Source organism: Pelomonas nitida (genome assembly GCF_043555975.1).
Taxonomy (GTDB): domain Bacteria; phylum Pseudomonadota; class Gammaproteobacteria; order Burkholderiales; family Burkholderiaceae_C; genus Pelomonas; species Pelomonas nitida.
Genome location: NZ_JBIGIA010000004.1, coordinates 226689 through 342031 on the forward strand (window position 1 = coordinate 226689; position 115343 = coordinate 342031).

A 115343-nucleotide genomic window follows, 5' to 3' on the forward strand; every position below is an offset into this window, starting at 1 on the left:
GGTGCGCGCCGTCCCTAGACTGGGAAGCTGTGATCGCCTCCCGCATGCCCGCCCTCCCTGCCGCCTCGTTCCTCGGGGTTTTCCCATGTCCGTGCGCGGCGTCCTGACCCGCAGCCTGTGGCTCGCACCCCTGGGGTTATCCCTGGTCTTCGTGCTGGGCGTGCTCGGCTGGGTGCGTGCTAACGAGGCGGACGAGCAGGAGCAGGAGCGCCAGACGCTGATCTCCGACGCGCTCAGCACCGAGGCCCAGCTGCGCGACCGCATCGACGAGGAGCAGGCGCATTTGCGCCAGCTGGCGGCCGCCCTGGTGGGCGAGCGGCCCAGCGAGGCGGCGCTGGCGGCGCACCCCGAGGTGAATGCGGGGCTGCGCCGGCTGTGGTTGTCGGTGACGTGGCTGGATGCGCGCAACCGCGTGCTGGCCGAGGTGCCGGACAGCAGCGAAGCCGGCGGCGCCGAGGACGGCCTGTCGCTGCACCTGACGGCGCGCGTCGGCCGTGATGGCGTGCTGGTGGTGCGTTATGCCCCGGCGCTGCTGCTGCGGCGCGGCGTGCCCTGGTGGCTCTCGCGCAAGTACGACGTGCAGCTGGTGGACAGCGGCGACCAGGTCATCGCCTCCGCCACCGATTCGCCGATGCGCGCGGCCCAGGGCTCGCGGCCCAGCTACCGCGTCGCGCTGACCGGGCCGTTGCGCGCCAGCCCGCTGACGCAGGCCGCGCTGACCGACGCGGCGCTGGAGCTGACGTTGCGCGAGCCGACCTTCAATGGCGCACGCTCGCTGGGTTGGGTGCTGGTGGCGGGCTTCCTGCCGCTGATCGCCGCCGCCAGCCTGCTGATGCGCCGGCAGATGCGCCAGGTGCAGCGCGCCGAGGTGGCCGGTCGCACGGAGGCCGCTTGGCGCCGCGCGATGGAGGACTCGGCCCTGGTGGCGCTGCGCGCGCGCGACTTCGACGGCCGGCTGCTCTACGTGAACCGCACCTTCTGCGACATGGTGGGCCTGCCGGCCGAACAACTCGTCGGCCTGCTGCCGCCCATGCCCTATTGGCCGCCCGACGCGCTGGCCGAGGTGGCCGAGCGCAACCGCCGCAACCTCGCCGGCCATGCGCCGCGCGAGGGCTACGAGGCGCAGTGGCGGCACAGCTCGGGCCGCGTCGTGGATGTGATGGTGTTCGAGTCGCCGCTGGTGGACGCGGGTGGCCGGCAGATCGGCTGGATGGGCAGCATCCTGGACGTCACCGAGCGCAAGCGGCTGGAGGAGCGGGAACGCCGCCAGGTCGAGACGCTGGCCCACAACGCGCGGCTCACCATGCTGGGCGAGGTGGCGTCCACGCTGGCCCACGAGCTCAACCAGCCGCTGACGGCCATCGCCAGCTACAACGCCGGCATCGCCAACTCGCTGGTGAAACTCGGTGTGCAGGACGACCTGGTGGCCGGTGCCCTCAAGCGACTGGGCCAGCAGGCCGAGCATGCGGGCCGCATCGTCGCGCGCATCCGCGAGTTCCTGACGCGGCGGGAACCCCGCCACGAGCCCTGCGATCTGCACGAGGTCATCACGGCCGCCGTCGAGCTGCTGCGCCGCGACTGCCAGCGCCGGCGCGTCGCGCTGGACGTGGCGCTGGCGCAGGGCGTGCCGGCCGTGCTGGCCGATGCCGTGCTCATCGAGCAGGTGGTCATCAATCTCGTGCGCAACGCGGCGGATGCGTTGCAGGCCCGCGAGACCGGGCGCCGCATCACCGTCAGCAGCCGCGTGGCGGGCGACTTCGTGCGCGTGGCGGTGCAGGACAACGGGCCCGGCCTGCAAGGCGTGCGCGTCGAGCAGCTGTGCGCGCCGTTCTATTCGACCAAGTCCGAGGGCATGGGCATGGGCCTGGCCATCTGTCGTTCCATCATCGAGGCGCACCAGGGCGTGCTCGATGCCGAAGAGGCGCCCGGTGGCGGGGCCTTGTTCTCATTCAGCCTGCCACTGAGCAGGGAAACCAGCGGGGAGCCCCTCCATGGCTGACGGTGTGGTCCACCTCGTCGACGATGATCCCGGCGTGCGCGATGCGCTCGCCTTTTTGCTGCGCTCGCGTGGCCTGGCGGTGCGCGCCTTCGACAGCGGCCCGGCGCTGCTGGTGGCGCTCGACGCGGAGCCCACGCCCAAGGGCATCTTCCTGCTGGACGTGCGCATGGAGCCCATGACCGGCACCCGGCTGCACGACGAGCTGCTGGCCCGGCAGCTGCGCAACCCGGTGTTGTTCCTGACCGGGCATGGCGACATCCCGATGGTGGTGGAGGCGCTGAAGAAGGGCGCGTTCGACTTTCTCGAGAAGCCCTACAGCGACAACGCGCTGGCCGACCGCATCGAGCAGGCGCTGGCGGTGGATGCTGCGATGCAGGCCGAAGGTGCGCAGGTCGCCGAGCGCTCGGCGCGCCTGGCCAGCCTCACCGAGCGTGAGCACGAGGTCATGACGCGCGTGGCCGCCGGCAAGCTCAACAAGGTCATCGCCGACGAGCTGCATGTGTCCGTGCGCACCGTCGAGGTCCACCGGGCCCGCGTGTTCGCCAAGCTGGGTGTGCGTTCGGCGGCGGAGGTGGCCACCTTGCTGGCGGCGCGATAGCGCCCCGCAACCCCACGAATCGCAGGCCCGTGAATACGGGGTGTTGGGATGGCAGCGCCGGCGCGCTGCTGTCAGCATGCGCGCACTCAACCAAGAACAGGCCGGAGACAAGCATGCGCCTCCTCGCACCCCTGGCATTGGCGATGGCCCTCGGGCCGGCCGCAGCATCGGTGATCACCTTCGACAGCTACCAGCCGCGGCACGAGTACACGTCGACGCTCAGCAGCGACGGCTTCGTGTTCTCCAGCGCCTGCGACTGCCTGGGCGTGGACGACCAGGTGCCCCAGGATCTCAATGGCAACCCGCTGCCCGGCGCCTTCAATGGCACGGCCTCGCTGCTCTACAGCCGTGACCCGCTGACGATTGCGGCCGAAGGCGGCACGGCGTTCTTTCTGAATCAGCTGGACCTGGGCTTGTCCTGGTACGTGCCGGACGCCGACGTCGGTATGCGCATCCTCGTGACGCTGCTGCTCGCGGCGGGCGGCACCGAGGTGGTGGGGGCGGACCTCGACCGTCGCTACAGCACCGTGCCGGTCAACCGGGAGGTGGTGGGGGTCAGCATTTCCGGCGGGCGCGGCTTTGGCTACATCACGCTCGACAACCTGGTCGTCGACGAGAACCAGGTGCCCGAGCCGGCGTCGGCCGCGCTCGCCCTGCTGGCGCTCGTGGGCGCCGGCACGGCGGTGCGGCGGCGCCCTCAGGCGTCGGCATAGCGGATGCGGCGGATCGGCGTCAGCAGCGCGCCGGCCGTGACGACCGCCAGCAGGCACAGCGCCGCGGCGGTGAACAGCTGGGTCACGTCCAGCACGCGCAGCGCGGCGCCGGCGGCGGCCGAGGCCAGTGGTGCCAGGCCCATGACGATGAACATGAACAGCGCCATCGAACGGCCCAGCATCTGCGGCGCGATGCGCTTTTGCATCCAGCTGTAGACGGCCACCTGCACGAAGCCCGCCAGCGCCCCGAGCGGCAGCAGCAGCAACGCACCTTGCCAGGCGGCCTGCACGTGGCCGAAGACGACGAAGATCACGCTGGCGACGCCGTCGATCAGCAACACCGTGCCGCCCAGCGTCGAGAGCCGCCAGTGCGGCCGCAGGCCCGACACCGTCATGCCCGCCAGCAGCCCGAGGCCGTGCACCGCGAGCATGACGCCCAGCGCCGAGGCGCCGCCCGGCAGGCGCTCGGCCGCCAGCACCGGCAGCGCGACCTGGATGGGGCCGCCCACGAAGAAGGCGACGGCCGCGACGTAGAGGAACATCGCGCGCAGCTCGCGGTCCTGCCAGCACGCGCGCAGCGACTCGGCGATGGCAGCGAGCACCGGCTGGCGCGGGCGATCGGGCCGCGGTGTCAAGCGCACGTTGGCCAGCGTCCAGGCCGACACCGCGAAGCTGAGCGCGTCGATGCCGAATGCGCCGGCCAGCCCCGCACGCGCCAGCGCCGGGTGGCCGCCCGACGCCACAAGCAGGCCCGCCAACACGGGGCCCAGCAGCAGCGTGATCTGCCGGGCGCTCATCAGCACGCCGTTGGCCGGCTGCAGCAGGGTGGCCGGTACGGCTTGCGGCAGCAGCGCGCTGCTGGCCGGGTAGCTGAATGCCGTCGCCAGCCCGATCGCCAGCGCCAGCGCATAGACGGCGGGCAGCGTGATGCCGCCGCCCGCCGTCAGCGCGGCGAGCGTCGCCAGCAACACGACGCTGACGCAGCGCGTCAGCAGCAGCACGGTGCGCGGCGAATGCCGGTCCACCAGGGCGCCGCCGACGAGGATGAACACCGCCCTCGGCAGGCTGCCCAGCGCCAGCACGGTGCCGAGCACCAGCGGGTCGTGGCTGAGGTCCAACACCAGCCAGGGCAGGGCCAGCAGCGTGAACTGGTCGCCCAGCATGGACAGCAGGCCGCCGCCGATGAGCCAGCGGAAGTTGGCGTTGCGCAGCAGTTCGCGGCGTGGGGTGGCTGTGGCGGCGTTCATGCCTTCTCCTCGGCGGGCAGCGTGTCTTTCGAGCGGCGCAGGTAGGCGACGAGCTCCGGGGTCAGGCCGGATTGGCGCGCGAGCTCGGGTTCGGCGGCGTACATGCGCTGCACCGTGTGTGTCATGCCGGGTGCCAGTTCCATGAACTGCTTTTGCAGCACGAGCCAGCGGCGCACCAGGGCCTGCACGTGCGGCGCTGCGGGGTCGGTGCCGGCCTCCATGGCCGCGCGTGCGTCGGCGATCAGCCGCGGCCACTCGGCCTCGATGGCGTCCCGCTCCGTTTCTGGGAGGGTTTCCCACTGGCGGCGCATCGCGCGCATCTGTTCGGGGCTGATCCAGCGCTCGTGCAGCCGGCGCATGGCCATCGCGTCGAGCAGCACTTGCACGGCATCACCGCTGTCGCCGTGCAGGGCCAGCCGCTTGGCGGCGTTGCGCAGCGTCTGCAACAGCGTTTCCTGGGCCAGCAACTGGGCCTGGATCTGTTCGATCTGGGTGGCCAGCACCTCGGCCAGCGGCTGCGGCGCCTCGTTGTCCAGCAGCGGGCCGATCGCCCTCAGCGAGAGTCCGGCATCGCGCAGCGCCAGCACGCGGTGCAGGCGCAGCACATCGGCCTCGCCGTAGCGGCGGTAGCCGGCCTCGCTGCGTGTGCCGGCGCGCAGCAGGCCCAGGTCTTCGTAGTGGTGCAGGGCGCGCACCGTCAGGCCGGCTCTCTTGGCCAGTTCGCCCACCGTGTAGCTCATGTTCAGGGCCTTTGGAAGCAAGGGGGCGGATCATGAACCCTCACGTCACGTCAGGGTCAAGCGGCTTCTGGCGGCGCCAGCCCGAGGCGGATCGCCCCTGTTTGGTGCTCGTTTAGCTCTGACTTGGGGCAAACCCTGATAGAAAACCCGAATTTATGGTTGGCACGGGGTTTGCACTAATGGAAACGCCGGGGTGGTTTGCCCCGGTGTTTCAAGGAGTACCCCATCATGAAGACCTGGACTGTTCTGCGCCCGCTCACCCTGTCGGCCGCTCTGCTTGCCAGCCTGGCGCTGACCGCGCCCGCGAGCGCCCAGGAACCCGCCGCCCCTGCAGCCGACCGCCTGCTGCTGCGTGAAGCCCAGGGCGAATACCTGCTCAACGATGGCCGCACGCTGAAAGTGCTCGTCGGCGTGAAGCGCCTGGGCGTCAGCGTCGATGCCAACCCGCTGGAAGACTGGCGCGCCGAGAGCAACGAGCTGCTGGTCAGCCCGGACGGCATGCGCCGCGTGCGCCTGTATCGCAACGCCGACGGCAGCGTCGACCGCGTCGCGCTCGAAGTGGACCGCGTGGTTCGCTGACCCCGACAGCAGGGCCGCCGCCACCCGCCCGCAGGCGGGTGCGGCCGGCCGGCCTTGCTTGCAGCGCGATCAGTTCGCCGCTGCGAATGCCATCACGGCATTCATCACATCCAGATTCGACGCCGAGCCCATCTGAGCGTCCAGCGAGGCGACCGCGTGGTCGGCTCCCCGTACACGCTTGAGCACCAACCGGCCTGAGCAGGTCGACCAGGTGTCGACGTTACCCGACGTCGTGAAGTCGTTGCTGCCCAGCGTGCCGTGGCAGGTCAGCGCAGTGCGCGCCTGTTGCTGGTGGAACTCGCCGATGACGACGTTGTTGAGCCAGGCCTCGATGGACGACGCGACGACCGCCGGGTTGACGGTCCAGGTCACCGCCTCCCAGGCGCCGCTCGTCTGCATGACGCTGTCGCTGTCGCCGATGATGCCCATGTAGGGCGCCGGCGCGCTCCCAGGCGAACACGGCGTGACCGCTTGGCCGACGGTGGACGACAACGGCCCCGCCAGCGACACGAAGCGGTTGAAGCTGCCGTTCGACTCGCACCACAGGCGGTTGGTCATCGCGCCGCCCATCGAGTGGCCCATCAGCGTGATGTCGGCCAGCCCGTAGTCGCTGCGCACCTTGGCTGCCAGCGCCTGCAGGAATCCCTTGTCGTCCTGCCCGGAGTTCATCGCGTAGTTGCTCCAAGTCGTCGCGCCCGGGTTGCTGGGGATGTGCTGGCCTTGCGGGATCACCAGCGTCACCTTGTTGGCATCCAGCCAGGCCCAGTTGATGGTGTTGAGGGTGGTGTACGCGGCGCTGCTGTTGAGGCCCACCTGGTAGGCCACCGCGTGGAGGTCACCGCCGCCGCCGTGCAGCAGCACGATGGCGCGCTGCGCGCCGGCCGTGCGGTAGACGTTGATGGCATGCGGATAGCCCGGCAGCGTGATGGCCTGCAGCCGGTCGACCGCCGCGGCGGTGGTGTCGCCGCTGCTGGTGCTCGTGGCAGACGTCGTGCTGCCACTGTCGTCGCTGCCACCTCCGCCGCAGCCGGCCAGGCCCAGGGTCAGCAGCAGGCCGGCCAGGGCCGGGGCGAAGCGGTGGGGGCGTGGGTCTTGCACGAGGGTCTCCTGCGGTGGTGGGGGTGGTGCGCTTGATGTCGTCGCTTCAGCGGCGGGGCTGGCCGTCCATCCAGGCCGCGCGAATCTCACGCCCGCAGGCGGCCGACGCGACGGCCGGCTTGCCCGTGGGGCCGCTGCTCAGCACGCCACCGCGCTCTTCGCGCGCGACGATGCCGTAGTAGCGCCGATCGGCGCTGATCCACGGATAGAAGCCGAACGCGCCCGGGCTGCTGAAGGCGCCGTCGCCGCTGGTCGGGTCGTCCTCCACCCAGTGGCCCAGGCTGTAGTGCCATTGCTGGCTTTGCGGAATGGGCGTCTTGACGGCGTCGTTGGGGCAGGCCTGCGGGTTGGTGCAGACGGCTTGCGTGCCGAGCAGCCGCCCGAGTTGCAGCCGGCCGTCCATCAGCGCGCGCAGGAAGCGGCTGTAGTCGGCGGCGCTCGTCACGCCGCCGCCGGCCGGCATGGCCTGGCTGTAGCTCAGGTGCCAGTCGTTGCCCAGTGCCGGTGCCAGCGCCTGCCGCACGGCCTGCGCCAGGCCGTCGGGGCCGGCCGAGCCCAGGCCCATCACGATGGCGTGCTGCTGCATGTGGCCGCCGCCGTAGGCGAAGCGGTTTTCGGTGGCGGGGTCCTTGCTGCCGCGGCCGTTCAGGCGGCTTTCCTGGCAGGCCTGTATGGTCTGGTCGCGCCGGCAGACGCGGTAGTTCGTGTAGCCCGACTGGAAGTGCAGGAACTTCACGTCCTCGGCGGTCAGCTGCCCCTGCCGCCGCTCGGCGACGAAGGCGCTGTAAAGCCATTTGGAGGCCGAGGCGATGGCCATCTCGGTGTCGCGGCCCGGTCCGTTCCGGCCCACCTGGCCGCTGGCCAGCGGCTGGCCGGCATCGCCCACCTCCCAGTAGAACGGCTGGGCGGCCACGCAGGCGCGGGCTTGCTCGGCGGTCCGCTGTGCGGCGTCGGCGCGCTGCTGGGGTGTCGGGGTGGCGTGGGCGATGAACGGGGCGCAGGCCAGGAGGGTGAGGGTGAAGCGGCGCATGGCGGGTGTTTGAAACAGGTGGGGCCATCTTGGCCGCAGCGAGCCCGCGCCGGGTTGCGGCAGCGGTCGCAGTGCTTGCAGGATCTGACAGCGGGGCCGCCTTGCAACGGTTTGTCATCGTTTTCCGGCGCGGCGGGGCCGTGGCGCCTCCCTAACATCGGCGCATGACCCGCATTCTCATCGCCGACGACGAAGCCGAACTGCGCGGCCTGCTGCAGCGCTATCTGACCGAGCAGGGCATGACCGTGCGCGCCGTACCCGACGCCGCCACCGCCGCGCAGCTGCTGGCACGCGAGCGTTTCGACGTGCTGGTGCTGGACCTGATGATGCCGGGCGAGGACGGCCTGTCGCTGTGCCGCCGGCTGCGCGGACAGGGAGAGACCATTCCCATCCTCATGCTGACCGCACGTGGCGACCTCGTGGACCGCGTGCTGGGGCTGGAAATGGGCGCCGACGACTACCTCGCCAAGCCGTTCGCGCCGCGCGAGCTGCTGGCGCGCATCCAGGCCATGGTGCGCCGCCAGCAGCAACTCGGCGCGCATCTCGGCCCGGCCGGCGAGGCGGCCATCAGCTTCGGCCCCTTCACGCTGTACCCCACGCAGCGCCGCCTGGAGCGCGACGGCGTGCCGGTGGAGATCAGCACGGTGGAGTTCCAGTTGCTGCGCGCGCTGGCCAGCCAGCCCAACCGGCCGCTGGGCCGCGAAAAGCTGCTCGTGATGGCGCACGGCGAGGCCCATGGCGTCAGCGACCGCAGCCTGGACGTGCAGGTCATGCGGCTGCGCCGGCTCATCGAGGAGGACCCCAGCCTGCCGCGCCACATCCAGACGGTGTGGGGCCTGGGCTATGTGTTCGTGCCGCAGCCGTGAGCGCCTCGCCCCGCCACGCCGCGCGGAACGCGGGTGCACTCGGTCGCTCTGCCGAGGGGCTGGCGCGGGCCGGCCTGGCGCTCGGCCCGCAACACGCCTGCCGCGATGAGGAGTCATGGCGTTGAAACTCGGCTTGTCCACCCTGTTCGGCCGCAACTTGTGGCTCATCGTGGCGCTGATCGTCGGCGGCCAGATGGTCAACGCGCTGGCCTATGCCCAACTGGTTGCCAAGCCGCGGCTGCGGCAGTCGGCGGAGGCGACGGCGCGCAGCCTGCAGGCCGTGGCCGAGGGGCTGCGCCTGTTGCCCGAGGGGCAGCGTGCGGACTTCGTCGCGCGCTTCAACGATCGCGCCGGCCTGGGCCTCGACGAGAGCCATCGCCAGCGCACATCGCTGCTGGAGCGCAGCTACCTGTCGGCGCTGGCGGCGCAGCTCGGCGTGCCCGATGGCGAGCTGGCCTGGCGCCGCGAGGCCAGCGGGCTCATCGCCGTGCGGCCGCCCGGGGTGGCCTTCTGGCTGGTCGTGCCGTCCGTGCAGCCGGCCTTCCGTTTTGCACGCACCTGGATCATCGCGAGCGTCGTCAGCGGTGGGCTGGCATTGCTGGGCGCGTGGCTCATCCAGCGCCGCATCAACCGGCCGCTCGCGCGGCTCGTCGAGGCGACCAGGGCGGTCGGCCAGGGGCAGCGACGACTCCTGCTGCCGACCGACGGCCCGGTTGAGACCGCGGCACTGGCACAGGGCTTCAACGAAATGGCCCAGGCGCTGGCGCGCGATGAAGAAGAGCGGCTGCTGATGCTGGCCGGCCTGTCGCACGACTTGCGCACGCCACTGGCCAAGATCCGCCTGGTCAGCGAGCTGCTGCGCGACTCGGGCCGCAGCGAACCGGAACTGCTGGACACGCTGGACCGCAGCCTGCACGGCCTGGACGGTCTGCTGACGCAATTCCTCGACTACGCGCGCGCCTCGCACCCGGCCGAGCAGGACCAGCCGCCCGTGGACATCGCGCTGCGCGAGTTCCTGGGCGAGACGCTGGCGCTCGCGCCCGGCCTGCCGCAGCCACGGCTGATCGACGGCCCGGCCGTGCACCGGTGTGCGCGGCCGCAGGCATTGCGCCGGCTGGTGCTCAACCTCATCGTCAATGCGCAGAACCACGGCGCACCGCCCATCGAGCTGGCCTGCGGCGAACAAGCCGGCGCCGCATGGATCGAGGTCCGCGACCGCGGCCCTGGCATCCCGGCGGCGCGGGTCGATGAGTTGAAGCGCCCCTTTCAGCGCGGCGATGCCGCCCGCAGCGGCAAGCCAGGCTCAGGCCTGGGCCTGGCCATCGTCGAGCGAATCGCGCGCGTGGAAGGCGCGCAGTTGCAACTGCTGCCGCGCGACGGCGGAGGGTTGGTGGCGAGGGTGCAGTGGTCGGCCGTGCCGCGCTGATTCGCTGGCTCAGCGGCCGATCGCGACGAACGCCAGCACAGGGTCGTCAGTCAACGTGGCCACGATCAGACCATCTGGCGTGACGACCATCTGGCGCGTCTTGATCTCGCGGGCGTAGCCGGCCACCTTGTAGCCCTGGATCAGCGCGCCGGTGGGGGAATGCACCCAGAAGTCGCTGCTGCTGTACCAGCCGCTGATGCCGCAAATGATGCGGCCATCGCTGGTCACCTCGACGTTGTTCGGATAGTTGTCGCCGCCGGGCAGGCTGCCAATGACACTCATGTCACCGCCTGCCAGCACGGTGCAGCGATACGGTGCGCCGGTTGCTGTGTAGATGCGTGTGCCGTCGGGTGAAACAGCGATGTCACGGCCGTTGCTGGAGCCGTTGTAGTAAGACGCTGCGGCCTTCGTGTCGGATGCCATCAGCGTGCCGCCGTTCACTTCCGAATAGTCCAGGCTCACCGCGCCGGCCGACGCGGGGCTGAGGCCGATGTTCTGCCAGAGCAGCGTGCGACCGTCCGGTGTGGCCGCGTGGCTTTCGCCGCTACCCACCTTGCCCAGACGGCGACCCGCAGCGTAGGCGCCGCCGTCACCCATCACCAGCACGTCGACGCCGCTGGTGCGCAGGACCAGCGCGGTGTCGCCAATGGTGGTTGCAGTGCTGAGCGCCCAGCTGTCCACGGTCAGGCCGGTGTCGAGATTCACGCGTTTGACAGCGCGGTTAGCCGTGTCCGCTGCGTACAGCAGCGAGCCATCCGGCGAGACCGCCATCGCACCCAGTGCGGCGCCCACATTGATCAGCGTCGTGACCTTCTGACCGGTGTAGGCGTTGTAGACATCGACGTCGGAGCCGCCGGCGTGGGTGTAGACGTAGGGCCGGATGGTGTCGGCCACGAGCACCGCGCGGTCCAGCGGCAGCTTCTGCATGGCGACCGCGCCTGTGGCGTCCTTCCACAGCGCCACCCGTATGACGGCGGGCGCGACACCTGTCTGGCTGCTGCTCAGCGTGACCTTGGCCTGGCTGACTTGGCCGTTGGGCAGGCCGGACGGGTCGGCGGTGACAACCAGTTGTGACGCACCATCCGTGCGCCCCGAGTTGGTGACAGTGAGCCAAGCGGCGTCGGACGCGGCGGTCCAGGCCAGGCCCTGGTCGAAGTTGTCGCGCACCTGCAGGGTCCGACTCAGGACCTGCCCGGTAGGCGTGCTGGCCAGGCCGACGCCCCAGACGGATGGCAGCAAGCGGCGTTGGTCGGCGTTGATCGTCACGGTCACCGCTTTGGTGACCGTCTCGCCGTTCACGGTGGCGCGCACATTCAGCACGGATGTTTGGGTGCCGATCGGGGCCTTCAGGGCATCGACAGACACCGCCTGCGTGGATGACGTCGTGCTCGCCTTGCCAGACGTTGTGCCGGGCAGCAGCCAAGCGGGCACATCGGTCAGGGACCAGGGCCATTCGATGTTGGTGTTCAGGCCGATGCTCAGCATCTGTGCCGAGAACTCGCGCCCCTTGGCGCCGCCGAACACCAGCGCTGTCGTGTTCGTGGACAGCGTGGGTGCCATCAGCGTCAGCTGGCTGGTCACGGTCTTGCTGGCGATGTTTGGCGAGTTCAGTGAAATGTCAGCGCTGTATTTGCCCGACTTCAGCGGGCCTTGCGTCGGATCGGGCTGCAGTGTGATGGTTCCGGGCGTGACGCCGGTCGTTGGCGACAGCTGCATCCAGGCGGCCGTCGTGCTGGCGCTCCAGTTCACGGCCTGCTGATTGTTCAAGGCGAAGGGCAAGGCCTGGGCTTGAGCGACCGAGCCGTTGACCATCGTGAAGCTCGGCACGCCGCCATTCAGCACGAACTGTCGCTCCAGGTGTTGCAGCGTGAAGTCGACACCAGCGCTCTGGCCATCTTCTGTCGTGGCGGTGACCCGTGCCTTGTAGTCGCCAGGCAGCAGGTCGTCGGAGTTCACCGTCACCACGATGTCCTGAGCCCCCGTGCCACTGCTGGTGCTGACCTGCAGCCAGCTCGCGCTGCTGCTGACGTTCCACCTCAGCTTGTCGCCGGTCAAGCGCAACGTCAGCGCTTGCGTCTTCGCTTCGCCGCTGTAGGTGGTGATGGCTGTCGGGCTCAGGCTGCCGAAGTTCAACGCCGCAATGGCTTCCTGCACGTTGAAGTCATACGGCAGAGCGACCGGCGATCCGGGGATTTGCGATGCGCAGCCAGTGTCCCAGCACAGTCTGACGGCCAGCGTGCCCGTGTAGTGCCCTGCTGCCAGCAGCGCCGATGGTGTCAGGCGCACGCTGTACTTGCCGTCCGGCAGCGCGGACAGTGCGATGTTGGGCTGGATGACCTGCTTCTCGTCGATGGCGACGGCGTACACCTTCTGCTTGAAGTCATCGGGGTATGCCGCCGTGGCTGTGACGGAGATCGGCATCGGTAGGCCTGCCCGGAAGTTGGCAGCCAGCGTGGCCGGTTCAAACGTCACGGCGGCAGAGACTGCCTGCACGGTGAAGTCATAGGGCAGCGGGATGGGCGAGCCGGGGAACTGCGACGTACAGGCGAGGTCCTTGCACAGCCGGATGGACAGGGTGCCCGTGTAGTGTCCGGCCGCCAGCAGCGCCGATGGCGTGATGGTCGCGCTGTACTTGTTGGCCGACAGGGCGGACAGCCCAATGTACGGTTGGATGACCTGCTTCTCGTCGACCGCGACGACGTAGACGTTCTGCTTGAAGTCCTCAGGGTGCAATGCCGTGGCCGTGACGGTGATCGGCAGCGGCTGGCCAGCGCGGAAATTGGCAACCAGCGCAGCCGGTTCAAACGTCAGTGCCGGGCCTGAACTGCCGCCGTCGCCGCCGCCACACGCGGCCAGCGACAGGGCCAGGAACCATGAAAAAGCGTGGGTCGCCCACTGCTGGTAACGCATGCAATCCTCCCTTGTTGCGCCCGGCCCGGCCTTCACGGAAGCCGGTGCTGCGGAGTGCCGCATCGAATGCGGCGCGCATCATAGGAGGAGTTATGTGGCGCTCTCGCTGTCGCGCCCAGGGGCGACCAATGTTCAGCTGGCGGTAATCTTCACCGCCACCGTGCCCGTCGTCGTCTGCCCCAGGTTGTTCTTGAGCGTGATGACGAGGTTGTAGCTGCCCGTCACAGGCTTGGCCCAGCTCACCGTGATGGCGCTGCTGGTGGCGGAGATGCCCATGCCCGAGGGCAGGCCCGTGATGCCGATGGACAGGGACGTCGCGCCCGGCGCGCTGTAGCCGATGCTGGCGTTCAGCGCCTTGCCAGCCACGCCGCTGAGGCTGGTGGTGGTGAGCTTTGGCGCGGTGGATGAGGTGGTCGTGGTCGTCGTCGTGGACGAGCCGGTGCTGGTGCTCGATGTCGTCGCGCCGCCGAGGCTGGTCAGCAGCGAGGTGACGTTGGGCGTGCCCCAGCCGGTCGGGGTGTCGTAGCCGGCCTTGGCCGTGCAGGTGGTGCAGCTGCCGTTGCTGCCCGTGGCCACGTCCTTGAAGGCTGCGGTGTAGGCGGTGGGCACGGCGCCGATCTGCTGGTAGAGCGCGGCGTGCGGCTGGCCGAGCACGGTCTTGCCGCTGGCCACCCGCAGTGCGTTGGCCACGGCGATGACGCCGGCCCATTGCGGTGTGGCGAGGCTGGTGCCGCCGGCGCTGACCCAGCGCACGGTCGTCGTGCCGGGCGCGATCACGGCGACGTACTGGCCGGAGTTGGGGTCGGCGTTGAAGGCGACGTCGGCCACCGCACGGCGTGCGTAGCCGCCGATGCTGCCGCTCTGATAGCTGGGCAGGGCCACGTAGGCGCTGGTGCCGCCGCCGGTGCCGCTCCAGGTGGTCTCGCTGCGCGAGCCGGTGCCGCTGTAGGCCAGCGTCGTGCCGCCGACGGCGACCACCTTGCTCGACACCGAGGGCCAGGACACGGCCGCGCCGTTGTCACCCGTGGCAGCGAGGTAGCTCATGCCGGCCGCGCCGAAGACGCCGTCGTAGCTGCTCGTCCAACTGCCCTCGGCGGCGCCGAAGCTCATGGACACGACGCCCGCGCCCATGCGGTTGGCCAGCGCCACCGCTTTGCTCAGGCTGGCGACGCTGGCGTCCGGCGCCTCGATGAGAACGATGCGTGCCAGCGGCGCGGTGGCGTGCGCCCATTGCACATCGAGCGCGATCTCGGTGGCCCAGCCGCTGTCGTAGGCGGGCGCCGTGGCGGTGAGCGCGCCGGCCGTCGTGCTGTAGGCGATGACCAGCTCGCAGGCGCTGCCGGACGCTGCAGCCAGCGGCAGCGCGGCGTTGGCGGCCAGCGTGCGCGTGGTGCAGGTGGGCAGGCCGAACTTGCTGTTGAACGCGGCCAGCTCGGCGGCGACGTTGGGGTCGTGCTTGGCGTTGACGATGTAGATCGTCTGGCCCGCACCGAGCTGAGCTGCGCTGGCGGACAGCGCCGGCAGCCCATAGGCGGCGCGGATCTGCGCCGGTGTGTAGGTGGTGACGGTGGTGGTGGCCGCCAGCGGCATGGCCTCGCCGTTGCTGGCAGCCTGGGCGCTGCGGCGCTGGCTGGCGTCCAGCGTGTCCAGCGTCAGGCCCCTGGTGGCGATGTTGGCAGCGGCCGGCGTGCGGTGCGGTTCGGTGCCGTCAACGTCGGCCGGCGGTTGGAGCTCGGCAGCGGCGATGTGGAAGCTGTGATCGGCCTGCACGTCGGTGGCAGGGTCGTCCAGCGAGACAGTCAGTGCGAGGGTGCCGGCGGCCGCACTGGCCTGGGTGGTGGCCGTGGTGTCCGTCGTGCCGCCGCCTCCGCAGGCGGTCAGCGCCGCCGCAGTCAGCAGGGTCAGGGTCCAGGAGAGGCGGGTGCGGGGCATGGCCGAAGTCTTGGTTGGACGAGGGCCACGCCTGACAAGACCCTGCGGATGCCGAGGTCCTGGCGGCCCCGCTGCCATGGCACTCGTCGTGCGGTAGGCCGGAAGCTTTGCGTCCCCGCCTTTCGACGGGTTTGCCCTCTGGGTTGGTGAACCGGTGCAGTCTAGGGTTGCGCCGTCACAAATGCGCCTGCGACTTCTTGGTGGTGTGATTTATGTCCCGCCGTGGCCGCTGCGCTCAGGCCGGCGCGATCTCGACGGCGATGCCGCTGAGCACGGCGTTGCCAGACAGCGGGTCGCGGGTGGCGTCGTCCAGCAGCGCGTTCATGTTGACCCCGGGCCGCTCGCGCGCGAGGCCCAGCTGCACGCCGTCCAGGTCATGCCCCCAGCCGTGCGGCAGGCTGACGACGCCGGGGCTCATGTCGGCGCTGCGTTCCACGCGGGCGGTCAGCGCCCCCACAGCGCTGCGGACGATGGCGAACTCGCCCAGCCCCAGCCGCTCGGCGTCGCCCGGGTGGACGAGCAGCGTGCAGCGCTCCGGTCCCTTGGCGAGGATGGGCAGGTTGTGCATCCAGCTGTTGCCCGAGCGGGTGTCGCGGCGGCCGATGAGGCTGAAGGCGGGTGCCGGTTCGGCCTTGACGTGGGCGAGGTCGGCCAGCACGGCGGGCGGTGCCAGCTCGATCTTGCCGCTGGGCGTGCGCAGCACTTCGGGAATGCGTGGCTGCAGCGCGCCGAGGTCCACGCCGCCGCCGTCGACGGTGCTGGCGGCTTTGACCTTGGCGAGGTTGAGGCCGCCAGGCTGGCGGCCGAACTGGTCGCCGTAGGGGCCGATGCGCAGCTGCAGGTCGATGAGCCGCTCGGGGCCGTGCCAAGGCTTGAGCGCGGCCAGGATGGCGGGCGTCTGGTCGCCTGCGAAGCGGCGCACATCGGCCTCGATGGCTTCGTCGTCGAGCTGCGCCACGTCTACGCCGGTGCCGCGGCCTTCGAGCAGCGGGCACAGCTTCAAGATCGTCTGCCACTCCTGCGGCGTGCCGGCTGCGGCGCTGAACACCGGGCCGGAGAAGCGCGCGTGGTTGCGGTGGCTGAGCTGCGGAAAGGCGACGTCGAAGTGCAGGTCCTCCAGCGGCGACAGCCCCGGCAGGATGACGTCGGCGTGGCGGGTCGTCTCGTTGACGTAGATGTCCAGGCTCAGCATGAAGTCGAGCTGCTCCAGCGCCTGCGCGATGCGCGGCCCGCCGGGTGCGGACAGCACCGGGTTGCTGGCAATGGTGATGAGCGCCTTCACCTGGCCCGCGCCGGGCGTCTGGATCTCCTCGGCCAGCACGGTGATGGGCAGCTCGCCGAACACCTCCGGCGCGCCGGACACGCGGCTCTGGCGCCGGCCCGTCGTGATGCCTTTGCCGCTGCCGGGCTTGCCCTGCGTGTTGGGCGCGAAGGCCGCCGCCTTGGCAAACATTGCGCCGCCCTCGCGGTCGAGGTGGCCCGTCAGCACGTTGAGGAGGTCCACGAGCCAGGAGTTCACCGTGCCGAAGCGCGTGGTGCAGGTGCCGATGCGGCCATAGACGGCGGCGCGCTTTGCTTCGGCCAGTTCGCGGGCGAGGCGGCGCTGCGTCTCGGCGGGAATGCCGCAGCCGGCCGCCGTTGCCTCGGGCGGGAACGGCGCGACTGCGGCCCGCGCTTCGTCCAGCCCGTTGACATGCGGCGCCAGGCGGCCGAGGTTGACCAGGCCTTCGTCGAACAGCGTGTGCGCGATGCCGGCCAGCAGCAACGTGTCGCCGCCGGGCCGGATCGGCAGATGTTCGTCGGCCGCCGCGGCCGTCTCGCTGCGGCGCGGGTCGACGACGACGATGCGCCCGCCACGCGCGCGCATGGCCTTGGCCTTGCCGCGGTAGTCGGGCACCGTCCACAGGCTGCCGTTGCTGACCATCGGGTTCGCGCCCAGGATGAGCAGGTAGTCGCAGCGTTCGATGTCTGGGAGCGGGATGCTGAGCCAGTGGCCGAACATCAGCCCCGCGCTGAGCTGCTTGGGCATCTGGTCCAGCGTGGAGGCGCTGAACACATTGCGCGAACCCAGGGCCTTCACGAGGCGCGGCGTGTAGGCCAGCAGGCTGACCTTGTGCGCCGCCGGGTTGCCGATGCTCAGCGCCACCGCGTCCGCGCCGTGCTCGCGGTGCAGTGGCAGCAGCCGGCGCTCGATTTCGGCGAAGGCCTCGTCCCAGCTGGCCTCGACGAACACGCCGTCCCGCTTCACCAACGGCATGCGCAGCCGGTCCGGGTCTTCGTGCAGGTCCTTCAGGCTCACGCCCTTGGGGCACAGATAGCCGTGGCTGAACACATCGCGCTCGGCGCCGCGGATGGTGACGACGCGGGCGCCTTCGGTCTTCACCTCCAGCCCGCAGCAGGCCTCGCACAGCGGGCAGATGCGGTAGTGGCTGTCGGGCATGGCGGGTCTCCTGGCGCAAGGGGCGGCCGGTCAGCTTAGTGGCGCCGGCACGGCAGCGTCGTCACCCAGGCGACGAGGCGCTGGCGAGCCAGCCGGCCCGGGAGCCAGGCGATCGCCGCGTTACCAGTTGCCGATGGTCGGGTTCTGGTAGTCGAAGTCGTTGGGGATGTCGGCCGCGATGTTGGTGTACGAGAACGACATGCTCAGCTCCAACGAGGCGACCTGGTGCCACCAGCCCAGCGGCAGGAAGAGCGTGTCGCCAGGTTCCAGCGTGATCTCCAGCACACGGGCCTGGCGCAGCAGCGGGTAGCGCGCGTAGTCGGGCGCATCCAGGTCGATGGGGCTGTAGACGGCCATGCGGTTGTAGAGCAGTGGCGTCTGCATGGGCGACACGAAGCGCCAGCGCTTGCGGCCGAGGATCTGCGTGTGGAAGAGCATCAGCGTGTCGTGATGCAGCGGTGTGCGCGTGCCGCCCGGCCCGAACCACATCGACGCGGCGTTGGGCAGCAGCGCCGGGTCGCAGATGGGCGGCATGCTGCCGATGTCCTGCAGCAGCGGCAGGAACTCGGGGCGACGCAGCATCTCGTCGTTGGCGGTCAGGTAGTGGTCGTTGGTGGCGCCGCCGTTGACGACGAGGTCGACGAATTCCGCCACCTTCATGCGCCGGCGCAGCTGCTCCTTGTTCTGCTCGAAGCGGGCGTCCTTGTCGCGGCCCACCTGCACGTCCACCTCCATGTGGCCGAAGCGCTCGCGCAGATCGGCCGGCGACCACCGGCGCATGGCCGGCCAGTCCTCGGCGACGTCGGTCAGCACCACGGGCCGGCAGCCGCGCACATAGCGCTCGACGAACTCGTCGCGCGACACGCCGCGGCGTTTCTCGATGACGTCGTAGCCCGCGTCGTTCTCCCAGAGCTGCTGCTGGTTGGCCACCACGCATTCCAGCTTGCGCAGCATCTGCTGGTGTCGGCGCGCGGCCAGGAACACGGGGTCGTGCTCGATCTGGTCGAGCGCCGCCTGGCTCAGGGCGGGGTCCAGGCCGGCGGCGACCATGCTGTCGCGCATGGAGTCGGGCGAGCAGTTCCAGAGCCGGTTGTCGGCCACCCAGGTGAGCCAGTCGGGCGAGAGGTCGAGCAGGGCGGCGGGCCGCGGACGCGGCGGGGGCTTCAGCGGAGAGAGTGTCATGGCGGGCGTTGAATGACGGGTTGCGGCGGCCCGAACGTTAACGCCTGCGTGACGCGGATTGTGCACATCCGCTTACACGTGCAACCGCTACATCTGCCGGAACAGGTGGGCGCAGCTCTCGGCCACCAGCAGCAGCTCATCGCCGTGCTTGAGTTTGATCTGCATGCGACCGCGGAAGTCGCGGCTCACGCTGGCGATCGCAGTCACGTTCACCAGAGTGGAGCGGTGGATCTGCCAGAACTGCTGCGGGTCCAGCTCGTCGATGAGTTCGCGCAGCGGTTTGCGGATCAGCGCCTCGCCGTCCTTGAGCGCCAGCCGCGTGTACTTGTTGTCACTTTGAAAAAACATCACCTCGTCGACGGTGATGAGGCGCAGCGTCTGGCCGACCGATGCGTTGATCCAGCGCAGCGGTGCGCGCGCGGCCGACGGGGCGGGGCGCGCGCTCAGCTGCTCGAGCACGCCGCCCAGCGGTGCCGGCGCCTGGCCCAGCCGCGCCTTCAGCCGGGAGATGGCCGTGAACAGCCGCGCGCCGGCCAGCGGCTTGAGCAGATAGTCCACCGCGCCCTGGTCGAAAGCGGCCACGGCGTACTGGTCGTAGGCCGTCACGAACACCACATGGCAGCGCCCGGCCGCCTGGCGCGCCACGTCGATGCCGGTGGCGCCGGGCATCTCGATGTCGAGGAAGAGGATGTCGGGGCGGTGCTGGTCCAGCAGGCGCAGCGCGGCCAGGCCATCGGCAGCTTCGCCGACGATGCTGAGTTCGGGCCAGAGCTGGCCCAGCTGCTCGACGAGTTCGCCGCGCAGCGCGGCCTCGTCTTCGGCGACGACGGCGGTGGGGGCGATCAACGGCGCCCCCCAGCCGGCAACAACAGGTTCATGGTGCGAGTTCCAGCGTGAATTCGGTGCGATCGGGCCCGCCGGTGCAGGTGAGCCGTGCGTCCAGTACCGCCAGGCGTTCATGCAGCGAGGCCAGGTCCGTATCGTCGCAGCACAGGCCGGGCAGGTCGAAGCCCAGCGTGATGCCGGCCTCCGTGGCCTGCAGCCAGCACCGACCGGGTGGCCCCAGCCGCAATGCGCGCTGCACCAGCGGCAGCAGCAGCATGGGCGGCAGCGCCATGCCGGCGTGCGTGCCCAGCAGGGGCTCGAAGGCGGGCGGCCGGCCGTCGAGGTCGCGCAGCAGGTCCAGGTAGCTGGCGATCAGCTCGGCCTCGCCGCCCAGCGTGGCACCTGCCCCGCGCAGCCGGGGCAGCGCGACGCGCAGGTGGCGGATCAGCCGGTCCAGCCGGGCGCTGGCGGCGGGGTCGTGGCGGCCGTAGGCCTGCTCGATGGCGACCAGCGCGTCGAACAGCAGCGCCGGGTCCATCTGCGCCTGCAGCGCGGCGAGCCGGGCCGCCAGCGCATGCCGGCGCAGCTGGCTGTGCTCACGCAGTAGGTCCTGGGCGGCGCGCTCTTGCCGGCGGCGCAGCGCCTGGAACTCCAGCATGCCGACGAGCATCAGCGCCGGCATGAACACCCACAGCGCATCGCCGATGACGGCCGTCACGCGGAAGACGGAGCAGCGCGGCTTGCCATGCGTCATGGCGTAGATGTCGCACAGCGAGGGCCAGGGCAGGGCGGCGGCGAGCGGGTAGATGACGGCGATGGTCAACACCGAGCCCAGCATCGTGGCGCCGATCAACCGCAGCCGCCGCTGGGGGTGGACGGGGCTGCTGCGCGCGGCCGGCAGCCAGCACAGCAGCAGCACGGCGCAGCTGACCAGCGGCAGGGCGAGGTGGCGGGCCAGCAGCTGCGGCAGGCGGTCGCCGACGTTGAGTTCCACCAGCGAGGTCAGGTCGATGGCGCCGAACAGCAGCGCCGCCGTGGCGAAGGCCAGCGCCTCGACCGGCCGCAGCGAACGCCAGGCGCGCAGCACGTGGCGGATCATGCGAGCGCCTCCGCCGGCAGCCGTACGCGGGCGACGACACCGCGCGGCTGCGCCGCCTCCAGCTCCAGCGCGGCGCCGTCGCCGAAGCGCGCGGCCAGCCGCGCCCGGGTGTTGGCCAGGCCCACGCCGGCGCCACCGCTGGCCGCGCCGAAGCCCTGGCCGTTGTCGGCCACCTCGACGGTGAGGCCGCCGTCCTCGGCCGACGCCGCGCGGATCTCGATGCGCCCGCCCTCGGGCAGCGGCGACAGGCCGTGCTTGATGGCGTTCTCCACCAAGGTGGGCAGCACCAGCGTGGGCAGCTGGGCCGACAGCAGCTCGGCGGGCGCCGTGATGTCGAACGACAGCCGCTCGCCCATGCGCATCTGCAGGATGGCGAGGTAGTGGCGCACGAGCTCCAGCTCGTCGGCCAGCGTGGATTCGTGCCGGCGCATGCCCGGCAGTGCGGCGCGCAGGTAGGCGATCAGCGCCACCAGCATGTCGCGTCCGCGCTCGGGGCGGGTCTCGTACAGCCGCTTGACGTTGGCCAGCGTGTTGAACAGGAAGTGCGGCTCGATCTGCGCATTCAGCGCCGACAGCTGGGCCTCCGTCTGCTGCGTGCGCAGCGCCTCGCGTTCGCGGAACAGCTGTGCCAGCTGCTCATGCCCTCGCCGCTGCGCGCGGCTGACCAGCAGCAGCGCATAGGCCATGCCGCCCAGCAGCATCCACACGGCCATGGTCGACACGGCCCAGCTGGGCTTGAACGGCATCGGGCTGCCCAGCGACCCGACCACGTAGCGCAGCCACGTGCCCAGCGCGGCGCCCAGGCCCACGGCCAGCGCCCGGCTGGCCAGCTGCGCCGGCAGCCGCCAGCGGCGCCGCGCCAGCAGCGCCTCGGCCAGCGCGACGGCCAGCATCAGCGACAGGCCGGTCAACAGGCACTGGCGGCTGAAGCGCACCAGGTCGAACAGGGCGTCGCCGAGCGTGCGCGGGTTGTTGTTGTTGCCGGCCCAGGTCAGCGACCGCGAGATGGCGTAGAGCAGGCAGAAGTAGTAGACACCCGCGAGCATGCGCAGGTTGCAGACGCGGCGAAAGGCATGCAGCGGGCTCGGCTCCTCCATGCCCGCATTCTCGGCAGCGCCCACCGCCGCCGGGGCGCGGTGCGATGAACTGCCGTCAGGCGAGGCTGGCTGCGGCAATCAGCGCCTTGAGTTCGCGCTCCGACGCGGTCGGGTCGCCCAGGTTGACCTCGATGAGCCGGCGCAGGTGGGTGATGGACTCGATGTCGATGCTGCGGCAAATCACGCCGGCATGGTCGCCTTCGACATGGGCCAGCTCGCCCGCCATGGCGATGACAACGCCCCCCTCGGCGACGGTGCCGAGCGGCAGCTTGACGAGGCAGGGCATGCCGGCCTGCGGCGCGGCGCCGTCGGGCAACTGCAGCAGCACCCCCTTGAGCGAGATGTCGATGACCTGGCAGCGCAGCAAGGCCTGCGTGGTGATCAGCTCGGCCCCGGCGGCGAAGGCGACGCGGGCGAATTGGCGGCGTTCGGTGCTGATGATGTTCTCCCCGTGGCGGCCCGGCTGACGGCCCGTGTCGGGCCCGGCCGGCATTGGGCGGGGCCGGCCTGCAGCGCAGTCTAGGGCCTGCCCTTGGTCAGCGGTAGGCCTGTTGCGATCGTGTGAACAAGCCCTGGGCGCGGCAGGGCGCTGTCGCGGCGCGCCCCGCATGCCGGCACTTTGTTTATGCTGGGCCGACCCGGGTCATCAGGACGCCTCATGCACGACCGTCGCCAGCATCTCCACCATCTCGCGGCTCTCGCCACGGCTACCGCGCTGCCTGCGCTGGCGGCCGAGGACAAGGGTGACACCTACGACGAGGATTCCATCCTCAAGGCCGCCACCGACTTCTTCGGCCAGACCACCGAGGGCCTGGCCAAGGTCATCGAGAAGGCCTTCAAGGAGCAGGGCCGGCCCAACGCCTACATCAAGGGCGAGGAAGCCGGCGCGGCCATCACGGTGGGCCTGCGCTACGGCGACGGCGAACTGCTCATGAAGGGCGGCGGCGCGGCCCGTGTCTACTGGGCCGGCCCGTCCATCGGCTTCGATCTGGGCGTCAACGCGTCCAAGGTGTTCACACTGGCCTACCACCTGCCCAATGCCGGCGCCATCTACCAGCGCTTCCCTGGCGTGGACGGCAGCCTCTATTACGTGGGCGGCGCCGGCATCAACTACCAGCGCCTGAAGGGCATCACGCTGGCGCCCATCCGCCTGGGCGTGGGCCTGCGCGCTGGCGCCAGCGTGGGCTATATCCACTACCGCCGGGAGAAGAGCATCAACCCGTTCTGACGCCAAAGCCGCAGGTTTCTGCGGCGGGTCAAAGCGCCGGCGGCGGCGCGCTGGCAGGGTTGCCGATTTCGTCACCAGACGGGTGGTTTCGCGGCGTAGACTGTGAATTCATCCAGTACTCGAGGCCCATCGTGAGCAGCACCACCGACCTGCCCGTGCAGGACATTTCCAGCGAAGTCCTGATCGAAAAGTACGCCAAGGGCGAGGAGCAGACGCCCGACGAGTTGCGCGAACGCGTGGCCCGAGCGCTTGCCGCCGCCGAGAAGCCGGCCGACCGCGCGCGCTGGATGGCTGCCTTCCTGGACGCGCAGCGGCGCGGCTTCGTGCCGGCCGGGCGCATCATGTCCGCCGCCGGCACCGAGCTGTCGGCCACGCTGATCAATTGCTTCGTGCAGCCCGTGGGTGACAGCATCGCGACCGCCGAGGACGGTGTGCCGGGCATCTACACGGCACTCACCGAAGCCGCCGAGACCATGCGCCGCGGTGGCGGCGTGGGCTACGACTTCAGCCGCATCCGACCGGTCGGCGCCTGGGTGGGTTCCACCCGCAGCCATGCGTCCGGGCCGATCAGCTACATGCGCGTGTTCGATCGCAGCTGCGAGACGGTGGAAAGCGCCGGCAGCCGGCGCGGCGCGCAGATGGGCGTGCTGCGCTGCGACCACCCCGACATCGAGGCCTTCATCCACGCCAAGGACCAGGGCGACCTGCGCAACTTCAACATCTCCATCGGCGTGACCGACGCCTTCATGGCCGCCGTGCAGGCCGACGATGTGGTGGAGCTGGCGCACAAGGCCCAGCCCAGCGCCGAGCAGATCGAGGCCGGCGCCTACCAGCGCGGCGACGGGCAGTGGGTCTACCGCCAGGTGCGCGCTCGCGAGCTCTGGGACCAGGTCATGCGCTCCACCTACGACCACGCCGAGCCCGGCGTGCTGTTCCTGGACCGCATCAACGCCGACAACAACCTGCACTACTGCGAAACGATCGCGGCGACCAACCCCTGCGTGACAGCCGATACCTGGACGATGACCAGCGAAGGCCCGCGCCAGGTGGGCGCGCTGATCGGCAAGCCCTTCCACGCCATCGTCGATGGCAAGGCCTACGCCACCGAGTCGGCGGGCTTCTTCGCGACCGGCGTGAAGCCGGTGTTGAAGCTGTCCGCGCGCGAAGGTCATGTGCTGCGCCTGACGGGCGACCACCCGGTGCGCCGCGTCACACGCAAGACGCGTTACCTCGTCGAAGCCGAATGGGCGCCGGCGGGCCACTTGAAGCCCGGTGACGAGCTGATGCTGCACGACCACCGCGCCCTGCCGGGCTGGGAAGGCCCCCGCAGCGAGGCCGAGGGCTATCTGCTGGGTCTGCTGATCGGCGACGGCACGCTGAAGGCCGACAAGGCCGTGCTGTCCGTCTGGGCGCCGGAGTTGAAGGCCGTCGGTAGCGATGTGGTCCATCGCCCGGCCAGCGTCGAGAGCGTCATGCGTGCGGCTGAGGCGGCGATGCGCACCGCCATCGTCAGCCGCGCCGATTTCCGGGGCTGGCAACGCCCGGTGGCTGGTCGCGGCGAGTTCCGCCTCGCATCCACCGGTCTGCGCGACCTGGCCGGCGCGCTGGGCGCGGCGCCTGGCAACAAGCGCATCACGCCCGCCATGGAGGCCACGTCGTCCGACTTCCATCGTGGCCTGCTGCGCGGCCTCTTCGATGCCGACGGTTCGGTGCAGGGCACGCACGACAAAGGCGTCAGCGTGCGCTTGAGCCAGGCCGACCTGGCTCAGCTGCAGGCGGTGCAACGCATGCTGGGGCGGCTGGGCATTGGGTCGACGATTTATCGCGAACGTCAGCCGGCCGGCCTGCAGCGCCTGCCCGATGGCCGTGGCGGCGAGCGCGAGTACGAGCGTCGCGCGGTGCACGAATTGGTCATCAGCGGCGACAACCTGCACCGCTATGCGGAGTGGGTCGGCTTCGAGGACAGCGCCAAGCAGTCGCGCCTGCAAGATTTGCTTGGCAGCTACCGGCGCTCGTTGAACCGCGAACGTTTCACGGCGACCGTCGAATCGATCCAGGCCGATGGCGTGGAAGAAGTCTTCGACGTGACGGTTGAGCATGTCCACGCCTTCGATGCCAACGGCCTGTACGTGCACAACTGTGCCGAACAGCCGCTGCCGCCCTATGGCTGCTGCTGCCTCGGCTCCATCGACCTGACGCGTTTCGTGCAGGGCCCGTTCAGCGCAGCCCCCCGTTTCGACGAGGCCGGGTTCGCCGAGGTCGTGGCCGTCGCCACCCGCATGCTGGACAACGTGCTCGACGTCACGCCGTGGCCGCTGCCCGCGCAGGCGCAGGAGGCGGCCAACAAGCGCCGTGTGGGCCTGGGCTTCACCGGCCTGGGCGATGCGCTGGTGATGCTGAACCTGCGCTACGACACGCAAGAAGCCCGCGACATGGCAAGTCGCATCAGCGAAGTCATGCGCGATGCCGCCTATGCGGCCAGCAGCGATCTCGCCGCCGAGCGCGGCAGCTTCCCGCTGTTCAACGCCGACCTCTATCTGTCCGGCGGCAGCTTCGCCTCGCGCCTGCCGGCCGCCCTGAAGGACAAGCTCCGTTCTCAGGGCCTGCGCAACTCCCACCTGCTGTCCATCGCGCCTACTGGCACCATCAGCCTCGCCTTCGCCGACAACGCGAGCAACGGCATCGAGCCGGCGTTCTCATGGACCTACACGCGCAAGAAGCGCCTGTCGCAGGCCGAGGGCGGCGGCTTCAAGGAGTACCAGGTCGAGGACCACGCCTGGCGCCTGTACCGCCATCTGTTCGGTGCCGACGCGGCGCTGTCCGACGCCTTCGTCACGGCGCTGGAGCTGAGTGCGGCCGACCACGCGGCCATGGTGGCGGCCGTGGCGCCCTACATCGACACGTCCATCAGCAAGACCGTCAACGTGCCGGCCGACTACCCGTACGAGGACTTCCAGGACCTGTACGTGCAGGCCTGGCAATCCAAGCTGAAGGGCCTGGCCACCTACCGGCCCAACAGCGTGCTGGGCTCGGTGCTGTCGGTCACGCCCGAGGTCAAGCAGCCCGAGCCGCTGAAGGCTGACCCTGACGGTACCAACCAGCGCCTCAAGGTCGAGCGCCTGCCGCAGGCCGTCGTCGCGTCGCTGCGCTGGCCCAGCCGGCCCGACATGCCCGGTGGCAACCCGGCCTGGAGCTATCTCATCCAGCACCCGCACGGCGACTTTGCGCTGTTCATCGGCGAGCTGCCGCTGGACGGCCCCGATGGCGGGCTGTTCGGCCGCAACCTGCCGTTCGAGGTGTGGGTGAACGGCGCGGAGCAGCCGCGTGGCCTGTCGGCGCTGGCCAAGACGCTGTCCATGGACCTGCGCACCAACGACGCCGCCTGGCTGCGCCTGAAGCTGGATGCGCTGGCGACGGTGGCCGAGGAGCGCGCCTTCGAGATGCCCATGCCGCCCAGCGGCGAGAAGCGCCTGTTCCCCGGCGTCGTCGCCGCGACGGCTGCCGTCATCCGCTGGCGCTGCGAACAGCTCGGTGCGCTGCAGGACGGCGGCCCCACGCCGGTGGTGGACGCCATGTTCAGCCGCAACGAGCCGCGCACTGGCACTTCGGGCACGCTGGCCTGGGCGGTGGACGTGGACAACCCGGCCACCAACGAGCAGTTCACACTGACGCTCAAGGAGGTGGTGCTGCCCACGCCTGGATCCGACGGTTCGGGTGGCACCGTCACGCGGCCCTGCGCCATGGGCTTCTCAGGCAACTACCCCAAGGCGCTGGACGGCCTGGCGCGGCTGCTGTCACTCGACATGCGCGTCATGGACCCCGGCTGGATTGCGATGAAGCTGCGCAAGCTGCTCAATGTTGGCGAACCGCTGGGCCACTTCATGGCGCCGGTGCCGTCGTTGAACGGCGAGCGCCGGCAGCAGGTCTGGCCCTCGACCGTGGCGTATGTGGCGCGCCTCGTCATCCACCGCTACGCGATGCTGGGCATCCTCGATGAGGCCGGCCAGCCGCTGGTGGACATGGGCCTGCTGCAATCACCCGCGCCGAAGCAGGTGGCAGCCGCCGGCGTGCTGCAGGTGCAGGCGGGCAAGCCCTGCCCCGAGTGCGGCAACGCGACCATGATTCACAAGGACGGCTGCGACTTCTGCACCGCGTGCGGCTATGTGGGCCAGTGCGGCTGACCCTGGACCGCAGGACGGTTCGTCGCGTCTGTGCGAGCCAGCCACCAACGAGCCTCCACGGCCTTGGCCGTTGAGGTTTCGGCCTGCGCGCAGGCGGTAGAGCCGCAGGTGCACGGGTGTTCGCCGAAGCCGCGTTTCGCGCCAGCCGGTCGAGGGCTCACATGACGCGCAGGGTGGCCAGATGTTCAACCTGGAGTTCGTTCAAGGCGTCGAGCTCGGCGTTCACCCAGAAAACGTTCTCCTCGGCGCGGGCGAGTTCGGCCCGTAGCTGCGGCAACGCCGTTTCAGGCACGTCGATGCCGGACTCCGCGTCCCGCAAGGCCTTGCGGGCCGTGCGTTGTGCGACGTGTGCGTCCTCGAGTTCGTGGCGCTTCTCTTCAATGCGCTGTTCGTACATTCTTTTTGCTCCCGGCTGCGCCCGCTCTCGCGGCGGCTGTTGACCAATACCGGCGCCCCATCGCAAATCTACAGCGGTCGACCACGCTTGATCCCTGGCAAGCTTCCCAGGTAGCCGAGGGTGCCGGCCGCTGCCAACCGCTTGTTCTGGGCGTTCGCGGCCCAGATGCGCGCCAGCGCCGCTCAGGTCGCCGCGGAAGCCTCGCCCAGCCATTGCCGGCGATAGTCGGCCCGGTAGGGTGAGTCGTCGGCGATGTCGCGGTTGCCGAGCGCGCGCAGGTAGGCCGTCGTGACGGTGATCGGGGGCCAGACCCGGCCGCTGGCGGCCTGGCCGAGGAAGGCGCGGCGCAGCTCGTCGGCCAGCTGCCACCCTTGCTGGCCGGTGGGCTCGGCGATCGTGGCCAGCTGCTGGGAGAGGCCCGAGCGGATGCGCCCGATCGCGGCGCGGGACCCGTCACCGGCGGCGATGCCGACGATGTCCGGCCGGCCCAGCGCCCGCAGCGGGAAGTGCATCGAGTCCATGTAGGCGTCGTTGATGGCCAGCAAGTGTGTCCAGCGTTCGCCGAAGCGCTCCTGCAGCGCCGCCAGGGCACCGGCCATGGCCTGCGAGGCGCTGGAGATGGGGAGGTCTTCGACGCCCAGCAGCTCGCAGCGGCTGTAGCGGGTCAGCGCGTCGCGCATGCGCTGCGTCTTCGCGTTGGCGATCTCGAAGCGGCTGTCATTGAAGATGACGACGCCGGCCCGGCCGTTGGCCATGCTCTGCGGCACCAGCGCCACGGCCATTTCGGCGACGACGGCAGGGTCGGTGGCGATGTTGCTGAACAGCCGGCCCGATGGCCCGCTGCGTGCAGCGGCGTGCCAGCCGACCAGCACGGTGGCGACCGGGCCGGCGCGCTCCAGCGGCCCGGCGATGTCGGCCTGGTCGAAGCCGCCCAGCACGATGCCGTCGACCCCCTGCTGCAGCGCGCTCTCGAACTGCTGCGCGATCAGCGTCCGCGAACCGTCGCCATTGAGCACGTTGAGCGTCCAGCCCAGCGTCTTGCAGGCCTCCTCGAAGGCGCGGTAGACGGTCGTGATGCCGCCGTTGCGGAAGTCCTGGGCGAGGAAGGTCACCCGCCGCTGGCCGGTGGCCGATGACTTTGCCGCCGTCATGCCGGCCAGCGGCAGCGCCGCCAGCGCACCGCCGACAAAGGTGCGGCGATCGATGCCGCAGCCGGATGGGGCACCGGTGAGCGGCCTGCGCGGGCGGGAGTCCATGCGGCAAGCCTACTCGCGGCAGCGCGCTTGGGCGAGCGGCGTTTTACGGAGGATCAGGCCTGGCGCGGCTCGATGAGGCCCAGCAGCCAGCGGCGCAGCGCAAACAGCGCGGCGCCCGTGGCCAGGCTGCCCACGGCCAACTGCGTGAACAGCGTGGCGTACTGCGGGTTGGTCGTCAGCGGCGAGCCGTCCACCGGCTGCGCCACCATGCCGGAGAAGTCGCCTGCAAACAACGAGGCCAGGCCGGTGACCAGCATCCAGCTGCCCATCATCACGCCCTGGTACTGGCGCGGGGCCAGCCGGCCGATCATGGCGTAGCCCACCGGCGAGATCAGCAGTTCGCCTACGCTCTGCAGCACGTAGCTGACGAACAGCCAGACGAAATCGGCGCGGCCGGTGGTCGGGTCGGCGAGCAGGATGCCCAGCGGCAGCGCCAGGAAGCCCAGGCCCATCAGCACCAGCGAGGCCGAGAACTGCGCGGGGATGTCCACCGGCCAGCCCTTGGCGCGCCAGCGCGCGAACACCGCCGCCAGCCACGGCCCGCCGATGACGATGCAGACCGTGTTGATGTTCTGCACCCACTGCGGCGCGACGGGCATGCCCCAGACGCTCATCCAGACGTTGCCCACGGCGTACATCTGCAGCCCGTTGGGCGCCATCTGGTAGAGCGACCAGAACACCAGCGAGCCCAGCGTCAGCACCAGATAGGCCTGCATGCGGCGCTTCTCGTGCGCCACCTGGTGGCGGGCGGTCATGACCACCAGCGCCACGCCCACCAGCGCGCACAGCCCCTTCATGCCGATGGCCGTGTCGCCCGGGTGCTGCAGCAGCCAGGCCAGCAACGGCACCAGGCCGGCCAGCACGGCGATGCCGGCCGCGAAGCGCGCCCAAAACGCCGTGCCGCGCCGTTGCGAGAGCGGCGTGTCCCGGTCGGCCAGCGTGCGCCAGAAGATCAGCGCCAGCACGATCGCGCCCGCATTGCCCAGCGTGGCGAACCAGAAGATCGTGCTGTAGAGCTCTTCGAGCTGGTAGTGGCCGGCCACCGTGAACCCGACGAAGAAGCCCAGGTTCATGCCGGCGTAGTTCCACAGGAAAGCACCCTCGCGGCGTGCGTCCTCGGGCGCGAAGCGCTGCGTCAGCATCATGTTGATGCAGGTGACGTTGAGGCCGCTGCCGGTCAGAAACAGCGACAGGCCCCAGTACAGCCCGGCCAGCGAGCCGCCGGCAATGGCGCCGCAGCCCAGCACCTGCAGCAGCATGCCGCCGACGAAGAGATTGCGGTTGCTCAAGAAACGCCCGCCCAGGTAGCCGCCGAACAGGTGCAGCCCGTAGTTGAAGGCGCCGAACAGCCCCATCATCAGCGCGGCCTGTTCGTTGTTGAAGCCCATGCGGTGCGTGGCGTACAGCACCAGCGTGGACTGCAGCACCGCGAAGCCGAGCGTCGCAAAGATCTGGATGAGGAAGAGGACGGCGGATCCCTCGGGGATGCCGGCGAGTCGTGGTTGGGCTTGGTTCATGGGGCGGCGATTGTCCCGGCTGCGCAACCCACTTGAGGCCATGCGCTGCGCGAAGCACGGCAGGCGCGCCGCAGCGCGGTGTGACGGCGGCGACCTTGGGTGCCCACGGGGTTGTCTGCCGCGCGCCATGGGCGGGATGGGGCGTCACCCGCGCATCGAGTGCGGGCCGATGCACCGCGCGGGCCGATGCACGTTTTGCGGCGCCGGCTCAATAATCAGTCTGGTTTTGCATCCTCGTGCATGCGAGTTCGCTGCTGGCGGCTTGCGCAAGGTGGAGCAGCGGCGGTGCCGAGGCTCCTGTCCCATGTCAACTGGAGACCTCTGATGCAGAAGATTCTTTCCACCGCGACGTGCCTGCTCGGCGTTGCCGCTGCCACGCTGCTGGGCGCTTGTGCCAGCAAGGCGCCCGCCCCCGCGTTCAGCCAGGACGGCTTGCCAGACACGGTGAAGGTGCCGGCCGGCCACCGGGTCGTGCTGGAGACCGTGGGTGTGGGTGAGATCACGTATGAATGTCGGGCGAAGGCGAACGATTCGGCAGCGTTCGAGTGGGCGTTCGTCGGCCCGCGAGCCGACCTGAATGGCCGCGACGGCAAGAAGCTCGGCACCTACTACGGCCCGCCGGCCACCTGGGCGTCGGCCGACGGCTCGCGCATCACCGGCACACAGGTCGCGGTATCGCCAGCCAAGGCGGGCAGCATTCCGTTGCAGTTGGTCAAGGCCAATCCGGCCACCGGCAGCGGCGCGATGACTGGCGTGAGCTTCGTGCAGCGTGTGGCTACCGTGGGCGGTGTGGCGCCGGCCCTGCCGTGCGATGCCGCCGGTGCGGGCCGCAAGGAAGTGGTCAAGTACCAGGCCGACTACATCTTCTGGAAGCCGGCCTGAGCCCCGCCCGCGAACTCGGCGCTCGCGCAGTCGCAGGCGTCGCCGAGTTCGCAGGATCGACCGGCCTGTGGCCGCCCTTGTCCGGCGGGCGCGATGGCGGTGGCCATGGTGGGGCCGAGTCCCCCGTGGGCCCCGCCGTTGGCACCTGCCGGCATCAAGGCCACCGGCTGCCGCCGGGCGGCATCACCGCCGCGTGATCAGCCGCTTGGCAAGCCCCAGCCAAAGGGGTCGTCTGGCCGGATCAGCAGGACCGCCTCCGCGCTGATGAAGGCCTGACCACGGATCGTGGGCACGATGGCGTTGCTGCCGAGCTCGTACCAGCCCTCGAACACGCTGCCGATGACGCTGGCCTGGCGCCACACCTGGCCGGGTTGCAGCTGGCCGGCCGCCGCCAGGCAGGCCAGCTTGGCACTGGTGCCGGTGCCGCAGGGCGAGCGGTCGTACTGGCGGCCGGGGCACAGCACGAAGCTGCGGCTGTCGGCCAGCGCCGGGTCGGCGTCGGCGAACAGCTCGATGTGGTCGATGACGGCGCCTCCCGCGCCGCGCCAGCCCTGGGCCCGCAGCGCGTCCCCCACCATCGCGGCGTACTCGGTCAGCGCGTGGACGTTGCCGGGTGCGATGTCCTGCCCGTGGTCGGCGCACAGGAAAAACCAGTTGCCGCCCCAGGCGATGTCGCCGGTGACGACCTGGCCCGTCGGCAGCGTGACGGCCACGTCGGTTGCCAGCCGGTAGGCGGCCACGTTGCGCACGCTGACCCGGCCGTCGTCGTGCAGCGTGGCGGTCACGTCGCCCACCGGCGTCTCGATGACATGTTTGCCCGGCTGCAGCCGCCCCAGGTGGGCCAGCGTGGCGACCAGGCCGATGGTGCCGTGGCCGCACATGCCGAGATAGCCGGTGTTGTTGAAGAAGATGACACCGGCGGCGTGCGCCGGGTGTTGCGGCGCGCAGAGCAGGGCGCCCACGAGCACCTCGCTGCCGCGTGGCTCCAGCAGCGTGGCGCGGCGGTAGCGGTCGTGCGTGTCGCGCAGCAGCGCCAGCCGCTCGTCCATGGGGCCGGTGCCGAGGTCCGGGAAGCCGTCGAGGACGACGCGGGTGGGCTCGCCGCCGGTGTGCGAGTCGATGACGTGGATGCGGTTCATGGCTGGGACTGCCAGGCGGCAGGCCGGGTCTCCAGCGCCCGCGCGACGAGCGCTTCCACGCGCTGCCGCTCCGCGCCCACCAGCGGCAGCCGCGGTCGGCGCATGTGCTCGCTGCCCACGCCCACCAGCGCATCGATGAGCTTGAGGTTCTGCACCAGCTTGGTCGACACGTCCAGGTGCAGCAGCGGAGTCAGCCAGCGGTGCAGCGCGCGGGCCTCGTCCCAGCGGCCGGCCTGCATCAGCTCGAACATGGCCACCGTTTCGCGCGGGAAGGCGCAGCCCACGCCGGCCAGCAGCCCAGCGCCAGGCCCTCGAAACCCAGGTCGTCCACGCCCATGAACAGCCGGTAGCGGTCGCCCAGCAGGTTGCGCAGGTCGGTGATGCGGGTCACGTCGCCGCTGCTCTCCTTGATGGCGGCGATGTGCTCGCAGTCGGCCAGTTCGGCGAAGTGCTCGGGCTTGAGGTCCACGCGGTAGGCCACCGGGTTGTTGTAGACCATCAGCGGGCGCTGCGCGGCGCCGGCGTAGGCGCGCACATTGGCCATGGCTTCGCGTGCGTCGGCCACGTAGATGAGGGACGGCATGACCATGTAGCCGGCCACGCCCAGCGCGTTGGCGCCTTCGATGAAGCGCAGGGCCTCGCGCGTGCTGGGCTCGGACACCGTGGCCAGCACCGGCACGCGGCCGCCGGCGGCGTCCAGCGCGCAGCGCGTCACGGCCAGCTTCTCGTCCAGCGTCAGCGTGCTGGCTTCGCCCAGCGAGCCGCAGCACACCACGCCGTGGATGCCGTTGCGGATCTGGAAGTCGATGTGCCGGGCGGTGCCGGCGAAGTCCAGGCTCTCATCGGCATGGAACTTGGTGGTGACGGCAGGGAAGATGCCGCGCCAGGAAACGGGGTGCATGCTAGGGCTCCGGTGCAGTGGAGCCTGATGTTCGCCGATCGGGTCGGCGGCCGGGGAGTGTCAAAAGCTGGCCCAGTCGTCGTCGCCGGCTGGCGGCGCGGCGGGCCGGGCCTGCGGTGCCGGCGCCGGGCGAGGCTGGCTGGTGGCGCTGGCTGCAGGCGCCGGGCGTGGCTGCGGTGGGCGTGCCGTGCGTGCGGGGCGAGGAGCCGGCGCACGCGGCGCGGCGGCCGGGCTGGCATGGTCGAGCTTGAAGGCGGCGACCGTCGTGGCCAGCTGGTCGGCCTGCACGCGCAGGCTCTCGGCCGCAGCGGCGCTTTCCTCCACCAGGGCGGCGTTCTGCTGCGTGACCTGGTCGAGCTGGCTGACGGCCTCGCCGATCTGGCTGATGCCCTTGGCCTGCTCGCCGCTGGCGGTGCTGATCTCGCTGATGAGGTCAGCCACCCGCCGCACCTGGCCCACCACATCGTTCATCGTGCGACCGGCCTCGCCGACCAGCGTGTTGCCGTTCTCGACGCGCTCCACGCTGGCGCCGATCAGCGCCTTGATCTCGCGCGCGGCCTCGGCGGAGCGCTGCGCCAGCAGGCGCACCTCGCCGGCCACGACAGCAAAGCCGCGCCCCTGCTCGCCGGCCCGCGCGGCCTCGACGGCGGCGTTCAGCGCCAGGATGTTGGTCTGGAAGGCGATGCCGTCGATGGTGCCGATGATGTCGGCGATCTTGCGCGAGCTCTGCGTGATCTGCTCCATGGTGTCGACGACCTGGCCCATGACCTGCCCGCCGCTCGCGGCGACGCGGGCGGCGTTGTCGGCGAGCTGGTTGGCCTGGCGGGCCGTGTCGGTGTTGTGGTTGACCGTCGCGCTCAGTTCTTCCATCGACGCGGCGGTCTGCTGCAGGCTGCTGGCCTGCTCTTCGGTGCGCTGGCTGAGGTCGGCATTGCCCTGAGCGATCTGGCCGCTGGCGGTGGCCACGCTCTCCGCGTTGCCGCGCACCGTGGCGACCACGCTGACCAGGGCATCGTTCATGCGCTGCAGCGCGGCCAGCAATTGGCCGGCTTCGTCCCGGCGGTCGGTTGCGAGTTGCAGGCGCAGGTCGCCCGCTGCGACGGTTTCCGCGGCTTCCACGGCCTGGCGGATCGGGCTCACGACGGAGCGCGCGATCAGCACCGCCAGCGCCGCGCCGGCCAGCGCCGCCATGATGGCGGCGATCAACAGGTTCAGGGAAGCGGAGTCCACCGAGCGGCCAGCCTTTTCTGCGGCCGCATGCATGAGCTCCTTCTGAAATTCGACGAGTGCTTCCAGTGCGGAAAAGTACTGCTGCTGCGCCGCTTGTGTCTCGCTGAGCAGCAGGTCGCGGGCCGCATCGCGCTGGTCGCGCTTGGCCAGGTCGATGACGCGCTGCGTGGAGGCGCTGTAGGGGGCCCGGCTGTCGGACGCTGCCGTCAGCAGCTTGATGCCTCGCTCGGAGGTGATGCTTGCCTTCAGCTTGTCGAACAGATCGACCGTGCTTTTGCGGTTGGCCGCGATGCTGTCGATCTCCTTCTTGATGGCGTCGGGATCGGTCAGCATCGCAATGTTGCGCACGGCGCGGGCGGTGCTGCTGACGTTGTCCTTGATCAGATGCAACTGCTCGACCTTCACCATGCGGTCGTCGACCATCAGGTCCAGTTCCGCGTTGATGTTGATCATCTCGAAGCGCGCGTAGACGGCAATCAGGATGCTGAACGCGATGGTGATGGCAAATGCCAGCCCGAGGCGTTGACCGATGCGCAGGTTGGTGAGCACATGCACGTTGAGTCTCCCTGTGATGCCACGGGCGTGACGCCATGGCTGTGTGCCGCGTCGTCGAGGCGCTGTGTTGGCAGACAGGACGCTAGCCGCTAACCGCGCGATGCGCAAGGCGTCTGGCTGTGGGAGGATGCCGGCGTACGAGGTCGATGCGAAGTACGGACATGACTGATCACCTGGGTCAACAGATGCTGCAGCTGGTGGCGCAGCCACCCGAGCCTGGCTGCACCGTGAGCCCGCGCCCGCAGGACGACGCCTCGCGCGCCATCGAGGCTGCCGCCACCAAGGCGGCGCTCGCCGCCGGCACGCTGGCGCTGCCTGCCGGCCCGCTGGGCTGGGCCACCATTGCCCCGGAGATGATGGCCGTCTGGCACATCCAGCGCCAGCTCGTGGCCGACATCGCCGCCCTCTATGGCCGCAGCGCCGAGCTGGGGCCGGCGCAGATGATGTGGTGCCTGTTCCGCCACACGGCCGCACAGGCCTTGCGGGATCTGTCGGTGCGGGTCGGCGAGCGCATCATCGTGCGCCCGGCGGCCCAGGCGTTGCTGCAGCGCGTCGCTGCGGCGGTGGGCGTGCATGTCGGCAAGCAGGCGGCCGGGCGCGTGCTGTCGCGCTGGGTGCCGCTGGTCGGCGCGGCGGGCGTGGGGGCCTATGCGTGGTGGGACACGCGCCAGGTCGGCCGCGCGGCGCTGCAGCTGTTCGAGCGGGACATGGTCATCGACAACCCGGTGTGACTTCCCGCCGCCGGCCTGACACACTCGGGCCGATGGACGAGTTGCCCACCATCCTGGACGTCGAAGCCTCGGGCTTCGGGCGGGGCAGCTATCCCATCGAAATTGGCTACAGCGCCGGCGACGGCGCGCTTTTCTGCGCGCTCATCCGGCCCGAGCCCGACTGGCTGCATTGGGACGAACGCGCCGAGGCGCTGCACGGCATCCACCGCGAGTTGCTGCGCAGGCACGGCAAGCCGGCGCGCTGGATGGCCGAGCAGCTCAACACCCGGCTGCGCGGCCAGACGGTGTTCTGCGACGGCTGGGGCCATGACTACAGCTGGATCAGCCGGTTGTACGACGCGGTGGCGATGCGCCCGGGCTTCAAGCTGGACGATCTGCGCCGCCTGCTCACGGAGGGCGAGGCCCAGCGCTGGAAATCGGTCACCGAGGCCGTGCGCGCCCGCCAGCAGCTCCAGCGCCACCGGGCCAGCAGCGATGCGCGCGTGCTGCAGCTGGCCCTGGGCGAGGTGAAGGCGGGCGTGGGCTGTTGAGTGCGTGGCCTGTGTTGGATTGCTTTTGCGAAGCGCCTTTTGACCCGATGCCGAGTTGCCGGGAGTCCGCCCCCGCGGGCGGGTAACTTTTCTCTGACGCGCCAGAGAAAAGTCACCAAAAGAGGAGCGCTCAATGCAATCCGCACGCCAGCGGGATGACGCGCTCGCGTTGCCCGAACTGGGCCGCACGCCGACGCGAGCCGCTGCGCTCTCGCCCACCACTTGTTCAGGCCAAGACAGCTCGGACCAGCACCCCGCCGAACGCGCGGCTGCACGCCGGCGCCGCATTGGGCTGTTTTGGTGAGCCCTGCGTGCAGCCGCGCGTCGGACGGGCAGGTGCGGCGATGAGGCGCGCTCGTGACAAGTCAGACGCGAGAGCGCAGCGGTTCGCTTCGCTGCACAACGCTGCTGGATGTTTTCGCGCGCCGCTGAAGGCGTCGCCGCGATGGTGGGCGGTTCAGGGCCTCTTCTTTGGTGACTTTCTTCCGGCCCCGCAGAAGAAAGCTACCCCGCCGCCCGGCGGGGCTCCCGGCAATGCACCGCGCACGCGCCTGCCCTGCCAAGAGATCAGTAGGTTGAGCTGGGCAGCGCGAACCCCAAACGGTGCACGACGTGATCAACCGTGGAGTTATGCAGACCGCGTGCCCTTACGCAAACAAGCCCGCGTACTGCTCCCTCAACAGCTTCTTCTGCACCTTCCCCATCGCATTCCTCGGCAGCTCGTCCACGATGAAGACCCGCTTGGGCACCTTGAAGCCGGCGATGCGCTCCTTCAGCGCGCGGATCAGTGCCTCGGGGTCTGGCTGGCCGGCCGGCGTGATGACGGCCACCACCGCTTCGCCGAAGTCCGCGTGCGGTACGCCGATGACGGCGGATTCGCCGACGCCGGGCAGCTCGTTCAGGAAACCCTCCACCTCGGCCGGGTAGACGTTGAAGCCGCCGCTGATGATGAGGTCTTTGCTGCGGCCGATCAGCGTCAGATAGCCGTTGGCGTCGACCCGGCCGACGTCGCCGGTCTTGAACCAGCCGTCGGCGGTGAACTCCTCGGCTGTCTTCTCGGGCATCTGCCAGTAGCCGCAGAACACGCTGGGGCCGCGCACCTGCACGTGGCCGATCTCGTCGGTGGCACAGGGCTCGCCGTCATCGCGCCGCACGCGCAGGCCCACGCCGGGCAGCGGCCTGCCCACCGTGCCGCCGACGCGCTCGCCGTCCTCGGGCCGGCAGGGGTTGGAGGTCAGCATCAGCGTCTCGCTCATGCCGTAGCGCTCCAGGATCAGGTGGCCCGTGCGGGCCTGCCACTCGCGCCAGGTGTCGAGCAGCAGCGGCGCCGAGCCGCTGATGAAGAGACGCATGTGGGCCGTGGCCAGAGCCGGCTCCTGCAGCAGCCGCACATAGAGGGTCGGCACGCCCATGAAGACGGTGGCTTCGCGCAGGCGCGCGGCCACGGCCGTGGCGTCGAAACGGTTGAACCACAGCATGCGGCTGCCGTTGAGCAGCGCACCGTGCGCGGCGACGAAGAGGCCGTGCACATGGAAGATGGGCAGCGCGTGCAGCAGCACGTCGTCCGGCCGCCATGCCCAGTAGTGCTTCAGTGTCTCGGCGTTGGACAGCAGGTTGCCGTGGCTCAACATGGCGCCCTTGCTGCGCCCCGTGGTGCCGCTGGTGTAGAGGATGGCGGCGAGGTCGCCCGGCGCGCGCGGCACGGGCTCTTGCTCGTCGCTCATCTGCGCGGCGCGATCCAGCAGCGTGCCGGTGCGGTCGTCGTTGAGTGTGAACACCCAGCGCACGCCCTGCTGGAAGGCCAGCTTGCTGACCCAGCCGAAGTTGCGCCCGGCGCACACGACCACGGCCGGCGCGGCATCGGCGATGAAATGCGTGAGTTCGCTGGCCTGGTAGGCCGGGTTCAGCGGCAGGTAGACGAAGCCGGCGCGCAGCACCGCCAGGTAGAGGATGAGCCCCTCGACGCTCTTGTCGGCGTGCACGGCCACGCGGCTGCCGGCGGGCAGATCCAGCTTTTGCAGCCAGTTGGCCAGCATGGCGCTGCCGCGGATCAGGTCACGCCAGCTGTAGAGGGCGCCGTCCGAATCGATGGCGAGGGTGTCCAGGTCGGCGGGAAAGCCGGCGCGCAGGGCAGCGTAGAGGTTCATGGCAATCGGGGGTGAGGCCCCACAGGGTTCGCCGGTGCGCGGCGAGCGGGGGGTCAGCTGGGATCCGGCAGCTTCAGCCAGCGTTGCAGCCGCGTGCGCAGCGCGACGAAGTCCAGCGGCTTGGTCAGGTGCTCGTCCATGCCGGCTTCCATGCTGGCAGCCACGTCGGCGTCCAGTGCATGGGCGGTCAGGGCGAGGATGGGAAAAGAGGGCAGTTGGCCGCCGCGTTGCTGGGCACGCAGCTGGCGGGCGCATTCCAGGCCGTCCATGCCGGGCATCTGGATGTCCATCAGCACCAGGTCGGGTGCGGCTTCCTTGCAGGCCGCCAGCGCCTCGTGCCCGTTCTTGGCCAGGCGCGCCTCGACGCCCATCAGCGCGAGAAATTCCAGCGCGACGACCTGGTTGATGTGGTTGTCTTCGACGAGAAGCACCTGGGGCAGGCGGTGTTGGCCGGGAGTCATCTCGATCGTGCCGGGCTGCGGCTCGCCAGCTCCCGCGCCGCCATGGGCGGTGCTCAGAAAAACAGGAAGCGTGGGCACTTGAGCAAGCAGCCTTGTGTAGTCCATCCCATGTCCTCGTTGCATTTGTTGTTATGACCCCCGGTAAGGGGTGGGGCATTGTTGCCGCAGGCGCCGTCGCCACGCAACCCGTGCTGTCAAGATTGCCAGGTCGCTTGGTCGGTGGCGTAGGCATGCTGACCACGGGGCGAAGGCCGTCGTGCTGACAGATTCTTGTCACCCGCGTCCCTACACTGCTCGCCTTCGTTGTTTTGACCCCCACCATGTCCGACGGACTGATCCGCATCCGAGGCGCCCGCCAGCACAACCTCAAGAACCTGGACCTCGACCTGCGCACGGCGGAGCTGACGGTCGTGACCGGCCCGAGCGGGTCGGGCAAGTCGAGCCTGGTGTTCGACACCCTCTACGCCGAAGGCCAGCGGCGCTACGTGGAGACGTTCTCCGCCTACGCGCGCCAGTTCCTGGACCGCATGGACCGGCCGGCCGTGGACAAGGTGGACGGCGTGCCGCCCGCCATCGCCATCGACCAGACCAACCCGGTGCGCACCAGCCGCTCCACGGTGGGCACGATGACGGAGCTCAACGACCACCTGAAGCTGCTGTACGCCCGTGCGGCCGAGCTGCATGACCGGCGCACGGCGCTGCCGGTGCGGCACGACACGGCGCAGAGCATCTATGCCGAGCTGATGGCGCGCGCCGCCGCGCAGGACGACCCGCGGCTGGTGCTGACCTTCCCGGTCGAGCTGCCGGCCGGCACCAGCGCTGAGCAGGTGGCGCAGTGGCTGTCGGCCAGCGGCTTCACGCGCGTGCAGGCCGAGCGCGAGGTGGAGGGCAAGAAGGTGCTCGATGTCGTGGCCGATCGCTTCCGCATCCTCGGCGCCGACAAGCAGCGGGCGATGGAGGCGATCGAGCTGTCCCTCAAGCGAGGTTCGGGTCGACTCGGGGTCTATGTGGGTGACGAGGGCGCGACCCTGTGGCGGTTCTCCACGGGGCTGCACTGCCCCGAGAGCGACATCCGCTATGCCGACCCGCAGCCCGCGCTGTTCTCGTTCAACTCGGCGTTCGGCGCCTGCGAGACCTGCCGGGGCTTCGGCCGGGTCATCGGCGTGGACCTGGGGCTGGTCATCCCCGACGAGCGCAAGACGCTGCGCAACGGCGCCATCAAGCCGATGCAGACGCCGGCCTGGCAGGATTGCCAGGACGACTTGCTGAAGTACGCCGGCGAGGCCGGCATCCCGCGCGACACGCCGTGGAAGGAGCTGAGTGCCGCGCAGCGTGACTGGGTCATCGACGGCACGCCCAACTGGAACGGCAACTGGAACAAGCAGTGGTACGGGGTCAAGCGCTTCTTCGACTACCTGGAGAGCAAGGCCTACAAGATGCACATCCGCGTGCTCTTGTCCAAATACCGCAGCTACACCGAGTGCCCCAGCTGCCGGGGCGCACGGCTGAAGACCGAGGCGCTGCTGTGGCGTGTCGGCGCCAAGGCGCTGGCCGACGCGGCGCTGCCGCCCGCGCAGCGCTTCCTGCCCGTCGGCGTGGACTGGTCGCGTGAGCAGCTGGAGGCGCTGCCGGGGCTGAGCCTGCATGACCTGATGCAGCTGCCCATCGCAAAGCTGCGCGATTTCGTCGATGGCCTGCAATTGCCGAGTTCGATGCTGGACGAAGCGCTGAAGCTGCTGCTGGACGAGATCCGCCACCGCAGCCGCTACCTGTGCGACGTGGGCCTGGGCTATCTGACGCTGGACCGGCAGAGCCGCACGCTGTCGGGCGGCGAGGTGCAGCGCATCAACCTGACGACGGCGCTGGGCACCTCGCTCGTGAACACGCTGTTCGTGCTGGACGAGCCGAGCATCGGCCTTCACCCGCGCGACATGGGCCGCATCAACCAGGCCATGCTGCGGCTGCGCGACGCCGGCAACACGCTGGTGGTCGTCGAGCACGACCCGGCGGTCATGCTGGCGGCCGACCGGCTCATCGACATGGGCCCCGGCCCCGGCGAGCGCGGCGGGCAGATCGTGTTCGACGGCACGCCCGAGCAGATCCGCGCGGCCGACACGCTGACCGGCGCCTACCTCGGTGCGCGCAAGCACGTCGGCATGGGGCTGAAGCGGCTGGTGGAAGCCGGCACGCCCAGGCTCATCCTCGAAGGCGTGCGCGAGCACAACCTGAAGCAGGTGTCCGTCGAGTTCCCGCTGCAGCGGCTGGTGGTGGTGACCGGCGTGTCCGGCTCCGGCAAGAGCACGCTGATGCAGGACGTGCTCTACCCCGCGCTGGCCCGCCAGTTCGGCAAGGCCACCGAGTCGCCCGGCGCGCACGAGCAGCTGCTGGGGGCCGACCACCTGGCCGATGCCGTGTTCGTGGACCAGTCGCCCATCGGCAAGACGGCGCGCTCCAACCCGGCCAGCTACGTGGGCGCGTTCGACGAGATCCGCAAGCTTTTCGCCGTCGCGCCGCTGGCCGTCGAGCGCAGCTACAGCGCCGGCATGTTCAGCTTCAACGCCGGCGACGGCCGCTGCCCGACCTGCGGTGGCTCGGGCTTCGAGCATGTGGAGATGCAGTTCCTCAGCGACGTCTACCTGCGCTGCCCGGACTGCGACGGCAAGCGCTTCCGCGCCGAGATGCTGGACGTGAAGCTCGCGCTGAAGGACCGGGACCTCAGCGTGTCCGACGTGCTGGAGCTGACGGTGGCCGAGGCCGTGCACCTGTTCGGCGAGCACCGCGCCGTCGTGCAGAAGCTGCAGCCCATCGTCGACGTGGGCCTGGAGTATGTGCGCCTGGGCCAGCCGGTGCCCACGCTGTCGGGCGGTGAGGCGCAGCGCCTGAAGCTCGCCGGCTTCCTTGCCGAGGCGGCCAGCAACCCGCGCTTCGGCGTCGCCAAGAAGGGCACGCTGTTCCTGTTCGACGAGCCGACCACCGGCCTGCATTTCGACGACATCGCCAAGCTGATGCGGGCGATGCGCAAACTGCTGACGGCCGGGCATTCGCTGATCCTCATCGAGCACAACCTCGACGTCATCCGCGCGGCCGACTGGCTCATCGACCTCGGCCCGGAGGGCGGCGACGCGGGCGGCGAGATCGTCTGCGTCGGCACGCCGGAAGCCGTGGCCGAGCACCCGACCTCGCACACCGCTGCAGCACTGCGCGACTACGCGCTGCACATGGATCGCCCGGCCGTCGCGGTGGAAGAGGGGCGGCCGCTGCAGCAGCTCATCCAGGCGCGCCGCCAGGCGGACGAGGCGATCAAGATCGTCAACGCGCGCGAGCACAACCTCAAGGGCGTCAACGTCGAGATCCCGCGCGGCAAGTTCAACGTCGTGACCGGCGTGTCGGGCTCCGGCAAGAGCACGCTGGCCTTCGACATCCTGTTCAACGAGGGCCAGCGGCGCTACCTCGAATCGCTGAACGCCTACGCGCGCTCCATCGTGCAGCCGGCTGGCCGGCCCGAGGTGGACGCGGTGTGGGGCATTCCGCCGACGGTCGCCATCGAGCAGCGGCTGTCGCGTGGCGGCCGCAAGAGCACGGTGGCCACCACCACCGAGGTCTGGCACTTCCTGCGCCTGCTGTACGTGAAGCTGGGTGTGCAGCACTGCGTGCACGACGGCGCGCCGGTGCGCCCGCAAAGCGTGGAGAGCATCGCCGCGCAGCTGATGCGCGACTACAAGGGCCAGCACATCGGCCTGCTCGCGCCGCTGGTGGTCAACCGCAAGGGCGTCTACACCGACCTGGCCAAATGGGCCAAGGGCCGCGGCCACACCCACCTGCGCGTGGATGGCGAGTTCCTCCCCACCTCGCCCTGGCCGCGGCTGGACCGCTTCAAGGAGCACACGCTGGAGCTGCCGGTGGGCGACCTGGTTGTCACGGCGGAGCGTGAGGCGGAGCTGCGTGAGCTGCTGGCCAAGGCGCTGGACGCCGGCAAGGGCGTGCTGCATGTGCTGGCGCCGCTGGACGGCCTGAGCCTGGAAGGCGGCGGCACCGGCGCGGGCGTGGGCACGGTCAAGGTGTTTTCCACCAAGCGCGCCTGCCCGGTCTGCGGCACCAGCTACCCCGAGCTGGACCCGCGGCTGTTCTCCTACAACTCCAAGCATGGCTGGTGCACCAGCTGCGTGGGCACGGGCCTCTCGCTCACGCGCGAGCAGCGCAAGGCGCTGGACGACAGCGTGCAGGGCGACGACAACCGTGGCCGCGAGCAGAGCTTCCCGTCGGAGGAGGCCGAGGTCGAGGGCCTGACCGACGCGCCGTGCGCCGACTGCCACGGCACGCGGCTGAACCCGACGGCGCGCTCCGTGGAGTTCGAGAACCAGGGCATCGGCGATGTCGCGTCGTGGAGCGTGGGCCAGGCGCGCGAGTGGGTGCAGGGCCTGCACCTCGAAGGCCGCGATGCCGACATCGCGCGCGACGTCGTCAGCGAGATCCTCGGCCGGCTGGAGTTCCTGGAAGAAGTGGGCCTGGGCTACCTGACGCTGGACCGCGCCGCCCCGACGCTGTCCGGCGGCGAGGCGCAGCGCATCCGCCTGGCCGCGCAGCTGGGCAGCAACCTGCAAGGCGTCTGCTACGTGCTGGACGAGCCCACCATCGGCCTGCACCCGCGCGACAACCAGATCCTGCTGAAGGCGCTGTCCACGCTGGGCGACAAGGGCAACACGCTGGTCGTCGTGGAGCACGACGAGGACACCATCCGCCGGGCCGACCACATCATCGACATCGGCCCCGGTGCCGGCAAGCGCGGTGGCCGCGTCGTGGCCCAGGGTACGGCGGCGGAACTGGCGGCGGTCGAGGACTCGACGACCGGCCGCATGCTGGCCCGGCCGCTGATCCACCCGCTGCAGGCGCGCCGCGCGGTCGACGCCGACACCCCGCGGCTGACCGTGCTCAACGCCGCGCTGCACAACCTCAAGGGCGTGACGGTGGACGTGCCCTTGCAGCGCCTGGTGGGCATCACCGGCGTGTCGGGCTCCGGCAAGTCCACGCTGGCGCGCGACGTGCTGCTGGCCAACATGGCCGTGGCGGTGCCGCTGCGCAAGGCGCCCGCCCGTTGGGCCGGCTGTGACGGCATCACGGGCCACGAGCAGGTGGACCGCGTGCTGGAAGTCGACCAGACGCCCATCGGCAAGACACCGCGCTCCTGCCCGGCCACCTACATCGGCTTCTGGGACGCCATCCGCAAGCTCTTCGCCGAGACGCTGGAGGCCAAGGCGCGCGGCTACGCCCCCGGCCGCTTCAGCTTCAACACCGGCGAGGGCCGCTGCCCTGGCTGCGAGGGGCAGGGCATGAAGACCATCGAGATGAGCTTCCTGCCGGACGTGAAGGTGCCTTGCGACCAATGCCATGGCCAGCGCTTCAACCCCGAGACGCTGGGTGTCAGCTGGCGCGGCAAGAGCATCGGCGACGTGCTGCAGATGGAGGTAGACGAGGCGGTGGAGTTCTTCGCGTCGATGCCGTCCATCGCCCACCCGCTGCAGCTGCTGAAGGACGTGGGCCTGGGCTATCTGACGCTGGGCCAGCCGTCACCGACGCTGTCGGGCGGCGAGGCGCAGCGCATCAAGCTGGTCAGCGAGCTGGTCAAGGTGCGCGACGACGTGACCCGCCGCGGCCAGAAGGCGCCGCACACGCTCTACGTGCTGGACGAACCCACCGTGGGCCTGCACATGGCCGACGTCGAGAAGCTGATCCGCGTGCTGCATCGCCTCGTGGCGGGCGGGCATTCGGTGGTCGTCATCGAGCATGACCTCGATGTCATTGCCGAGGCGGACTGGGTGCTGGACCTGGGGCCGGAGGGCGGGGATGCCGGCGGGCGTGTCGTCATCGAAGGCACGCCGGAAGCGGTCGTCGCGAGCGGGAGCCACACGGGTGTGGCGTTGAAGCCGGTGCTGGCACGGACGGCTTGACGTGTGAGGCCCATGCCGGGATTTGGTCCCGGCGGGCGACCTACTTTGGCTTCGCCGAAACCTTCGGTTTTCTTGTCCGGTCTGAACAGCGGACAAGAAAGTAGGCAAAGAAGCCGCCCCTGCAAAGCCGCCCGACAGGGCCGGGTTCCCTGCGCTTCTCGGTCACCAAGGCCCGCGCAAAACTCGCGCCGCTACGCTCTGCTCAAACAGTAGCGCGGAGTCAGATGTCGAGGCGCGCCCCGGCGCGCGCCTTGGTGCCCTGCGATGCTCGGCGGTTTAGAAGGGGAGACTTGGAACAGCCGAACGCCGAACAGTGCGCTGTCGCACGCCCGTGCGATAGGCGTCGGGCAACTTCGGGTTTTCGGAAGCGGGCTCTCGATAAACCGGTCTTCGTCGTCGGTGCCCGGCTGACGACACTGCCCTGCGTCGCTGGATGACGGAGGTGCGTGATGGTGTCGCTGTTGTGGTCGATCGTGGGGGTGTTGCTGGTGATGTGGTCCGGCGTGCTGTGGCTGGGCCATGCCCTGCTCGCCGTGTTGCTGGGCGGCGCCGGGCAGTTGCCGGTCAAGGAGCTGGCCCTGCCGGAGGCCTGGACGAGCTGGCTGCCGCAGGCGGTCTCGGAGTCGATGACGCAGGCCCTCGAAGCCGCACAGCCTGTGCTGCAGGCGGTGGCCGGCCAGTTGCCGGCACTGGCAGGCGGCATCGCCGTGCTGGCCTGGGTGGTCTGGGCGCTCGGCGCCGTGGTGTTGCTGTTGACCGGCGCGGCGGCGCATGCCGGCCTGCGGCACTGGCAGCGGAGCCAGCGCCCGTCAGCGCCGCGCGGTCTGTTGCCGTCGTCCTGATTCCATCTGACGAGGTGCTCACATGGAACCCCTGGTTCTTGTCGGCGTCGTGCTGGCGGTCGTGTTGTTCGCCGCCGCGTGGCAGGCCCGGCGCATTGGCAACGAGCGGCGTGACGTGACGCTGCTGGGCGTCAGCGGCGGTGTGTCTGCCGCCGGTGCCGCCCTGGCTTTTCTTCTCTGACGGGAGCCCATGATGGACATGCTTCTGAGCGTGCTGCAGGCCGACTTCCTCGGCAAGGCGGTGTGGATCTGGCTGGTCTTCCTGGCGGTCGTCGTGACGCTGCTGGCATTCGACCTGGGCGTGCTGCACCGTGACCAGCACGAGATCGGCGTGCGCGAGAGCCTGCTGCTGTCGGCCGGCTACATCAGCGTGGCGGTGGCCTTCGGCGCCTGGGTGTGGTGGTATCTGGGCGCTCAGAGCGGCATGGACTACTACACCGGCTTCATGATCGAGAAGTCGCTGTCGATGGACAACGTCTTCGTCATCGCGCTGATCTTCAGCTTCTTCGCCGTCCCGCGGCAGTACCAGCACCGCGTGCTGTTCTGGGGGATCCTGGGCGTCATCGTGCTGCGTGGGCTGATGATCGGCTTGGGCGCGACGCTGGTGAGCCAGTTCAGCTGGGTGCTCTACCTGTTCGGCGCCTTCCTCGTGATCACGGGCATCAAGATGTGGTTCATGGTGGACCACCAGCCCGACATCGCCAACAACCCGCTGCTGAAGTGGCTGAAGCGGCACATGCGCGTGACGCAAGGCCTGCGCGGCAGCGCGTTCTGGGTGAAGGAGCCCGACCCCAGGACCGGCCGCGTCGAGCGCTTCGCGACGCCGTTGCTGCTGGCGCTGATGCTGGTGGAGTTCGTGGACCTGATCTTCGCGGTGGACTCGGTGCCGGCCATCTTCGCGATCACGACCGATCCCTTCATCGTCTACACGAGCAACATCTTTGCCATCCTGGGCCTGCGCGCGCTGTACTTTGCGCTGGCCGCGATGATCCACCGCTTCAAGTACCTGAAGTACGCGCTGGCTCTGGTGCTGGTGTTCATCGGCAGCAAGATCTTCCTCGTCGGCTTCATCGGCAAGGTGCCGGCGGTGGTGTCGCTGGGCGTCACCTTCGGGCTGATCGCCGGCGGGGTGGTGGTGTCGATGTGGAAGACGCGCGAAGTGCCGTTGGGCCCCGGGCCCGTGTGAGTGCCGGCGCAGGGCCCTGTGACCATCGGCCCGCGCCGGGCGCCATCCCTAGAATGTGGTGCCCCGTACCCTGGGGCCCCATTCAGGAGATCCCTTGAAGCCCGTGACCTTCGCTGCCGCGAGCAGCCTGGCCCTTACGCTGGCCTTGTGCGCAGCCGTACCGCTGCAGGCACAGACTGCCACCAGCTCAGCCGCCACCGTTCCTTCCCTCGAACAGATCTTCCGCGCCGAGCCCTACCGTGGCGACAACGCGAAGGATGCCGACTTCAGCCACAGCGGCCGCTACCTGGCCTATCTGTGGAGCCCGTTCGGCGAGCCTGGCACCGACCTGTGGGTGCACGACACCAAGACCGGCAAGACCACGCGGGTCACGTCGCCGCAGATCATGGCGGCCTTCGAGGCGCCGGAAGACATGGCGCGCTTCGAGAAGAAGCTCAAGCAGCGCCAGGACGAGTACGCCGAGCGTCAGGCCCGCGAAGTCGCGCAGCAGGCCTATCTGCGGGGCGAGAAGGTCGACCTGTCGCAGTGGGAGTCGGCCCAGATCGAGGTGCTGAAGAAGGAACTGGCCGAGAAAAAGGCCAAGGACGACGCGCAGAAGGCGGCCGACAAGGCCGAGGCCGATGCGGAGAAGCAGGCCATGGCGGCGCTGGAAGCGCGCCGTGCCGGCAAGCCCGAGCCGGCAGCGGCACCGGCGTCTGCGGCCTCTGCCGCCGACCGCAAGGAAGGCAAGAAGGATGACAAGGACAAGGAGCTCTGGGAGCTGCGTGACGAGCTGAAGAAGAAGCTCGCGCGCGACAAGCTCAAGCCCGGCGACCTCTACCCCGGCCCGGCCCAGTTCGTCTGGGCGCACAAGGCCGACGAGCTGGTCTTCCAGTACCGCGGCGGCCTGTACCGCTGGGTGGTGGGCGACCGGGCGCCGACGCCGCTGGTCGCGACGCAGCGTGAGCTGCGCACGGTGGCCTACACGGCCGACGACAGCGGCTTCGTCTTCATGGACGAGACCCGCGTGCTGCGCCTGAACTTCCGGCAGGCCGGCGTGCAGGTCGTCAACCGCGAGCTGATCCACCCGGACGACGAGCAGAAGAAGTACCGCATCGCCGAGACGACGATCAGCGAGGATGGCCGCTGGATGGCGCTGGTGGCCAAGGCCCCGCTGAAGGGCGCCGACGACAAGCCCGCCGCCCCCGGCCGGCAGGTCGAGATCATGAACTACAGCGAGCGCTGGGCCACGGCCAAGAAGGTCAACCGTGAGGTGTCCGACGACAAGCGCACCGAGCGGCCGCTGGCGCTCTACATCCGCGCGGTGCCGGTGGGCGCCGAGACGCCGCGCAAGCAGCCCGCGCCGGTGTTCGTCAACGGTGGCGGCGACGTGTGGTTCGAGATGAGCGACGTGGCCTGGGCCAAGGATGGCAGTCACTACGCCTTCACGACCTGGGAGCGCGACAAGGAGTTGCTGCGCGTCTACCTGGGCACGACCGCTTGCGCCCAGCTGGCCGCCTGCGGCGAAGCGGCCAAGCCCGAGATGATCCTGGAGCGCCGCGGCGATGTCGGCCACGAGGTCGTCAACGTGCTCAAGCCCCGCTTCACGCCCGACGGCAAGACGCTGGTGCTGACGCTGGACGAGACCGGCTGGCGCCAGCCCTACGCCATCGACGTGGCCACGCGCGCGCTGCGGCCGCTGCTCAAGGGTGAGTTCGAGGCCCACCAGGTGGTGGGTTTCACGGCCGACAGCAAGTCGCTGTTCGTGCTGGCCAACCAGGGCGACTCCGCGGCGATGAACGTGCTGCGCGTCGACATGGCTTCGGGCGCCACGCAGGCCGTGGGTGCGGCGGGCGAATATCACCGCAGCGCCACCGTGTCGGAGGATGGCCGCTGGGTGGCCGCGAACGCCGGCAACTGGGCGCGTCGCCCGGAGCTCAAGCTGCTGGCCGCAGACGGCAAGGCCAAGGCTGAAGCGCGCACGCTGACCGACAGCTCCGACAAGGCGCTGGCCGGCCTGCCGCTGCTGCAGCCCGAGCGCTTCCACTACACCAACCGCCATGGCGACCGCATCGAGGCCTATGTCTTCAAGCCCGCCGGCTGGCAGGCGAGCGACAAGCGCCCGGCGATCGTCTACGTGTACGGCGGCCCGCTGAACGACCGCCACATCGTGGAGGTCGACAGCTTCCAGAACACCGCCTACCTGTTCGGCCAGTACATGGCCGCCAAGCATGGCTACGTGACCGTCGCCGTCGACCCGCGCGGCCACAGCAACTACGGCCGCAAGTTCGGCGATGCCAACTGGGAACGCGCGGGCGAGCCTCAGGCCGAGGACCTGGAAGACCTGGCCAGGCTGCTGCCGGCGCAATACGGCGTGGACGCCAGCCGCATCGGCCTGAACGGCTGGAGCTTCGGCGGCTTCCAGACGCAGTACACGATGTACACGCGGCCCGACGTGTTCGCCGCCGGCATCGCCGGGGCGGGCCCGACGGAATGGGAGAACTACAACAGCTGGTACAGCGGCCGCACCATCGGCAAGGCCACCGACCGCACCAAGCCCGTGCTGCGCAAATACTCGCTGCTGCCGCTGGCCAAGGGCCTCAAGCACCCGCTGATGCTGGTGCATGGCATGCAGGACCCCAACGTGCTGTACCAGGACACGGTGAACGTCTACCGCGAGCTGCTGGACTCGGGCAAGGAATCGCTCGTCGAACTGTTCCTCGACCCGGACGGCGTGCACGCGATGGGCGGCGTGGTCAAGCCGGCCGGCTGGCACCGCAAGTACGAAGCCTTCTGGCTGCAACACCTGGGCCGCGCCACCCGCTGACGCGCATCGCCGCGACACTCCTCACCATGCCGACGTCTCGCCTGTTTTCTGAAGAGGACGACCGCCTGACCCGCCTGGCGGCGCTGGAGGTCATGGACACGGCGCCGGAGCCGCTGTTCGACCACCTCACGGCGCTGGCCGCGCAGATCTGCGGCACGCCCGTGGCGCTGCTGGGCCTGCTGGACGAGCGCCGGCAGTGGTTCAAGGCGGCGTTCGGCATCGACCGCAGCGAGACGCCGCGGGCGCTGACCTTCTGCGCCCACACGCTGCAGGCGGACGGGCTCTTCGAGGTGAAGGACGCCAGCGAGGACAGCCGTTTCGCCCACCATCCCGACGTGCTCGCGCAGCCGGCGCTGCGCTTCTATGCGGGCGTGCCCATCCGGCTCGACGACGGCAGCCTTCCCGGCACGCTGTGCGTGCTGGACTTCCACCCACGCGAGCTGACCGACGCGCAGCGCGAGGCGCTGGCCCGCCTGGCCGGCGCCGCGGCCGAGGGGCTGATGTTGCGGGAGCGGGCGCTGGCGCGCGCCGACGCCGCCACGCACGCCCAGGCCTTGCGCGTGCTGGCCGAGACCGCGCCGCTGGGCATCTTCCGCACCGATGCGGTGGGGCAGTACATCTACACCAACCGGGCCTGGCAGCGCATCTGCGGCCTCGGCGCCCGGGAAGCCCTCGGCGAAGGCTGGGGCACCGCGCTGATGCCGGAGGAGGGCGGCACGGTGCTGGAGCGCTGGCAGCGTTGCGTCGCGCGGCGCGAACCCTTCGAGATGCGCTACCGCGTGCGGCAGCCCGGTGGCGCCGTGCGCCATGTGTGGTCGCGGGCGCGGCCGCTGCTGGCGCCGACGGGCGAGTTGGTGGGCTACATCGGCATCACCGAAGACACGACCGAGCGCCTGAGCACCGAGCGCGAGCTGCGCGACAGCAAGGCCCTGCTGGACCGCACCGGCCGCGTGGCCGGCGTCGGCGGCTGGAGCCTGGACCTGCAGACGCTGGAGCTCATCTGGAGCGACCAGACCTGCCGCATCCACGACCTCGAGCCGGGGCACAAACCCACACTGGAGGAGGCGCTGGCCTTCTTCCCCGACCCGGAAGCGCGCGCGGCGATGCAGACCGCGCTGCAGCGCGGCATGCACCATGGCGACCCCTGGAGCCTGGAGCTGCCGCTCATCACGGCGCGCGGCCGCCAGGTGTGGGTGCTGGCGCAGGGGCAGGTGGACTGGCAGGACGGCGTGCCGGTTCGCGTCGTCGGGGCTTTTCAGGACGTCACGGAGCACCACCGCGCTGCCGAAGAGCTGGAGCGCAACAGGCAGCGGCTGCGCGCCTTGTATGAATCGACGCCGGCCATGATGCATTCCATCGATGCCGGCGGCCGCATGCTCAGCGTGTCCGATCGCTGGCTGGAGCGGCTGGGCTACCGCCGCGAGCAGGTCATCGGGCGGCTGCTGGATGACTTCCTGCCACCCGAGTCGCGTCGCCTCGTGCGCGACGTGCATCTGCCGGCGATGTGGCGCGACGGCCATGTGGACGATTGCCCGCTGCAGCTCATCTGCGGCGATGGGCGGCTGCGCGACGTGCTCGTGTCCGCCGTCGCCGAATACGACAGCCAGGGCCGGCCGCTGCGTGCGCAGGCGCTGGTGCACGACATCACCGAAGACCTCAAGCGCCGCGCCGAGCTGGCGCAGGAGCAGCGCATCCGGCGTCAGACCGAGCGGCATGTGCAGGAGCTGGACCAGCTGCTGCGCGAGCGTTCGGAGATGCTGGATGTGCTGGCGCACGAGGTGCGCCAGCCGCTGAACAACGCCAGCGCCGCGCTGCAGAGTGCGACGGCCGCGCTCGACGGGCGCGGCGAGCGGCAGGCGCACGACCGGCTGATGCGGGCGCAGGCGGTGCTGGGGCAGGTGCTGGCAGGCGTTGACAACACGCTGGCCGCGGCCAGCCTGCTGGCCGGGGGCGGCCGCATCGGGCGGCAGGACACCGACATCGACACGCTGATCGCCGTCACGATCGCCGACCTTCCGCGCGACCAGCGCGATCGCATCGTCATCAACCGCCACACGGCCACGCGCACGGCGCTGATGGACATGAGCCTGATGCGGCTGGCGCTGCGCAACCTGCTGTCCAACGCGTTGAAGTACGCGCCCGGCGTCAGCCCGGTGACGCTGCACGTGATGGACTTCGACGAACCGGCGGCGTTGCAGTTCGAGGTCGTCGACACCGGCCCCGGCATTCCGCGCGAGCTGCTGCCGCGGCTGTTCACGCGCGGCGCGCGCGGCGGCGGCGCCGAGCCGGCCCACGGGCTGGGCCTGTACATCGTGCGTCGCGTCATGGACCTGCATGGCGGCGCGGCCGACCTGCTCTACACGAGCCCGCAGGGCACGGTCATGCGGCTGACGCTGCCGCAGGCCGGCTGACGGGCAACGCAGCGGCCGGCAGGCCCAAAGCCCGACAGCCTCCTAGACTTCGGTGCTCTGGCTGTGTTCCCTGACCCCGTGATGCCCGATTCCCACGACGATGCCCCGTCACGGCCTGTGCGCCGTCTGCCCAGCCTGCGGCGGAAACTCAGCCTGGTGCTGGGCGGCCTGGCGCTGCTCATCCTGACGCTGGTGGGCGGCTACCTGGGCTGGATGGCCACGCGGGGGCTGCACGAGGCCCAGCAGACCGCCGTTCGCACGACGGCCCAGTTCGCCGCCGAGCTGCTGGCCAGCGAGCTGCGCGACCGTGAACGCGAGATCGAGCTGCTCAGCGCGGCGCCGCACCTCGTCGAAGGCGCGCTCGACGCGCCCGGCGTGCGCGGCTCGCTGGAGCGGCGCATGGCCCAGCACGACGAATTCGCGTGGATGGGTGTGGCATCGGCGGACGGCACCGTGCTGCAGGCCAGCGGCGGGCAGCTCGTGGGGCGCTCGGTGGCGGATCGGCCCTGGTTCATCGAGGGGCGCGAACACACCCACGTGGGCGACGTGCACGAGGCCAAGCTGCTGGCGTCGCTCGTCCCGGCGCGGCCCGACGGCGAGCCCACGCGGTTCATCGACTTCGCCGCGCCCATCCGCGACCGCACGGGCCGGCTGCGCGGCGTCGTCGCGGCCCATGCGCAGTGGCACTGGGTCGTCGGCATGGTGGAGAGCGTCACCCGGCGGCACAGCCCCGACAGCGGCATGGAGGCGCTCATCCTCGATCGGCAGGGCCGCGTGCTCTACCCACAGGCCTTGAAGGTGGCGCAGGCCGCGGATGCCCGCGTGCTGCCTCGGCCGGCCAGTGGCCGGTTCGAGGGCCGGCATGACATCGACGGTCAGCCCTACCTGACCTGGGAAGAGCCGGTGCAGGCGCGCACGCGTGCGGACCTTGGCTGGCGCATCGTCGTTCGCCAACCGCTGGCGCTGGCGCTGCGCCCGGTGCGGGAGCTGCAACGCGAACTGGTGCTGCTGGGCCTGCTGGCCGCCGCAGCGCTGACCCTGGCGGCGCTGCTGTTGGCGCGCCGTATCAGCCGGCCCGTGGAGCAACTGGCCCGCATGGCCGAACGTGTGCAGGCCGAGCGGCGCATGCCGGAGTTCCCCGACCAGGCCGCGGTGCGGGAGCTCGCGCGCCTGGGCGACGCCATGGGCGGCATGGCCCGCGCGCTGCTGGCCACCGAACGCGAGCTGCGCGAGGCCAACCAGACGCTGGACGCCCAGGTGGCGCAGCGCACCGCCGAGCTGCAGGCGGCCAACGCCGCGCTGGCCCACCTGGCCACGCGCGATCCGTTGACCGGCCTGCACAACCGCCGCAGCCTGGATGCACGCCTGGCCGAGGCGCTGGCGCTGGACCGTCGCTACGGCCCCCAGAGCGGCCGTGTGCACGGCCTGCTGCTGGTGGATGCCGACCACTTCAAGCGCATCAACGACGAGTTCGGCCATGCGGCCGGCGACGCCGTGCTGCGCCAGCTGGCCACCGTGCTGCAGTCCTGCGTGCGCACGACCGACGTCGTGGCCCGCTTCGGGGGCGAGGAGTTCGCTGTGCTGCTGCCGGAGCTGGCCGATGCACGTGAAGCGATGCGGGCGGCCGAGAAGATTCGCAGCACCGTGGCGGCGGCCACCTTCCCGGGCGTCGGCCCGGTCACGGTCAGCTGCGGCGTGACGCTGGCGTGGCCGGGTGATGTCGATGCGCAGGCACTGGTCGAGCGTGCCGACGTCGCGCTCTACGAAGCCAAGCGCGGCGGGCGCAACATGGTCGTGCTGAAAGCAGCTTCCTAGACGACCTGCAGCGGCGCGCGGAACACGTAGCCGACGCGCGACTTGCTCTGCAGCGGCACCAGCGTGGGCGTGGCGCGCTCGATGCGGCGGCGTAGCCGGTAGATGGTGGCTGACAGGCCGTCGTCGGCCTCGCCGTCGGGGGCCTCGCGGCCCAGACGGTTCAACAGCGCCTCGCGCGTGACCGGTTCGCCGCCGGCCTGGGCAAAGCATTCGAGCAGCTGTCGGTCGGCCTCGCTGAGCTGGATGCGCGTGCCGTCGGGAACGATGAGTTCACCGCTGAGGCGGTCGAGCTTCCAGGCGGCTTCAGCGGCGGTGGGCTTGGCGACGCGGCGCTGCACGGCGGCAATGGCCAGCGAGATCTGCTCGAACTGCACGGGCTTGACGAGGTACATGTCGGCGCCGGCCGTGATGACCTCGCGGAACACCTCGGGGCCCAGCCGGCCCGACACGACGACGACACCGGCGTCGGAGCGGCGGCGCAGGATCTTGATCAGCTCCACGCCGTTGACGCCGGGCAGCATCAGGTCTACGAGGTAGAAGTCAAACGAGAACGCGTCGGGCGCGGCCAGCAACGCGTTGCTGTCGTCGAAACGGCTGACCGCGATACCCTGCTCCAGCAGGTACTGAGCCAGAAACTCCGAGTACTCGGCATCGTCATCGATCAGGGCGAGGGTCTTGGGTTGCATGGTGGCAGGCACGTGAGCAACCGTGAAGTTTGCCGCATGATTGCGGCGTCAGGTGAGGTGGAATCGGCAACTCTTCGCCCATTTTGCAAGCCGATGTATGCCAAATCATTGACGCGGCGATCGACTCATGAGAAACCCTCGGTGCCAGGAGACAGACGATGAGCGATGCCACACAAGATGACAGCGACGACGCCGAACTGGTCTGGGTTCTCCCCGGACATCGGGCGCCGCCCGCAGAGGCGCTGCGGCGCATTCAGGCCGTGTGCGCCGGCTGGCCGGACCTCCACGCCGCCATGCTGGTGGCGCTGGCCACCCATCAGGAGTTGCCGCGCGAGATGCTGGCGGCGGCGATCAAGCAGTTCCGCCCCGACCTGGAGGTCTACTCGCGGGAGGATGTTGTCAGCTTGCTGACAGCCATCTGGAACGGCGGCAAGAGCGGCTTCGATGCCGTGCTTCGCACGCGGGCCAATTCGCCCAAGCGCAGCGGCAGCCTGTCCTGGCTCAAGGAATGACGGGGCGCCTGGGCTGCACACCGCGTGCGGCTCAGCGGCCGGTCTTGAGCCCCAGGGCGCGCCAGCCGTCGATGCCCAGCTTGTCCAGCGTTTCGAGGTTGTTCTCGTAGATCGCGGCGGTGTCGGGCATGGACTCGACGGCGCGCTCGATGCTCTCCTCGCGCAGCAGGTGCAGCGTGGGGTAGGGCGAGCGGTTGCTGTAGTTGCCGATGTCGTCGAGCTCGCTGCCGTCGAACTGGTAGTCGGGGTGGAAGTCGGCGATCTGCAGGATGCCGTCGAGCTTGAGCTCTTCCACCAGCGCATCGGCGGCGTCGAGGAAGTCGTTGAACGCCAGGAAGTCGGTCAGCACGCCGGGGTGGATGAGCAGCGTGGTGTCGACCTCCAGCGGGTCGGCGCGATTCAGCGCCAGCAGTTCGCGGGCCAGGTCCTTCAGCAACTGCTCGAGCTCGGTGGCGTCGCTGACGACATAGCGGATGCGTTCGTTGACGTGCACCGACTTCGCGAACGGGCACAGGTTCAGGCCGATGACGGCCTTGACGACCCAGTCGCGGGTGTCGGTGATGACTTGTTCTTGGTTCATTTCATGTGTCCTTCGGTGTTGCGGGCCGAGCACAGGGCCGCGCCCAAGCCGGCCCGTCAGGCGATGTGCTCGCAGCGCGATGCCGCGAGCATCGCCGTCCCCTCGGGGGACCGGCCAGACGCGCCCGCGTTCAGCGGGGCTCGGCTGGGCGAGGGGCCAACCAAGCCTCAGCCATCCTGACCCACATCGAGCCGCCGAGGGGAATGAGGTCGTCGTTGAAGTCGTAGCTGGGGTTGTGCAGCGTGCAGGGGCCCATGCCATGGCCGCCGCTGCGGTGTTCGCCGTCGCCGTTGCCGATGAGGAAGTAGCAGCCGGGTTTGTCCAGCAGGTAGTAGCTGAAGTCCTCGGCGCCCATGGTGGGCTCGAACTCCTGCACGTTGTCGGCGCCGACCATGTCGGTCAGCACGCGGCGCACGAACTCGGTCTCTGCCGCGTGGTTGATGGTGGGCGGGTAGTTGCGGTGGAACTCGAACTCGGCCGTCAGCTCGAAGGCGCCGGCCAGCTGCTCGGTCATGTCCTTCATGCGGCGCTCCAGCAGGTCCAGCAACTCCAGCGTGAAGGTGCGCACGGTGCCTTCCAGCACGACCGAGTCGGGCACGACGTTGGTCGCCTCGCCGGCATGGATCATCGTCACGGAGATCACACCCGGGTCGATGGGCCGCTTGTTGCGGCTGACGATGGTCTGGAAGGCCGTGACGAGCTGGCAGGCGGCCGGCACCGGGTCCAGCCCCAGGTGGGGCATGGCGGCGTGCGAGCCCTTGCCCTTGAGCGTGATCTTGAATTCGTTGCTGCTGGCGAACACCGGGCCGCTCTTCAGCGCGAACTGGCCGGCCTTCATGCCTGGCCAGTTGTGGGCGCCGAACATGGCCTCCATCGGGAACTTCTCGAACAGGCCGTCCTTGATCATCTCGCGGGCGCCGCCGCCGCCTTCCTCGGCGGGCTGGAACACGAGGTAGACCGTGCCGTCGAAGTTGCGGTGCGTGGCCAGGTGCTTGGCGGCGGCCAGCAGCATGGCGGTGTGGCCATCGTGGCCGCAGGCGTGCATGCGGCCCAGGTAGCTGCTGGCGTGCGGGAACTGGTTCCGCTCGGTCATCGGTAGCGCGTCGATGTCGGCGCGCAGGCCGACGGCGCGGTCCGACGTGCCGGCCTTGACGATGCCGACGACGCCGGTGGTGCCCAGGCCCCGGTGGACGGGGATGCCCCAGTCGGTCAATGCCTGCGCGATGACGTCGGCGGTGCGCTGCTCGTGGAAGCAGAGTTCGGGGTGCTTGTGCAGGTCGCGGCGGATGGCCGTGAGGGCTGGGGCGTCGGCGAGGATGGATTCGATGAGCTTCATGGCAGCGTGACTTCAGGCTCGGTAAGAGGGGGAGTTTAGGATTCGGGCCGTGAACATGCGTCGTATCGCCCGAAGCTGGCTGTTGTGGCTGGCCCTGCTGCTGCCCATCGCCCAGGCGATGGCGGGCATGCACGCGATCTCGCACCTGGACGACCGGCCCGACGACGGGCTGGTGGATCTCGTCCACTGCGACCTCTGCCTGACGGCGGCGCATCTGGCCGCGGGCGCCCCGGCCGCCGAGCCGCCGGCGCTGGCGGCCTGCCCGGCCGTGCACGCCGCGCCCAGCGTGGCGCGTTTCGCACCCGCCCGGGTCGTCAGCCTGGGCCTGCCGCCGGCGCGCGCGCCGCCTGCTTCCGCCTGAACCTCAAGCCTTCCCGTGCCCTGCTGACAGGGCGCGGGTGTTTGCGTTTTCTCGTGGAAGTTTCCTCATGCGTTCCTTTGCCCTGGCGCCGCTGGCCGCCGCCTGCCTGTCTGTTTTCGTCACTCCCTCCCAGGCCGATCCGGCCGAATCGCTCGACAAGGTCGTCGTCACCGGCAACCCCTTGAAGAGCCAGGTGCTGGCCCAGCCCAGCGATTCGCTGTCCGGCGACCAACTCGTGCTGACCCGCGCGGCCAACCTGGGCGACACGCTGCAGGGCCTGCCCGGCGTGGCGGCCACCAACTTCGGCCCCAACGCCAGCCGGCCCAGCATCCGCGGGCTGGATGGCGACCGGGTGCGCATCCTCAGCAACTCCGGCGCGTCGGTGGATGCGTCCAACCTCAGCTTCGACCACGGCGTGGCCATCGACCCGCTGGTCATCGACAAGGTCGAGGTGCTGCGCGGCGCGGCGGCGCTGCTGTACGGCGGCAATGCGGTGGGCGGCGTCGTCAACACGCTGGACAACCGCATCCCGCGCACGCTGATCCAGGGCCTGAGCGGCGCGGCCGAGGTGCGCCTGGGCGGCGCCAGCAACGACAAGAGCGGCGCCGTGGTGCTGGACGGCGGCTCCGGCCAGCCCAACGCGGGTGTCGGCTGGCATGTGGACCTCGCCGGCCGCGACGCCGACGACCAGCGCGCGCCGCGTTTCGACAGCGAGGGTGAGAGCCGCACCAGCGTGCGCAACTCCGCCGCGCGCAGCCACGGCGGGGCGGTGGGCGGCTCGGTGTTCTTCCAGGGCGGCTATGCGGGTGTGTCGGTGGATGACTTCCACACCAACTACGGCACGACGGCCGAGGAAGACGTGACCATCCGCATGCAGCGCCAGCGTCTGGCGACGTCGGGCGAATGGGCCACGACGGACGGCCCCGTCCACCGCATCAGCTGGCAAGCCAGCCGCAACCGCTACGAGCACACCGAGATGGAGGGAGCGGAGGTGGGCACCACCTTCAAGAGCACCGGCACCGACGGGCGGCTGGAGGTGGAGCACGCGGCCGTTTCGACGCCATGGGGCCCGGTCAAGGGTCTGGTGGGCCTGCAGACCGAGTCACTGGACTTCTCGGCGCTGGGTGAAGAGGCCTTCGTGCCCAGCACGCGCACACGCAATACCGGCGTGTTCGTGCTGGAGCAGGCCCGCCTGGGTGGCGTGGACTGGTCGGCCGGCGCCCGCACCGAGCACGTGACGGTGGACTCCGACGGCGGTGACCGCTTCGGCCCGGCCCAGTCGCGTCGCTTCAGTCCCCTCAGCCTGGCGTTCAGCGGCGTGCTGCCACTGAGCCCGGCCTGGAGCGTCAGCGCCAACCTCAACCGTACGCAGCGCGCGCCGGCCTATTACGAGCTGTTCGCCAACGGTCTGCACGTGGCCAGCGCGGCCTTCGAGGTCGGCGACGCCAATCTGGGCCTGGAGCGCTCCAAGGGTGCGGACCTCGGCCTGAAGTGGGAGGGCGACGGCAGCCATGTGCACGTCAACGTCTACGAGACGCGTTTTTCCAACTACATCGCGCTGCAGGCCACCGGTGCCGAGGCCGACAACGACGGCGAGGCCGTGCCGGTCTACGCCTTCCAGGCCGTGCCGGCGCGCTTGCGTGGCGTCGAGTTCGAGGGCCGGTGGCAACTGCATCCGTCCGTCGCGCTGCTGAGCCAGCTGGATGCCGTGCGCGGCGAAAACACGCAGACCGGCGAGCCGCTGCCGCGCCTGGCGCCGCTGCGCGCCATGCTGGGCGTTGAAGCGCGGCAGGGCGACTGGTCGGGTGCGCTGGAATGGCGCGGCGCGGCACGCCAGACGCGCGTGGCCCAGTTCGACACCGCCACGGCCGGTTACGGCACGGTCAGGCTGAGCCTGGCCCGCCAGCTGCACTGGGACAAGGTCGACGCACTCTGGTATCTCAAGCTCGACAACCTCGGCAACAAGCTGGCCTACAACGCGACGGCGGTGCCGACCATCCGCGATCTGTCGCCCCAACCGGGCCGCGCGGTCAGCACGGGTCTGCAGTTACGTTTTTGATCAGACGCTGAATGATCGGCGACACCCGGTATAACCGTGGTGCGCCGATGCGCCAGCCTTGGGTTTGCATGCACTGCGGCAGGGCTGGTGTGCACCAGGGCCGGCATGTCCGGTGGGTGCGGAATTTGCATCGGTGCTCAGGAGAGGAGCAACGATGCAGACCGCTTTCGACGAAATGAACGCAGCGGGGCCCGTCACCCGCGCCCACTACGACGCCTATGCCCGCTGGCTGGCGGAGCAGCCCGAGTCGCTGATGCGCGAACGGCGCGAACAGGCGGAGCTGATCTTCCGCCGCGTGGGTATCACCTTCGCGGTCTATGGCGACAAGGATTCGGGCGAGGGCACCGAGCGCCTCATCCCCTTCGACCTGATCCCGCGGGTCATTCCGGCGGCCGAATGGACCGCCATGCAGGCCGGCCTGGCGCAGCGCGTGACGGCGCTGAACCGCTTCATCCACGACGTCTATCACGACCAGGAGATCCTGAAGGCCGGCATCGTGCCGGCCGACGAGATCCTGAAGAACACGCAGTTCCGCAAGGAGATGATGGGCGTGGACGTGCCCGGCGGCGTCTACAGCCACATCGCTGGGGTGGACATCGTGCGCGCCGGCCATGCCGACGGCAGCGGCCACTACTACGTGCTGGAAGACAACCTGCGCGTGCCCAGTGGCGTGAGCTACATGCTCGAGAACCGCAAGATGATGATGCGGCTCTTCCCCGAGCTGTTCGTGCAGCACCGCATCGCGCCGGTGGCCCATTACCCCGACCTGCTGCTGGACACGCTGCGCAGCGTGGCGCCGCCCGGCGTGGCCGACCCCACCGTCGTCGTCATGACGCCGGGCATGTACAACTCGGCCTATTTCGAGCACGCCTTCCTGGCGCAGCAGATGGGCGTGGAGCTCGTCGAGGGTCAGGACTTGTTCGTCGACGGCGGCTTCGTCTACATGCGCACCACGCGCGGCCCCAAGCGCGTGGACGTGATCTACCGCCGCATCGACGACGACTTCCTCGACCCGCAGGTCTTCCGCGCCGACTCGCAACTGGGCTGCGCGGGGCTGGTGAACGCCTACAAGGCCGGCAAGGTCACGCTGAGCAACGCCATCGGCACGGGTATCGCGGACGACAAGTCCATCTACCCCTATGTGCCGAAGATGATCGAGTTCTACCTCGGCGAGAAGCCCATCCTGCAGAACGTGCCCACCTACGTCTGCCGCGAGAAGGAAGACCTGGCCTACACGCTGGCGCATCTGGGCGAGCTGGTCGTGAAGGAGGTGCATGGCGCTGGCGGCTACGGCATGTTGGTCGGGCCGGCGGCCACCAAGGCCGAGATCGAGGCCTTCCGGGCGCGCCTCGTCGCGAACCCGGGCAACTACATCGCGCAGCCGACGCTGTCACTGTCCACCTGCCCGACCTTCGTCGAAAGCGGCGTGGCTCCCCGTCACATTGACCTGCGACCCTTCGTGCTGTCGGGCTCGACGGTGCGCATGGTGCCGGGCGGGCTGACGCGCGTGGCGTTGAAGGAGGGATCGCTCGTGGTCAATAGCAGCCAGGGCGGCGGGACCAAGGACACCTGGGTGTTGGAGGACTGACGCGATGCAATGGAAGCCTGAACGTATTTTTTTCGGGTGCGATGAGCTCAGTCGTCGTGATCGCCCAAAACACCTCCTGAACAAAACCACGGCGCTCCGGAATCTGCCGGATCAGCGCGTTGATCCGCGCGTTTGCGCGACTTGGCGTAGATCCAGACGAAGAGAGCAAGGAGACACAACGAGAAAACCAGCGGCATGAGCAGCGATGCGATCCGGTTGGGTGATCTGGCGTCCGAGAAGTGGTATGCGACGCCGCCCACGGCAATGATGATGAACAGGGATCTCATGACTTTCACGTCCACATTTCGCCAGCCGATTCTGTTTGCGCGACAAGCCCTGTCCGCCCATCGGCCTACGTCAATTTTCACGGGCTCTGCAGCAGGCGATCAGGAGTTGTCTTATGTTGTCTAGGACCGCTGACCATCTGTTTTGGCTGAGCCGCTACATCGAGCGGGCCGAAAACACGGCGCGCATGCTGGACATCGCCTACCAGACCTCGCTGCAACCCCAGTCGGCCGACGAGTCGCTGCAGACCTGGCGCAGCCTGGTGTCGATCTCCGAGTTGAATGGCCTGTACGGCGCCAAGTACTCGGTGATCAACGCCCGCAACGTCATGGAGTTCATGGTGGCCGACGAGAACAACCTCTCGTCCATCTTCAACTGCCTGCGTGCGGCGCGCGAGAACGCCCGTGCGGTGCGGGGCTCTCTGACCACCGAGGTCTGGGAGACGATGAACCAGACCTGGCTGGAGTTCCGCCGCCTGCTGCGCGAAGGGGCGCTGGCGCGCGACCCGTCGCAGCTGTTCGAGTGGGTGAAGTACCGCTCGCACCTGTCGCGCGGCGTGACGGTGGGCACGATGCTGCAAGACGAGGCCTTCCACTTCATCCGCATCGGCTCCTTCCTGGAGCGCGCCGACAACACCGCGCGGCTGCTGGACGTGAAGTTCTATCGCCAGGAGCAGGCTCAGGTGGACGCAGACGATGCGGGGCACGACACCGCGCGCGACTTCTACTACTGGTCGGCCGTGCTGCGCTCGGTGTCGGGGTTCGAGATCTACCGCAAGGTCTACAGCAATGTCATCCAGCCCGACAAGGTGGCCGAGCTGATGATCCTGCGCTCGGACATGCCGCGCTCGCTGTCGCACTGCATCACGCGCATGCATGCGAACCTCAAGCGTGTGGCGAACCCGCAGTCGGCGGAGACGCTGCGGCGCGCCGGTCGGTTGGAGGCCGGGCTGGCCTTCGGGCGCATCGACGAGATCCTGGCGGAAGGGTTGCATCCTTTCCTGGACCGTTTCCTCGCCGAGGTGGCGGATCTCGGTGCGCGGATCAGCCAGGACTTCCTGGTGCCTTCGGCTTGAGGGCTGGTGATGGGGGAGGCGTTGCCGGCAGCTCCAACGTTCGTTGCCTCGTGCCGGGAATTCGCCCCGGCGGGCGACCTACTTTTTGAGCGACCAAAAAGTAGGCAAAAAGTCGCCCCCGATCCGCCCGGCCCTTTGCTTCGCAGCGGGCTGCCCTGTGCTGCTCAGGCCTTGCGGGCCCGCGCAAAACTCGCTTCGCTACGCTGCGCTCAAACAGTTGCGCGGAGTCAGTGCTTGAAGCGTGCTGCGCACGCGCCCGCCAGCCCTTGCGCTGCTCGGCGGGCTCAGAGGGGGGGTGATGGAATGGCCGGCGCCAGCCGGCTTATGGGTTTGGCTGTCGGCTGTTTCGGCTGTTCGGCTGTTTCGGGTCTTCCCCTTCAAAACCGCCGAGAAGCGCAGAGGGCCAGGGCGCGCGCGCAGCGCGCTTCAACGACTGACTTCGCGCCCCTTTGTCTGAGCGAAGTGAGCGCAGTGAACGAAGCGAGTTGGGCGCGGCCCTGGGCTTCGAGCATCGCAGGGGACCCCGACGCGCAGCGTTGGGGCGGCTTTGCAGGGGCGCCTTCTTTGCCTACTTTCTTGCGCGCGCAAGAAAGTAGGTCGCCCGCCGGGGCGAAATCCCGGCATGGGACTTGGCATTCAACCAAACTTGGAATGAGCGCCCGCCAAACGGCGCGGTGACCCACGCATGAGCATCCACGTCGCCCTCAAACACGTCACCCGCTACAAATACGATCGCCCCGTCGCGCTCGGCCCGCAGGTCATCAGGCTGCGCCCCGCGCCGCACTGCCGCACGCCCATCCTCAGCTACTCGCTGCGGATCGAGCCGGCCAACCACTTCATCAACTGGCAGCAAGACCCCTTCGCCAACTACCTCGCGCGGCTCGTCTTCCCCGAGAAGACGACCGAGTTCACCGTCACGGTGGACCTGGTGGCCGAGATGGCGGTCTACAACCCGTTCGACTTCTTCCTGGAGCCGCACGCCCAGACCTTCCCGTTCGCGTACGACGAGGCCCAGCAGATCGAGCTGGCGCCCTATCTGCAGGCCGGCCCCGCCACGCCGCTGCTGGCCGCCTATCTGAAGGACATCCCGCGCACCGAGCGCGCCACCATCGACTTCCTCGTCGAGCTGAACCAGCGCGTGCAGCGCAGCGTGTCCTACCTCATCCGGCTCGAGCCCGGCGTGCAGACCCCGGAGGACACGCTCAGCAAGGCGTCGGGCTCCTGCCGCGACTCCGGCTGGCTGCTGGTGGAACTGCTGCGCCACCTGGGGCTGGCGGCGCGCTTCGTGTCGGGCTACCTGATCCAGCTCGCGCCCGACGAGAAGTCGCTCGACGGCCCCAGCGGCACGGAGGTGGACTTCACCGACCTGCACGCCTGGTGCGAGGTCTACCTGCCCGGGGCCGGCTGGATCGGGCTGGACCCGACGTCCGGCCTGCTGGCCGGCGAAGGCCACATTCCGCTGGCGGCCACGCCCACGCCCGGCAGTGCGGCACCCATCAGCGGCGCGGTGGACGAGAGCGAGGTGGAGTTCGGCCACGAGATGAGCGTCACGCGTATCTTCGAGTCGCCGCGCGTGACCAAGCCCTACACCGACGAGCAGTGGGCCGCCGTGCTGAAGCTCGGCGAGCGCGTCGACCGCGAGCTGATCGCGGGCGACGTGCGGCTGACGATGGGCGGCGAGCCCACCTTCGTCGCCATCGACAACCGCGACGCGCCGGAGTGGAACACCGAGGCGCTCGGGCCCACCAAGCGGCTCTACGCCCAGGCGCTGACGCACCGGCTGCGTGACGAGTACGGGCAGGGCGGTTTCCTGCACTTCGGGCAGGGCAAGTGGTACCCCGGCGAGCAGCTGCCGCGCTGGGCGCTGTCCATCTACTGGCGCGCCGACGGCCAGCCCTGCTGGCGCAACCCCGACTGGTTTGCCGACGAGCGCGAGGGCCATGCCTACACGAGCGAGCACGCGCAGACCTTCATGACCGCGCTCACGCGCCGGCTGGGCGTGGCGGACACCCATGTGCGCCCCGGCTACGAGGACACCTTCTACTACCTGTGGCGTGAACGCCGCCTGCCCGTCAACGTCGACCCCTTCACCTCGCAGCTGGACGACGAGATGGAGCGCGCGCGGCTGCGCCGCGTGTTCGAGCAAGGGCTGTCGCATGTCGTCGGGTATGTGCTGCCGCTGCGTCATGCCAGCGATGCGCCGACGCTGGCAGGCACGCGCTGGCAGACCGGGCCGTGGTTCCTGCGCGATGACCGCCTTTATCTGCACCCCGGCGACTCGCCCATGGGGTGGCGGCTGCCACTGGATTCGCTGCCCTGGGTCAGCAAGGGCGACTATCCCTATTTGATCGAGCAGGACCCGTTCGCACCCCGCGGCATGCTGCCCGCGGCGGCGGCGCTGAAAGCCCAGGTGCAAGGCGTCACATCGGGCGGCCCGTCGGCGTGGCGAGACGGCGGCGGGTCAGGGGCGGGCCTGGGTGGATTTGCGCCCGGCGATTCGCCCTGGCCCGCCGCCGCGCGCGCGGTGAACGAGACGGCGCCGGACCGGCAGGAGAGCGCGCACTGGATCACCCGTACGGCGCTGTGCGTGGAGGCACGCGACCCGCGGCGCGCCAACGGCCCGCAGGCCGAGGCGCAGGGCGAGGCCAGCGGTGTGCTGTATGTGTTCATGCCGCCGCTGGAGAAGCTGGAGCATTACCTGGAACTGCTGTCGGCCGTGGAAGCCACTTGCGAGGACACCGGCTTCAAGGTGGTGCTGGAGGGCTACCCGCCGCCGCGCGACCCGCGGCTGAAGGTGCTGCAGGTGACGCCGGACCCCGGCGTCATCGAGGTCAACATCCACCCGGCGCACAACTGGGGCGAACTGGTGGAGCACACCGAGTTCCTGTACGAGGCGGCCCGGCTCACGCGGTTGTCCAGCGAGAAGTTCATGATCGACGGGCGCCACACCGGTACCGGCGGCGGCAATCACTTCGTGCTGGGCGGCGCCACGCCGGCGGACTCCCCCTTCCTGCGCAGGCCGACGCTGCTGGCCTCGCTGCTCGCCTACTGGCATAACCACCCGTCCTTGAGCTACCTGTTCAGCGGCCTCTTCCTTGGCCCTACCAGCCAGGCGCCGCGCGTGGACGAGGCGCGCAACGACCAACTGCGCGAGCTGGAGATCGCGCTGGGCGAGATCTTCAAGGCCGAGCAGCGCTTCGGCGAGGCCATGCCGCCGTGGCTGGTGGACCGCACGCTGCGCAACGTGCTGGTGGACGTGACCGGCAACACGCACCGCAGCGAGTTCTCCATCGACAAGCTCTACTCGCCCGACTCCACCACCGGCCGCCTGGGGCTGCTGGAGCTGCGCGCCTTCGAGATGCCGCCGCACGCGCGTATGAGCGTCGTGCAGCAACTGCTGCTGCGCGCCTTCGTCGCGCGGTTCTGGAAGACACCCTACAAGACGCCGCTGGTGCGCTGGGGCACGGAGCTGCACGACCGCTGGCTGCTGCCGCATTTCGTCCGCGAAGACTTCGCCGACGTGCTGGAGGACATGGCCGAGGCAGGCTACGCGCTGGACCCGGCCTGGTTCGCGCCGCATGTCGAGTTCCGCTTCCCGAAGTTCGGCGAGTTCGCGGCGCGCGGCGTGCATGTCACGCTGCGTGGCGCGCTGGAGCCCTGGCATGTGATGGGCGAGGAGGGCTCGGCCGGTGGCACGGTGCGTTATGTGGACGCGTCGCTGGAACGCATGGAGGTGCATGTCAGCGGCCTCATCGACCCGCGCCACCGCATCACCGTCAACGGCGTGCCGCTGCCGTTGCAGCCCACGGGCCGCGTCGGCGAGTTCGTCGCCGGCGTGCGCTACCGCGCGTGGCTGCCCGCCTCGGCGCTGCACCCGACCATCGGCATCCATGCCCCGCTGACGGTGGACCTCGTCGACACCTGGCAGCAGCGATCGCTGGGCGGTTGCCGCTACTCGGTGGCCCACCCGGGCGGCCGCAACTACGCGACGCTGCCCGTCAACGCCTACGAGGCCGAGAGCCGGCGCCTCGCCCGTTTCGTGGCCATGGGCCACACGCCCGGCCGCGTGCTGGCCGGCGAGCCGCAGCGCAGCCTGGAGTTCCCGTTCACGCTGGACTTGCGCAAGGCGAGCTGACGGTCGTGTCTCTGTGACCCGCGCCGGTGCCCGAGGCGGCACGGGGCGCGGTGCAGGCGTGCGCCATCAATCAGGTCGGCGTGACCGCTGTTGGGCGCAGCAACTGGGTTTCGGCAACGGCATGACCTGCCGGCGCGGTGGCGTGAATGACGGGGACCTGGCCTGTTCAGACCCGTGCGGAGATGTCCAGGGATGGGCATCCCTAACTCAACCCCTGATTTGCAGTCGGCATGGCATTTGTGGGGCTGGCGGGGCGATATGACCTCTGGCTACGATTTGTGAGCGGGTCTGCAGTGCGCTCGACTGGAGGACTCCTACCTCCGGGCTGCGGGGATCCACGCTCCATCAACCAGGAGGAGACATCCATGCGCAAATCGATCCCCGTGATTTCCACCCTGACCTTGGCGTTGGTGGCCGCAGGCCTTGCGGCCACGGCGTCGGCCCAGGTGCCCAGCCCTGTGACCCTCAGCTACGTGCTGAACAGCCAGTGGCCCGCCGGCTACTGTGCGTCGGTCACCGTTCGCAACCCCAACAGCGTGGCGGTGGACTGGAGCGGCTCGCTCACCATCGGCGGCAAGGTCAACAACGTCTGGAGTGCGCAATGGGCGCAGTCTGGCAGCAGCCTGAGCTTGAGTGGCCTGGCCTGGAACAAGACCATCGCCGCCAATGCAACGCTGACGGGTATTGGCTTCTGTGCGGACGGCACGCCGGCACCCACGCCAGCCCCGACACCTGCGCCGACGCCGGCCCCCACGCCGGCCCCGACACCTGCGCCCACGCCAGCACCCACGCCCGCGCCGACACCAGCGCCGACACCTGCACCCACGCCGGCTCCTACGCCAGCACCAACTCCCGCGCCGACGCCAGCACCAACCCCGGCACCGACACCAGCCCCAACACCCGCGCCGACACCGGCCCCCACCCCCAGCCCCGCGCCCTATTCCTTCCGCAACGTTCGCGTGGACGGTGGGGGCTTCATCTCCGGCATCGTGTTCAGTCAGGCCGCGAAGGACTTGATCTATGCGCGCACGGACATCGGTGGGCTGTACCGCTGGAATCCGACGTCCAAGGACTGGACGCCGCTGCTGGACTGGGTGGGCGCCGACAAATGGGGTTGGAACGGCGTGGTGGCCGTGGCGGCCGACCCGCGTGACGCGAAGCGCGTCTACGCCGCAGTGGGCATGTATACCAACTCGTGGGACCCCAACAACGGCGCGATTCTGCGCTCCAGTGACCAGGGGCAGACCTGGGCTGCCACACCCCTGCCGTTCAAACTGGGCGGCAACATGCCGGGGCGCGGCATGGGTGAGCGCCTGACCGTCGACCCGAATCTCTCCAGCGTGCTGTACTTCGGCGCGCCCAGCGGCAAGGGCCTGTGGCGCAGCACGGACTCCGGAGCGACGTGGAAGGTGGTGGCGAACTTCCCCAACGTGGGCAACTACGCCGCCGATCCAACCGACACGTCGGGCTATGGCAGCGACACGCAGGGCATCGTCTGGGTCACCTTCGATCCCAGCAGTGGCAGCACGGGGTCGGCGACCAGGACGATGTACGTCGGCGTTGCTGACAAGCAGAACAGCATCTACCGGTCCACGGACGCCGGGGCCAGCTGGCAACTGGTGCCCGGCCAGCCGGTGGGCTACATCCCGCACAAAGGGGTCTACGACCCGATCAACGGCATCCTCTACATCGCCACCAGCGACACCGGCGGGCCGTATGACGGCGCCAAGGGCGATGTGTGGAAGTTCGAAGCGGCCAGCGGCGTGTGGACGCGCATCAGCCCGGTGCCGTCAACCAGCAGCGACGACTACTTCGGCTACACCGGCCTGACCATCGACCGGCAGAACCCCAAGGTCTTGATGGTGGGCACGCAGATCTCCTGGTGGCCCGATGCCCAGTTCTTCCGCACGACGGACGGCGGCCAGACCTGGACGCGCGCCTGGGACTGGAGCAGTTATCCCTCGCGCAGCTTCCGCTACACGATGGACATCTCCAGCGTGCCATGGCTGACCTTCGGCGCATCTCCCGTGGCGCCCGAGGTCAGCCCCAAGCTTGGTTGGATGAACGAAGCCATGGAGATCGACCCGTTCGACTCCAACCGCTTCATGTACGGCACGGGTGCCACGCTGTACGGCAGTGAGAACCTGCTGAACTGGGACAGGAGCGGGGCGCAGATCACCATCAAGCCGATGGTCAAGGGCCTGGAGGAAACCGCCGTGCTGGACCTGGTGAGCCCGCCGTCGGGCGCGCCCCTGTTCTCGGCGATGTTCGACGTCGCCGGCTTCCGCCACGACGACCTCACGGTGGTGCCGTCGCTGATGTTCACGACACCGACGCTCAGCGGCAACAGCAGCATCGACTTCGCGGAGCTGGTGCCCGGGGTCATGGCGCGTGTGGGCCAGGTCGACAAGCAGGCCTACCCCAACGTCAACCGCATTGGCGTGACCGACAACGGGGGCAACACCTGGTACCAGGGGCAGGAGCCCAGCGGCGGCGCCAGCAGCGGCACCATCGCCGTCGGTGCCGACGGCAACGCCTTCGTCTGGAGCCCCGCAGGCGCGCCGGTGGTGTACTCCACCAGCCGTGGCAGCTCGTGGAGCACGTCGACGGGCGTTCCCACCGGTGCACTGGTCCGCTCGGACCGCGCCACGGCGGGCCGCTTCTACGCCTACTCGGCCGGCAGCTTCTACGTCAGCACGAACAGCGGGGCCAAGTTCTCGGCCACCGCAGCCGCCGGCCTGCCCGCCTCGGGCAAGGTGCAGTTCAAGGCGGTGCCGGGCGCTGCAGGGCATGTCTGGCTGGGCGGCGAGACCGGGTTGTGGCGCTCGACCGACGGGGGCGCGAGCTTCGTCACCGTGCCGGGGGTGCAGCTGGCGACGAACATCGGCTTCGGCAAGGCGGCCGCCGGGCAGACCTACCCGGCGCTCTACCTGTTCGGCAAGGTCAGCGGTGTGTCGGGCTTGTTCCGCTCGGTGGATACGGGCCAGAGCTGGGTGCGCCTGAACGATGACCAGCATCAATGGGGTAACGCCGGAGATGCGCTGACCGGCGACCCTCGCACCTTCGGGCGCGTGTACCTCGGCACCAATGGCCGCGGCATCATCGTGGGCGATCCGGCCGCTGCCACGGCGGCGAGCGCGCAGCGCAGCAAGCGCTGAGCTGGCCCGCCCGGGCCGGCAGTGATGCAGGCTGGAGTTTTCGTTCTGGGTGGATCGGCACCACGTATCCTGCCGGGACCGAACTTCACCTGCGCCGCCGTGGCCGCCGCTCCTGGAGCGCGCGGCCGCGGCGGGCCGCTTGCCAACCCAGCCATGCACATCGAAATCCAACCCGGCGTCCGCCTGTTCGTCGACATCGAAGGCCTGGGGCATGTCCCCGACGGCCGCAGCCTGCGCGAGAAACCGACGCTGGTGCTGATCCACGGTGGCCCCGGCTTCGACCACACCGCGTTCCGGCCTTTCTTCAGCCGCTTTGCCGACCTGTGCCAGATCGTCTACTTCGACCAGCGTGGTCACGGCCGCAGCAGCGCCAGGCCGCTGGGCGAATGCCGGCTCGATACGCTGGCCGACGACGTCGTGCGGCTGTGCGATGTGCTGGGCATCGTGAAGCCCATCGTGTTGGGGCAGAGCTTCGGCGGCTTCGTTGCGCAGCGCTATCTGGCGCGGCACCCGGCGCATCCGCGCAAGGTGGTGCTGTCCAGCACGTCGCACCATTTCGGCCTGGACCGCAAGGTGCACCACTTCGGGCGGCTCGGCGGGCCCGAGGCTGCTGCGGCGACGCGTGAGTTCTGGGAGCGTCCGGGCCCCGACACCTGGGCGGCCTACGAGCGGCATTGCCGCCACCTCTACAACACGCAGCCCAAGCACCCGGATGCGGGCGGGTGGATGCAGTTCAACCCCGAGATCCTGTTCGAACACACGCGCACCGAGCTGCCCGGCATGGACTTGCGGCCCGGGCTGGCGCGGGTGCAGTGCCCGGTGCTGGTGATGGCCGGCGAGGAAGACCCGGTCACGCCGCCCGAGGATGCCGCCGAGATCGTCGCTGCGCTGCCGCCGCAATGGGTGGCGGGCTTCGAGCGCTTCCCCGGCGTGGGCCATGGCGCCTGGCGCGACGACCCCGTCGCCGCCGAGCGCGTGCTGCGGGCCTTCCTGGCCTGAGCGCCATCGCCAGCCGCTGGGCGGCGGCCGGTTCGTGCGCCGGGCATGCGTGGTGGTGCGCGCGGCAACTGCGGCAAATGCATCGTGAAGCCGGTGCCGGCGTCGGCGGGGGCTCGGGCCTTGCTTGACAATGCCCACCCACCCGCGATTCCTCTTCATGCCCGAGCTCACGCCCAGCCAGTGGAGCCTGCTCCCCGATGAGCCGGAGGCTCCCGCCGCGCCCGATCCGCTGGCGCAGGCCGCGTCCAGCGCGCTGCGCAGCCGTGACGGCCATTTCTACGAGCTGACGGGCCAGGTCAATCGCCCCGGCGAGCCGCAGGCCGGGCCCGCGCTGCGCTGGCAACGCTTCTTTGAAGCCGGCGGCGCGGTGGGCTGGCAGGAGCTGTCGGCCAAGGCGCTGCGCGTGCAGCGCCGCGTGCTGGAAGATGGCGCGAGCTACAACGTGCACAGCGACGGCCCGCCGTTGCCCGGCCAGGGCGGCCTGGAGGCGGCTCCGCTGGCGCGCCACTGGCCGCTGGAACTGCTGCCCATGCTCATCGATCCGGATGAGTGGCGCCACATCGAGGCCGGTGCCATCCAGCGCGCGCGGCTGCTCGATGCCGTGATGGCCGACATCTACGGCGAGCGCCGCCTGCTGCGCGACGGGCTGCTGCCCGCATCGCTCGTGCTGGCCGACCCGCAATACCTGCGGGCCATGCACGGCAGCCGCCCGCCGGGGGGCGTGCACCTGCATGTGCAGGCCTTCGACCTCACGCGCTGCGCCGACGGCCACTGGTGGGTGGTCGGGCAGCGCACGCAGGCGCCGTCGGGCCTGGGCTATGTGCTCGAGAACCGCCTCATCATCGCGCAGCAGTTCCCCGAGGCCTTCCGCCAGATGGCCGTGCAGCGGCTGGCGGCGAGCTACCGCGACTTCATCCAGGCGCTGACCAAGCTCTCGCCCGCCGGCGAGCGCAGCCGCGTCGCGCTGCTGACGCCGGGGCCGCGCAACGAGACCTATTTCGAGCAGGCCTTCCTGGCGCGCTACCTGGGCATCACGCTGGTGGAAGGCGCTGACCTGACCGTGCGTGGCGACAAGGTCTACCTGAAGACGCTGGCGGGCCTGGAGCGCGTGCATGTGCTGCTGCGCCGTGTCGACGACACCTGGCTGGACCCGCTGGAACTGCGGCCCGACTCCATCCTCGGCGTGCCGGGCTTGCTGCAGGCAGCGCGCGCCGGCGAGGTTGTCATTGCCAACGTGCCAGGGGCCGGCTGGCTGGAAAGCCCCGGCCTCACGGCCTTCTGGCCCGGTGTGGCCGAGGCCTTGTTTGGCGAGAAGCTGGTGTTGCCCGCGATCCAGAGCTGGTGGTGCGGCGAGGAGAGCGCCTGGCAGACGCTGCGCCCCCGCCTGGCGGAATTCGTCGTCGTGCCCACCTTCTCGGCCAGCCCCACGACGCTGAGCTTCAACCCCGTCGTCGCGGCCGAGCTCGACGCCACCGGGCTGCAGGCGCTGGCCGCACGCATCGATGCCAACCCCACCGCCTACACACTGCAGGCGCGTGTCAAACCGACCAAGCAGCCGGTGTGGGTGCGCGGCGCGCTGGAGCCGCGCGTGGCCGTGCTGCGCGTGTACGTCATGACGGACGGGCAGGGCGGCTGGACCGTGCTGCCCGGCGGGCTGGCGCGCGTGGCGCCGCGCCGCGACCCGCTGGCCGATGCGTGGCTGTCCATCCAGCGCGGGTCGCTGAGCGCCGACACCTGGGTCATGACGGATGGCGAGGTGGACCCCACCACGCTGCTGCCGCAACCCCTGCAGGCCACCGACCTGCGCGACGTGCACTGGACGGTGACCAGCCGCGCCGCCGAGAACCTGTTCTGGCTGGGCCGCTACACCGAGCGTGCCGAGAACAGTGCGCGCCTGGCGCGGCATGTCATCGAGGCCAGCGTCATGGTGCAGCGCGGTGCCATGCCGCCGCCCATGCTGCCGCTGCTGGACGCCCTGGCGCGCCGCCACGGCCTCGTGGGTGGCAACGCGCCCCGCGCGGCGGATGACCCGCGGGGCTTCGAGCGCGCGCTGCTGGCCGCGCTGTTGCCGACATCCGGCATCAGCAGCGTCGGCTGGAACCTGCGGGCGCTGCAGGGCTGCGCGCAGTCGCTGCGCGAGCGGCTGTCGCCCGAAACCTGGCATCTGATCCACGAGACCGCCGCGCAGTTCGAGACGCAACTGCGCGCCGTGCTCGACCGTTCGGGCAGTGCCGTGCCGCTGACCGACGTGTTGAATGTGCTGGGGCGGGTGGACACGCATCTCGCGGCCATCACCGGCGCACAGACCGACCGCATGACCCGTGACGACGGCTGGCGGCTGCTGTCCATCGGCCGGCAGATCGAGCGGCTGTCCTTTCACGCCGACGTGCTGGCGGAGTCCTTCGAGCAAGGCCTGGCGCTCAGCGAGGACGGCTTCGCGCTGCTGCTGGGCGTGTTCGATTCCACCATCACCTACCGCGCGCAGTTCCAGGCCCGGCGCGAGGCGCCGCCGCTGCTGCATCTGCTGGTGCACAACACCGACAACCCGCGCTCGCTGGCCTGGGTGGCGCGCACGCTGAGGGAGCGGTTCGCCAAGCTGGCTCGCCATGACCCGGGCTGGGCTGCCGAGATCGCGGCCGACCTTCCGGTGCCTGACGCCTGGCCGCTGGCCGAGCTCGCGGCGCCCGGGCCTGCACTGGTCCAGCACCTGCGGCGTGCCGCGTTGCAGGCGGGCGAGCTGTCCAGCCTCATCAGCCAGCGCTATTTCGCGCATGTCATCGGCGCCGAACAACGGGTGTGGCAATGAGCGTGCGCCTCGCCGTCCATCACGTCACCGAGTACACGTACGACGACTCGGTGGAATGGGCCCACCACGCCGCCTGCCTGGCGCCGCAGGACACGCCCTGGCAGCACGTCAGTGGCTGGCGGCTGGACATCGACCCGCTGCCCGATGGCTGGGGCGTCGAGGGCCTGGAGCTGGACGCCGCCGAGCTGGCGCGTCATCTGCGCCGCGACCCCTGGGGCAACCGTCACCTGAGCTTTGGCCATGCGCGGGTTCACGAGAAGCTGGTCGTGGACAGCCGGTTCATCGCCGAACTGACGGATCGCCCGGCGCCCGACGCCGAGCGCGGGCCCAGTTGGGAGGCCGTGGCGCGCAGCCTGCGCTACCGCGCCGGCCGGCCGCTGCAGGAGGCCGACGAATTCGCGCTGGCGTCCACCTACGCCGCGCCCGACGACGCGCTGGCCGCCTATGGCCGCCGAGCTTTCCCGCCCGGCCGCGTGCTGGCCGCCGGAGGGCTGGCGTTGATGAGCCAGATCCACGCCGACCTGCGCTACCTGCCTCAGAGCACGACGGTGGCGACGCGCGCGTCCGACGCGCTCGCGCAGCGCAGCGGCGTGTGCCAGGACTTCGCCCATGTCTTCATCGCCGCCTGCCGCTCGCTGGGGCTGGCGGCGCGCTATGTGTCGGGCTATTTGCTGACGCGCCCGCCGCTGGGGGCTCCGAAGCTGGTGGGTGCCGATGCGTCGCATGCCTGGGCCGAGATCTGGTGCCCGGAGCAGGGCTGGCTGGCGCTGGACCCGACCAACGACGTGCCTGCCGGGCTGGACCACGTCACGCTGGCCTGGGGCCGCGACTACGCCGATGTGGCGCCACTGCGCGGGGTGCTGCGTGGTGGCGGCGTGGCGACCTTGAAGGTGGCGGTGACGGTGGAGCCCATCGAGCCACCGGCGCCCTGAGCCTTGCCGACGCAGCGGCGGCCGGGGCGACCGCCGCTGTCCGGGCCTTGCCGGCCCGTGCCGTCGTCAGCGACGGGCCGGCGCGGCCGCGGCGGGCTGGCGCGGCTTCTGGCGGCGCGCTGCGGTGCCGAGCAGGCCGGCCGACAGGGCCAGGCCCAGCAGCCACAGCACCGACATCGCGCCGCCGCCGCTGTCCGAATTGCTGCTGGTGGAGCCGGTGGTGCTGGTCGTGCCGGCCGTGGTGACCGTGATGGTCTGCGACTTGGAGGCCTGCGCGCCGCTGCTGTCGGTCAGCGTCAGCTGCACGGTGAAGCTGCCGGCCGCGCTGGTCGTCACGGTCGCCGTCTGGCCCGTCGTGCTGCCACTGAACGCAGCGATGCCGCTGCCGCTGGTGAGGCTCCACTGATAACCCGTCAGCGTGCGGCCGCTCGGTGCGCTGGAGCCGGTGCTGCCCAGCGTCACGTTGCTGCCTGCCGTCACGGTCGTTGCCGACGCGCTGATGCTGGCGGTGGGCGCGAGCGCCGTCACGGTGACCGTGCTGCTGGCGCTGCTGGTCTGGCCCAGCGAGTCGGTCACGGTCAGCGTGACGGTGAACGTGCCGCTGCCGCTGCCCAGCGTCGACACCGTGGCGGACGACGTGTTCGTCGCCGTCGTGAACGTGGCGAGATTGCTGGCGGGCGCCACCGTCCACTGGTAGCTGGCGATGGACAGGCCCGTGGCCGGCTTGCTGCCGCTGCCGTCGAAGCTGACGGCCGTGCCGGCCGCCACCGCGGTGGCCGACGCAACGATCGTCACGGTCGGCGCGGCCGGCGCGGTGACGGTGAGGGTCTGCGTCTTGGTGGCCTGCGTGCCGGCGCTGTCGGTGATGACGAGCTGCACCGTCACGCTGCCGGGGGCGCTGGTCTTGAGGCTGGCCGTGGCCGTGTTGGTCGAGCCGCTGAAGCTCGCGAAGCCGGCGCCGCTGGTGATGCTCCAGGCGTAGCTGGCGATGGTGCGGCTGCCGGTGGCGGTGGAGGCGCTGCCGTCCAGCGTGATGGTGCTGCCGGCCGTCACGGTCGTGGCGCTCGCGCTGATGCTGGCGGTCGGGGTGGCCGTGCCGGCCGCAGCGGCCACGGCCGCGCCGACGTCCAGCATGCCGGCGCCGCAGGTGGAGGTGGTGCAGTAGCACTCGTCCTGCGCCGTGCTGGTGGGCGCCTTGCAGGCGGGGATGGTGCTGCCCGCCGGCTGCGCGGGGAAGCTGCGCGCGCTGGATTGCAGCAGCGACTTGATCTGCGCGGGCTTGAGCGTCGGGTTGACGGACAGCATGAGGGCTGCCGCGCCCGCCACCATCGGCGTTGCGAAGCTGGTGCCCACCGAGTAGTTGGTGCTGTTGCTGTAGGTGTTGGTGCCTGCCAGCGTGGTGCCGGTGTTCGTGGCGGTCAGGATGGGGTAGAGGCAGGCACCGGTCGCATTCACGCAGTTGCCGCCTGGCGCGGCAATGCTGACCTCGGGGCCGATGTTGGAGAAGCCGACCTTGGTGCCGACATGGCGCAAGCCTGCCACGGCGATGACGCCCGTGCAGTTGGCCGGCACGCCGACGGGCAGGCCTTCTTCGTTGCCGGCGGCGACGACGATGGTGACGCCGGCGGCGATGAGCTGGTTGATGGCGTCCTGGTAGGCCGACGTGCAAACGCCGGTGCCGCCCAGGCTGAGGTTGAGCACCTTGGCCGGGTTGGGGTTCTTCGTGGGCGTGCTGGACACGCCACCGGCCCACAGCATGCCGGCAATGATGTCGGAGTCGTAGCCACCGCACTTGCCGAGCACGCGCACCGGCAGGATCTTCACGTCGTAGCCCACCGAGGCCATGCCGACGCCGTTGTTGGTCTGCGCGCCGATGATGCTGGAGGTCTGCGTGCCGTGCCAGCTGCTGCTGGTGGCTTTTTCGCCGGTGCCGCATTGGTCGGCGATGGTGTAGTCGCCCGGGTCGGTGGCGTCCGCTTCACGGCCGCCGCCGTCACCAGCGGTGGCCGTGTCGGCGATGAAGTCGTAGCCGGGCAGCAGCTTGTTGATGAGGTCCGGGTGGTTCGTCAGCACACCGGTGTCGATGTCTGCGACGACGATGCTGCTGGAACCTGTGGTCAGGCTCCATGCGCCGACCGCGTTGATGGCGGCGACCAGCGTCGAATCGGCTGGTTGCAAATACCACTGCCCGGCGGCGAGCGCGGCCGCGGAACTGGCCGGCAGCAGCGGGTCGTTGGGCAGGGCCAGCGCGTGGCGGCGAACGTCCGGCACGGCGTACTCGACGTCGGCATCCTGGGCGAGCTTGGCGGCCAGCGCGGCGGACGTCATGCCCTTGCTGCCGTGGATGACCTGGCTGCGCGCATCGATCATGTGGCCGTCGCGCAGGCCCAGGCCTTGGCGCCCGGCCAGCGTGGCGGCCTGCTGCGGCCCGCGGTCACCGCGGGCGCTCGCGATCCGCATCAGCGGGCCCAGCGCCTTGTACTTGACGATGACGCGGGGTTCGTCGGTGTCGGTGTCGGTGGATGTCGCTGCGCGCGCGGGCATGGCCCCCAGCACGAGGGCCAGCAGGGCGATCGTCGCGATGAGCGCGAGCAGGACGGGGAAGCAGGTGCTTGGAGAAAGGCGGCGCACGGGAGACTCCGGGGCGTGATGGCCGCCATGCTCAGGCAAAGCGGTATCTGTGTTGATGCCGCTTTGTGTCAGCGTCGATACAAGACGTTTCAGCGACAGGATCTTGTTGGGCCTGGCGCGTCATACCGCACGCCCGCGAGAGGCGTGCGGTGGGAGGTCAGCGCTTGACCTTGCCGTCGCTGGTCAGCATCGACAGCTCGACGAAGCTCGAGCCGTTGTGCTTGTTGGGGCCGAAGTTCAGCCGGTAGCCGCGCGCGTCGTAGCCGGACAGGCCTTCCAGAGCCGCGATCAGGGCGTCACGATTGAGCTTGCCGCCCAGGCGGCGCAGGGCGTCCACCATGACGCGGGCCGCGACATAGCCTTCCATGCTGCCGTAGTTCGGTTCCGCCTTGGGGTCCACCTTCTGCAAGGCTTGCTGGTAGTCGTTGACGAGGCCCGCCGTGGCGCCGAAGGGCGACGGCATGACCTGCGAGACGACGATGCCGGCGGCGTCCTTGCCGAGCTCGTCGGCCAGGGCCTGGGTGCCGACGAACGACACGTTGTAGAACTGGCCGAAATAGCCGCCCTTGCGCATTTCGCGGATGAACGCGGCGCAGCTCTTGTAGGCGCTGATCTGCACGACGGCGTCAGGCTGCACGGCTGCGATCGTCTTGACGGCAGCGGCCACGTCGACGCTGTTGCGCTCCACGGTGGCGACGGCCGTGGGTTGCAGGCCGCGCTTTTCCAGCGCGCGCTGCACGCCCTTGAGGCCGGCCTGACCGTAGGAGTCGTTCTGGTGGAAGATGGCGATCTTCTTCAGGTCCAGCTGCGTGAGCTGCTTGACGATGAGTTCGGTCTCGTCGTAGTACGACGCGCGGACGTGGAAGACCAGCTTGTTGAAGGGATCGCGCAGCACTTCGGCGCCCGTGAACGGTGCGACGAAGGGAATCTTGGCGGAGTTGACCAACGGCAGCGCGGCCACCGACGTGGGCGTGCCGACGTAGCCGAACAGGGCGAACACGTCGTCCTGGATGAACTTCTCGGTGTTGGCCTTGCAGCGCGCTGGGTCGTAGCCGTCGTCCAGCGTCTTGAGCACGATGGGCATGCCGCCAACGCCGCCAGCCGAATTGACGGCTTCGAAATAGGCCTTGGCGCCGAGTTGCATTTGCAGGCCCAGTTGTGCAGCGGGGCCCGTCAGCGGCGCGGACTGGCCGAGCACGATGGCGCGGCGTTCTTGGGCCCTGGCGGTCAACGCCATCGGCAGCGTCAGGCTGGCGAGGGCGAGCTGGTGAAAGCGTCTACGGTTTTGCATCCCCGAATCATCGGTGCAGATAAGGGTTTTCGCTGTGAACAAATTCAATGTCCTGTTACATCCGCGCGCAAAAACCTGCCCATATTGTTAGAAAACATTTCACGCGCTTGTCAGCGCGCCGCGCATTGGTGCATGGGAGCGCTCACGGCGGAAAGCCGCCGGCGCAGGCGGCAGGCCCACAATCACCCGCATGAACCTGTTCCTGACCCAGGCTCGCGCCAATCGCCTCGCCAACCGGCGCCTGCTGGCGGCTGTCGCCAAGTTGGCGGAGGGCGAATTCCATGCGCCGCGCACGGGGTTCTTCCCGAGCCTCGCGGCGACGCTGAACCATGCGCTGAACGTGGATCACTACTACATCGCGGCCTTGCACGGCGATGTGCAGATGCGGCAGGTCTGGGCGAGCTACCAGCCGGCGGCGAGCGCCGCGGAGCTGGCTGCGCGCCAGGCCGCCAGCGATGAGCGCCTGATCGCGTTCTGCGCCGGGCTGGCTCCGGCCGATGACGAACGCATCATCGCGTTCGATCGCGGTGCCGGCATCGAGCACGGCCCGCGCGAGCCGCTGGGCCGGGTGCTGGGCCATCTCTTCATGCACCAGACCCATCATCGTGGTCAGGCTCACGCGATGCTCTCCGGCACGTCCGTCAAGCCGCCGCAGCTGGATGACTTCATGCTGCTGGGCGACGCGGTGCATCGGGGCGAAGACATGTTGGGCCTGGGGTGGCGCGAGCCGGTGTAGGAGCCCCGCCGCGCGTGCTTCATGGCATTCGCGTGTCCTCGCCTGGTCCCGACCTGTGATGCCTGGTTGTCTCGTTGATCACCCAACTAAGGGGTGGTTAGCAGAGGCGGGCCGGGATGCGCCGAAACCTGTAGAGAATGGCCGCCGCAGCACAGGCTGCCAAGAAAGTCATCTAACACAGGGAGTTTTGATGTCGACACATTTCGTTCGGAACTGGATCGCCGCAGCAGCGTTGGTCGGGGCGGCTGGCGCCGCGGGCGCGACCACTTATGACGCATCGTCTTATCCGTTTTCGTACAGGGGCGTGACAGGTGCATCCATCCAGGTCACCTCGTCGGTCGTTGGTACGTTTGATACCTCCGCTGAGATCCTGCAGTTTCTCAACGGTACGAGCTTCAGTGCCGTGCTGACCAACGCGAGCGGCGCGCTGGTCACGTTGGACAACAGCAATGCAGCGTGGTCGTTGAGCTATACCGGTACAGGTGCCTCCGCCGTGCTGGACGCAGATGGTGGCCGGCTCAAATTGGGGCTGTTCACGCCGGACGAATACAGCGGCGTTGCGCTGATGCTCAAGTCTGCAGATGGCCGATCGGTCTTCCAGATGCGCCAAGAGAACAACGTCACTGACTATGCGTTCGTGAACTTCTCGTACGACGCGATGTTCACCGCAAGCGCTGTCCAGCGGTACAACGAGGCGTTTGCGCTTTGGGCCACAGCTGTAGCACCGGTGCCGGAGGTTTCGTCCAGCCTGTTGTTCGCCGTCAGCTTGCCGCTGGTCGGGTTGGTCGTGAGGCGCCGTCGGCGGTGAGCGGTCGGCGAGGGGGGCGACGATTCCTCCTCACAGCTCCGCCACGCCCTTGACCCGCGCTGGCATTGCCACGGGCTGCGCCGTCACCTCGGCGGCGCGGCCATGGAAGCGATCCAGCAGGGTGCGCCACTGCCGCTTCACGGCGACGACGTTGGCGTCCTTCACATGGCCGTAGCCGCGAATCGTTTCGGGCAGGCGGGCGAGGTCGACGGCGGTGGCCAGGTTGTCGGCCGTCAATGACGCCACCAGTTCCTCGATGAGCTGTTCGTAGTCGGCGATCAGCTGGCGCTCCATGCGGCGCTCGGTGGTCTTGCCGAAGACGTCCAGCGGGCCGCCGCGCAAGCCCTTGAGCCGGGCCAGCCACCTGAAGGCGGTGAAGGTCCAGCGGCCCATCGCGATCTTCTTGACGCGGCCGTCGGGGCCGGGCCGCGCGAGCAGCGGCGGGGCGAGGTGGAAGGTCAGCGAGGACCAGTTCTCGAACTGTTCCTTCATCGCGGCTTCGAAACGGCCGTCGGTGTAGAGCCGCGCCACCTCGTACTCGTCCTTGATGGCCAGCAGCTTGGCGTAGTAGCGCGCCACCGCCTGCGTCAGGCGCTGGCCCTTGCCGAGTGGCGTTTCAGCAGCGCGCACGCGGGCCACCAGCGTGCGGTAGCGCTGCGCGTAGGCGGCGTTCTGGTAGTCGGTCAGGAAGCGTGCGCGCCGCTCGATCAGGCCGTCAGGCCCGTCGAGCTGGTCGAAGTTGAAGAGCTTCACGACGTTGACGTTGCCGGCCAGTCGGGCGATGGCATCGGGCGCGGCAATGGCGAGACGCCCCAGTGCGAAGGCCGTCTTGTTGGCCTCCACGGCCACGCCGTTGAGCTCGATGGCGCGCATCAGCGCGGCCTCGCCGACGGGCACCAGCCCGCGCTGCCAGCAGGCGCCCAGCATGACGATGTTGCTGGGCAGCGTGTCGCCCAGCAGGCGCTGCGCGATGTCTTGCGCATCCACCGTCTCGAGCACGCCCTGCTCGCCCACGGCGAAGGCCATCTTGGCCAGCAGCGACGGCGCCTGCAGCGAGGCGTCCGGGTTGCGCACGAAGCCGGCGGTGGGCAGCTCGTGCGTGTTGGCGAGGATGAGCGTGCGGCCGGCTTTCACGGTGCCGAGCGCGTCCGGGCTCGCGCCGACGACCATGTCGCAGGCCAGCAGCACGTCGGCCTGCTGTGTGTCGATGCGCACCTGGTTCAGCAGGTCCAGCGTCGGCGCCACGCGCACGAAGGACAGTACCGCGCCACCCTTCTGCGCAAAGCCCATGAAGTCCAGCACCGAGGCCTGCTTGCCTTCGAGATGGGCCGCCATCGTCACCAGCGCGCCGACGGTGACGACGCCGGTGCCGCCGACCCCGGTGACTAGCATGTCGAACGGCCCGGTCCAGTTCCACGCAGCCGGTGGCTGGATCGCTGCGATCTCACGCGCCAGGTCTTGCGCCGTGTAGCGCGCGCCGGCCCGCTTCTTCAGCACGGGGTCGTGCACGGAGACGAAGCTGGGGCAGAAGCCGTTCACACAGCTGAAGTCCTTGTTGCAGCTGCTCTGCTCGATGGCGCGCTTGCGTCCCCAGTCGGTCTCGACCGGCACGACGCTCAGGCAGTTCGACGCGACACCGCAGTCACCGCAGCCCTCGCAGACGGCCTCGTTGATGAATATGCGCTTCGGCGGGTCCGCTGCAACGCGGCCCCCCACGTCGCCTTCGGCGCCTGCTCCCCCGAGGGGGGCGCCGCCCGAGCTTGGGGCGGCCCGGCGCTCGGTAGCGCCCTTCTTGCGGCGGCGGCGCTTCTCTGCCGCGCAGGTCTGGTCGTAGATCAGCACCGTCACGCCTTCGATGTCCCGCAGTTCGCGCTGAACGGCATCCAGCGCGCTGCGGTCGTGGAAGGTCGTGCCGGCTGGGAACAGGCCATGATGGCCGTCGTATTTGGCGATGTCGTCGGACACGACCACCAGCTTCTTCACGCCCTCGGCCTCCACCTGCCGCGCGATCTGCGGCACGCTGGTCTGGCCGTCCACCGGCTGGCCGCCGGTCATCGCGACGGCGTCGTTATACAAAATCTTGTACGTGATGTTGGCCCGGGCCGCGATGGCCTGGCGGATGGCCAGATAGCCCGAGTGGTAGTAGGTGCCGTCGCCGAGGTTCTGGAAGACGTGCTTCTCCTTCGTGAAGCGCGAGTGCGCCGCCCAGTCCACGCCCTCGGCGCCCATCTGGATGAGGCCGGAGGTGCCGCGGTCCATCCAGCTCGCCATGAAGTGACAGCCGATGCCGGCCAGCGCCCGGGAGCCTTCGGGCAGCTTGGTCGACGTGTTGTGCGGGCAGCCGGAGCAGAAATAGGGCTGGCGGCGCACGCCGTCGGCAGCGTTGGAGAGCAGACAGGGCGTCAGGAAATCGACGACGAGGTGGCGGCGGTCCAGCGCGGGGTTCAGGCGCGCCAGCCAGTCGGCCACGGTGCCCATGAGGCGGCTGGGTCGCAGTTCGCCCAAGGCGCTCAGCACCGGCGCGCCGTGCTCGTCGGTCTTGCCGACGACGCGCGGGCGCTGGAAGTCCGGCAGGTGGTAGAGCAGCTCCTTGATCTGTCGCTCGACGACGGGACCCTTCTCCTCGATGACGAGCACGTCGGTCAGGTTGCTGCAGAACTCGACGATGCGCGTGGGCTCCAGCGGATAGACCAGCCCGACCTTGTAGACGCGCACGCCGGCCGCGGCCAGCGCGTTGGGGTCCAGGTCCAGCCGGCGCAGCACCTCCATGAAGTCGTAATGCGCCTTGCCGACCGTCACGATGCCCAAAGTGGCGGCGGGGCTCGTCACGATGTGCTTGTCGATGCTGTTGACGCGGGCGAAGGCCTTCACAGCGTCGAGCTTGTGCGCGAGCCGCGACTCCAGCTCCAGCGACGGCAGGTCGACCGCGCGGATGTGCAGATTGGTGGGCGCGTGGTGATCGACCGGCTGCGTGAAATCCAGCGGCACCGCGTCCAGGTCCACCGTCATGCCGCTCTCGACGACCTCCGAGATGGCCTTGAAGCCCACCCACGCGCCCGAGAAGCGCGACAGCGCCCAGCCGTACAGGCCGAACTCCAGGTACTCGGCCACGTTGGCCGGGTGGACGAGCGGCATGCTCCAGGCCTGCAGCGCCTGGTCGCTCTGGTGCGGTGTGCTGCTGGACACGCAGCCGTGGTCGTCGCCGCACACCACCAGCACGCCGCCCAGCGGACTCGTGCCGTAGACGTTGCCGTGCTTGAGCGCGTCGCCGGAGCGATCAACCCCTGGCCCCTTGCCGTACCACAGGGCAAACACACCATCCACCGTGCGCTGCGGGTCCAGCGCCACGCGCTGCACGCCCAGGCAGGCCGTGGCGGCCAGGTCTTCGTTGATGGCCGGCAGAAACTCGACGCGGGCCGCATCGAGGAACTTCTTGGCCTTCCACAGCTGCTGGTCCACCATGCCCAGCGGGCTGCCGCGGTAGCCCGAGACGAAGCCGGCGGTGTTGAGCCCGGCGCGCTCGTCCAGCTGCTTCTGCGCCAGCAGCAGCCGTACCAGCGCCTGCGTGCCGGTGAGGAACACTGCGCCGTGGTCGGCCGCGAGGTTGTCGCTGAGCTGGTAGGGGCGCAGAGTGTCGGTCATCGCGGGAGCCTTGGTTGGGGGCGGAAATTCTTCCTCGCGAGCGGCGGATGAACTTGCCTCAATGCCGGCGCCAAGGTGGGCGGATGAGATGATTCAACTCAAAATATGGCGAATATGGAAACGAATCAACTCGACCGGGCCAGTCTGCAGATCCTGGAGGCGCTGCAGGCGGATGCGCGCTTGTCCACGCAGGCGCTGGCGGAGCAGGTGGGGCTGTCTGCGACGCCGGTCTGGCGGCGCGTGAAGGAGCTCGAGGAGCGCGGCGTGATTCGCGGCCAGGTGGTGCTGGTGGACCGCGAGAAGGTCGGCCTGTCCATCCTCGTGCTGGCCCATGTGAGCCTGGTGCGCCACAGCGAGGGCGCGGTCGAGCAGCTGGAGCGGTTGGTCGCCACGCGGCGCGAAATCATCGAGTGCCACGCCATCACCGGCGAGGCCGACTATGTGCTGAAGGTCGTCGCGGCGGACATGAAGGCCTACGACCAGTTCCTGCAGCAGCACATCTTCAAGCTGCCCGGTGTGGCCAGCGTGCGCAGCAACGTGGTGCTGCGCGAGGTGAAGTACGAGACGGCGCTGCCGGTGGGCTGAGGCCGCGCTGCAGCCACCGGCGCGCCGGCGCGTCAGAGCGTGCCGTAGCTGTGCAGGCCCGACAGGAACATGTTCACGCCGAGGAAGGCGAAGGTCGTCACCAGCAGCCCCACCAGCGCCCACCAGGCGGAGGCCTGGCCGCGCAGGCCCTTCATCAGCCGCATGTGCAGCCAGGCCGCGTAGTTCAGCCAGACGATGAGCGCCCAGGTTTCCTTGGGGTCCCAGCTCCAGTAGCCCCCCCAGGCCTCGGCCGCCCAGAAGGCGCCGAGGATGGTCGCGATCGTGAAGAACGCGAAGCCCAGCGCGATGGCCTTGTACATGAGGTCGTCGAGCTGCGGCAGCTCGGGCAGGCGGGCCGTCAGGCGCGGGCGCAGCACGATCGCCACCGCCAGGAACACCGCGACGCCGCCGATCTTGCGCGCCCAGCCGTCCAGGCCGGTGATCGTGGCGGCATCCAGGCCGGCGCCGAAGCGCACGGCCACGATGACCGCGATGATGCCCAGCGGCATGCCGACGAGGCCGGTCCACAGCGCGCGAGATGTCGCCGTCTTCAGCAGATAGGCCAGCGCCACCATGGCCGCGAGCGCAAAGCTGCCGTAGCCGACGAAGTTGGCGGGCACGTGGATCTTCATCCACCAGCTCTGCAGCGCCGGCACCAGCGGCTGGATTTCCTGCGCCTCGCGAGCGACCGTGTACCAGAGCAGGAAGGTCACGGCGACGCTGACGACCAGCATCACGTAGGCGCCCAGCGAGCGGGTGGCGAAGCGCTGCTCGTAGTACAGGTGGAACAGCGTCGTTAGCCAGCAGAACAGCACGAACACCTCGTAGAGGTTGCTGACGGGGATGTGGCCGATGTCCGGGCCGATCTGGTGGCTTTCGTACCAGCGCACCAGCGTGCCGATCAATGCCATCGCCACGCCGCCCCAGGCCAGCTTGGAGCCGACGACCTCGGCCATGCTGTTGCGGCCGGCGCGGGCGAAGAAGCCCCCCCAGTAGAAGAGGGTGCTCATGTAGAACAGCAGGCTCATCCACAGGATGGCGCTCTGGCTGGACAGCAGGTATTTAAGCCAGAAGGTCTGCTCGCCGGCAGCCAGGTCGGCGCCGAAGCCGTCGGTGTTGCGCGCGTACAGGCCGATGGCCAGCAGCGTGGCCGCCCCCGACGCCACGCACAGCAGGCGCAGCGGGCGCCAGAACCAGCCCAGCGCGATCAAGGCCGGCACGGCGCACAACAGGATGCCCTGCTCGTAGCCGTTCATGCTGGCCTGGTAGCGGCTGAAGGCATAGCCGCCGCCGAGCAGCACCAGCGCGGCGAAGGCCCAGTCCAGCGTGTCGCGGCGCTGCAGCATGTGGCGGCGCGGCAAGTCGAAGGTGGTGGTGTTCATGATGTTTCCTTCAGGACGGCTGCCTTCAACTGCGTGAACAGGGCGGCGTTATCGGGCGATTCGCGCGTGCTGGACATGGCCATGCGCACGTGCGAGCTGGCGGTGTCGGCGCTGGGCGCGATCCACACCCACAGCCGGCGCTCCTTGATGTAGAGCATGGCGAACACGCCGACGATGAGCAGAACGGCGCCCAGGTAGACCAGCTTCTGGCCCGGTGCGCGGGCGACCTGGAACACGCTGGCCTGGACCTGGTCGAAGCTCTCCAGCTGCAGCAGCGTGTGCGAGGGGTAGTAGAGGCTGTCCGACAGCGAGATGACGGCCTGCGTCATGAAGGACTGCGCGGCCTTGTCGACGTTGGCGGGCGGCAGGCCGGCGTTGGCGCGTGCGATCTGGTGCAGCTCGAACAGGCTGCCGTTGAGGATGCGCAGCAGCACTTCGGTCACGCGTTGCCGGTCCGCTTCGGGCACGTCGCGGTCGACGAACTGCGACAGCGCGGGCAGGCCGCCCTTGATGTCGTCGCCCGGGTTGGCGCCGGCGCCGGCGAACAGCGTCAGCGTCCGCAGGGCGGTTTTCTCCAGTTGCTCGTGCATGTGGGGCTGGTCGGGTGGCGTGGCCGACTTGGCATAGGCACTGGCGGCGGCCTTGCGCAGCAGCGGCTCGGCGAGCGCCTGGCGCAGGCGCAGCCAGCCGTCGAGGGCGCCGTTCTCGTCGGCCGGCATGCGCAGGTAGCGGAAGTTGTCGGCGGGGGACTCGCGCATGCCGGCGAGGAACACGCGCTGGCCGTCCAGCTCCACCGGGAGCATGTAGTTGTTGTATTCGCGGGCCTGCCCCGCCGCGTCGCGCAGCTTGTAGCTGAAGCTCGGCCCCACGTTGTGCAGCACCTTCTCACTGGCGGTCTTGGCGCCGCTGCCCAGGTGCTTGCTGAAGCGTTCGCCAAGATCGACCTTGCGCACGTCGGCGCCGCTGGCATTGGCGGTGTCGCCGCTCAGGTTTTCAACGTTGATGACGCGCAGGCCGTCGAGTTCGAGCACCTGGTCGCCGAAGGCGAGGCGGTTGCCCACGCGGCCTTCGATCTTCGACGGCGCGCCGCCGTCCAGCGGCAACACCTTGAGCTGCAACTGGCTGCCGCCGTCCTCGAAGCTGCTCTGGAAGATGGCAATCCCGTCGTGGATGACCGGCTCGTTCACCTTGACGGTCGCCTCGCGCCGCGTGTCGCCGTCATGGATGACGATGTCGCTGGCAAAGCTCTTGGGCATGCCGGTCGGGTAGTAGTCGACCTTGAATGCCTTGAGCTCGATGTCGAATGGCAGGTCCTGCAGCACAACGCCGCTGGGCAGGCCCAGCGTCGCAATGCCCTGGCGTTGGTGTTCCGGCACGGAGACATTGCCGCGGAAGCTGGGGTTGGCGGCGCTGAGCCGGTATTGCGGGCCGATGTCGCGAATGAAGCCCGATCCGGTGAAGACTTCCTTGCCCTGCGCCAACATGGCCAGGCGCACCATCGCGTTGCCGTCCAGCACGCCGCCGATGAGGATGAGCACGATGGCCGAGTGCGCCGCCAGGTAGCCGATCTTGTTCGTCGCGCCACGGCGGGCGGCGATCATCGTGCCGTTCTCGCGCTGCTGCACGCGCGCCTTCCAGCCCAGGGCCGTCAGCACGTTGCCGATTTCCACGAGTGCCATCGCCGGGTTGCTCGGCACCTCGCCGATGGCCTTGTGATGATGGGCTTGCAGCGACTGCTCGCGCACGCCTTCCTTGTAGCTCTTCAGGTCCGCAATGATCTTGGGCGCGTTGCGGGCGATGCACAGGCTGGTGGAGATCACCAGGAACGCCAGGATGACCAGGAACCAGGGGGCGCTGTAGACCGTGTAGAGGCCGAGTTGCCCAAACACCTCGGCCCAGAAGGGGCCGAACTGGTTGACGTAGTTGCCCATGGGCTCGCCCTGGCGCAGCACGGTGCCGATGATGGCCGAGATGCAGATCACGCAAAGCAGCGCGATCGCGAAGCGCATGGACGCGAGCAGGTCCAGCAGCTCTCGGGCGGCGGACGGGCGGGGGGCGGCGGAGACAGAAGACATCAGGCTCGGGAGTGTCGGCCAACAAAAAAGGCCGGTGAGTAACACCGGCCTTCGTTCAACAAGGCAGTTTGCGCGCGGTCAGCGCAGGCCGGCGATGTAGTCGGACACGGCCTTGATTTCCTTGTCGTTCATTCTCGCGGCAACGGCGGTCATCTGCGGCGAGTTGGTGCGCGTGCCGCTGCGGAAGGCGTTCATCTGCGCCTCGATGTATTCGCCATGCTGGCTGCCGATGCGCGGGTACTGGACCGGGATGCCCGAACCCGTCGGGCCGTGGCAGGCCGCGCATGCGGGAATGTTGCGTTCTGCAACACCTCCGCGGTAGATCTTCTGGCCCAGCTCCACCGTGTCCTTGTTCTTCGCGAAGCCGGGCTTGGCCGTCTTGGCGGCGTAGAAGGCGGCGACATTGCGGATGTCTTCTTCGGACAGCGGCGCGGCCATGGCGGTCATGACGGCGTTCTGGCGCTTGCCGCTCTTGAACTCGGTCAGCTGCTTGACGAGGTAGTCGGCGTGCTGGCCTTGCAGGATGGGGTTGGCCGGCGCGCCGCGAGAACCGTCGGCGACGTGGCAGGCCGCGCACACTTGAGAAGAGATGGCGCCACCCTTGGCGAGGTCAGGCTTGGCAGTGGCGGGCGGCTCGTTCGCAGAAGCCGTGGCGGCCAGCAGCAGACTCGACAGGAGGATGGCGACAGTCTTCATGGATTTGTTGGATCTCTAAGGGCGCAACCTTGCAATTTTACAATGCTGAACCACAGCGCCCGATCTGCCATGACCAACGAATTCCCTGATGCCGCTTCGCCGGAGCCCCTGACCGAGAAGCTGGCCCTGGCCTGGACGCACACTGCGCGCTTCCTGACGACCGCCAGCCAGCTCATCCATCTGCCGGCGACCGAGCTGCCCGAGATTGCCTTCGTCGGCCGCTCCAACGCCGGCAAATCGACCGCCATCAACACGCTGGCCCAGCAGAAGCGCCTCGCCTTCGCGTCCAAGACGCCGGGCCGCACGCAGCACATCAACCTGTTCGAGCTGGGTCCGAAGGACCGCGCGGATGCGTTGTTCGCCGACCTGCCGGGCTATGGCTACGCCGCCGTGGCCAAAGCCGCCAAGGTGCGCTGGCAGAAGGTCATGGCCGACTACCTCGCGGTGCGGCGCAGCCTGTCCGGCGTCGTGCTGATGGTGGACTCGCGGCTGGGCCTGACCGACCTCGACAAGCAGTTGCTGGAGTTCGTCGCCGCCCGCGTTTCCACGGGTGAGATCAAGCTGCTGGTGCTGCTGACCAAGTCGGACAAGCTCAACCGCAAGGAGGCCGACGCGATGCTGCGCGCGACGACCGACTACCTGGCCGGCATGTCCACCGAGGTGTCCGACGTGTCCGTGACGCTGTTCTCCGCGCTGAAGAAGAGCGGCGTGGGTGACGTGGCGCTGGCGCTGCGTGAGTGGGTGCTGGCGCACCGGCCCACGATGTTCGAACCCACGGTGGCGATCGAGCCGCTGGAGTCGCTCACCGCCGACGACGATGCCGAGGGCGCCGCGCCGGACGCCTGACGATCAACCGCCGTCGAGATCGCTCATCAGCGTGTCGACGGCGCGCTGGACGATGTTGTCGTCCTCCAGCGCCGCGATGAGGCCATTGGCCAGCAAGGCCTCCAGCGCGCGGCGCGTCAGCGGCAGGCGTTCATCCGCCTCGCGCCCGACGAACAACACGAACTGGCGGCCTTCGCTGATCCAGGCGATCTGCGCGGTGTGCCAGTCGCCCTGGATGAACATGTGGAACCAGCGGCCGATCTGCAGGGCGTCGATCCATTGCTGCAGTGCGGCGCGGGCGTCCGGCGAGTCCAGCTCCTTGTAGAGCTGCACCGGCACGGTGGGCAGTTCGGCGCGGTCGACGTCGGCGCTGAGCCATTGGGATGGCACGTGCGAGTCCCGCTCTTCCATGAGCCGATGGACGATCTCGTCGGCAGACATCGGGGCCACGTTGCCCGCGGCGTCGGGGCGTTGGCGGCGCACGCCGCCCTCCAGCGCCGGCAGCCCTTGCAGCAGCCGAGCGTGTTGCGCCATCAGCTCCTTGAGGGCTTGTTCTCGCCGGGACTGGGGCAGCTGGATGCTCTCGCAGCCCGCGTGGAACCGCTCGATGAGCACGGGCTGACGCATGCGCAGCGCCTCGCGGTCTCCCATGTCGCGCGGTGTGGTCAGGCTGTCGACGATGGCGTCGACGAACTCCATCGAAGCCAGCGCTTCCGGCGACTCGCGGCCATGGCGAACCATGGCGTTGACGATCACTTCCACCCACGCCGTCTGCAGGAAGCGGTGCACCCGCGGCGCGAGCGGCGCGTCGTCGATCTGGTGACCGATCTGCTGGCGAACGAGCTCACGCCATTCGGTGCGCTGCTGTTCGCGCTCCAGCGCCGCGAGCGCGCCGGCATCGAGCGCGCTGCTCTGGCGCGCCTGCTGGTCGATATGGGCATCGACGCGGGCCAGCACCTGCTGGAAGAGCGTGGCGGTGGGCGTCGGCGCGGCCACGAGGAGCTGGGTCTCGGCGTCCATGAAACGCAGGAACTCGACGAGGCGCGCGTCGTCCACGCGGTCGAATGCCATGCCGTGCGCGGCCACGCGGTTGAGCAGCGACCAGGTGGGGTGATCCTGCCGGCGCAGCAGCGACGTGTCGGCGCGCGCCAGCCGCACCACGGCGACCTGCAGCCGCCCGAGCAGCGCCTTCAGTGGCGGCAGCAGGCGCGGGTCGGCCAGGATCTGGTCGTAGAGCCGGCTGAGCATGTCCGGCCCGGTCGTGCGCACGAAGGGCTGCGTTGTGTTCGCGTCGCGTGCCGGCCCGGCGCTGAGCGTCTGCGGCCGCGAGTTGACGGCGTCGACGCGGCGCGACAGGCCGTCCAGCGTGCCGGGCTGCGTCCGTGCGCCGATGCCGTGCGCGGCAGCCAGGCGCTGGTGGGCGTGGGGGTCGGTCTGGGGGCTGCCGTGGGAGGCCACCATGTCGCCGATGTTGGCCGCTTGCAGAGCGGCGCAGGCGGCCACGTACTGGCGGTGCAGCAACTGCGCCAGCGGCAGCGCCGCCACGCGCATCAACTCGTACTGCACCTGGGCATTGACGGGGCTGGCGGCCAGGGCGCGGTGCAGCGCATGCGCGTAGAGCGCCGGGCGCAGCGGGTTGTCGCGCTCGCGCGCGCGCGCGATGCCGCGCAACGCGGCGTAGAAATTGCCGATCTGGTGCAGCTCGGCGCGGCTGGCGTCGTCGGCGGCATGGGTGACGTGCGCGATGGCGACGTCCTGCAAGGCCTGGTGCTCGTCGACGAGGCTGAGCCCGGCGCCCAGGCCGCCGCCCTGCAGCGGACGGTACAGCGGGTCCTCCCCGCGGCGAGCGGCCTGCAGCAGGTCGATCAGACGGTCCTCGAAGTGGGCCGCGAACTGCGTGCGAACCTTGCGCCAGAACTCGCGCAGCGCGAAGTGCTGGGGCTTGGCGTCGATTTCACCCTGCACGACATTGAGCAGTTCGCGGGCCAGCGGGCCGGCCTCTTTCAAGGCTTGGTCGATCAGGTGATGGGGGTGCAGGCTGGCGGACATGGACTCGAGGCAACAATGAGACGAGATTATCCGGCGCCCCCTTCGCCATCCATGGCCCGCCACCCGCGCCGAACGGCTTAGTTGCATGGCAAACACGTCAGTTCAGGACCTATTCACGCTTTTTCGAGCCGGTCGCCATGCCGACATGGCAAGCCGAGCCCGCGAATTGCTGGCGCTGCAACCGCAGGACGGGCAGATCTGGAAGGCGCTGTCGGTGGCGCAGCAGTTGCTCGGTGAGGATGCCCAGCCGGCCCTTGAGCGCGCGATGCAGCTCTTGCCCGGCGATGCGGAGCTGGCCGCCAACCTCGGCGCGCTGCTGGCGGCGCGCGGCCGGTGGCGCGAGGCCCGTGCCGCGTACGAGCAGGCACTGCGGCTGCAGCCGCGCCTGGCCGGTGCGCACAACAACCTGGGCAATGCGCTGCTGGCGCTGTCGCTGCCGCAGGAGGCGCTGCAGGCCTTCGAGCGTGCGCTGACGCTGCAGCCCGGCCTGAGCGCCGCGCTGGGCAACCGGGCGAGGGCGCTGCTGGCGTTGGGGCGGCATGCCGAGGCGGCCGACGCGTTCGGGCAGGCCGTGATGGCACAGCCGCGCGATGCCGCGCTGCGGCTGCACGCGGCGACGGCGCTGCTGGCCGCGGGCCAGCCGGTGCAGGCTGCAGCGGCGCTGCGGGGTGCGCTCGCGCTGGCGCCGGGCCATGTGGAGGCCTGGGAGCAGGTGTTGCGGCTGGATGCCGGCCACGTCGAGGCGGCCTGCAATCTGAGCCTGCTCAGGCCGGCGCGGGGCGAGGCCGTGCTGGGGGCGGCGTTGGCGCTCGCCCCCGCGCCCGAGCGCCGGGCGGCGTTGCTGGCGAACCTGGGCGGCTTGCGTTTGGCCGATGACCGCTTCACCGACGCCGTGGCGGCCTACCGCGCAGCGCTGGCTGCCGCGCCGCAGTCGCCGCAGGCGCTGAGCAATCTGGCCCAGGCCTTGAAGCGCCAGGGCGCGCTCGACGAGGCCGACGCGGTGCTCGGGCGGCTCATCGAGCAAGACCCGGCCCGGCTGTCTGCGCGCAGCGATCGCCTGTTGTTGCGCACCTACCGGGGCCTGGAGACTGCGGCAGAGGCGGCGGCGTTTGGCCGGGCGGCGCAGGCACCGGCCGTGGCGCACGCGGCCCGCGGGCCGGGGCCCTTGCGCGTGGGCCTGTTGTCGGCCGACCTGCGTCAGCACCCGGTCGGCCGGCTGGCGCAGGCCTGGCTGCCGGCGCTGGCGGCGCGCTGCGAGCTCTTCGTCTATGCCAACCAGCGCGGCGACGATGCGCTGACGCGCCGGTTGCGGGGCGCCACGCGGCATTGGCTCGGCGTGACGGAGATGGACGATGCCACGTTGGCCGAACGCATCGCCGCCGACGGGATCGACATCCTGCTGGACCTCAACGGCCACACGGGCGGCCATCGGCTGGGCGTGCTGGCCCGGCAGCCGGCGCCGCGGCAATTCAGCTGGCTGGGCTATGCCGGCAGCACGGGGCTGGCCGGCATGGCGGGCTTCATCGGGGATTGCTGGCTGTTGCCGGACGCGGCCGGTGCCTTGTTCAGCGAACCGCTGCGCCGGCTGCCGCACAGCTTCACGGTCTATGCACCGCCGGCCGATGCGCCGGCCGTGACGGCGCTGGGCGGGCAGCCTTGCTTTGGCAGCTTCAATGCGCTGCACAAGCTGGGCGACGACGTGCTGGCCTTGTGGGCCCGCGTGCTGGCGGCGGCGCCGGGGAGCCGGCTGCTGGTCAAGGCGCCGGGGTTGCAGCACGAGGCCGAGCGCGCGGCGTTGCGGGCGCGCTGGCCCGGTGATGCGAGCGCGCTGCTGCTCGAGGGCCCGGCGTCGATGGCGGGCTACCTGGCCGCTTTCGGCCGCGTGGACATCGCGCTGGACCCGTTCCCGCACAGCGGCGGCATGACGACGCTGGACGGCTTGTGGATGGGCGTGCCGGTGCTGACACTGCCCGGTGCCGCGCCGATCTCGCGCCAGGGTCTGAGCTTTCTGCAGACGCTGGGGCTGGCGGACGACTGGGTGGCTGCCGATGGGCCGGACTTTGTGCGCCGTGCTGCCGCGCGCATCGCTGATCGGCAGGGGCTGGCGCGGTTGCGTGCCGAGTTGCGTGATCGCATGGCCGCCAGCCCGTTGTGCGACGCGCCGCGTTTCGCCGCCGACCTGCTCTCACTGTTGCAGGCATGAGGCCCGCCGTCGTCGCTGCTGTGGCGTCGCCATAAAAAAAGGGGCTGCTCGCGCAGCCCCTTCTCGTTTGTCAGCGACGGGTGTGTCGCCGGCTTGGACTTACATGTCCATGCCGCCCATGCCACCCATGCCGCCCATGCCACCAGGCATGCCGCCGCCGGCAGCTTCTTCCTTCGGCGATTCGGCGACCATGCACTCGGTCGTCAGCATCAGCGAAGCGACCGAAGCGGCGTTCTGCAGCGCGGTGCGGGTCACCTTGGTCGGGTCCAGGATGCCCATTTCGATCATGTCGCCATAGGTGCCGTTGGCGGCGTTGTAGCCGTAGTTGCCCTTGCCTTGCAGCACGGCGTTGACGACGACCGACGACTCTTCACCGGCGTTGTAGACGATCTCGCGCAGCGGGGCTTCGATGGCCTTCAGGATCAGCTTGATGCCGGCGTCTTGATCAGCGTTGTCGCCCTTGATCTCGCCAGCAGCTTGCTTGGCACGCAGCAGGGCCACGCCGCCACCGGCGACGATGCCTTCTTCAACGGCGGCACGGGTGGCGTGCAGCGCGTCTTCCACGCGGGCCTTCTTTTCCTTCATCTCGACTTCGGTGGCAGCACCGACCTTGATGACGGCTACGCCGCCGGCCAGCTTGGCCACGCGCTCTTGCAGCTTCTCGCGGTCGTAGTCGCTGGTGGCTTCCTCGATCTGGATGCGCACTTGCTTGACGCGGGCTTCGATGTCGGCAGCAGCGCCGGCGCCGTCGATGATGGTGGTGTTTTCCTTGCCCACTTCGACGCGCTTGGCCTGGCCCAGGTCGGCCAGCGTGACCTTCTCGAGCGTCAGGCCGACTTCTTCGGCGATGACCTTGCCGCCCGTCAGGATGGCGATGTCTTCCAGCATGGCCTTGCGACGGTCACCGAAGCCAGGCGCCTTGACGGCGACGACCTTCAGGATGCCGCGGATGGTGTTGACCACCAGCGTCGCCAGGGCTTCGCCTTCGACTTCTTCGGCAATGATCAGCAGCGGACGGCCGGCCTTGGCCACTTGCTCCAGCGTGGGCAGCAGGTCGCGGATGTTGCTGATCTTCTTGTCGAACAGCAGCACGAACGGGTTGTCCAGAATCGCGGCCTGCTTCTCGGGGTTGTTGATGAAGTAGGGCGACAGGTAGCCGCGGTCGAACTGCATGCCTTCGACGACGTCCAGCTCGTTGTTCAGGCTCTTGCCGTCTTCGACGGTGATGACGCCTTCCTTGCCGACCTTGTCCATCGCGTCAGCAATGATCTGGCCGACGTCGGCGTCGCTGTTGGCGGAGATGGTGCCGACCTGGGCGATTTCCTTGGAGGTTGTCGTGGCCTTGGAAGCGGCCTTCAGCTGGGTCACCAGGGCGGCGACCGCCTTGTCGATGCCGCGCTTCAGGTCCATCGGGTTCATGCCGGCGGCCACGTACTTCATGCCTTCGCGGACGATGGCTTGAGCCAGCACGGTGGCGGTGGTGGTGCCGTCACCGGCGTTGTCAGACGTCTTGGAAGCGACTTCCTTGACCATCTGCGCGCCCATGTTCTGGAGCTTGTCCTTCAGCTCGATTTCCTTGGCCACGGACACGCCGTCCTTGGTCACGGTGGGGGCGCCGAAGGAGCGCTCGAGCACCACATTGCGGCCCTTGGGGCCCAGGGTCACCTTGACCGCGTTGGCCAGGATGTTGACGCCCTCGACCATGCGGGCACGGGCTTCGCCGCCAAAGATCACGTCTTTTGCTGCCATTTGATTCTCCGAATACTTAAATTGGGGTCAGAGTCGAATTCTCTGAATCAGCTGAGGACAGAGTTCGCGCCGTGCGCTTCGGTCTGTCCCGCAAGCCACTTGATCAGCGAGGACGGAGCATCACGGCGTGATGGTCCATCCCCGGATCATTACTTTTGAACGACGGCGAAGAGGTCTTCTTCGCGCATGACCAGCAGCTCTTCGCCGTCGACCTTGACGGTCTGGCCCGAGTACTTGCCGAACAGCACGCGATCGCCGACGACCACGTTCAGGGCCACGAATTCGCCCTTGTCGTTGCGCTTGCCAGGGCCGACGGCCAGGACTTCGCCTTGGTCAGGCTTCTCGGCGGCGTTGTCGGGGATGAAGATGCCGGAGGCGGTCTTGGTTTCCTGTTCCAGGCGGCGAACGATCACGCGATCGTGCAGGGGGCGCAGCTTCATGGGGGCTCCTTCAGAGTTTGAATCGCGGCGGCCACGGCTCGATGGAGCTGCGGCGCGCCGAAAAAACGGGGCCTGTATTGGCGGCCCGATTTCGTTAGCACTCGAATGCGGAGAGTGCTAGCAGCCTCAGATTATAGGGACGGCAGGCGACGATTCAAGGGGCAAAGGCACCCGCAATGCTGAGGGTGATCGGCCGGTCGCCCCGGTTGCCGGCAGGGTTGCGAGTGACACATTCGAATTCGCCCACGATATGCTGGGTGATCGGAATATTCCTGACTGCCGGACATGGCCCAAGTCTCATCAGGTACCGAAAGCGTGGACCGATCCGATCGCCTTGGGATGCCGGTCCACGCGCTGGTCATCGACGACGATGACGTCGACCGCGAGAAGCTCAAACGCCTGCTCAAGCGCTGCCGCCCCGGAGTCGATGTGGCCGAGGCCAACAGCAAGGTGTCGGCGCTGGCCGAGCTGCGCGGGCAGGCGAAGAACTTCTCCTTCATCTTTCTCGACTTCAAGCTCGACGACGGCGATGGCCGGGACTTGCTGCCCGACATCTGGCAGCTGGTGGGCTCGGACTGTGTCGTGATCGCCGTCACGGGCTATGGCTCCGACCGCGCGGCGGCAGACGCCATCAAGCTGGGCATCCACGAATACCTCAGCAAGAACGAGCTGACCGGCGAGCGCGTGGCGGTTGCCATCCGCGACGGGCTGGACTGGATCGAGGGTCACCAGCGCGCCCGTGTGGCAGAGCAGGAGCTGATCCACCGCAGCCTGCACGACGCGCTGACCGATCTGCCCAATCGCCATCTGTTCCTTGATCGCATCGAGTACCACTGCGCGCAGCAGCGCCGCGATGGCCATGCTTTCGCGCTGCTGATGATCGACCTGGACCGCTTCAAGCAGGTGAATGACGAGTTCGGCCACTTGCTGGGGGATGAGTTGCTCGTGGAGGTGGGGCGCCGTCTGCGGGAGGGCGTTCGTGAGGTCGACACGGCGGCGCGGCTGGGCGGCGACGAGTTCGCCGTGCTGCTGCCGGGCGTCGCCACGCTCGATGTCGCCGAGGCGGTCGGCCGCAAGCTTGTCGGTGCGCTGGAGGCGCCCATGGCCCTGTCTTGTGGGCCGCTGAGCATTGCGGCCTCCATCGGCATCGTCGTGGCACCCCAGCATGGGCACGACGTCACCACGCTGCTGTCGCGGGCGGACCAGGCCATGTACCGCGCCAAGCGCAACCTCGACAAGGTCATGCTCTACGACGACCTGGAGCCGGGCAGCACCAACATCCTCGACCGCATGGTGCTGATGGGTGAGATGGAGTTGGCGCTGGAGCGGGGCGACATCCAGTGGCACCTGCAGCCCAAGGTCGATCTGGCGGCGTCGCGGCCGACGGGTTTCGAGGCGCTGGCCCGCTGGCGCCACAGCCGCTTCGGCCCGATCGCGCCGGACGCCTTCATCACGGCGATCGAGGGGTCCAAGCTGATCTGGCCCTTCACGCTGGCCACCATCGACGCCGCGCTGGGCCATTTGCAGCGGCTAGGGCCGACCCACCCGCACCTGAGCATTTCGGTCAACGTGTCGGCGCGGGTGCTGCAGCAGCCCGGGTTGGTCGAGCACGTCATCCAGAAGCTGGACAGCGCCGGCATCGACCCGCGCCGGCTGGTGCTGGAGCTGACGGAGACGGCGCTCATCAGCAACCCCAGCCAGGCGCGCAAGGTGCTCGACGAACTGGCAACGCGCGGCATCGATCTCTCCATCGACGACTTCGGCGCCGGCTTCACGTCGTTCGGTTATCTGCGCGACTTCATGGTGCGCGAGATCAAGATCGACAAGTCCTACATCCTGAACCTGACGGAGCGCAGCTTCGACCAGTCGCTGGTCACCTGCCTGGCGGTGTTTTGCGAGGCCCGGGGCCTGCGGCTGGTGGCCGAAGGGGTGGAGACGCCCGAATGCCTGGCGCGCCTGCTGGAACTGGGTTGTCGCTACGGGCAGGGTTACGGCATTGGCCGGCCGATGACCATCGATGCGGCGCTGACGTGGATCGTCGAGCAGGAAGCCGGCGCGGGCGATGGCGCCCTTGCGCCGCCGCTCGAGGACTGACAGGGGTTGCCGCGCGCGCCCCTGGCGGGGCAGCGCCGGCCGGCCATCACGACCATGGGCGGAGCGAGAACCGCCGGGGAAGGGGCAGCACATGAGCGCAGAAGCCGTCACCTCGATCGACATGTCCTTGCTGGCGAACGCGCTGCCCATCGGCATCGCCATCGCCGATGCGGATGGCGTGCTGCTGTTCGTGAACGCCGAGATGGCGCGCATGGCCGGCTATGCGGTGGACGATCTCGTGGGCCGCAGCGTCGACGAGCTGCTGCCGCAGCGCCATCGTGCGGCGCATGCGCAGCATCGGGCTGATTACGAGCGCGCTCCCGGCCCGCGGGCGATGGGTGCCGGCCGCGAGCTGTTCGCGCTGCGGCGCGACGGCTCCGAATTTCCGGTCGAGGTCGGTCTGCGGCCGCTGAGCTACGCGGGCCGGCAAGCCGTGCTCGCCACGATCATCGATTGCACCGAGCGGCGGCAGATCGAGTCGGGCTTCCGCGCCGTGATCGAAGCCGCGCCCTACGGCATGCTGATGGTCGACGACCGTGGGCACATCGTGCTGGCCAACGAGCATTTGCGCAGCACGTTCGGCTATGCCGAGTCGGAGCTGGCCGGGAGGCCGATCGAGACGCTGCTGCCGGATCGTCACCGGCAGGCCCACGTGGGCATGCGCGACGCCTTCCTGAAGGCGCCCAGCCGCCGCAACATGGGCGAGGGACGCGACCTGACCGGGCTGCGCAAGGACGGTGTCGAGATCCCCGTCGAGGTGGGGCTCAGCTCGGTGACGACGGCGCGGGGGCGCATGGCCCTGGCCTCCGTGGTGGACCTGACGCGCCGCAAGCGCGCGGAGATGCAGCTGCGCGACGCGAATGCGCAGCTGGAGGAGTTCGTCTACGTCGCCTCGCATGACCTGCGCTCGCCGCTGCGGGGCATCAGCCACCTGGTCGACTTCATCCGCGAAGACCTGCCCGGTGACGTCGATGCGTCGGTCGGCAGCCACCTGGACCGCATGCACGAGCGTATCCACCGCATGGAAAACCTGATCGAGGACCTGCTCGTCTATGCACGCGCTGGCAAGCGCTCGGGCAAGTACGAGCGCATCGAGTTGGCGGCGCTGGTGGACGACCTCGTCAGCCTCGACCCGCCGCCGTCGACGATGGCCGTCGTGACCGACCTGCAGGCCCAGCCCTTCGATGGCGCGCGCACGCCGCTGGCCACCGTGCTGCGCAACCTCTACTCGAACGCCATCAAGCACCATGACACGGGGCAGGGGTGCCTGCAGCTGCGCTCGCGCGACGAGGGTGAGCATGTCGTGATCTCGGTGCAGGACGACGGCCCGGGCATCCCCGAGGTGGTCCAAGGCAGGGCGTTTCGCCTGTTCCAGACGCTGACCGCCTCCGAGCGCAAGGGCTCCGGCCTGGGGCTGGCGGTTGCCAAGCGGCTCGTGGAGGTGCATGGCGGTCACATCGATCTCGTCTCGCGCGACGGCCAGCGCGGCACCACCTTCGTCGTCCGCTGGCCGCGCTTCATAAGGAGTGACCTGGATGACTGAATCTACGCTCAACGTCCTCGTGGTGGACGACGACGACCTGACGTCGGAGATGGTGCTGCGGGCTTTGCGCAAGGTGCCGGGGCAGTTCCGCGTGCTGGCGGCGGCGGATGGCCAGATCGGCCTGGACATGCTGAGGGGGCGTGGCGCCGAGCCCATGGGCCGGCCGCTCATCGTGCTGCTGGATCTCAACATGCCGCGAATGAACGGCTTCGAATTCCTCGCGGCGATCCGCCAGGACGCCCAGCTGCGCGACAGCGTCATCTTCGTATTGACGACGTCGGATTCCGATGCCGACCGCTCCCGCGCCTACCAGGAGCTGATCGCCGGCTACATGGTCAAGTCGGCCGTCGGCCCGCAGTTCAGCAAGCTTGCCGGGCTGATCAACGAGTTCTCCCGCGTGGTGAAGCTGCCGGCCTAGCGCCGCAGCGGGGCGCCTGAGAGCGCGGCGTCGCGTCCGGGGCGCTGGCCACTGGCCTGCTGCCGCCCGTGTGCGCGATGCGCGATGCGGCACGCGGCGGCCGGCGGCTTTCTTGCGGCGCCGGCCAGGCCCATGGCCAGCGTCCGACACCCGCGACCACCGGTTTCGCCAGGTTTCGCCGACCTGCAACGTGGGGGTGGCTGGCTGCCGCTTGGCCGCGAAATCTAAAGCTGCGCCTCTCAATACTTCGCCAAGTCCTTATTTCTGAACACTATTTTCCGCGATACTGTTTATTTGTACAGTATTCCGTAAGTGCTTGATTTCATTGCAAAAACGACCCGTCCAACCTTGACCCTGCCTGTTGCGGCGCTTAAAGTGGGAGAAAGTGTTGTTTCGTGGTGAAAAGTGTCGGAAATCGTCTTTCAAGGGGCCTCCAACTTGGTGCTTGACGCCAAGGGGCGCCTGGGCGTTCCCGCGCGGCACCGTGAAGTGCTGCAGCTGCTCTGTGAGGGGCGGCTGACGATCACGAAGCACCCCGACGGCTGCCTGATGCTGTTCCCGCGTCCCACCTGGGAAGTCTTCCGCGACAAGGTCGCGGCGCTGCCGATGTCGGCGGCCGGCTGGAAGCGCGTGTTCCTGGGCAATGCGATGGACGTCGAGATCGATTCGGCGGCGCGCGTGCTGGTCTCGCCCGAGCTGCGCGAGAGCGCCGGGTTGGACAAGGACGTCGTGCTGCTGGGCATGGGCAGCCACTTCGAGCTGTGGGACAAGAAGACGCACGCGGCCCAGGAGGCCGAGGTGCTCGCCGGGCCCATGCCTGACGCACTCAAGGATTTCAGTTTCTGATGGGCACCCAGGTGAACGAGAGCGCCACGTTCCGCCACACGACCGTGCTGCTGGACGAGGCGGTGGAGGGCGTGCTCGCGCGCCCGGACGGCGTCTATGTGGACGGCACGTTCGGCCGTGGCGGCCATTCGCGCGCGCTGCTGGCCCGGCTGGGGCCGCAGGGGCGCTTGATCGGCATCGACCGCGACCCGGAGGCCGTGGCGGCCGCCGCGGCGATCACGGACGCGCGCTTCTCCATCGTTCACGCCGGCTTCGCCGACATGGCCGACGAGCTGGCGGCGCTGGGCGTGCACCAGGTCGACGGCGTGCTGCTGGATCTGGGCGTGTCCAGCCCGCAGATCGACAACCCGGAGCGGGGTTTCAGCTTCCGCTTCGACGGGCCGCTGGACATGCGCATGGACACGACGCGCGGCGAAAGCGCGGCGGACTTTCTGGCACGCGCTGACGAGCGCGACATCGCACGGGTGATTCGGGACTATGGCGAAGAACGGTTTGCTGGCCAGATTGCAAAGGCGGTTGTTGCTCGCCGAGAAGCCGGTGCGCCGCTCACGCGCACCGACGAACTGCGCGAACTCGTGGCTCGCACGGTCAAGACCCGTGAGCCCGGCCAGGACCCGGCCACGCGCACCTTTCAAGCTCTTCGGATTCATGTCAACGGCGAGCTTGACCAGCTGGACCAGGGACTGAAGTCGGCGCTGCGGCTGCTGGCGCCGGGCGGGCGGCTGAGCATCATCAGCTTTCACTCGCTGGAGGACCGGCGTGTGAAGCAGTTCATCGCCGCGCACAGCAAGACCGAGGTGGACCGCCGCGCACCGTTCGCACCGCCACCGCCGCTGGCGCTGAAGGCGCTGGGGCGCGTGATGCCCAGTGACGCCGAGGTGGCGGCCAACCCGCGTTCGCGCTCGGCCGTGCTGCGCATCGCCGAGCGCACCGATGCGCCGCTGAAATGATGCCCCTCGTCCACAGCCCGCTTTGGCCCACCCACCGAGGGGGTGGTGATGCTTGCCGGTTCGACCGGCAAGCGCATCGCCATGACGGGCCGGCTGGGGCGTGGCCCGGCGTTCGGCCTGAAATGACGGGGAGCAGGGGCTGACATGGCCAAGCTCAACCTCGTCCTCATGCTCGCCGTGCTGGCCAGCGGCCTGGCGTTGGTGCACAGCGCCTACGAGTCGCGCCGCCTGTTCGCCGAGCGTGACCGCACCAAGGCCGAAGGCCAGCGCCTGGCGGCGGATGCGGAACGGCTGAAGGCCGAGCGCCATGCGCAGGCGACGAATCTGCGCGTCGAGCAGGTCGCACGTGAGCGGCTGGGCATGCGGGTCATCACGCCGGCGGTCGTGGCATCGGGGGTGAACCCATGATCCGCGGCGACAAGCAGGCGGGCGCGCGCGCGCTGGGCGCCGGGCGCGGCGTCAGCTACTCGAGCAGCCCGCTGCTGGCTTCCAAGACGCCGTCGTGGCGCTCGCGTTTCCTCGTGGGGCTGCTGGGGCTGGCCTTCGTCGGCCTGCTGGCGCGTGCCATCTACGTGCAGGTGCTGCACAGCGATTTCTTCCAGAAGCAGGGCGAAGCGCGCTACGCGCACACGCTGGAATTGCCCGCCACCCGCGGCCGCATCAAGGACCGCAGCGGCCAGGTGCTGGCGTCCAGCGTGGCGGTGCCGTCGATCTGGGCGATCCCGAAGGACGTCGACACCGACCCCGACAAGCGCCGCGAGCTGGCCAAGGCGCTGGGCATGTCCGACCGGGAGCTGGCCGCCAAGCTCAACCCCGAATCGCGTTTCGTGTGGCTCAAGCGCCTGGCGGATGACGACACGGGCAAGGCGGTGAAGGCCATCGGCCTCAAGGGCGTGTTCCAGGACCGCGAATACCAGCGCACCTACCCCGAGCGCGAGACCGCGGCGCATGTGGTGGGCTTCACCGGCGCCGAAGACCGGGGCCAGGAAGGCATCGAGCTGGCGTTCCAGAAGGAGCTGCAGGGCAGGGAAGGCTCGCGCTCGGTCGTGCGCGACCGCCTGGGCCGCGTGGTGGAAGACATCGGTGACGTCGTGCCGGCGGCCAACGGCCAGGACATCGACCTCTCCATCGACTCCAAGGTGCAGTTCTTCGCCTACCAGCGCGTGCGCGACGCGGTGCTGGAGAACAAGGCCAAGGCCGGCTCCGTCGTCGTGCTGGACACGCAGAGTGGCGAAGTGCTGGCGCTGGCCAACTACCCCAGCTACGACCCCGGCAATCGCCAGAACCTGTCCGGCGAGCAGCTGCGCAACCGCGCGATGACCGACGTGTTCGAGCCGGGCTCGACGATGAAGCCCTTCATCGCCGGCCTGTCGATGGAAACCGGGCGCAGCACGCCCGACACGCTGGTGGACACCGGCAACGGCCGCTACGCCTTCCAGGGCTCGGTCATCAGCGACACGCATGCCCACGGCCTCATTCCCGTGCGCGAGGTCATCAAGTTCTCCAGCAACATCGGCGCCACCAAGCTGGCGATGCAGATGGAGCCGCGCGAGATGCACGAGATGTTCACGGCCATCGGCCTGGGCCAGCGTCCGCAGATCAGCTTCCCCGGCGCCGTCAGCGGCAGGCTGCGGCCCTACAAGACCTGGCGCCCCATCGAGCAGGCGACGATGAGCTACGGCTACGGCCTGTCGGCCTCGTTGTTCCAGCTGGCGCGCGCCTACACGGTGTTCGCACGCGATGGCGAGATCATCCCCGTCAGCATGCTGCGCCAGCCGCACGACCACCCCGTGCCCGGCATCCGCGTCTTTTCACCGAAGGTCACGCAGGACCTGCGGCTGATGCTGCAGGCCGCTGCCGGCCCCGGCGGCACGGCGCCCGAGGCCCAGGTGCCCGGCTACAGCGTGGGCGGCAAGAGCGGCACGGCGCACAAGCAGGAAGGCAAGGGTTACGCCAGCCACAAGTACCGCTCGTGGTTCGTCGGCATTGCCCCCGTCGGCAAGCCGCGCATCGTCGTGGCCGTCATGGTGGACGAGCCGACGGCTGGCAGCTATTTCGGCGGCAAGGTCGCCGGCCCCGTGTTCAGCCAGGTCACGGCGCAGACGCTGCGCCTGCTGGGCGTGCAACCCGACCTGGACGTCAAGAGCCAGATCGTCGCCAACAAGAACGCCGTGGCCACCGAAGAAAGTTTCTAGACATGCTGCCCCCACGCTCGCTTCGATCACTGCCCCCGATGGGGGGCTCATCGCCCTTGGGGCGGCCCGGCGGTCAATGATGTTGACCCGTTTGAAATCCCCCGAGGCCGCCGCGCGCTGGCTCGCCGAATGGTGCACCGGCACGCTGCGCACCGACAGCCGCCAGGTGCAGCCGGGCGACGCCTTCATCGCCTGGCCCGGCTACGCCCGCGATGGGCGTGAGTTCGTGGCCGATGCACTGGCCGCAGGCGCGGCCACCTGCCTGGTGGAAGAGGCCGATGTCGATCGTTTCGGCTTCGTGGATGCGCGAGTGGCCTCGTTGCCCGGCCTGAAGGCCCGCACCGGCGAGATCGCCGCGGCCTTCTTCGGCCGGCCCACCGAGGCGCTGGACGTCATCGCCGTCACCGGCACCAACGGCAAGACCTCGTCGGCCTGGTGGATCGCGCAGGCGTCGGCGGTGCTGAACAAGCGCTGCGGCGTCGTCGGCACCCTCGGCATCGGCGAGCCGCCCAAGCTGGACTACAACGGCCTGACCACGCCCGACCCCGTGCTGCTGCAGGCCGCCTTCGCCCGCATGCGCGACCAGGGCTTCGCGGCCTGCGCCATCGAGGCGTCGAGCATCGGCATCGTCGAAGGCCGGCTCGCCGGCAGCGCCATCCGCGTCGCCGTGTTCACGAACTTCACGCAGGACCACCTCGACTACCACGGCGACATGGACGCCTACTGGGTGGCCAAGCGCGCGCTGTTTGGCTTCCCCGGCCTGCGTGCGGCCGTCGTCAACCTGGACGACGCCAAGGGCGACGCGCTCGCGGCCGAGCTGACGGCGCTGGACGTCTGGACCACCGGCGTCGAGCGTCAGGACGCCCGCCTGACCGCGCGCGGCCTGCACTACACCGGCGAGGGCCTGGCCTTCACGCTGCACGAGGGCCCCGAGGCCATCGCCGTGCAGACTGGCCTGATCGGCGACTACAACGCCGCCAACCTGCTGGGCGTGGCCGGTGCGCTGCGCGCGCAAGGCCATGCGCTGGCCGACGTGGCCCGTGCGCTGGCGCGCGTGACGCCGGTGCCTGGCCGCATGCAGCGCGTGGGCAACGGCCGCGAGCTGCCGCAGGTTGTTGTCGACTACGCGCACACGCCCGATGCGCTGGACAAGGCGCTGTCGGCGCTGCAGGGCCTGGCCCAGGCGCGCGGCGGCGAGCTGGTCTGCGTGTTCGGCTGCGGCGGCGACCGCGACCGTGGCAAGCGCCCGCAGATGGGCGCCATCGCCGCGAAGCTGTCGGGCCGCGTCGTCGTGACGACCGACAACCCGCGCACCGAGGTGCCGGCGCAGATCCTGGCCGACATCACGGCCGGCGCGCCGGATGCGACCGTCATCGAGGCCCGCGAGGAAGCCATCCGCGCGGCCATCACCGAGGCCGGCGCGCGCGACATCGTGCTCATCGCCGGCAAGGGCCATGAGGACTATCAGGAAGTGCTGGGCGTGCGCCGGCCGTTCTCCGACGTGGCAGAGGCGCGCGCGGCGCTGCTGGAAAGGTCGGGGCTTTGAACTTCCTGACGCTCTCAGACGCGCAGGCGCTGCTGCCCGGCTCCACGCTGGTCGGTGACGGCGCGACCGGCTTCGCCCGCGTGCACAGCGACACCCGCACGCTGCGCGCCGGCGACCTGTTCGTCGCACTGCGCGGCGAGCGCTTCGACGCGAACGACTTCCTCGCACAGGCGAAGGCCGCTGGCGCCGTGGCGGCGCTGGCCGAACGCGGCCTGCTTGAGGCCGGCCTGCCCGGCCTGCTGGTGCCCGACGCCAAGGCCGCGCTGGGCCAGCTCGCCGCTGCATGGCGGCGTCAGCAGCAGCTGCCCGTCATCGCCGTCACCGGCTCCAACGGCAAGACGACGACGACGCAGATGATCGCCAGCATCCTGCGCGCCTGGGTGGGCGGGGATGCGCTGGCCACCGAGGGCAACTACAACAACGACATCGGCGTGCCGTTGACGTTGCTGCGCCTGCGCCATGACGACGAGACCAGCCACCGTGCCGCCGTCGTCGAGCTGGGCATGAACCACCCCGGCGAGATCGCGCCGCTGGCCGCGATGACGGCGCCCAGCGTGGCGCTGGTCAACAACGCGCAGCGCGAGCACCAGGAGTTCATGGCCACCGTCGAGGCCGTCGCGCGCGAGAACGGCGCGGTGCTCGAAGCGCTGTCGCCCAGCGGCTGCGCCGTGTTTCCCGCCGAGGACGCCTGCGCGCCGATCTGGTTCGAGATGGCCGGTGCCCGCCCGCACCTGACCTTCGCGCTGCGCGGCGAGGCCGATGTGACCGGTGCCGCCCAGTGGCAGGGTTCGCACTGGGCGCTGGAGCTGCACACGCCGGCTGGCACCGTGCCCGTTGCGTTGGCGATGGCCGGCGAGCACAACGTGCGCAACGCGCTGGCCGCTGCCGCCTGTGCGCTGGCCGCGGGCGCGCCGCTGTCGGCCATCCGGCAGGGGCTGGAAGCCTTTCGCGCCGTGAAGGGCCGCTCCGAGCTCAAGCGCGACGCGCAGGGCCGCACGCTCATCGACGACAGCTACAACGCCAATCCCGACAGCGTGCGTGCCGCCATCGACGTGCTGGCCGGCCTGCCGGGCGACAGCTGGCTCGTGCTCGGCGACATGGGCGAGGTCGGCAACGACGGCCCGGCCTTCCACCGCGAGGTCGGCGCCTACGCCGCCGAGCGCGGCATTGCGCACCTCTGGACGGCCGGCAGCGCCGCTCGCGACGCTGCGGCGGCCTACGGTCCGAGCGCGCGCGCTTTTGACAACACGGCCGCGCTGATTGCGGCCCTCACGGAACAACCCGGTGTGAGCCAGACCCTGGTCAAGGGCTCGCGCTTCATGAAGATGGAACAAGTGGTCGCTGCATTGCAAACCGCACGAGACGGAGGCCCGCATGCTGCTTAGCCTCGCCCAATGGCTGCAAGGCCTCTACCCGGATCTGGGCTTTCTGCGGATCTTCAACTACATCACCTTCCGCGCCGTCATGGCCGCGATGACGGCGCTGCTGATCGGCCTGGCCTTCGGGCCCTGGGTCATCCGCCGCCTGACCGCGATGAAGATCGGCCAGCCCGTGCGCGCCTACGGTGTGCAGGCCCACCTGGCCAAAAGCGGCACGCCCACCATGGGCGGCGTGCTGGTGCTGATCGGCATCGGCGTGTCCACGCTGCTGTGGTTCGACTGGAGCAACCGCTTCGTGTGGGTGGTGATGCTGGTCACGATGGGCTTCGGCGCCGTGGGCTGGGTGGACGACTGGCGCAAGGTCGTCGACAAGAACCCCGAGGGCATGCGCAGCCGGGAGAAGTTCTTCTGGCAGTCGCTGATCGGCCTGTTCGCCGCCATCTACCTCGCGTTCAGCGTGTCGGAGACCAGCTTCCTGGGCGTCGTGCAGTTGTTCTTCCGCTGGATCTCCAGTGGCTTCTCGACGGATCTGCCCCCGAAGGCCGACCTTCTGATCCCGTTCTTCAAGACCATCTCCATGCCGCTGGGCGTGTGGGGCTTCGTCGCGCTGGCGTACTTCGTCATCGTCGGCACCAGCAACGCGGTGAACTTCACCGATGGCCTGGACGGCCTGGCCATCATGCCGGTGGTGCTGGTGGGCTCGGCGTTGGGGCTGTTCGCCTACCTGACCGGCTCATCGGTGTTCTCCAAATACCTGCTGCTGCCCTACATCCCCGGGGCCGGCGAGCTGCTGATCTTCTGCGCGGCGATGTCGGGCGCGGGCCTGGCCTTCCTGTGGTTCAACGCCCACCCGGCCCAGGTCTTCATGGGTGACGTCGGTGCCCTCGCGCTGGGCGGCGGCCTGGGCACGCTGGCTGTCATCACGCGCCAGGAAATCGTGCTGGGCATCATGGGCGGCATCTTCGTGGCCGAAGTGCTGAGCGTCATGCTGCAGGTGAGCTGGTTCAAGTTCACGAAGAAGCGCTTCGGCGAGGGCCGACGCATCTTCAAGATGGCGCCGCTGCATCACCACTTCGAGAAGAGCGGCTGGAACGAGACGCAGGTCGTCATCCGCTTCTGGATCATCACGATGCTGCTGTGCCTCGTCGGCCTGGCGAGCCTGAAGCTGCGGTGATCGCATGAAGCTGGACCTGCCGCAACTCTTCGAACAGCGCGTGCTCGTGCTGGGCCTCGGGGACTCCGGTCTCGCGATGGCCCGCTGGTGTGCGCGCTTCGGCGCGCAGGTCACCGTGTGGGACTCGCGCGCCCAGCCGCCGCAGCTCGCGGCGCTGGGCGACACCGCCGCCTTTGTCACCGGCGAGCTGACGGCCGAGCAGGTTGCCGGCTTCAACGCCGTGTTGAAGAGCCCGGGCCTGTCGCCGCTGGATGCGCGGCTGAAGGCCGTCTACGAACATGGCCCGGCCGTGCGCGGCGAGCTGGACCTGTTCGCCGATGCGCTGGCCGCACTGAAGGCCCAGCACGGCTACGCGCCCGCCGTGCTGGCCATCACCGGCACCAACGGCAAGACCACCACCACCTGCATGACCGGCCTGCTCGCCGAGCGTGCCGGCAAGCGGGTGGCCATCGCGGGCAACATCGGCCCCACGTTGCTGGACACGCTGACCGAGGCGCTGGCTCAGGAGCCCGATCCCGCACCGGCCGACGCGCCGGCAGACGCCGAACCTGCGTTGCTGGCCGAGGTTGCCGACGCGCCCCCCGCTGACGAGGACGCGGTGGAGCCCACCGACGACAACGACGAGGGGGCCGAGATCGCCGAGCCCGCAGCAGACATCGCCACGCTGCCGGACATCGACGCGCCGCTGCCCATCGACCCGCCGCCGCCGCGCGGCCCGGTGTTCGAGACCTTGCCGGACGTCTGGGTGCTGGAGCTGTCCAGCTTCCAGCTCGACGGCGTGAGCAATTTCGAGCCGACGGCCGGCGCCGTGCTGAACCTGACGCAGGATCACCTGGACTGGCATGGCGACATGGCCGCCTACGGTCGCGCCAAGGCCCGCATCTTCGGCCGTGAGTCGGTCATCGTGTCCAACCGCGACGACGCCGAGGTCGAGCGCCTCGTGCCGCAGCCGGTGTTCGTGAAGGGCTCGCGCGGCAAGCCCGGCCGCACGGTGTCGCGCCGCGTCGTGCGCTTCGGCCTGAACGCGCCGACCGCACCGGGTGACTTCGGCCTCGTCGACGAAGGCGGCCTGGCCTGGCTGGTGCGCGCCCGCGAGCTGGACCCGACGATCAAGAAGCGCAAGGGCGACGAGCCCGAGCCGCTCGTCATCCAGCGCCTGATGCCTGCCGACGCGCTGCGTGTGCGCGGCCGCCACAACGCCGCCAATGCGCTGGCCGCCCTCGCACTCGCGACGGCCGCCGGCTGCGAGCTGGCGCCCATGCTGCACGGCCTGCGCGAGTACCGCGGCGAGCCGCATCGCGTGGAGCCGGTGGGCATGATCGATGGCGTCGAGTTCTTCGACGATTCCAAGGGCACCAATGTCGGCGCGACGGTGGCCGCCATTTCCGGCCTGGGCGCCGACCGCGCGCCTGCCAAGCTCGTGCTCATCCTTGGCGGCGACGGCAAGGGCCAGGACTTTGCGCCGCTGGCCGATGGCGTTCAGCGTCACGCGCGCGCCGTCGCCCTGATCGGCCGCGACGCGCCGCAGATCGAGGCTGCGCTGGCCAACACGGGCGTGCCCCTGCAGCGCCTGGACACGCTCGAAGCCGCCACGGCCTGGTGCCTGGCGCAGGCCAAGTCGGGTGACAGCGTGCTGCTCAGCCCGGCCTGCGCGAGCCTGGACATGTTCCGGAACTACGCCCACCGCGCCGAGGTCTTCGTGGCCACCGTGCAGCAACTGGCGGACGACCGTGGGGTGACGCTGTGAACGCCACGCTGAGCCACTTCACGACCCGGCTGCAGGCGCTGTGGCGGCGCGACGGCAGTGAGGACGCCAGCGTGCCGGTGCGCGACTGGGTGTCGACTTCGGGCGGCCGCCCGACGCGGCTGCAGGGCTTCGACATCACCATGGTCTGGGTGGTGCTCGCGCTGATGGCCTTCGGCCTGCTGATGGTCTATTCCGCCTCCATCGCGCTGCCGGACAGCCCGCGCTTCGCCAAGTACCTGCCCACGCATTTCCTGACCCGCCATGTGGTGGCCATCGGCTTCGGGCTGCTGGGTGGGCTCGTCACTGTGCAGATTCCGGTCTCGCTGTGGGAGCGTTACGCGCCGTGGGTGTTCGTCGTGGCGCTGGCGTTGCTGGTGGCCGTGCTGATTCCGGGTCTGGGCAAGGTCGTCTACGGCGCGCGGCGCTGGATCCCGCTGGGCGTCATGAACTTCCAGCCCAGTGAGCTGGCCAAGTTCGGCATCGCGCTGTATGCGGCCAACTACATGATGCGCAAGATGGACGCCCGGGAGAACTTCTTCCAGGCCGTCACGCCGATGGCCATCTCGCTGGCTTTTGTCGGCCTGTTGCTGCTGGCCGAGCCCGACATGGGCGCCTTCATGGTGATCGCGGCGATCGCCATGGGCATCCTGTTCCTGGGCGGCGTCAACGGCCGCATGTTCTTCCTGATCGTCGCCGTGCTGCTGGGCGCGTTCGTGCTGATGATCACGCTCAGCGACTTCCGCCGCGAGCGCATCTTTGCCTACCTCAACCCCTGGGACGACAAGTACGCGCAGGGCAAGGCCTACCAGCTGACACACAGCCTCATCGCATTCGGCCGTGGCGAGTGGTTCGGGCAAGGACTGGGCGGCAGTGTCGAGAAGCTGCACTACCTGCCCGAGGCGCACACCGACTTCCTGCTGGCCGTCATCGGCGAGGAGCTGGGCTTCGTCGGCGTGGCGGTCGTGATCCTGGCGTTTTTCTGGCTGACGCGCCGCTGCTTCCTCATCGGTCGCCAGGCCATCGCGCTGGACCGCGTGTTCGCGGGCCTGTATGCGCAGGGCATCGGCATCTGGATGGGCGGCCAGGCCTTCATCAACATGGGCGTGAACCTGGGCGCACTGCCGACCAAGGGCCTGACGCTGCCGTTGATGAGCTTCGGCGGCTCGGCCATCCTGATGAACTGCGTCGCGTTGGCCGTCGTGTTGCGGATCGACCTGGAAAACAGGCAACTCATGCGTGGAGGCCGGTCGTGAGCGGCAAACATCTTGTCGTCATGGCGGCCGGCACGGGCGGGCATGTCATTCCTGGTCTCGCGGTGGCCGAGGAGATGCAGCGCCGCGGCTGGACGGTGTCGTGGATCGGCACGCCGCATGGCATGGAGAACCGGCTGGTGCCGGCACGCGGCATCGAGCTCGATGCGCTGCCGTTTGCCGGCATGCGCGGCAAGGGCCTGAAGCACGCGCTGCGCGGCGTGGTCGGCTTCTTCAAGGCTTTCGCCCAGGCGCGCGGCGTCTATGCCAGGCGTGGCGCCACGGCCGTGCTGGGCATGGGTGGGTATGTCTGCGTGCCGGCGGGGCTGGCGGCGGTGTTCGGCAATCGGCCGCTGCTGCTCGTCAACGCCGACGCCGCCATGTTGAAGAGCAACCTGGCGCTCAAGCCCTTCGCGCAGCGCATCGCCTTCGGCTTTGACGGCGTTGCGGCGGCGTCGACGCACGGCGCGGTCGTCAGCGGCAACCCGGTGCGCGCCGAGATCGAGGCGCTGCCCGCGCCGGCCGAGCGTCTGGCCGATCCGGCCCGTGCCTCGGGGCCGCTGCGGCTGCTGGTGCTGGGCGGCTCGCTGGGCGCGCGCGCGCTGAACCAGGTGTTGCCCCAGACGCTGGCGCTGTGGCCCGCGGAGCAACGCCCGCAGGTGTTGCACCAGGCCGGGCAGGACCACCTCGGCGCCGTCTGGCAGGCCTATACCGATGCCGGCCTGGTGGCCGAAGTGCGGCCGTTCATCGACGACATGGCGGCCGCGCTGGCCTGGGCCGATGTCGTCGTGTGCCGCGCCGGCGCCATCACGGTCAGCGAGCTGTGCGCGGCCGGCTGTGCCGCGGTGCTGGTGCCGCTGGTGGTCAGCACCACCTCGCACCAGCGCGACAACGCCATCTTCATGGCCCAGCACGGCGCAGCCATCCATCTGCCGCAGGCCGAGCTCACGGCCGCGCGGCTGCATGAGTTGCTGGCGGGGCTGGACCGCAGCGCGCTGTTGGCCATGGCGGAGAAGGCCCGCTCGCTGGCGCGCCCACGCGCGGCGGCCCGTGTGGCGGATGAAATCGAGGGCATGGTGAAGTGAAGCACGCCGTTCAGAAACTGCATTTCGTGGGTATCGGTGGTGCCGGCATGAGCGGCATCGCGGAGATCCTGCACAACCTCGGCTTCGAGGTCAGCGGCTCCGACGCTGCCGAGAGCGCCACCACGCAGCGCCTGCGCTCGCTGGGCCTGCGCGTGGAGATCGGTCACGCCGCGCCGCACATCGGCGACGCGCAGGCGCTGGTCACCAGCACGGCGGTTGCTGCGGACAACCCGGAAGTGCTCGCGGCACGTGCTCGCCACGTCCCGGTGGTGCCGCGCGCCGTGATGCTGGCCGAGCTGATGCGCCTGCGCCGTGGCGTCGCCATCGCCGGCACGCACGGCAAGACGACGACCACGTCGCTGGTCACGGCCATCCTGGTCGAGGCCGGGATGGACCCCACCTTCGTCATCGGCGGCAAGCTCAATGCGGCGGGCGCCAACTCCCGCCTGGGGCAGGGCGAATTCATCGTCGTCGAGGCGGACGAGAGCGACGCGTCTTTCCTGAAGCTCAGCCCCGTGCTGGCCGTCGTCACGAACATCGACGAAGACCACATGGACACCTATGGGCATTCGGTGGAGAAGCTGCACGAGGCCTTCGTCGAGTTCCTGCACCGCATGCCGTTCTACGGCGCCGCGGTGGTGTGCGCCGACGACCCCGGCGTGCAGGCCATCCTCGGCCGCATCGAGCGCCCGGTCGTTTGCTACGGCCTGGCGGACGGCGCGAGCGTGCAGGCGGTTCACGTGCGCGCCCTGGCCGGCGCTCAGATGAGCTTCACCTGCCGGCGGGAGGGCGCGGCCGACCTCGACGTGCTGTTGAACCTGGCCGGCGAGCACAACGTGCGCAACGCGCTGGCGGCGATTGCCGTCGCGACCGAGCTGGGCTGCGACGACGTGGCCATCCAGAAGGGGCTGGCCAACTTCTCGGGTGTGGGCCGCCGCTTCGAGAAGCATGGTCAATGGCCCGCGGCCGATGGCGGCCACTTCGAGCTCATCGACGACTACGGCCATCACCCTGTCGAGATGGCTGCCGTGCTGGCGGCCGCACGTGGCGCCTACCCCGGCCGTCGGCTGGTGCTGGCGTTCCAGCCGCACCGCTACACGCGCACGCGGGACTGCTTTGCCGACTTCGTGCGCGTGATGCAGGGCGCCGACGTGGTGCTGCTGACCGAGGTGTACTCGGCCGGCGAGTCGCCGATCGACGGCGCCACGGGCACGGCGCTTGCCAAGGCCGTCGGTACTCCGCATTTCGTGCGCGCCGTGGCCGACATGCCCGCCGCACTTGCCGCACTGGCGCGTGATGGCGACGTCGTCATCGGCATGGGCGCGGGCTCGATGAGCGGCCTGCCGGCCCTCGTCGCGGCACATTTCCAAGGAGGTGCAGCATGACTGCTCCCATCGATCTGAACATTGATGCCGCAGCGCTCGGCAAGGTGGCCGTGCTGTTCGGCGGCCACAGCGCAGAACGCCCGGTGTCGCTGATGAGCGGCAACGGCGTGCTCGCAGCATTGCGATCCATCGGCGTTGACGCCCACGCCTTCGACCCGGCCGAGCGGCCGCTGCAGGCGCTCAAGGACGAGGGCTTCGCGCGCGCCTTCATCGCGCTGCATGGCCGCGGCGGCGAAGACGGCACGCTGCAAGGCGCGCTGGAGTGGCTGGGCATTCCGTACACCGGCTCGGGCGTGACGGCGTCCGGCGTGGCCATGGACAAGACCATGACCAAGCGCGTCTGGGCCAACGAAGGCCTGTCCACGCCGCAATACCTGGCTCTGACGCGTGCGGAGCTGACGCGCGAGCGCATCCGCCGCATTCCCGACGAACTGGGGCTACCCGTCGTCGTGAAGCCGCCGCACGAGGGCAGCAGCATCGGCATCACCAAGGCGGCCGGCTATTCCGACATGCAGGGTGCGGTGGATCTCGCGCTGGGCTTCGACGACGAACTGCTGTTCGAGCAGTGCATCGACGGCCCGGAGGTCACCTGCGCCGTGCTGGGCCAGGGCGCTGCGGCGGTGGCGCTGCCCGTCGTCGAGATCCGTGCCGAGGGCGGTGACTACAGCTACGAGAACAAGTACGTCTCCAACGACACCAAGTACCTGTTCGGCACGTTGCCGGCCGCGCTGGAAGCGCAGATCCAGCAACTGGTGCTGAAGGCCTACCGGCTGCTGGGCTGCCGCGGCTGGGGGCGGGCCGACCTGATGCTGCGCCGGCAGGACATGAAGCCCTTCTTGCTGGAGATGAACACCAGCCCGGGCATGACTTCGCATTCGCTGGTGCCCAAGGCGGCGCAGGCCGTCGGCATCGACTACCCGCACCTGTGCCTGTGGCTGCTGTCGCAGGCCCGCCTGGATCGCGCTTGAACTGATGAACTCCGCCGCCGCCACGGTCGCGCTGCCCCCGGACATCCGCCTGATGAATGCGGTGTCGGGGCTGCTCGCCATCGCCATGCTGGCGACGGCGGCCTGGGGCCTGGTGCGGTGGGTGGTGCGGCTGCCGGCGTTCAACTTCCGCGCCATCCAGGTCGAGGGCGATGTGAGTCGCAACGGCGTGGCGTCGCTGCGGGCGAATGCGCTGCCCCGTCTGCACGGCTCCTTCCTCAGCATGGATCTGGCGGAAGGCCGTGCGGCGTTCGAGGCGGTGCCTTGGGTGCGGCGTGCGCAGCTGCAACGCAGCTGGCCGCTGCAACTCAAGGTCACGCTGGAGGAGCACCGCGCGGCCGCCTTCTGGGAGGCGCGCCCCGACGGCGCCGACGCGGCGACCGAGGCGACGGCGGATCGCGCGCTGGTCAACAGCTTTGGTGAAGTGTTCCGGGCCAGCCTCGACGATGTCGAGGGCGAAGACTTGCCGGTGCTCGCCGGCCCGCCGCATTCGGCCGGCGACATGCTGCGCATGTGGCGTGCGCTGCAGCCTGCGACCGACAAGCTGGGGGAGCGGCTGGAGCGGCTGGACCTGTCGGGGCGGGGCTCCTGGCGCGCCAGCTTCGGCAGTGGCCCCGTCATCGAACTGGGCCGGGGCACCCAAGCGGAGGTGGTCGAGCGCTTCGATCAGTTCGCCCGCTCCATTTCGCAGGTCACGTCGACTTACCACAGCCCGCTGCTGTCGGCCGATCTGCGTCACGCCGATGGCTATGCCGTCAGGCTGCGCGGCGTGACGACGCAGATCTCGGGTAAACCCGTAAATAGAAAACGTTGAGGACAGACATGGCCAAGGAATACAAGGATTTGGTCGTCGGACTGGATATCGGGACCGCCAAGGTCATGGCGGTGGTGGCCGAGGTTTTGCCGGATGGTGAATTGCGCATCGCCGGTCTGGGTGTGGCGCCGTCTCACGGCCTGAAGCGCGGCGTGGTCGTGAATATCGACGCCACCGTCCAGTCCATCCAGCAGGCCCTGAAAGAGGCCGAAATGATGGCGGACTGCAAAATTTCCCGGGTTTACACCGGGATTACCGGTAGTCATATCCGCGGTCAGAACTCCACCGGCATGGTCATCGTGCGCGACAAGGAAGTGACGCCGGTGGATGTGACCCGGGTGGTCGAAACCGCCAAGGCCATCAATA

General features: G+C 69.5%; 82 protein-coding genes, 1 pseudogene and 1 riboswitch (1 of these 84 only partly in view). Of the genes and pseudogenes, 50 read left to right on the forward strand and 33 right to left on the reverse strand.

Features of this window, described 5'->3' with window-relative positions; all coding sequences use genetic code 11:
* Positions 1-85: 85 nt before the first annotated feature.
* The 3 genes from ACG00X_RS07045 to ACG00X_RS07055 all read left to right on the forward strand — a co-directional run bounded on the left by ACG00X_RS07045 (position 86) and on the right by ACG00X_RS07055 (position 3310).
* Positions 86-1999, forward strand: coding sequence for a sensor histidine kinase (locus ACG00X_RS07045; protein WP_394487346.1), 1914 nt, complete (start codon positions 86-88; stop codon positions 1997-1999).
* Positions 1992-2597 carry a response regulator transcription factor gene (locus tag ACG00X_RS07050; protein WP_394487347.1) on the forward strand — a complete coding sequence of 202 codons (606 nt, stop codon included), beginning with the start codon at positions 1992-1994 and terminating at the stop codon, positions 2595-2597. The genes ACG00X_RS07045 and ACG00X_RS07050 overlap by 8 nt, the downstream gene beginning before the upstream one ends.
* Positions 2598-2710: 113 nt before the next feature.
* Positions 2711-3310, forward strand: a complete 600-nt coding sequence (locus ACG00X_RS07055; protein ID WP_394487348.1) for a PEP-CTERM sorting domain-containing protein — start codon at positions 2711-2713, stop codon at positions 3308-3310.
* On the opposite strand, the gene ACG00X_RS07060 is transcribed toward ACG00X_RS07055, so the two are convergent.
* Entirely contained in the window at positions 3295-4557 is a 1263-nt protein-coding gene (locus tag ACG00X_RS07060; protein WP_394487349.1) for an MFS transporter, read from the reverse strand. The genes ACG00X_RS07055 and ACG00X_RS07060 overlap by 16 nt on opposite strands.
* Positions 4554-5297, reverse strand: a complete 744-nt coding sequence (locus tag ACG00X_RS07065; protein WP_394487350.1) for a MerR family transcriptional regulator — start codon at positions 5295-5297, stop codon at positions 4554-4556. Before ACG00X_RS07065 ends, ACG00X_RS07060 begins: the two co-directional genes overlap by 4 nt.
* 228 nt (positions 5298-5525) lie before the next feature.
* Here ACG00X_RS07065 and ACG00X_RS07070 point away from each other — a divergent pair, with 228 nt between their 5' ends.
* Positions 5526-5876, forward strand: coding sequence for a hypothetical protein (locus ACG00X_RS07070; protein WP_394487351.1), 351 nt, complete (start codon positions 5526-5528; stop codon positions 5874-5876).
* 69 nt (positions 5877-5945) lie between these two features.
* Here the strand turns inward: ACG00X_RS07070 and ACG00X_RS07075 are convergent, their stop codons facing one another.
* On the reverse strand, positions 5946-6974 hold the full coding sequence (locus tag ACG00X_RS07075; protein ID WP_394487352.1) for an alpha/beta fold hydrolase: 1029 nt from the start codon (positions 6972-6974) through the stop codon (positions 5946-5948).
* A 46-nt stretch (positions 6975-7020) separates the two neighbouring features.
* Positions 7021-8004, reverse strand: coding sequence for a serine hydrolase domain-containing protein (locus ACG00X_RS07080; protein ID WP_394487354.1), 984 nt, complete (start codon positions 8002-8004; stop codon positions 7021-7023).
* A gap of 164 nt (positions 8005-8168) precedes the next feature.
* Here ACG00X_RS07080 and ACG00X_RS07085 point away from each other — a divergent pair, with 164 nt between their 5' ends.
* Together ACG00X_RS07085 and ACG00X_RS07090 are read left to right on the forward strand one after the other, a co-directional pair.
* Complete coding sequence (locus ACG00X_RS07085) at positions 8169-8870, forward strand: response regulator (RefSeq protein WP_394487355.1); 702 nt, start codon at positions 8169-8171, stop codon at positions 8868-8870.
* 115 nt (positions 8871-8985) lie between these two features.
* Entirely contained in the window at positions 8986-10296 is a 1311-nt protein-coding gene (locus ACG00X_RS07090; protein WP_394487356.1) for an ATP-binding protein, read from the forward strand.
* 9 nt (positions 10297-10305) lie between these two features.
* On the opposite strand, the gene ACG00X_RS07095 is transcribed toward ACG00X_RS07090, so the two are convergent.
* From ACG00X_RS07095 to ACG00X_RS07130, 8 genes are all read right to left on the reverse strand, one after another.
* Positions 10306-13206 (reverse strand): BACON domain-containing protein, encoded by a 2901-nt coding sequence (locus ACG00X_RS07095; RefSeq protein ID WP_394487357.1) that lies wholly within the window; start codon positions 13204-13206, stop codon positions 10306-10308.
* A 132-nt stretch (positions 13207-13338) separates the two neighbouring features.
* Positions 13339-15138 carry a S53 family peptidase gene (locus ACG00X_RS07100; protein ID WP_394487358.1) on the reverse strand — a complete coding sequence of 600 codons (1800 nt, stop codon included), beginning with the start codon at positions 15136-15138 and terminating at the stop codon, positions 13339-13341.
* 58 nt (positions 15139-15196) lie between these two features.
* Positions 15197-15284, reverse strand: a riboswitch (cyclic di-GMP riboswitch).
* An 89-nt stretch (positions 15285-15373) separates the two neighbouring features.
* Positions 15374-17578 carry a molybdopterin-dependent oxidoreductase gene (locus ACG00X_RS07105; RefSeq protein ID WP_394487359.1) on the reverse strand — a complete coding sequence of 735 codons (2205 nt, stop codon included), beginning with the start codon at positions 17576-17578 and terminating at the stop codon, positions 15374-15376.
* Between the two features lie 120 nt (positions 17579-17698).
* Positions 17699-18760: a cupin-like domain-containing protein gene (locus tag ACG00X_RS07110; protein WP_394487360.1), complete on the reverse strand. Its 1062-nt coding sequence runs from the start codon at positions 18758-18760 to the stop codon at positions 17699-17701.
* Between the two features lie 87 nt (positions 18761-18847).
* Positions 18848-19606 (reverse strand): LytR/AlgR family response regulator transcription factor, encoded by a 759-nt coding sequence (locus ACG00X_RS07115; protein WP_394487361.1) that lies wholly within the window; start codon positions 19604-19606, stop codon positions 18848-18850.
* 28 nt (positions 19607-19634) lie between these two features.
* A complete protein-coding gene (locus ACG00X_RS07120) occupies positions 19635-20684 on the reverse strand; it encodes a histidine kinase (RefSeq protein WP_394487362.1) in 1050 nt (349 codons plus the stop codon).
* On the reverse strand, positions 20681-21781 hold the full coding sequence (locus ACG00X_RS07125; RefSeq protein WP_394487363.1) for a sensor histidine kinase: 1101 nt from the start codon (positions 21779-21781) through the stop codon (positions 20681-20683). Before ACG00X_RS07125 ends, ACG00X_RS07120 begins: the two co-directional genes overlap by 4 nt.
* A gap of 55 nt (positions 21782-21836) precedes the next feature.
* Entirely contained in the window at positions 21837-22274 is a 438-nt protein-coding gene (locus ACG00X_RS07130) for a PilZ domain-containing protein (RefSeq protein WP_394487365.1), read from the reverse strand.
* A gap of 165 nt (positions 22275-22439) precedes the next feature.
* On the opposite strand from ACG00X_RS07130, the gene ACG00X_RS07135 reads away from it, so the two are divergent.
* Complete coding sequence (locus tag ACG00X_RS07135; protein ID WP_394487367.1) at positions 22440-23009, forward strand: DUF1134 domain-containing protein; 570 nt, start codon at positions 22440-22442, stop codon at positions 23007-23009.
* A 131-nt stretch (positions 23010-23140) separates the two neighbouring features.
* The gene (locus ACG00X_RS07140) at positions 23141-27190 is read left to right on the forward strand and encodes an LAGLIDADG family homing endonuclease (protein ID WP_394487368.1); all 4050 of its coding nucleotides are present in this window, start codon (positions 23141-23143) and stop codon (positions 27188-27190) included.
* Positions 27191-27347: 157 nt separating this feature from the next.
* On the opposite strand, the gene ACG00X_RS07145 is transcribed toward ACG00X_RS07140, so the two are convergent.
* The 3 genes from ACG00X_RS07145 to ACG00X_RS07155 all read right to left on the reverse strand — a co-directional run bounded on the left by ACG00X_RS07145 (position 27348) and on the right by ACG00X_RS07155 (position 30360).
* Positions 27348-27587 (reverse strand): hypothetical protein, encoded by a 240-nt coding sequence (locus tag ACG00X_RS07145; protein ID WP_394487370.1) that lies wholly within the window; start codon positions 27585-27587, stop codon positions 27348-27350.
* A 182-nt stretch (positions 27588-27769) separates the two neighbouring features.
* Positions 27770-28843, reverse strand: a complete 1074-nt coding sequence (locus ACG00X_RS07150; protein ID WP_394487371.1) for a substrate-binding domain-containing protein — start codon at positions 28841-28843, stop codon at positions 27770-27772.
* A gap of 53 nt (positions 28844-28896) precedes the next feature.
* Positions 28897-30360: a peptide MFS transporter gene (locus ACG00X_RS07155; RefSeq protein ID WP_394487372.1), complete on the reverse strand. Its 1464-nt coding sequence runs from the start codon at positions 30358-30360 to the stop codon at positions 28897-28899.
* Positions 30361-30684: 324 nt separating this feature from the next.
* Here ACG00X_RS07155 and ACG00X_RS07160 point away from each other — a divergent pair, with 324 nt between their 5' ends.
* Complete coding sequence (locus ACG00X_RS07160; protein ID WP_394487373.1) at positions 30685-31242, forward strand: DUF3455 domain-containing protein; 558 nt, start codon at positions 30685-30687, stop codon at positions 31240-31242.
* A gap of 197 nt (positions 31243-31439) precedes the next feature.
* On the opposite strand, the gene ACG00X_RS07165 is transcribed toward ACG00X_RS07160, so the two are convergent.
* The 3 genes and pseudogenes from ACG00X_RS07165 to ACG00X_RS07175 all read right to left on the reverse strand — a co-directional run bounded on the left by ACG00X_RS07165 (position 31440) and on the right by ACG00X_RS07175 (position 35067).
* A complete protein-coding gene (locus ACG00X_RS07165; protein ID WP_394487374.1) occupies positions 31440-32381 on the reverse strand; it encodes a 4-hydroxyproline epimerase in 942 nt (313 codons plus the stop codon).
* Positions 32378-33282 (reverse strand): annotated as a pseudogene (locus ACG00X_RS07170) (dihydrodipicolinate synthase family protein). The gene ACG00X_RS07165 and the pseudogene ACG00X_RS07170 overlap by 4 nt, the downstream one beginning before the upstream one ends.
* Positions 33283-33342: 60 nt before the next feature.
* The gene (locus tag ACG00X_RS07175) at positions 33343-35067 is read right to left on the reverse strand and encodes a methyl-accepting chemotaxis protein (protein ID WP_394487375.1); all 1725 of its coding nucleotides are present in this window, start codon (positions 35065-35067) and stop codon (positions 33343-33345) included.
* Positions 35068-35228: 161 nt separating this feature from the next.
* On the opposite strand from ACG00X_RS07175, the gene ACG00X_RS07180 reads away from it, so the two are divergent.
* A complete protein-coding gene (locus tag ACG00X_RS07180; protein ID WP_394487376.1) occupies positions 35229-35798 on the forward strand; it encodes a hypothetical protein in 570 nt (189 codons plus the stop codon).
* A gap of 32 nt (positions 35799-35830) precedes the next feature.
* A complete protein-coding gene (locus ACG00X_RS07185; protein WP_394487377.1) occupies positions 35831-36328 on the forward strand; it encodes a hypothetical protein in 498 nt (165 codons plus the stop codon).
* A gap of 647 nt (positions 36329-36975) precedes the next feature.
* On the opposite strand, the gene ACG00X_RS07190 is transcribed toward ACG00X_RS07185, so the two are convergent.
* Positions 36976-38475 (reverse strand): malonate--CoA ligase, encoded by a 1500-nt coding sequence (locus tag ACG00X_RS07190; RefSeq protein ID WP_394487379.1) that lies wholly within the window; start codon positions 38473-38475, stop codon positions 36976-36978.
* A gap of 53 nt (positions 38476-38528) precedes the next feature.
* On the reverse strand, positions 38529-39014 hold the full coding sequence (locus tag ACG00X_RS07195; protein WP_394487380.1) for a response regulator: 486 nt from the start codon (positions 39012-39014) through the stop codon (positions 38529-38531).
* 242 nt (positions 39015-39256) lie between these two features.
* On the opposite strand from ACG00X_RS07195, the gene uvrA reads away from it, so the two are divergent.
* The 7 genes from uvrA (at position 39257) to ACG00X_RS07230 (ending at position 53941) form a co-directional block, all read left to right on the forward strand.
* Complete coding sequence (gene uvrA, locus ACG00X_RS07200; RefSeq protein ID WP_394487381.1) at positions 39257-44881, forward strand: excinuclease ABC subunit UvrA; 5625 nt, start codon at positions 39257-39259, stop codon at positions 44879-44881.
* Positions 44882-45330: 449 nt separating this feature from the next.
* Positions 45331-45723, forward strand: a complete 393-nt coding sequence (locus ACG00X_RS07205; RefSeq protein ID WP_394487382.1) for a hypothetical protein — start codon at positions 45331-45333, stop codon at positions 45721-45723.
* Positions 45724-45745: 22 nt separating this feature from the next.
* Entirely contained in the window at positions 45746-45904 is a 159-nt protein-coding gene (locus tag ACG00X_RS07210; RefSeq protein WP_394487383.1) for a hypothetical protein, read from the forward strand.
* A 12-nt stretch (positions 45905-45916) separates the two neighbouring features.
* Positions 45917-46909, forward strand: a complete 993-nt coding sequence (locus ACG00X_RS07215) for a TerC family protein (RefSeq protein ID WP_394487384.1) — start codon at positions 45917-45919, stop codon at positions 46907-46909.
* A gap of 103 nt (positions 46910-47012) precedes the next feature.
* Positions 47013-49715 carry a S9 family peptidase gene (locus ACG00X_RS07220; protein WP_394487438.1) on the forward strand — a complete coding sequence of 901 codons (2703 nt, stop codon included), beginning with the start codon at positions 47013-47015 and terminating at the stop codon, positions 49713-49715.
* Between the two features lie 26 nt (positions 49716-49741).
* Entirely contained in the window at positions 49742-52126 is a 2385-nt protein-coding gene (locus ACG00X_RS07225; protein WP_394487385.1) for a sensor histidine kinase, read from the forward strand.
* Between the two features lie 81 nt (positions 52127-52207).
* The gene (locus ACG00X_RS07230; RefSeq protein WP_394487386.1) at positions 52208-53941 is read left to right on the forward strand and encodes a sensor domain-containing diguanylate cyclase; all 1734 of its coding nucleotides are present in this window, start codon (positions 52208-52210) and stop codon (positions 53939-53941) included.
* Here ACG00X_RS07230 and ACG00X_RS07235 read toward each other — a convergent pair.
* Positions 53938-54627, reverse strand: coding sequence for a response regulator transcription factor (locus ACG00X_RS07235; RefSeq protein WP_394487387.1), 690 nt, complete (start codon positions 54625-54627; stop codon positions 53938-53940). The two genes, ACG00X_RS07230 and ACG00X_RS07235, sit on opposite strands and share 4 nt — an antisense overlap.
* A gap of 158 nt (positions 54628-54785) precedes the next feature.
* Between ACG00X_RS07235 and ACG00X_RS07240 the strand changes: the two genes are divergently transcribed.
* Complete coding sequence (locus tag ACG00X_RS07240; RefSeq protein ID WP_394487388.1) at positions 54786-55139, forward strand: hypothetical protein; 354 nt, start codon at positions 54786-54788, stop codon at positions 55137-55139.
* A gap of 31 nt (positions 55140-55170) precedes the next feature.
* Here the strand turns inward: ACG00X_RS07240 and ACG00X_RS07245 are convergent, their stop codons facing one another.
* Together ACG00X_RS07245 and ACG00X_RS07250 are read right to left on the reverse strand one after the other, a co-directional pair.
* Entirely contained in the window at positions 55171-55719 is a 549-nt protein-coding gene (locus ACG00X_RS07245; protein ID WP_394487389.1) for a DUF1415 domain-containing protein, read from the reverse strand.
* A gap of 130 nt (positions 55720-55849) precedes the next feature.
* Positions 55850-57055 (reverse strand): M20 aminoacylase family protein, encoded by a 1206-nt coding sequence (locus tag ACG00X_RS07250; RefSeq protein WP_394487390.1) that lies wholly within the window; start codon positions 57053-57055, stop codon positions 55850-55852.
* A 49-nt stretch (positions 57056-57104) separates the two neighbouring features.
* Between ACG00X_RS07250 and ACG00X_RS07255 the strand changes: the two genes are divergently transcribed.
* The 3 genes from ACG00X_RS07255 to ACG00X_RS07265 all read left to right on the forward strand — a co-directional run bounded on the left by ACG00X_RS07255 (position 57105) and on the right by ACG00X_RS07265 (position 61063).
* Positions 57105-57416, forward strand: a complete 312-nt coding sequence (locus ACG00X_RS07255; RefSeq protein ID WP_394487392.1) for a hypothetical protein — start codon at positions 57105-57107, stop codon at positions 57414-57416.
* 67 nt (positions 57417-57483) lie between these two features.
* Positions 57484-59475, forward strand: coding sequence for a TonB-dependent receptor (locus ACG00X_RS07260; protein ID WP_394487393.1), 1992 nt, complete (start codon positions 57484-57486; stop codon positions 59473-59475).
* Positions 59476-59629: 154 nt separating this feature from the next.
* Positions 59630-61063 carry a circularly permuted type 2 ATP-grasp protein gene (locus ACG00X_RS07265; protein WP_394487394.1) on the forward strand — a complete coding sequence of 478 codons (1434 nt, stop codon included), beginning with the start codon at positions 59630-59632 and terminating at the stop codon, positions 61061-61063.
* 47 nt (positions 61064-61110) lie between these two features.
* On the opposite strand, the gene ACG00X_RS07270 is transcribed toward ACG00X_RS07265, so the two are convergent.
* On the reverse strand, positions 61111-61350 hold the full coding sequence (locus ACG00X_RS07270) for a hypothetical protein (RefSeq protein WP_394487396.1): 240 nt from the start codon (positions 61348-61350) through the stop codon (positions 61111-61113).
* A gap of 113 nt (positions 61351-61463) precedes the next feature.
* On the opposite strand from ACG00X_RS07270, the gene ACG00X_RS07275 reads away from it, so the two are divergent.
* The 6 genes from ACG00X_RS07275 (at position 61464) to ACG00X_RS07300 (ending at position 74453) form a co-directional block, all read left to right on the forward strand.
* A complete protein-coding gene (locus tag ACG00X_RS07275) occupies positions 61464-62423 on the forward strand; it encodes an alpha-E domain-containing protein (protein ID WP_394487397.1) in 960 nt (319 codons plus the stop codon).
* A gap of 685 nt (positions 62424-63108) precedes the next feature.
* Positions 63109-66558 (forward strand): transglutaminase family protein, encoded by a 3450-nt coding sequence (locus ACG00X_RS07280; RefSeq protein WP_394487398.1) that lies wholly within the window; start codon positions 63109-63111, stop codon positions 66556-66558.
* A gap of 365 nt (positions 66559-66923) precedes the next feature.
* Positions 66924-69716 (forward strand): cellulose binding domain-containing protein, encoded by a 2793-nt coding sequence (locus tag ACG00X_RS07285; RefSeq protein WP_394487400.1) that lies wholly within the window; start codon positions 66924-66926, stop codon positions 69714-69716.
* A gap of 153 nt (positions 69717-69869) precedes the next feature.
* Positions 69870-70715: an alpha/beta fold hydrolase gene (locus ACG00X_RS07290; RefSeq protein ID WP_394487401.1), complete on the forward strand. Its 846-nt coding sequence runs from the start codon at positions 69870-69872 to the stop codon at positions 70713-70715.
* A 157-nt stretch (positions 70716-70872) separates the two neighbouring features.
* Positions 70873-73521, forward strand: coding sequence for a circularly permuted type 2 ATP-grasp protein (locus ACG00X_RS07295; RefSeq protein WP_394487402.1), 2649 nt, complete (start codon positions 70873-70875; stop codon positions 73519-73521).
* A complete protein-coding gene (locus tag ACG00X_RS07300; RefSeq protein ID WP_394487403.1) occupies positions 73518-74453 on the forward strand; it encodes a transglutaminase family protein in 936 nt (311 codons plus the stop codon). The genes ACG00X_RS07295 and ACG00X_RS07300 overlap by 4 nt, the downstream gene beginning before the upstream one ends.
* Positions 74454-74519: 66 nt before the next feature.
* Here the strand turns inward: ACG00X_RS07300 and ACG00X_RS07305 are convergent, their stop codons facing one another.
* Both ACG00X_RS07305 and ACG00X_RS07310 read right to left on the reverse strand, forming a co-directional pair.
* Complete coding sequence (locus ACG00X_RS07305) at positions 74520-77084, reverse strand: S8 family peptidase (RefSeq protein ID WP_394487404.1); 2565 nt, start codon at positions 77082-77084, stop codon at positions 74520-74522.
* Positions 77085-77241: 157 nt separating this feature from the next.
* Entirely contained in the window at positions 77242-78375 is a 1134-nt protein-coding gene (locus ACG00X_RS07310) for an ABC transporter substrate-binding protein (protein ID WP_394487405.1), read from the reverse strand.
* A gap of 190 nt (positions 78376-78565) precedes the next feature.
* Between ACG00X_RS07310 and ACG00X_RS07315 the strand changes: the two genes are divergently transcribed.
* Complete coding sequence (locus ACG00X_RS07315; RefSeq protein ID WP_394487406.1) at positions 78566-79111, forward strand: DinB family protein; 546 nt, start codon at positions 78566-78568, stop codon at positions 79109-79111.
* A gap of 190 nt (positions 79112-79301) precedes the next feature.
* On the forward strand, positions 79302-79919 hold the full coding sequence (locus ACG00X_RS07320) for a hypothetical protein (RefSeq protein WP_394487407.1): 618 nt from the start codon (positions 79302-79304) through the stop codon (positions 79917-79919).
* A 30-nt stretch (positions 79920-79949) separates the two neighbouring features.
* Here ACG00X_RS07320 and ACG00X_RS07325 read toward each other — a convergent pair whose 3' ends face one another.
* The gene (locus ACG00X_RS07325; protein WP_394487408.1) at positions 79950-83561 is read right to left on the reverse strand and encodes an indolepyruvate ferredoxin oxidoreductase family protein; all 3612 of its coding nucleotides are present in this window, start codon (positions 83559-83561) and stop codon (positions 79950-79952) included.
* Positions 83562-83675: 114 nt separating this feature from the next.
* On the opposite strand from ACG00X_RS07325, the gene ACG00X_RS07330 reads away from it, so the two are divergent.
* Complete coding sequence (locus ACG00X_RS07330) at positions 83676-84146, forward strand: Lrp/AsnC family transcriptional regulator (protein ID WP_394487409.1); 471 nt, start codon at positions 83676-83678, stop codon at positions 84144-84146.
* A 32-nt stretch (positions 84147-84178) separates the two neighbouring features.
* Here ACG00X_RS07330 and ccsB read toward each other — a convergent pair whose 3' ends face one another.
* The 3 genes from ccsB to ACG00X_RS07345 form a co-directional block, all read right to left on the reverse strand.
* Entirely contained in the window at positions 84179-85528 is a 1350-nt protein-coding gene (ccsB, locus tag ACG00X_RS07335) for a c-type cytochrome biogenesis protein CcsB (protein WP_394487410.1), read from the reverse strand.
* Positions 85525-87603 carry a cytochrome c biogenesis protein ResB gene (locus tag ACG00X_RS07340; protein ID WP_394487411.1) on the reverse strand — a complete coding sequence of 693 codons (2079 nt, stop codon included), beginning with the start codon at positions 87601-87603 and terminating at the stop codon, positions 85525-85527. The genes ccsB and ACG00X_RS07340 overlap by 4 nt, the downstream gene beginning before the upstream one ends.
* A gap of 78 nt (positions 87604-87681) precedes the next feature.
* Positions 87682-88299 carry a c-type cytochrome gene (locus tag ACG00X_RS07345; RefSeq protein WP_394487412.1) on the reverse strand — a complete coding sequence of 206 codons (618 nt, stop codon included), beginning with the start codon at positions 88297-88299 and terminating at the stop codon, positions 87682-87684.
* A 69-nt stretch (positions 88300-88368) separates the two neighbouring features.
* Between ACG00X_RS07345 and yihA the strand changes: the two genes are divergently transcribed.
* The gene (gene yihA, locus ACG00X_RS07350) at positions 88369-89145 is read left to right on the forward strand and encodes a ribosome biogenesis GTP-binding protein YihA/YsxC (protein WP_394487413.1); all 777 of its coding nucleotides are present in this window, start codon (positions 88369-88371) and stop codon (positions 89143-89145) included.
* A gap of 3 nt (positions 89146-89148) precedes the next feature.
* Here yihA and ACG00X_RS07355 read toward each other — a convergent pair whose 3' ends face one another.
* Positions 89149-91173, reverse strand: coding sequence for a DUF1631 family protein (locus ACG00X_RS07355; RefSeq protein WP_394487414.1), 2025 nt, complete (start codon positions 91171-91173; stop codon positions 89149-89151).
* Between the two features lie 145 nt (positions 91174-91318).
* On the opposite strand from ACG00X_RS07355, the gene ACG00X_RS07360 reads away from it, so the two are divergent.
* Positions 91319-93376: an O-linked N-acetylglucosamine transferase, SPINDLY family protein gene (locus tag ACG00X_RS07360; RefSeq protein WP_394487415.1), complete on the forward strand. Its 2058-nt coding sequence runs from the start codon at positions 91319-91321 to the stop codon at positions 93374-93376.
* 99 nt (positions 93377-93475) lie between these two features.
* Here ACG00X_RS07360 and groL read toward each other — a convergent pair whose 3' ends face one another.
* Together groL and ACG00X_RS07370 are read right to left on the reverse strand one after the other, a co-directional pair.
* The gene (gene groL, locus ACG00X_RS07365; protein WP_394487416.1) at positions 93476-95125 is read right to left on the reverse strand and encodes a chaperonin GroEL; all 1650 of its coding nucleotides are present in this window, start codon (positions 95123-95125) and stop codon (positions 93476-93478) included.
* Positions 95126-95274: 149 nt separating this feature from the next.
* Positions 95275-95565, reverse strand: coding sequence for a co-chaperone GroES (locus ACG00X_RS07370; RefSeq protein ID WP_394400179.1), 291 nt, complete (start codon positions 95563-95565; stop codon positions 95275-95277).
* A 339-nt stretch (positions 95566-95904) separates the two neighbouring features.
* Between ACG00X_RS07370 and ACG00X_RS07375 the strand changes: the two genes are divergently transcribed.
* The 17 genes from ACG00X_RS07375 to ftsA form a co-directional block, all read left to right on the forward strand.
* Entirely contained in the window at positions 95905-97659 is a 1755-nt protein-coding gene (locus ACG00X_RS07375) for an EAL domain-containing protein (protein WP_394487417.1), read from the forward strand.
* Between the two features lie 91 nt (positions 97660-97750).
* Entirely contained in the window at positions 97751-99202 is a 1452-nt protein-coding gene (locus ACG00X_RS07380) for a sensor histidine kinase (protein ID WP_394487418.1), read from the forward strand.
* Complete coding sequence (locus tag ACG00X_RS07385; protein ID WP_394487419.1) at positions 99195-99620, forward strand: response regulator; 426 nt, start codon at positions 99195-99197, stop codon at positions 99618-99620. Before ACG00X_RS07380 ends, ACG00X_RS07385 begins: the two co-directional genes overlap by 8 nt.
* Before the next feature lie 414 nt (positions 99621-100034).
* On the forward strand, positions 100035-100466 hold the full coding sequence (mraZ, locus tag ACG00X_RS07390) for a division/cell wall cluster transcriptional repressor MraZ (RefSeq protein ID WP_394487439.1): 432 nt from the start codon (positions 100035-100037) through the stop codon (positions 100464-100466).
* On the forward strand, positions 100466-101416 hold the full coding sequence (rsmH, locus tag ACG00X_RS07395) for a 16S rRNA (cytosine(1402)-N(4))-methyltransferase RsmH (RefSeq protein WP_394487420.1): 951 nt from the start codon (positions 100466-100468) through the stop codon (positions 101414-101416). Before mraZ ends, rsmH begins: the two co-directional genes overlap by 1 nt.
* Before the next feature lie 144 nt (positions 101417-101560).
* On the forward strand, positions 101561-101824 hold the full coding sequence (gene ftsL, locus ACG00X_RS07400; RefSeq protein ID WP_394487421.1) for a cell division protein FtsL: 264 nt from the start codon (positions 101561-101563) through the stop codon (positions 101822-101824).
* Complete coding sequence (locus tag ACG00X_RS07405) at positions 101821-103611, forward strand: peptidoglycan D,D-transpeptidase FtsI family protein (protein ID WP_394487423.1); 1791 nt, start codon at positions 101821-101823, stop codon at positions 103609-103611. Before ftsL ends, ACG00X_RS07405 begins: the two co-directional genes overlap by 4 nt.
* A gap of 76 nt (positions 103612-103687) precedes the next feature.
* Positions 103688-105157 carry a UDP-N-acetylmuramoyl-L-alanyl-D-glutamate--2,6-diaminopimelate ligase gene (locus ACG00X_RS07410; protein ID WP_394487424.1) on the forward strand — a complete coding sequence of 490 codons (1470 nt, stop codon included), beginning with the start codon at positions 103688-103690 and terminating at the stop codon, positions 105155-105157.
* A 5-nt stretch (positions 105158-105162) separates the two neighbouring features.
* The gene (locus ACG00X_RS07415; protein WP_394487440.1) at positions 105163-106542 is read left to right on the forward strand and encodes a UDP-N-acetylmuramoyl-tripeptide--D-alanyl-D-alanine ligase; all 1380 of its coding nucleotides are present in this window, start codon (positions 105163-105165) and stop codon (positions 106540-106542) included.
* On the forward strand, positions 106532-107710 hold the full coding sequence (gene mraY, locus ACG00X_RS07420) for a phospho-N-acetylmuramoyl-pentapeptide-transferase (RefSeq protein ID WP_394487425.1): 1179 nt from the start codon (positions 106532-106534) through the stop codon (positions 107708-107710). Before ACG00X_RS07415 ends, mraY begins: the two co-directional genes overlap by 11 nt.
* A gap of 4 nt (positions 107711-107714) precedes the next feature.
* Complete coding sequence (murD, locus tag ACG00X_RS07425; protein ID WP_394487426.1) at positions 107715-109457, forward strand: UDP-N-acetylmuramoyl-L-alanine--D-glutamate ligase; 1743 nt, start codon at positions 107715-107717, stop codon at positions 109455-109457.
* 71 nt (positions 109458-109528) lie between these two features.
* Positions 109529-110710: a putative lipid II flippase FtsW gene (ftsW, locus tag ACG00X_RS07430; protein ID WP_394487442.1), complete on the forward strand. Its 1182-nt coding sequence runs from the start codon at positions 109529-109531 to the stop codon at positions 110708-110710.
* Positions 110707-111792, forward strand: coding sequence for an undecaprenyldiphospho-muramoylpentapeptide beta-N-acetylglucosaminyltransferase (murG, locus tag ACG00X_RS07435; protein ID WP_394487427.1), 1086 nt, complete (start codon positions 110707-110709; stop codon positions 111790-111792). Before ftsW ends, murG begins: the two co-directional genes overlap by 4 nt.
* Positions 111789-113177: a UDP-N-acetylmuramate--L-alanine ligase gene (gene murC, locus ACG00X_RS07440; RefSeq protein WP_394487428.1), complete on the forward strand. Its 1389-nt coding sequence runs from the start codon at positions 111789-111791 to the stop codon at positions 113175-113177. The genes murG and murC overlap by 4 nt, the downstream gene beginning before the upstream one ends.
* Positions 113174-114145: a D-alanine--D-alanine ligase gene (locus tag ACG00X_RS07445; RefSeq protein WP_394487430.1), complete on the forward strand. Its 972-nt coding sequence runs from the start codon at positions 113174-113176 to the stop codon at positions 114143-114145. The genes murC and ACG00X_RS07445 overlap by 4 nt, the downstream gene beginning before the upstream one ends.
* A gap of 4 nt (positions 114146-114149) precedes the next feature.
* Positions 114150-114977, forward strand: a complete 828-nt coding sequence (locus ACG00X_RS07450) for a cell division protein FtsQ/DivIB (protein WP_394487431.1) — start codon at positions 114150-114152, stop codon at positions 114975-114977.
* An 8-nt stretch (positions 114978-114985) separates the two neighbouring features.
* Positions 114986-115343, forward strand: partial view of a cell division protein FtsA gene (ftsA, locus tag ACG00X_RS07455; RefSeq protein WP_394487432.1) — the beginning only. Its footprint extends 872 nt past the window's final position; the window shows 358 of its 1230 coding nt (coding positions 1-358); its start codon is at positions 114986-114988; its stop codon lies off the right edge, out of view.

Bases quoted from the DNA above. Each gene is read 5' to 3' on its own strand.
- ACG00X_RS07045 (WP_394487346.1), top strand. From the start codon at position 86: ATGTCCGTGCGCGGCGTCCTGACCCGCAGCCTGTGGCTCGCACCCCTG.
- ACG00X_RS07050 (WP_394487347.1), top strand. From the start codon at position 1,992: ATGGCTGACGGTGTGGTCCACCTCGTCGACGATGATCCCGGCGTGCGC.
- ACG00X_RS07055 (WP_394487348.1), top strand. From the start codon at position 2,711: ATGCGCCTCCTCGCACCCCTGGCATTGGCGATGGCCCTCGGGCCGGCC.
- ACG00X_RS07060 (WP_394487349.1), bottom strand. From the start codon at position 4,557: ATGAACGCCGCCACAGCCACCCCACGCCGCGAACTGCTGCGCAACGCC.
- ACG00X_RS07065 (WP_394487350.1), bottom strand. From the start codon at position 5,297: ATGAGCTACACGGTGGGCGAACTGGCCAAGAGAGCCGGCCTGACGGTG.
- ACG00X_RS07070 (WP_394487351.1), top strand. From the start codon at position 5,526: ATGAAGACCTGGACTGTTCTGCGCCCGCTCACCCTGTCGGCCGCTCTG.
- ACG00X_RS07080 (WP_394487354.1), bottom strand. From the start codon at position 8,004: ATGCGCCGCTTCACCCTCACCCTCCTGGCCTGCGCCCCGTTCATCGCC.
- ACG00X_RS07085 (WP_394487355.1), top strand. From the start codon at position 8,169: ATGACCCGCATTCTCATCGCCGACGACGAAGCCGAACTGCGCGGCCTG.
- ACG00X_RS07090 (WP_394487356.1), top strand. From the start codon at position 8,986: ATGGCGTTGAAACTCGGCTTGTCCACCCTGTTCGGCCGCAACTTGTGG.
- ACG00X_RS07095 (WP_394487357.1), bottom strand. From the start codon at position 13,206: ATGCGTTACCAGCAGTGGGCGACCCACGCTTTTTCATGGTTCCTGGCC.
- ACG00X_RS07100 (WP_394487358.1), bottom strand. From the start codon at position 15,138: ATGCCCCGCACCCGCCTCTCCTGGACCCTGACCCTGCTGACTGCGGCG.
- ACG00X_RS07105 (WP_394487359.1), bottom strand. From the start codon at position 17,578: ATGCCCGACAGCCACTACCGCATCTGCCCGCTGTGCGAGGCCTGCTGC.
- ACG00X_RS07110 (WP_394487360.1), bottom strand. From the start codon at position 18,760: ATGACACTCTCTCCGCTGAAGCCCCCGCCGCGTCCGCGGCCCGCCGCC.
- ACG00X_RS07120 (WP_394487362.1), bottom strand. From the start codon at position 20,684: ATGATCCGCCACGTGCTGCGCGCCTGGCGTTCGCTGCGGCCGGTCGAG.
- ACG00X_RS07125 (WP_394487363.1), bottom strand. From the start codon at position 21,781: ATGGAGGAGCCGAGCCCGCTGCATGCCTTTCGCCGCGTCTGCAACCTG.
- ACG00X_RS07130 (WP_394487365.1), bottom strand. From the start codon at position 22,274: ATGCCGGCCGGGCCCGACACGGGCCGTCAGCCGGGCCGCCACGGGGAG.
- ACG00X_RS07135 (WP_394487367.1), top strand. From the start codon at position 22,440: ATGCACGACCGTCGCCAGCATCTCCACCATCTCGCGGCTCTCGCCACG.
- ACG00X_RS07145 (WP_394487370.1), bottom strand. From the start codon at position 27,587: ATGTACGAACAGCGCATTGAAGAGAAGCGCCACGAACTCGAGGACGCA.
- ACG00X_RS07150 (WP_394487371.1), bottom strand. From the start codon at position 28,843: ATGGACTCCCGCCCGCGCAGGCCGCTCACCGGTGCCCCATCCGGCTGC.
- ACG00X_RS07155 (WP_394487372.1), bottom strand. From the start codon at position 30,360: ATGAACCAAGCCCAACCACGACTCGCCGGCATCCCCGAGGGATCCGCC.
- ACG00X_RS07160 (WP_394487373.1), top strand. From the start codon at position 30,685: ATGCAGAAGATTCTTTCCACCGCGACGTGCCTGCTCGGCGTTGCCGCT.
- ACG00X_RS07165 (WP_394487374.1), bottom strand. From the start codon at position 32,381: ATGAACCGCATCCACGTCATCGACTCGCACACCGGCGGCGAGCCCACC.
- ACG00X_RS07180 (WP_394487376.1), top strand. From the start codon at position 35,229: ATGACTGATCACCTGGGTCAACAGATGCTGCAGCTGGTGGCGCAGCCA.
- ACG00X_RS07185 (WP_394487377.1), top strand. From the start codon at position 35,831: ATGGACGAGTTGCCCACCATCCTGGACGTCGAAGCCTCGGGCTTCGGG.
- ACG00X_RS07190 (WP_394487379.1), bottom strand. From the start codon at position 38,475: ATGAACCTCTACGCTGCCCTGCGCGCCGGCTTTCCCGCCGACCTGGAC.
- uvrA (WP_394487381.1), top strand. From the start codon at position 39,257: ATGTCCGACGGACTGATCCGCATCCGAGGCGCCCGCCAGCACAACCTC.
- ACG00X_RS07205 (WP_394487382.1), top strand. From the start codon at position 45,331: ATGGTGTCGCTGTTGTGGTCGATCGTGGGGGTGTTGCTGGTGATGTGG.
- ACG00X_RS07210 (WP_394487383.1), top strand. From the start codon at position 45,746: ATGGAACCCCTGGTTCTTGTCGGCGTCGTGCTGGCGGTCGTGTTGTTC.
- ACG00X_RS07215 (WP_394487384.1), top strand. From the start codon at position 45,917: ATGGACATGCTTCTGAGCGTGCTGCAGGCCGACTTCCTCGGCAAGGCG.
- ACG00X_RS07225 (WP_394487385.1), top strand. From the start codon at position 49,742: ATGCCGACGTCTCGCCTGTTTTCTGAAGAGGACGACCGCCTGACCCGC.
- ACG00X_RS07230 (WP_394487386.1), top strand. From the start codon at position 52,208: ATGCCCGATTCCCACGACGATGCCCCGTCACGGCCTGTGCGCCGTCTG.
- ACG00X_RS07235 (WP_394487387.1), bottom strand. From the start codon at position 54,627: ATGCAACCCAAGACCCTCGCCCTGATCGATGACGATGCCGAGTACTCG.
- ACG00X_RS07240 (WP_394487388.1), top strand. From the start codon at position 54,786: ATGAGCGATGCCACACAAGATGACAGCGACGACGCCGAACTGGTCTGG.
- ACG00X_RS07245 (WP_394487389.1), bottom strand. From the start codon at position 55,719: ATGAACCAAGAACAAGTCATCACCGACACCCGCGACTGGGTCGTCAAG.
- ACG00X_RS07250 (WP_394487390.1), bottom strand. From the start codon at position 57,055: ATGAAGCTCATCGAATCCATCCTCGCCGACGCCCCAGCCCTCACGGCC.
- ACG00X_RS07260 (WP_394487393.1), top strand. From the start codon at position 57,484: ATGCGTTCCTTTGCCCTGGCGCCGCTGGCCGCCGCCTGCCTGTCTGTT.
- ACG00X_RS07265 (WP_394487394.1), top strand. From the start codon at position 59,630: ATGCAGACCGCTTTCGACGAAATGAACGCAGCGGGGCCCGTCACCCGC.
- ACG00X_RS07270 (WP_394487396.1), bottom strand. From the start codon at position 61,350: ATGAGATCCCTGTTCATCATCATTGCCGTGGGCGGCGTCGCATACCAC.
- ACG00X_RS07275 (WP_394487397.1), top strand. From the start codon at position 61,464: ATGTTGTCTAGGACCGCTGACCATCTGTTTTGGCTGAGCCGCTACATC.
- ACG00X_RS07280 (WP_394487398.1), top strand. From the start codon at position 63,109: ATGAGCATCCACGTCGCCCTCAAACACGTCACCCGCTACAAATACGAT.
- ACG00X_RS07285 (WP_394487400.1), top strand. From the start codon at position 66,924: ATGCGCAAATCGATCCCCGTGATTTCCACCCTGACCTTGGCGTTGGTG.
- ACG00X_RS07290 (WP_394487401.1), top strand. From the start codon at position 69,870: ATGCACATCGAAATCCAACCCGGCGTCCGCCTGTTCGTCGACATCGAA.
- ACG00X_RS07295 (WP_394487402.1), top strand. From the start codon at position 70,873: ATGCCCGAGCTCACGCCCAGCCAGTGGAGCCTGCTCCCCGATGAGCCG.
- ACG00X_RS07300 (WP_394487403.1), top strand. From the start codon at position 73,518: ATGAGCGTGCGCCTCGCCGTCCATCACGTCACCGAGTACACGTACGAC.
- ACG00X_RS07310 (WP_394487405.1), bottom strand. From the start codon at position 78,375: ATGCAAAACCGTAGACGCTTTCACCAGCTCGCCCTCGCCAGCCTGACG.
- ACG00X_RS07315 (WP_394487406.1), top strand. From the start codon at position 78,566: ATGAACCTGTTCCTGACCCAGGCTCGCGCCAATCGCCTCGCCAACCGG.
- ACG00X_RS07320 (WP_394487407.1), top strand. From the start codon at position 79,302: ATGTCGACACATTTCGTTCGGAACTGGATCGCCGCAGCAGCGTTGGTC.
- ACG00X_RS07325 (WP_394487408.1), bottom strand. From the start codon at position 83,561: ATGACCGACACTCTGCGCCCCTACCAGCTCAGCGACAACCTCGCGGCC.
- ACG00X_RS07330 (WP_394487409.1), top strand. From the start codon at position 83,676: ATGGAAACGAATCAACTCGACCGGGCCAGTCTGCAGATCCTGGAGGCG.
- ccsB (WP_394487410.1), bottom strand. From the start codon at position 85,528: ATGAACACCACCACCTTCGACTTGCCGCGCCGCCACATGCTGCAGCGC.
- ACG00X_RS07340 (WP_394487411.1), bottom strand. From the start codon at position 87,603: ATGTCTTCTGTCTCCGCCGCCCCCCGCCCGTCCGCCGCCCGAGAGCTG.
- ACG00X_RS07345 (WP_394487412.1), bottom strand. From the start codon at position 88,299: ATGAAGACTGTCGCCATCCTCCTGTCGAGTCTGCTGCTGGCCGCCACG.
- yihA (WP_394487413.1), top strand. From the start codon at position 88,369: ATGACCAACGAATTCCCTGATGCCGCTTCGCCGGAGCCCCTGACCGAG.
- ACG00X_RS07355 (WP_394487414.1), bottom strand. From the start codon at position 91,173: ATGTCCGCCAGCCTGCACCCCCATCACCTGATCGACCAAGCCTTGAAA.
- ACG00X_RS07360 (WP_394487415.1), top strand. From the start codon at position 91,319: ATGGCAAGCCGAGCCCGCGAATTGCTGGCGCTGCAACCGCAGGACGGG.
- groL (WP_394487416.1), bottom strand. From the start codon at position 95,125: ATGGCAGCAAAAGACGTGATCTTTGGCGGCGAAGCCCGTGCCCGCATG.
- ACG00X_RS07370 (WP_394400179.1), bottom strand. From the start codon at position 95,565: ATGAAGCTGCGCCCCCTGCACGATCGCGTGATCGTTCGCCGCCTGGAA.
- ACG00X_RS07375 (WP_394487417.1), top strand. From the start codon at position 95,905: ATGCCGGTCCACGCGCTGGTCATCGACGACGATGACGTCGACCGCGAG.
- ACG00X_RS07380 (WP_394487418.1), top strand. From the start codon at position 97,751: ATGAGCGCAGAAGCCGTCACCTCGATCGACATGTCCTTGCTGGCGAAC.
- ACG00X_RS07385 (WP_394487419.1), top strand. From the start codon at position 99,195: ATGACTGAATCTACGCTCAACGTCCTCGTGGTGGACGACGACGACCTG.
- rsmH (WP_394487420.1), top strand. From the start codon at position 100,466: ATGGGCACCCAGGTGAACGAGAGCGCCACGTTCCGCCACACGACCGTG.
- ftsL (WP_394487421.1), top strand. From the start codon at position 101,561: ATGGCCAAGCTCAACCTCGTCCTCATGCTCGCCGTGCTGGCCAGCGGC.
- ACG00X_RS07405 (WP_394487423.1), top strand. From the start codon at position 101,821: ATGATCCGCGGCGACAAGCAGGCGGGCGCGCGCGCGCTGGGCGCCGGG.
- ACG00X_RS07410 (WP_394487424.1), top strand. From the start codon at position 103,688: ATGATGTTGACCCGTTTGAAATCCCCCGAGGCCGCCGCGCGCTGGCTC.
- mraY (WP_394487425.1), top strand. From the start codon at position 106,532: ATGCTGCTTAGCCTCGCCCAATGGCTGCAAGGCCTCTACCCGGATCTG.
- murD (WP_394487426.1), top strand. From the start codon at position 107,715: ATGAAGCTGGACCTGCCGCAACTCTTCGAACAGCGCGTGCTCGTGCTG.
- ACG00X_RS07445 (WP_394487430.1), top strand. From the start codon at position 113,174: ATGACTGCTCCCATCGATCTGAACATTGATGCCGCAGCGCTCGGCAAG.
- ACG00X_RS07450 (WP_394487431.1), top strand. From the start codon at position 114,150: ATGAACTCCGCCGCCGCCACGGTCGCGCTGCCCCCGGACATCCGCCTG.